Genomic DNA, 110,309 nt, shown 5'->3' with positions numbered 1-110,309 from the left:
AGCGTTCAATCTGAGCCATGATCAAACTCTTCAATTTAAGATTTTGTTCGGCTCAATGAATACTGAACATTACATAAAGTAATGTTTGAATTGACTGTGCTGAATCCGAAGATTCAATGGTCACTTCGTWTCATTGAAACCTAATTTGAAACCCCTCTTTATTCAGAGAAATTTCTAATTGGATTATCATCAACGAGTGCCCACACAGATTGATAGGTTTATATTGTTAAAGAGCTTTCGTCTTAAGTCTTACTCAAAACGGACGGCCATTTTAGCGAGATAAAGTTTAGTGTCAACCACTTTTTTCAAACTTATTTTCAAGCGTTTCCGCTTGGCTAATTGACCTTGCTAACTGGGCTAACATTTCTGTTGAAGCGTTGCCGTGTCAGCGAGGGGCATTATAGAGATAGAGATTATCTTGGCAACACTTTTTCTCGATTTTTCTGTGTTTTTTTACCTTTCGGTGAAACCTTAACCTCTAATGACCAAATATCACCTTTATATTCACAAATTACTAAACTTTTGAGCAAATAATGTGACTTTTTCCCAGTTGGTGTATTCAACTTCCTTGCTGGTATCCGTCTCTCCTCCAGTCATATTCATAATGAACTTAATCATCATTTTATCGAACCAGTTATAACGAGGGTAATAGAGAGCACCTGCAAACACACCAATTAACTCCGGCTTCCAAGGAGACTTGATCAAGAATTTGCGAATATATGCGCTACCTTCAGGAGTATCTTTCCCTTGGTCTTCTTTCCTCGCAGTCAAATTAACGCAAAAGAAAGCAACCTTACTCGACTCTAACTCTTGCCTATATTGCTCTATAAACTGATAAAGCCGCTTATTTAAATGACCATATCGGATTGATGCGCCAATCAAAACCTTGTCATACAATTCAAAATTAATGTTTTCAGCACTGTGTAAGTCCAGCGTTTCTACATCAAATTGTGAAAGCTCTTGCTCTATGTAACGAAGGATCTTTTTGGTTTGCCCTTCACGGGAAGAATAAAGAAATAGTGCTTTAGTCACAAAAGCTCCTTAACTGCGCCAAAATGTCGGAGTGAGTAGAATCAGTAAAGTGAATATCTCAAGACGCCCAAACAGCATAGAGACAATTAATACCCATTTGGCTTTATCGTTAACATCACCGAAATGCAATGCCACTTCTCCTAAACCTGGGCCAAGGTTATTGAGCGTAGCTGCCACTGCAGAAAAGGCACTTAACTCATCCATACCTGTCGCGATTAATCCCAGCATGCATACCACAAACACCAAAGCGTAAGCAGAAAAGAACCCCCATACAGCATCGACTACACGTTGAGAGAGTGCAGTTCCACCTACTTTGATCGTGTAAACCGCTCTTGGATGTACCAAACGTTTTAGCTCGCGCGCACCTTGCAAAGTGAGTAATAAAATACGAATAACTTTCATCCCTCCCCCCGTTGAACCGGCACAGCCTCCGATAAAGGAAGAAAATAGCAAAAGTACGGGTAAGAAAAGCGGCCATTCGGAGAACCCTGTGGTCGTAAAGCCAGCCGTAGTAGAAATTGAAACGGTCTGAAATAACGCCTGATCAAAAGCATCATAGACAGAGTTATAAGAGTGATGATTAAGCAAAATCAGAAAGCACACTACAAATAACAGTGCCTGAATGAAGATAAAAGCTCGGAACTCTGGATCTTTCCAATAGTATTTAGGATGAACACCACCGGATGCAAACGCAGCAAAGTGCAAAGAATAGTTACACGCAGAAATGAGTAAGAACACCACGGTAATCATGTTAATCGCGTAGCTATCAAAGTAGCCCATGCTGGCGTCATGCGTTGAAAAACCACCAATTGCGATAGTGGAAAAACTATGACCTATCGCGTCAAACGGCGTCATGCCCGCTAACCAGAATGCCAAGGCACACGCAATCGTTAAGCTCAAATAGATGTACCACAGCGCTTTTGCGGTTTCAGCAATCCTAGGCGTCATCTTACTGTCTTTGACTGGACCTGGAATCTCCGCGCGGTACAACTGCATGCCACCAATACCTAGTACAGGCAGAATTGCCACAGCAAGTACGATGATCCCCATTCCACCGAACCACTGTAGAAACTGACGATAAAACAATAGTGCCTTGGGAAGCTCATCAAGACCAACAATCACCGTTGCTCCTGTAGTCGTCAGCGCAGAAAAAGATTCAAAAAAAGCGTCTGTCACTGACACATTAGGATTATCAGAAAGCAAAAAAGGAATCGAACCCGCACTACCAATAACCGTCCAAAACAATACAACAATCAGAAAACCGTCTCTGGCTTTGAGTTCATGTTTATGACGGCGATTTGGCCACCAGCAGATAGCGCCACAGATGAGCAGAACAAAGAAAGTCGTAACAAAAGGCACACCAGCACCGTCACGATAAATCAACGCGACCAGCGCAGGCGCTAGCATTGAGACACTAAAAAGAGCGAGCAATAGCCCGACAATACGAATTATTGAACGAAACTGCATGAACTGATGATTACTGAAGCTGAGCTTCCGACTTCCTGATTATCTTTATTTTCCGTCTAAAGAGGTAACCAAAGCCTTGGCTCCACTTTTGTTGATTATGGTTTGGGTAAAGTCACTTACATAGCGAAGTTCAATTTCCACGACCATCTTTACTTGTTCACTATAGTCAGTCTCCACTTCTTGCGCGCTAAATTGCGGCAGTAAAGCCTGAACAATAGTAATAAAGCCATAGTCTAACTCCACTAATAGCTTTGTGGTTATTTTTTTCTCAATTGTTTGAAGCAACTTGAGTGCCTGCTGAACACCACCACCATACGCTTTGACTAAGCCACCAGTACCAAGTTTTATTCCACCAGAGTATCGAGTCACTACAGCCGAAATCTCACCCACTCCGGAACCTGATAGCTGAGCTAAGATGGGTTTGCCTGCCGTGCCAGAAGGTTCACCATCATCACTAAACCCCCATTTCATTGAATCTTCAGGTCGACCTGCGACAACCCCCCAGCAGTTGTGTCTGGCACCTGAATGTTGTGCTTTAACCTGCTCAACAAAAGCCTTGGCAGCTTCGACAGATGGAGTATGCGCTAGCTGGGTAATAAAGACACTTTTCTTAATTTCTTCTTCGAATAGAGCAAGTTGAGCGGGGATAAGATAGGGCAGTTCGTTCATGGCATTACGTCACTTTTCATTATCTTACCAGTCTACCATGAAACCCAATTAGCGCGCTTAAAAGATCAGCGGCAGCGCACAATGTTAAACACTTGTTTAAAAAATGTATTGAATTTAATTTTAGCTGAGTCCAAACTAAAACCACTGGTCTAACCAGAATAAAAATAAAGCGACATTTCTATATGCCGACCACAAGCCTGAGGTCGGTGTACGCGCAATCCCAAGATTGTATGTCATGGAGATAGATAATGATTTACCAAGCCGAAACCCTACAGGTAAAGGAATTACACGACGGTATCGCTGAGCTCAGTTTCTGCTCACCCAATTCTGTCAACAAGCTCGACCTCGCCACTCTTGAATCACTCGATAAAGCACTCGATGCTCTGAATGCCCATCAAGGCCTCAAGGGCCTGCTGCTAACATCAGATAAAGACGCTTTTATAGTTGGCGCAGATATCACTGAGTTCTTAAGCCTGTTTGCTAAAGAAGAAGCCGAACTCGATAAGTGGCTGCAGTTTGCTAACAGCATCTTCAATAAACTTGAAGACTTGCCTGTCCCTACACTTTCCGTGCTGAAAGGCCATACTCTTGGCGGTGGATGTGAGTGCGTACTTGCTACCGACATGCGCATTGGTGACAAAACCACCAGCATTGGCTTACCAGAAACTAAACTCGGAATCATGCCTGGCTTTGGCGGCTGTGTACGCCTGCCCCGCGTCATTGGTGCTGACAGTGCAATGGAAATCATCACGCAAGGTAAAGCTTGCCGCGCAGATGAAGCACTGAAAATTGGCTTACTTGATGCTGTGGTTGACAGTGAGTCATTGTATGAATCTGCGCTAGCAACGCTTACCCAAGCGATTAATGAGAAGCTTGATTGGCAGCAGCGCCGCAAACAAAAAACCTCTGCACTTACTCTCAGTAAGTTAGAAGCGATGATGAGCTTCACGATGGCGAAGGGCCTAGTGGCACAAAAAGCAGGTCCGCACTACCCTGCACCGATGAAAGCGGTCATCGCCATTGAAGAAGGTTCACGTTTTGCACGTAATGAAGCCCTAGATATTGAGCGTAAGTACTTCATCAAATTAGCTAAGTCCGAAGAAGCGAAAGCACTGGTTGGTCTTTTCCTTAATGACCAGTACATCAAAGGTATTGCCAAGAAAGCAGCGAAAAACGCTAACAAGCAAACTGAACGCGCAGCGGTGCTCGGTGCAGGCATTATGGGTGGAGGTATTGCTTACCAATCAGCCCTAAAAGGCGTGCCGGTTATGATGAAAGACATCGCTCAGGCATCTTTAGACCTCGGTATGACAGAGGCGTCTAAGCTGCTTAATAAGCGCTTGTCACGCGGCCGTATCGATGGATTTAAGATGGCTGGTATCCTAGCGTCGATTACACCTAGTCTACATTACGCCGGGATTGAAAATTCGGATGTGATTGTTGAAGCTGTGGTAGAAAACCCGAAAGTAAAAGCCGCAGTATTAAGTGAAGTAGAACAACAGGTCAGCGAAGATACTGTTATCACTTCCAATACCTCGACAATCCCAATTAACTTACTGGCGAAGTCTCTTAAGCGTCCTGAAAATTTCTGTGGTATGCACTTCTTTAATCCAGTCCACAGAATGCCGCTGGTTGAAATCATTCGCGGTGAAAAGACCTCGGATGAAACCATCAATCGTGTTGTTGCTTACGCCGCGAAGATGGGTAAATCACCAATCGTGGTCAATGACTGTCCAGGTTTCTTCGTTAACCGCGTGCTATTCCCATACTTCGGTGGTTTCAGCATGTTGCTTCGTGACGGTGCAGACTTCACCAAAGTCGACAAAATCATGGAGCGTCAGTTTGGTTGGCCAATGGGCCCAGCTTACCTGCTAGATGTAGTAGGTATTGATACTGCTCACCATGCCCAAGCGGTGATGGCACAAGGCTTCCCTGAACGCATGGGTAAGTCAGATCGCGATGCGATTGATGCTCTGTTCGACGCCAATAAATACGGACAGAAGAATGGCAGCGGTTTCTACAGCTACAGCGTAGATAAGCGCGGTAAACCGAAGAAAGCCTTCACCGACGAAATTCTACCTATCCTGTCGGAAGTCTGTAGCCAAACTCAAGAGTTCGATGACCAAACCATCATTCAACGTATGATGATTCCTATGATCAACGAAGTGGTACTTTGCCTACAAGAAAACATTATTGCCTCTCCACAAGAAGCCGATATGGCATTAGTGTACGGCTTAGGCTTCCCTCCATTCCGCGGCGGGGTGTTCCGTTACTTAGATAGTGTGGGCATCGCTGAATATATCGCGATGGCAGAACAGTACCAAACGCTCGGTGCTATGTATCAGGTTCCACAAATGCTGATTGATATGGCTGCTAAAGGTGAAACCTTCTACGGCACTCAGCAACAAGGTTCTATCTAAGGAGATTCCCACATGGCTTTACAAACAAGAAACGTCGTTATCGTAGATTGTCTACGTACACCTATGGGTCGCTCTAAAGGTGGTGCATTCCGACATACTCGTGCTGAGGACCTATCAGCACACTTAATGAAAGGCATCCTAGCGCGTAACCCTCAGGTTAATCCAAGTGAGATTGAAGATATTTACTGGGGCTGTGTTCAGCAAACCCTAGAGCAAGGCTTCAACGTAGCACGTAATGCTGCCCTACTGGCAGGCCTGCCGATTGAAATTGGCGCGGTGACGGTTAACCGTTTATGTGGTTCCTCGATGCAGGCGCTACATGACGGTACTCGCGCTATCATGACAGGTGACGCTGAGATCTGTCTAATTGGTGGTGTTGAGCACATGGGCCACGTACCAATGAACCATGGGGTAGATTTCCACCCAGGCATGTCTAAACATGTCGCCAAAGCAGCAGGCATGATGGGTCTGACAGCTGAAATGCTGGGTAAGCTGCACGGCATCAGCCGTGAGCAGCAAGACGAATTTGCCGCACGCTCTCATGCTCGCGCTCACGCTGCTACATTGGAAGGTCGCTTTAAGAATGAAATCTTACCGACTGAAGGTCATGCGGCGGACGGTACCTTATTCACTCTTGACCATGACGAAGTCATTCGTCCAGAGACTTCTGTAGAAGGCCTGTCTCAGTTACGTCCAGTATTTGACCCTGCAAATGGTACAGTCACAGCAGGTACGTCATCAGCGCTTTCAGACGGCGCGTCTGCGATGCTGATCATGAGTGAAGACAAAGCAAACGAACTCGGTTTAACCATTCGTGCCCGTATCAAAGGTATGGCGATTGCGGGCTGTGATCCTTCTATCATGGGCTATGGCCCAGTACCTGCGACGCAAAAAGCACTAAAACGTGCTGGCCTGTCAATTGAAGATATGGATGTGATTGAGCTTAATGAAGCTTTTGCTGCACAATCTCTACCGTGTGCAAAAGACTTAGGCTTGTTGGAAGTGATGGACGAGAAGGTTAACCTGAATGGCGGTGCAATTGCACTAGGCCATCCGCTAGGCTGTTCTGGCTCACGCATCTCAACCACACTGATCAATCTAATGGAATCGAAAGACGCAAAATACGGTCTCGCGACTATGTGTATTGGTTTAGGTCAAGGTATTGCAACGGTATTCGAACGTCCGTAAAGTGCCGTTCGTAAGAAAAGCAAAGCGCCAGTAAGAACTGGCGCTTTTTGAACCCCTCATCTTGCTTGCAACCAGTCTTGATATAACTGCTCACTGGATCCTAGGTAGTCGACCATCCATTGAATCATCTTATGATTTTCATCTTTGCGCCACACTAAGCAGCAATGGCTCAAAGGTTTCTCTTCAGGAAGAATTTTTTCCACCAGCAACCCTTCAGCAATCAAAGGGCGCGCAATATGCCGAGGCATATAACCCACCCCTACACCGTTTTTTAGGCACTCTATCGCACTGTACCAGTTGGGTAGCAGCAATCTGCGCTGCTTGGGATAATGCACTGTGTGTCTCTTGGGTAATAAATTGGAAGTATCATCTAAGCAGATTGCAGGATACTGACTGACGTACTCTTCACTTAATGCCTGCTGTTTCACACACGGATGGCTGGGAGACATGACAAACGCCCAATCTAAAATACCCATTTCACGAACTTCAAAATCTCCTCCAACGGGAATCGCTGCTGTCGCACCGATAACGATATCAGCGCGACCTTGTGAAATCGCTTCCCAAGAACCATTAAACACTTCCATATTGATTTGTAATTCAGCGTAAGGAAAAGTCCGATAGAAGTCTTCAATGAGAGGTTTGAGTCGCTCAAGCTTCACCACATTATCCAACGTGATCTTGAGCGTTTTCTGCCACCCATGGGCGGCGCGTCTCGTTTGCGCTTTCACTTCTTCCATCTGACGTAACATAGCTCTGGCTTGATCCAAAAACAGTTCTCCAGCCGCTGTCAGTTCTACTTTTCTTGGAAGACGACGAAATAACACCACATCCAGCTCTTGCTCTATCTGACGAATACTATAACTAATCGCAGACGGCACCTTATGCAGCTCTTCCGCTGCCGCAGTGAAACTGCCCAACCGAGCAACAGTGTCCACCAGCTCTAACGATGTTTGCGAAAACACACCCACAACAATACCTTTCAAAAATTTTGATTAATAACTGTAAATTTTAGCGTTTCAATTTCATTAATATGAAAAATAGAATAGCAAAGTTAATAAAAAGGTTGGCGCCAACTTATAACAATCCGTGAATTTTTTTGAATGGAAAGATGATGAAAATCTCTAAATTACAACTTTTTTATTTAGCCTCGTTATCAATGCTAGGTTTTATTGCCACAGATATGTACTTACCTGCTTTCAAGGTCATGGAAAATGACTTCGCCACAGGTCCAGAACAAATCGCATTATCGCTGACCGTCTTTTTAGTCGGTATGGCAATGGGTCAGCTACTCTGGGGGCTGGCCTCTGATAAATTTGGCCACCGTAATACTCTTGCCGTAGGTTTAGGTTTATTTACTTTGGCATCTTTTGGTCTCGCCTTCAGCGATCAAGTCTGGCAATTACTGACACTTCGCTTCGTTCAGGCCATCGGCGTCTGCGCTCCCGCTGTGATTTGGCAAGCCATGGTTATCAAGCGTTATTCCAGCAGCAGCCAACAAATCTTTGCCACCATCATGCCCTTAGTCGCACTCTCTCCCGCGTTAGCCCCCCAACTGGGTGTTGTACTGGCAGATAACTTTGGTTGGCACAGTATTTTCGTCACTCTGACCTTAATGGGGCTATTTTTGGCAGTGACAACAATGGCACAAAGCCAGGAGAAGGCACCAGCCAAACAAACAAGCATAGGTTCAGACATCAAAGCGCTAGTAGGCTCAAAGACTTATTTGGGCAACGTCATGATGTTTGCTACCGCATCAGCGGCCTTCTTTGCTTACTTAACTGGGATGCCAGAAATCATGGCTCAGCTTGGTTACGAAGCCAAAGATATCGGTCTAAGTTTTATTCCACAGACGATCGCCTTTATGGCTGGTGGTTACCTAGGGAAAAAAGGGGTAACCAAATTTGGTGACGAAAAAGTACTGCGCCAGTTGATTGGTTTATTCAGTGTCGCTTCACTACTGGTGTTTATCGCCTCACAATGGCAGCTAACGTCTATCTGGCCGATTCTTGCACCCTTCTGTTTAATTGCGGTTGCGAACGGTGCGCTTTACCCGATTGTCGTCAACCGCGCATTGGCCAGCGCTAAGCAGAGCCCAGCCACTGCAGCAGGACTGCAAAACAGTTTGCAGATCTGCATCAGCAGTCTCGCCAGTGCATTAGTCGCGGCGATGGCTAGCCAAGCTCAAGTCATTACAGGTGTCACTATTCTGATCTGTATGGGTGGGTTGTGGATAGGATTTGTTGTCTCTAATCGTCAATTGTCTGAGCACTTTACAACTCCAGATAATTCACGAGTGGTAAGTGACGAATAAACGATAAAAAGAGCCGCACAATGCGGCTCTTTCCTATTCAAAGCACTTACATGCTTGTAAGTCCCCATTTTTCAGCGGTTTTCTTAAAGAAGCCCTGAGTTTTTTTCAGCTCCACCCAATGGTTAATGTAATTAATCCATACCTGATCATCCTGAGGCAGCAACATCGCAATCGGTGTCGGTTTACGTGGCTGTTTTACAGGGACAATCGCAAGCTGTTTAAATTTCTCCACCAGTGTTGCAGCTTCAACATTGGAGGTGACTGAAACATCTGCACGACGAGCCAATAACTCTTGGAAATCGCGAGCGGGCGCTTCAATGACGATGTGCTTCGCGGAAGGGAAAAACTCTTTGACCATCTTTTCTTGGACCGTGCCTAACGTTGCGGCCACTTTCACATCCTCTTTATTGAAATCGCTCCAATCCGAGAATTTTTGTAGATCCTTTTTCTGTACGACGGGTACAAACGCCAAATAGAAATAAGGTTGACTATAACCTGCCACTTTCGCACGTGACATATTCAATGATGCACTTCCCGTTATGTCATACTTGTTTGCTGTAATACCATTGACCAAGGTTTTCCAGTCTGTCGCCACGTATTCAATTTTCACACCTAAGTCTTTAGCCAGTTCAGTGGTAACATCAATGTCAAAACCACGATAGCTGTTCGTTGCTGGGTCTTTCATCGTCATCGGATTCCAGTCCCCAGTCGTCCCTACTCGTAATACTCCGCTGTCGAGAATATCATCAAGTCGGCTAGTGTCAGCCGCCGATTGCCCAATCGATAAAATACACAGTCCGAGTGCGAGGATGAACTTGTTCATTTAATCTTCCTTAAAGTTATTACGCTCTGTGATTGTTCACTGCTAACATAGCAGCAACAAAGATAATTTTTTAGACAATACAGGATGTAATGTGACCTATCGTTATTTCTGGCTGGCAACACTTCTGCTCCTTACTGGTTGTAGTGACTACCAATGGGGCTGGTATGTGCTCGATCCTGCGACAGAGCAAGGCCAAACCAATCTGAAGTTTCTCAGTGCAGGGTTTTACGACACGATGACGATTTCTTTGTTGAGCATGGCTCTCGCCATGTTAATTGGCTTGATGGTTGCTCTGCCCTCATTATCGAGCTCAACATGGCTAAATGGCTTTAACCGGGTTTATGTTGAAGTGATTCGCTCAATTCCTGTGCTTGTTCTGCTGCTGTGGGTCTACTACGGCCTACCAACACTATTGGACATCTCCCTCGATCACTTCTGGGCAGGTGTCATCGCTCTTACCATTGCCGAAAGTGCTTTTATGGCGGAAGTGTTCCGTGGCGGTATTCAATCTATTGCCAAAGGACAGCATGAAGCAGCTGAGTCACTTGGCCTGAACTATTGGCAAAAGATGCGCTTAGTGATCCTTCCACAAGCATTTAGGCAAATCCTACCACCACTCGGCAACCAATTTGTCTATATCCTAAAAATGAGTTCACTGGTCAGTGTGATTGGCTTGAGTGACTTAACAAGGCGGGCCAATGAGTTGGTAGTTAATGAGTACTTACCACTCGAGATCTATACCTTCTTGGTGCTGGAATATCTGGTATTGATTCTACTGGTATCACAAGCTGTCCGGTGGTTGGAGCAACGAATAGCGATCCCAAGCAACTGAATACAAAAACGCCGCCCTAAGGCGGCGATCCTTTAATTACTTTGGACTACTTCTTCTTGACGGGACGCTGCCAGCCTGTGATTTTGCGCTCTTTCGCGCGGGTAATCACTAACTCTCCTTCAGCGACATCTTTGGTTAATGTGGTTCCCGCTCCAACTGTCGCACCGTCAGCGATGCTTACTGGCGCTACTAGTTGGCTGTCAGAACCAACAAATACATCATTACCGATAACCGTCTTAAATTTATTTGCGCCATCATAGTTACAGGTGATCGTGCCTGCGCCGATGTTTGTGCGTTGACCAATTTCCGCATCACCTAAATAGGTCAGGTGATTCGCTTTAGAGCCCTCGCCAATACGCGCATTCTTCACTTCAACGAAGTTGCCTACGTGAGAGTCATTACGCATCTCAGCCCCCGGGCGTAAGCGAGTGAACGGGCCAACCGTACAGTCTTCACCCACCGTTGCACCTTCAATCACGCTGTAAGGACGAATGACGGAATTATCATCAATTTCACAGTCTTTTAGCACGCTACCTGTGCCAATGATCACGTTATCACCTAAGGTGACTTTGCCTTCAATGATCACGTTGGTATCGATCTCACAATCCATTCCGCATTGCAGTTCACCACGTAGATCAAAACGAGCAGGATCACGTAGCATAACGCCTTGCTCTAACAGCTTTTGTGCTTGCATTGATTGGAAAGCACGCTCTAAGCGAGCGAGTTGAGCACGGTCGTTAACGCCTTCCACTTCAATCGGATTTACTGGATGCACAGCTTCTACAGCACGACCTTCGTCGTGAGCCGCAGCAATGACATCCGTCAGATAATACTCACCTTGGGCATTATTGTTATTTAGACCAGATAGCCAACGTTTCAGATCACCACCTGTCGCGACCATTACACCAGTATTGATCTCTTTAATCAGCTTCTGCTCTTCAGTCGCGTCTTTCTGTTCGACGATAGCTACTACAGGGCCATTCTTACGCACAATGCGTCCATACCCCATCGGGTTATCCAGTACCACGGTCAGTAACGCGATACCACCAGTAGGCTGCGCATCCAATAGGCTTTCGATTGTCTCTTCTGAGATCAGTGGTACATCACCATAGAGCACTAAGATCTTTTCATCATCCTCAAATTGACAAGAGGCTTGATCCACAGCATGACCTGTACCTAATTGATCAGCCTGCAGCACCCAGTTGACTGACTCTTCCGCCAACTCTTTCTGCATCTGGTCGCCACCATGGCCGTACACCAAATGAATATTTTGCGCACCTAAACTGGCACATGTATCAATCACATGCTTTGCCATAGGTTTGCCCGCCAAGGTATGCAGTACTTTGGGCTTGTTCGAGTACATGCGAGTCCCTTTACCCGCTGCGAGGATCACCGCGCTAAATTTCATTCAGTAACCTTTAAATGTGCTGTTTTTAAACTGAGGGGTATTCTAGACACTTATCCAAGATTAGTTAATTGCTCTGGAAAAATTTCTATTAAAAATTAAGCAAAAAGGCGGTCATAAGACCGCCTTTATCATTTTTAAAACACCGTAAATAGGATTAACGGCGTTTCTTTGTCAGCTCGATAACACGTAGCTGAGCAATGGCTTTCGCCAGCTCACTGGCCGCTTGAGCGAAGTCCATATCGCCGTGCTGATTCTGGATACTCTCCTCAGCGCGACGCTTGGCTTCTTCTGCCTTCGCTGCGTCTAGCTCTTCACCACGGATAGCAGTATCAGCCAGTACAGTCGCTGTACCTGGCTGAACTTCCACCATACCACCAGAAACATAAATGATTTCTTCGTGGCCGTGCTGTTTCACAATACGCACCATACCAGGCTTGATAGCGGTCAGTAACGGAGTGTGGCCGTGGAAAATACCCAGCTCACCTTCGCTACCGGTCACCTGAAACGTTTCAACGCGACCAGAGAAGATTTTCTTCTCAGCGCTTACTACGTCTAGGTGAAAGGTTATTGGTGCCATATCGCCTCCTAGTTAGCCTTATAGCTTCTTCGCATTCTCGATAGCATCGTCAATTGCACCACAGTACATGAACGCTTGCTCTGGAATGTCGTCGTAATCACCAGCTAGTAGACCTTTGAAGCCACGTAGAGTCTCTTTAAGAGGTACGTAGATGCCTGGGTCACCAGTGAATACTTCCGCTACGTGGTAAGGCTGAGTTAGGAAACGCTCAATCTTACGTGCACGAGATACAACTTGCTTATCTTCTTCAGATAGCTCGTCCATACCTAGGATCGCGATGATGTCTTTCAGCTCTTTGTAACGCTGTAGAGTAGACTGAACGCCACGCGCAATGTCGTAGTGCTCCTGACCTACCACTAGCGGGTCTAGCTGACGAGACGTTGAATCCAGTGGGTCGATCGCTGGGTATAGACCCATCGCTGCGATGTTACGGTTAAGTACAACCGTTGCATCTAAGTGCGCGAACGTGGTTGCTGGAGAAGGGTCAGTCAAGTCATCCGCTGGTACATATACCGCCTGTACAGACGTGATAGAACCTTGCTTAGTTGACGTGATACGCTCCTGTAGTACGCCCATCTCTTCTGCCAGTGTAGGCTGGTAACCTACTGCAGAAGGCATACGACCTAGAAGTGCTGATACTTCCGTACCTGCTAGCGTGTAACGGTAGATGTTATCAACGAACAGTAGAACGTCACGACCTTCATCACGGAAACGCTCAGCCATTGTTAGACCAGTTAGTGCAACACGTAGACGGTTACCTGGTGGCTCGTTCATCTGACCGTAAACCATTGCTACTTTTGATTCTTCAGGCTTCTCAACGTTTACAACGCCCGCTTCCTGCATCTCAAAGTAGAAGTCGTTACCTTCACGAGTACGCTCACCAACACCAGCGAATACTGACAGACCTGAGTGCTGTAGTGCGATGTTGTTGATAAGTTCCATCATGTTAACGGTCTTACCTACACCTGCACCACCGAATAGACCGATTTTACCACCCTTAGCGAATGGACAAACTAGGTCGATTACTTTAACACCAGTCTCTAGTAGAGCGGTTTCGTTTGATTGCTCTTCGTAGCTTGGTGCTTCACGGTGAATAGAGTAAGACTCTTCTGCACCGATTTCACCACGCTCGTCAATTGCGTCACCTAGAACGTTCATGATACGACCTAGGGTCTTAGTACCTACTGGTACTGAAATTGGAGCGCCAGTATTTACCACTTCCACTCCACGACGTAAACCATCAGAGCTACCCATTACGATACAACGAACTACGCCACCGCCTAGCTGTTGTTGAACTTCAAGAACTAGACGCTCTTTTGAGTCCGTTACGTTTAGAGCGTCATATACACTAGGTACTTCGCTCTGTGGGAACTCTACGTCGACTACCGCACCGATGATCTGTACGATCTTACCTGTAGCCATCGTTAATCCTCTAAACTATTTCGTTTTACCTAAGCTTAAACCGCTGCAGCACCACCAACGATTTCCGATAGTTCTTGTGTAATCGCAGCCTGACGGGCTTTGTTATACACAAGCTCTAGATCTTCAATCAAGTTGGTCGCATTATCAGTTGCAGCTTTCATCGCAATCATTCGAGCCGCTTGTTCACAAGCAAGGTTCTCAACCACACCTTGGTAGACCTGAGACTCTACGTAGCGCACTAACAGTGCATCAAGCAGAGGTTGTGGCTCAGGTTCATAGATGTAGTCCCATGAATGCTCACGCTGCATCTCTTCGCTGTCCGATTTAGGCAAAGGTAGCAATTGATCGATCGTTGGTTGCTGAACCATAGTGTTAACAAACTTGTTGAACACTACATACAGACGGTCCAGTTCACCTTCATCGTATTTCTTCAGCATTACGCTTACAGAACCGATTAGGTCTTCAAGGCTAGGGCTATCGCCCAGACCAGAAACCTGCGCAGCGACTTTAGCGCCACTGTTGTTGAAAAAGGCTGTTGCTTTCGAACCGACGACTGCCAGTTCAACCTCAGCACCTTTCTCTTTCCAAGCTTGCATGTCTGTTACAGCTTTCTTGAACACGTTAATGTTCAAGCCGCCACACAAGCCGCGGTCTGTAGAAACGATGATGTAACCAACTCGCTTCGCTTCACGCTCTTCTAGGTACGGATGACGGTACTCTAAATTCGCGTTTGCCACGTGACCGATCACTTTACGCATTGTTTCAGCGTATGGACGAGAAGCTTCCATTGCATCTTGAGAACGACGCATTTTTGAAGCTGCTACCATTTCCATCGCTTTCGTAATTTTCTGAGTGCTTTTCACACTACCGATTTTATTACGTATCTCTTTTGCGCCGGCCATCGTTACTCTCCATTAGTTGGTGGCATTACTGCCACCGACCTATTACCAAGTTTGGGTTGCCACGAAATCATCAACCAGCTTCTTAAGCTGAGCTTCGATTTCATCGTTGTACGCACCCGTCTTGTCGATCTCAGACGCTAGTTCAGCGTATTGACCGCGAGCATACGATAGTAGAGCCGCTTCGAAATCTAGCAGTTTGCTTAGTTCAACATCTGCTAAATAGCCGCGCTCTGCCGCGAAGATCACTAGTGCTTGGTCAAAAACAGACATTGGAGCGTACTGCTTCTGCTTCATTAGTTCTGTTACTTTCTGACCATGGTCTAGCTGTTTCTTCGTTGCTTCATCAAGATCAGACGAGAACTGAGCAAATGCTGCAAGTTCACGGTACTGAGCAAGAGCAGTACGAATACCGCCAGAGAGCTTCTTGATGATTTTCGTCTGAGCTGAACCACCTACACGTGATACCGAGATACCTGGGTCAACCGCTGGACGAACACCTGCGTTGAATAGCTCAGTTTGTAGGAAGATCTGACCATCGGTAATCGAGATTACGTTAGTCGGTACGAATGCTGAAACGTCACCAGCTTGAGTTTCGATGATAGGAAGAGCAGTCAAAGAGCCCGTCTTACCTTTCACTTCACCATTAGTGAACTTCTCTACGTATTCTGCATTTACACGAGCAGCACGCTCTAGTAGACGCGAGTGAAGGTAGAAAACATCACCAGGGAATGCCTCACGGCCAGGTGGACGTTTTAGTAGTAGAGAGATCTGACGGTAAGCTACTGCCTGTTTAGATAGATCATCATAAACAATCAGTGCGTCTTCGCCGCGATCACGGAAGTATTCACCCATCGCACAACCTGCGTATGGCGCTAAGTATTGTAGCGCTGCAGATTCAGAAGCTGACGCAACAACAACAATAGTGTTAGCTAGCGCGCCATGTTCTTCCAGTTTGCGTACTACGTTAGCAATAGTCGATGCTTTTTGACCGATAGCTACGTAGATAGAGAAAATACCAGAGTTTTTCTGGTTAATGATTGCATCGATCGCCATCGCTGTTTTACCAGTCTGGCGGTCACCGATCACAAGCTCACGCTGACCACGACCGATTGGGATCATTGAGTCAACAGATTTGTAACCAGTTTGCACAGGCTGATCAACCGACTGACGGTCGATTACACCCGGTGCAATCACTTCTACAGGTGAAGTCAGTTTGGCTTCAATAGGACCTTTACCATCAATAGGCTCACCTAGCGTGTTTACTACGCGACCTAGTAGTTCTGGACCAACTGGTACTTCAAGAATACGACCAGTACCTGTAACTTTCATGCCTTCCTTAAGGTCAGCATATGGGCCCATTACAACTGCACCAACCGAGTCACGCTCAAGGTTAAGTGCTAGTGCATAACGGCCACCCGGTAATTCAATCATTTCACCTTGCATCACGTCCGCTAGGCCGTGGATGCGGATGATACCATCGCTTACCGATACGATAGTACCCTCATTGCGAGCTTCACTAACAACTTCGAAAGATTCGATACGCTGTTTGATTAGCTCGCTGATTTCCGTGGAATTAAGTTGCATGCTCCAATCCCCATTAAGACTGCAATGCATCGCTCAGGCGGTTCAAACGTCCACGCGCTGAGTCATCGATGACTAAGTCTCCGGCTCGAATAATCACCCCACCAAGTAGGGCCTCATCTACACTGCAATTCAGCTTAACTTTGCGCTCAAGACGCTGCTCAAGTTTGCTGCTGATACCTGCAAGCTGTTCATCAGAAAGGTCAGTAGCGGAAATCACTTCCACATCCACTTCTTTCTCATGCTCTTTTTTCAGAGCAAAGAACTGTTCACAAACATCAGGAAGGGCCGCTAATCGACCATTCTCCGCCATTACCTTCAGAAGGTTTTGGCCATGAGCATCAACTTGTTCGCCGCAAACTGCTACAAATACTTCTGCGAGTTTGTCCGCAGAAACTGACCCCGTTAAGAGTTCGTGCATTTGTTCGTTTTTAGCGACTTCAGCAGCAAAAGAAAGCATTTGACCCCATTGGTCCAACGCGCCTTTTTCTACTGCAAAGTCGAAGGCTGCTTTAGCATAGGGGCGTGCGATAGTAGTCAAATCAGACATAGGCGCCCCCAGACTTAAAGTTTTGCAGTAATGTTGTCGAGAATATCTTTGTGCGCATCTTTATCGATGGAACGCTCAATGATCTTCTCAGCACCAGCTACAGCCAGAGTTGCAACTTGTTTGCGCAGCTCATCGCGTGCACGGTTGCGTTCAGCTTCAAGTTCTGCTTCTGCTTGCGATAGGATTTTCTGACGTTCAGTCTGAGCTTCCTCGCGAGCTTCATCTAGAATTTGAGCTTTGCGCTTATTCGCTTGCTCGATGATCTCAGTTGCTGTGCGCTTCGCTTCTTTCAACTGATCAGAAGCGTTGGCTTGTGCTAGATCCAAGTCTTTCGCAGCACGTTCAGCTGCCTGCAGACCGTCAGCAATTTTCTTCTGACGCTCTTCGATCGCTTGCATCAACGGTGGCCATACATACTTCATGCAGAACCACACAAACAGTGCAAACGAGATTGCTTGACCTAGCAGAGTTGCGTTTATATTCACAACAGCTACCCCTTCTATTCGGACTTAGTGTTAATCAATAACAAGCTAATGCTTGTCGAAAGTTAAAAGCGATTAACCTAGTTGACCAACGAATGGGTTTGCGAAAGTGAATAGAAGTGCGATAACGATACCGATCATTGGAACCGCATCAAGTAGACCCGCGATGATGAACATCTTAACTTGTAGCATAGGAGCCATTTCTGGTTGACGTGCTGCACCTTCAAGGAATTTACCACCTAGAAGTGCGAAACCAATCGCTGTACCAAGAGAAGCAAGACCGACGATAAGACCTACGGCGATTGCAGAAAAGCTCAGTAAAGTTTCCATTACTATCTCCAATTTATAGTTGTTGGCTAGTTGCCCAAATAAAAAGCTTTAAAAAAATTAATGATCACTGTCTTCGTGTGCCATTGACAGGTAAACAATTGTCAACATCATAAACACGAAGGCTTGAATCGTGATAACCAAGACATGGAAGATTGCCCACGGTAGTGAACCCATCCATTGCAAGTACCATGGTAGCATTGCCGCACAAAGAATGAATACAACCTCACCCGCGAACATGTTACCGAATAGACGCATACCAAGAGACAGAGGTTTCGCCAGTAGCGAGACCACTTCAATCAGTAGGTTAAACGGGATCATCAGTGGGTGATTGAATGGATGTAGTGCTAATTCTTTAGCGAATCCACCTAGACCTTTCACTTTGATGCTGTAGTAAATCATCAGAGCGAATACGCCTAGAGCCATAGCCATGGTGATATTCACATCAGCAGACGGTACAACCTTAAGATAAGGGATACCAAGCCAATGCTCTGCTGGGTAAGGTAAGAAGTCGATTGGCACTAAGTCCATCAAGTTCATTAAGAATACCCAACAAAAGATAGTCAGTGCTAAAGGTGCGATCAGTGGGTTGCGTCCATGGAACGTGTCTTTGACGTTTTCCGCGACAAATTCAACGATCATTTCTACAGCACACTGAAGCTTACCTGGTACACCCGCTGTTGTTCTCTTTGCTACCTTGTAAAAAATTCCGAGGAAAATTAAACCAGTAAACCAAGAAAAAAACAGGCTATCGATATGTACGTTCCAGAAACTTGCCTCCTCCGCTACAAGACCTAACTTATAAGTAGAAAGGTTTGTAAGGTGGTGGGAAATGTATCCGGACGCAGTTAGCGCTTCACCTGGCGCAGCCATAACTCATCCTATTTTTTGTTGTTAATGAATAGCACTGGCGCACAGATATTAATACCTAGAGCCAGCAAATAGGTTAGCTTAAGGGGAACAAGTTCCACCTGTATATACATGTAGGCAACGGAGAAAAGCGCCACCGTGATAAGGATTTTCAGTGCTTCACCGGCATAGAAAGAGTTCGCGATCCGCTTTGCGGCGCGAGCTCCACCATACATGAAAGCAAACAATGCGAACACCGCATTCGCAACAACAAAAATGCCGCCGCCAATCAGTGCTGAAAGCCCCCATTCAGCATTCACAGCCACTGCCATTCCTGCCGCCATTAATGTAACCGCGCCGAACTGGATCATTAACAATCGCTTTGCAAGCTCTCGTCCTGGTCTAGCTAACGCAGCTACCATGTATTCGTACCTCGAGTAAAATCCACAGCGTTACTACCTCGGTGCTGGGAAATTGGCGAAAATTATACGGTGAGTCCGATTGAATGCAATTAAAACACCGCAAAAAGTTACAATTTTGTTTACAAACCGACAACTTCCGCACAAAAATTCGTTTTTTTACATAATTGACGAAGATCAATTATCTCATTTAGCTTTCGAGCTTGGCAATCAGTTGCTCTAATTTGTGAGGCTCATCAAGACTAATCGTCACTTTAGAAGTGCCATTCTTAGCTCGTACGATTGCCACTTTAGCACTGAGCATTTCACTCAATTTTTGTGACATTTGTTGTGCCTCCGTGTCTTGGGACTCATTTTTCTCTTCTGATTGCGGCTGGAGACACTTTTTCACTAACTGCTCCGTCTGACGAACCGTCATACGCTTCTTCGCAACCAGCTCAGCTACTTCGACTTGTTGCTCACCTTCAAGCGCTAATAGTGCACGAGCATGCCCCATCTCAAGCATTTTTTCAGAAAGCAGATACTTTACATCCATTTCAAGCTGATTGAGTCGCAGTAAGTTACTCACGGTAGCGCGCGACTTACCAATCACCTCTGCCACCTGTTGGTGAGTCAGAGAAAATTCCTCTTGAAGACGATCCAAAGCAACCGCTTCTTCGATCACATTCAGGTCTTCACGCTGGATATTTTCGATCAAAGCCATGGCAATCGCAGCACGATCCTCAACATTCTTGATCACGCAAGGTACCTGCTTCAGGCCCGCTTTACGAGCCGCACGCCAGCGGCGCTCACCAGCGATGATCTCAAACTTATCGTTTTCAACCTGGCGAACCACGATCGGCTGAATGATGCCCTGAGACTCGATTGACGCCGCTAGCTCTTCAAGCGCTTCGGGCTCCATGTCTTTACGTGGCTGATAAACACCAGGTTTAAGACTGTTAATGCTTAAATCGGCCAGCTCCCCATCAGAAGAAAGCTCTTGGCTGTGTAATGCACTTTGCTGTTTTTCACGTGCAAGCGAGCTCGTCGAGAGCAGAGCATCAAGCCCTTTACCTAAACCGCGTTTAGACATGAGACAAAATTCCTTTGGTTGGGTTATGCAGGGACTTCATCGCGGCGAAGCATTTCTCCAGCTAAAGCCAGATAGGCTTTTGCGCCTGCGGAGTATTTGTCATAGTACATGGCAGGTTTACCATGACTTGGCGCTTCGGCCAGACGAACATTACGAGGAATAACAGTGCGGTACACCTTGTTACCAAAGTGCTTTTTCAACTGATCGGAAACTTCATTGGATAAGCGGTTGCGAGGATCGTACATGGTTCGTAGTAAACCTTCGATTTTAAGGTTTTCATTCACCACCGCTGCCAACTTACTGATGGTATCCATCAATGCTGTTAAACCTTCCAGCGCAAAATACTCACACTGCATAGGTACCAAGACCGAATCTGCTGCGGCCATGGCATTGATTGTAAGAAGGTTTAGAGATGGAGGGCAATCAATAAAGATGAAATCATAGTTATCGCGAACTGCAGCCAAGGCATGTTTGAGGCGAACCTCACGCGCAAACACTTCCATTAGTTTAATTTCTGCCGCTGTGACATCACCGTTAGCTGCGATCAGGTCATAATTTCCTGATGTTTTACGGCACACAACATCATCAAAAGCGACATCCTCAACCAGCAATTCGTACGCTGTTGCATCTACCTGATACTTGTCGACCCCACTGGCCATAGTGGCATTGCCTTGCGGATCGAGGTCAATCACCAATACCTTACGCTTAGTCGCAGCCATAGACGCGGCTAAGTTGATGCACGTTGTTGTTTTACCAACTCCACCTTTCTGGTTGGCGATTGCTACGATTTTTCCCACGATGAACCTCGCTTTTATTCCTTGCGGGATAAGATTACTAGATGACGCTCACCTTCCAATTCAGGAACTTGCAAAGCTTTGATGTCGGTCACAGAACACCACTCTGGAAGCTGCCCAATCTCATCCTGTGGTAATTGGCCCTTCAGGGCCATAAAACAGCCTGTATGCGCTTTAGGTAAGTGATGACACCACTCGACCATGTCCACCATAGAGGCAAACGCTCGGCTTAACACGCCATCAAATTTGTCTTGTGGCTGAAACGCTTCAACACGGCTTTGAATCGGCGTGACATTGTCGATCTTAAGCTCGTGCAACACCTGTTTGACAAAACGAATGCGCTTGCCAAGGCTATCAAGCAAAGTAAATGCCATATCAGGGTTCATAATCGCCAGAGGAATGCCAGGTAAACCCGGACCAGTTCCGACATCAATAAAGCGTTGCCCTTGCAGATGTGGGCTGACCACTATGCTATCGAGAATGTGTTTCACCAGCATGTCACTGGGATCGCGAACGGAGGTCAAGTTATAGGCCTTGTTCCACTTGTTTAGCATTTCTACATAGCCAACCAGCTGTTCTCGTTGATGTTCGGAGACGTCCAGCGAAGTTTGAGCGATCAAAGCGTCTAATTGTGTTCGTAACCCACTCATTTATGCTTCCTCGCCTTTTTTCAACATGCCATGTTTTTTGAGGTGAACCAGCAGAATCGAAATCGCGGCAGGCGTGATACCAGAAATACGTGACGCAATACCAATTGACTCAGGTTTCGACTCATTCAATTTCGCCACCACTTCATTGGACAGTCCTTTCACATTGGTGTAATCCAGATCCACGGGCAACTGTGTATGTTCATGACGAAGCGACTTTTCAATCTCGTCTTGCTGACGTTTAATGTAGCCTTCGTATTTGACTTGAATTTCCACTTGCTCAGCCGCCTGTTGATCGTCCAGAGCAGGTGCAAATGCGTCCAGTTCAGTTAGTTGGGAGTATGTCATTTCCGGACGGCGCAGCAGATCTTCACCATTTGCCTCACGGGCCATTGGCGTTTTGAGATGCTTATTCAGCTCATCAATACCCGCAGATTTAGGGTTCATCCACGTGTCTTGCAATCTTTGACGTTCTTTCGCCATGTTTTCGATCTTTTGATTAAAGCGAGCCCAGCGTAGATCATCAACTAATCCTAACTCGCGCGCTTTTTCTGTCAGACGAAGATCCGCATTATCCTCACGCAGCAGTAAGCGATACTCTGCACGAGACGTAAACATGCGGTATGGCTCTTTTGTCCCCATTGTCGATAGGTCATCAATCAATACTCCCATGTAAGCTTGATCTCGACGCGGACTCCATCCGTCTTTGTCCTGACTGTACAGGCTAGCATTCAAACCTGCCATCAGACCTTGCGCTGCGGCTTCTTCGTAGCCTGTAGTTCCATTAATCTGGCCAGCAAAGAATAAACCACTAATAAACTTCGTCTCGTAGGTCTGCTTTAAATCACGTGGATCAAAGAAATCATATTCAATAGCGTATCCTGGACGAACGATATGTGCGTTCTCAAAGCCTTTCATTGAACGAACGATTTGCACTTGAACATCGAACGGTAAGCTGGTGGAAATACCATTTGGGTACAACTCATGAGTATTGAGGCCTTCTGGTTCGATAAAGATCTGATGACTGTTTTTATCAGCAAAACGCATCACTTTGTCTTCAATCGATGGGCAGTAACGTGGGCCAATTCCCTCGATCACACCCGCATACATAGGGCTACGATCTAAGTTTTTTCGAATCACTTCATGTGTTTGATCATTGGTATGAGTGATAAAACATGGGATCTGTTGTGGATGTTGATCCCTGTTGCCCATAAAAGAGAAAACAGGTGTTGGGTCATCACCGTGTTGAGCTTCAAGCACTGAAAAATTAACAGTACGTGCGTCAATACGTGGTGGCGTGCCCGTTTTTAGGCGATCAACACGAAACGGCAATTCACGTAAACGATCCGCTAAAGCGATCGAAGGTGGATCACCTGCACGACCTCCAGAGGAACTTTCCATGCCTATATGGATTTTACCTCCAAGGAAGGTTCCTACGGTCAACACAACAGCTTTAGCATGAAAGCGCAGTCCCATTTGAGTGATCACACCAACCGCTTTGTTCTGCTCAACAATCAAGTCATCTACTGATTGTTGGAATAGTGTTAGGTTCGGGGTATTTTCCAACGCCTCACGTACATAAGCTTTGTAGAGTGCTCGATCAGCTTGAGCTCGTGTAGCACGAACAGCAGGCCCTTTAGATGCATTAAGTGTCCTAAACTGAATACCAGCGTGATCGATGGCTTGGGCCATTAAACCACCCATGGCATCCACTTCCTTGACTAAATGACCTTTACCGATTCCCCCAATTGCAGGGTTACATGACATCTGACCTAAAGTGTCGATGTTATGTGTCAGTAACAGTGTTTTTTGTCCTGTACGAGCTGATGCGAGTGCGGCTTCCGTTCCTGCATGTCCGCCACCAACAACAATGACGTCAAAGTTTTCGTGATAAAGCATGAACTGACCTCTGGTATTCAAATAGAGAGATGGACAGATAAAAAGAGCGCTATTCTACCTGCTTTCCCATGGATAGAAAATCGCTTTTCGCGTTTTTAATTTAAGCCTCTGACAAAGCTTATTTCTATAGGATCTCTATATATGATCTTTTATTGGATCTATTATTAGGATCGACGATCTCTGTGGATAAGTGAAAAATGATCAACAAGATCATCGTTCTTGAACGGATCATATGATGTGATCTTACCTTGATCAGTGTGAGGATTTCCTGAGATCAAAAAGGCTAGTTATGCACAGGTGAAAATAAAATTCAAAGTTATTATTGGGATAACTATAGGTTAATCACCGGATAGATCTTATTTTATCCACAGGAGGGAGAAAGGAATTTTATGAGTTGTGGAGAGAGGAAGTGGCTGATGGCACACTTCCTTAAAGAGTAAGACTACAGCTTGTTGATATGCTCGTTTAGCCACACCTCTGCGGCATCTTCAGGAACATCGTGGCTGAGAACATCGATGGTTAGACAATCCGCCACTGGTGTCGCTCCAATGTCGGCTAGTAGGGCATGGGCGTGCTGGCCTGCGGCACAGAATGTGTCGTAGCTAGAGTCGCCAATGGCAATGACCGCATATTTGACGTCAGACATACGCGGCGGTGTATCTTGCAAGGCTTGAATAAAAGGTTGAATGTTATCTGGATACTCACCCGCACCGTGAGTGGATGTGATGAGTAGCCAAGTACCCTGTGCTGGTACTTCTTCCAATACCGGTTGGTTGTGGATACAAGTCTTAAAGCCTTTTTCAATCAGCAGATCACTCAGATGATCACCCACGTATTCAGCGCCACCTAATGTACTGCCTGTGATTATTTGGATCATAGAATTTCCTTTTACCTAAAAACAGCGCGACGGGAAACGTCGCGCATGTATGATTATTTGCCGATACAGAATGAGGAGAAAATGCGCCCGAGTAAATCATCCGAGCTAAATTCTCCGGTAATTTCGCTCAGATGTTGCTGCGCAATTCTCAGTTCTTCAGCGAGGATTTCTCCTGCCATATAGCCTTCAAGCTGCTGTTGGCCAATATCAAGATGCTCTGCGGCTCGTTCCAGTGCTTCCAAGTGACGACGGCGAGCCATAAAGCCACCTTCGCTCCCTCCAGAGAAGCCCATGCACTCTTTAAGGTGCGTTCGTAGCGATTCCACACCATGCCCCGTTCGTGCTGATAGGCGAATCAATGTGGGATCGTTGACATGACAAATGCCTAATTCTTCATTGGTTTGATCGACTTTATTGCGGATCACTGTCATGCCGATATTGCTCGGCAATCGATCAACGAAGTCAGGCCAAATCTCTTTTGGATCGGTGGCATCTGTAGTGGTGCCATCGACCATAAATAAGACGCGATCGGCTTGCTCAATTTCTTCCCAAGCACGTTCGATGCCTATCTTTTCGACCTCATCCGACGCATCGCGCAGACCTGCGGTATCAATGATATGCAGTGGCATACCGTCAATATGAATGTGTTCACGCAGAACGTCACGAGTGGTGCCTGCAATATCAGTCACAATGGCTGATTCTTTACCAGATAAGGCGTTTAGCAAGCTCGATTTGCCCGCGTTTGGACGGCCGGCGATGACGACTTTCATCCCTTCGCGCATGATAGCGCCTTGTGTCGCTTCTTGGCGCACGGCAGTGAGGTTATCAATAATCGTCTGTAGGTCGGCTGAGACTTTACCATCGGCGAGAAAATCAATTTCTTCTTCGGGGAAGTCAATTGCGGCTTCGACGTAGATACGCAGGTGAATCAGGGATTCGACTAAGGTTTGGATTCGGTTTGAGAACGCGCCTTGAAGTGATTTTAGGGCCGACTTCGCCGCTTGTTCTGAGCTGGCATCAATTAAGTCCGCAATGGCTTCTGCTTGGGATAAATCGAGCTTGTCATTGAGGAAGGCGCGCTCTGAAAACTCACCCGGGCGAGCAGTGCGGATCCCGGGAATTTGCAGGATGCGCTTGATCAGCATATCCATTACGACTGGGCCACCATGGCCTTGCAGTTCTAGGACATCTTCGCCGGTAAAGGAGTTCGGATTAGGGAAGTAGAGCGCGATACCCTGATCGAGCTCTGTGCCATCCTCTGCAGTAAAGGGGAGATATTCCGCATATCGAGGACGTAAGGTTTTGCCTGTTACCTCAGAAGCGACTTTGGCCGCAAGAGGACCGGATACGCGAATAATACCGACACCGCCTCGTCCGGGCGCAGTGGCTTGAGCGATAATGGTCTCTGTAGTCATAGTGGTAGCCTGTGCGATGCATACCCTGTGAGGGTAAATAGTGAATGAGATGAATTGTAATCAGCCAAAAACAAAAAGGCGACCTTTTGGTCGCCTTTCTCGATTATTTACGCCGACTCGTTATTTTGAGTGCAAACCTTTCTTCTCCAGCGCCTTATAAATCAGCGTCTGTTGGATCAGAGTTACGATGTTCGATACTAACCAGTAAAGAACCAGACCTGATGGGAAGAACAGGAAGAAACCAGTGAACAGAACAGGCATGAACGTCATGATCTTCTGCTGCATTGGGTCTGTTACTGTGGTTGGGCTCATCTTCTGGATCAGGAACATGGATGCACCCATCAGTAGCGGCAAGATGTAATAAGGGTCTTGCGCTGACAGGTCAGTAATCCAACCAAAGAATGGTGAGTGACGTAGTTCCACCGATTCCATTAGTGCCCAGTAAAGTGCAATGAAAATAGGCATCTGTAGAAGCAGAGGCAGACAGCCACCCAATGGGTTTACTTTCTCTTTCTTGTACAGTTCCATCATTTCTTGGCTCATGCGCTGGCGGTCGTCGCCAATACGCTCACGCATTGCTTGCAGCTTAGGCTGTAGCATGCGCATTTTTGCCATTGAGGTGTATTGTGCTTTTGTTAGTGGGTACATAGCGCCACGAACAATGAACGTCAGCGCAATAATAGCCAGACCCCAGTTAGAGACAAAACTTTGAATGAATGACAGTAAGGTATGCAGTGGTTTAGCAATGAACCATAGCCAGCCGTAATCCACAACCAAGTCTAGATTTTGTGCAGTTTCAGCCATTGCATCTTGCAGTTTTGGACCGACCCAAAGTGTCGCATTGAATTGTGCGGAATCACCTGTTGCGATGGTTTTATTTGGGATACGAACACCAATATCACCTAGGTTGCCAATCACGCGAGTGTACAGGTTTGTGCCTGGCTCGTTGCGAGGGATCCATGCAGACGCAAAGTAGTGTTGGATCATTGCTGCCCAACCTTGACCGTCTGGTAGAGTGATAGACAGGTTACGATCCTGCATGTCGTCAAAACTGTATTTCTTATAACGCGTTTCTTCTGTTGAATACGCACCGCCACGGTAAGTTGGCATAGTGATGCTGCCGCCCGCGTCCATCAGGTTTTGGCGCAGGTGAGCGTACATACCAAATGTCGCGTTGTTACCTGAGTTGTTGACTACATCGTATTCAACGTCAACCGCATAGCTGCCACGCTTAACAATAAATGTTTTGGTGTACTCAAGGCCATTCGCTTGGTATGTCATTGGGATGCGAAGTTCATCCTGACCGTCTTCCAGAGTGAAGCTATCCGCATTCACTGAGTAAGCTGGACGATTTGAGCTGCTCAGATCGATACCTTGAGGGCCCACTAGACCACTTTGCGCAATGAATTGGTGACCTGGTTCGTTCTTCAATAGGACGAATGAGTCTGATGAATCCAGTTCTGCAGAGTATTGGTTCAGGTCTGCAGCGATAACATCACCACCAACCGTATCAATCGACAGAGTCAAGACGTCAGTTGTCACGGTAATCGTTTTAGCAGACGCTTGCTGCGCAGGTGCGGGATCTAAATCATCCGCAAGAGTAGGGGCAGGTAGGGTACTGCTTGATTGTGCCTGTTCAACCGGCTGTGGTGCTGGGTTCTTTGCGACTTGCCATTGTTGAAACAACAAGAAAGAAACCAGTGCTAGCGCGATTAACAGGATATTACGTTGAGAATCCATCGTTATTTATCTCTGTCTTGTTTCTGGACTGGTGGAACGGGATCAAAACCGCCCTCATTCAAAGGGTGGCATTTTAATAGACGTTTGCTTGATAACCAACACCCTTTTACAAAACCGTGAGCTTTTAGTGCTTCTATGGCGTAAGTAGAGCAGGTTGGAGTAAAACGACAGCGTGGTCCGATAAGCGGACTAATGAGGCCTTGATAAAGACGGACGAATCCGATTGCTACCCACGCGAAGGGCGAGACAGGCGCTGCCATAACTTATCAAACAGTTTGAACATTTCTTCATTGCTCAGATCTTGGGCGCTTTTCTTGGCAATCACAACAAAATCTTTGTGAGCAAGTTGATGCTGATTGTTACGAAAGCTTTCACGAGCAAGGCGTTTAAAACGATTACGACCAACGGCGGTTTTAATCTGTTTTTTGGGAACGGCTAAACCTAATCGAGGGTGAGATAGGTTGTTATTGCGAGCAATGATGGTGAAATGTGGTGAGCCAGCTCGATGAGCTTGCTGAAAGACATTTTGATAATGCTCGGGAGTTAACAAACGTAACTCCCGATCGAACGCGTACGTTTTCAAAATAATCGAAGATTACTTAGAAAGACGCTTACGGCCTTTTGCACGACGTGCATTGATTGTTGCACGACCGTTCTTAGTAGCCATACGTGCACGGAAACCGTGAGTACGCTTGCGCTTTAGAACTGAAGGTTGAAAAGTGCGTTTCATGATAATTACCTTTACTGATCAGTAGTTTTAGGTTCTTAGTTAACCCGGCGTGGGCCATTTGGTCTTCTTTATATAGAAAGAGGACAAACCGACGCCTCTCAACAAAGAGGCGGAATTGTAATCACAGTCACACAAAGTGTCAATCATTGAGCAACTGCTAAATTCCGGCCGGGCGATTATACGTAGTGTGAGCAAAATCTCAAGGATCAAGCGATCTTCTTTGGTGATCTTTACTCCGCGCCTACTTGGCGAAGGAACTTTTGTAAGCGAGGATCCTGTGGATTATTAAAGATATCCTGTGGAGAGCCTTGCTCAACGATATTGCCTTCTGCCATAAAGATCACCCGATCCGCTACTTCTCGGGCGAACTGCATTTCGTGTGTGACCACCAGCATGGTTTGGTGTTTGGTTGCTAACTCCTTCATTAATTGAAGAACTTCGCCAACCCACTCAGGATCCAGTGCTGAAGTTGGTTCGTCAAACAGCAATAATTCGGGCTGCAGTGCCATCGCACGTCCGATACCGACACGTTGCTGCTGGCCACCAGACAGCGCCGCTGGATAACTGTCTCCTTTATCGCCAAGGCCGATGTCGTCAAGGATTTGCTGAGCGCGTGCCAATGCTTGGTCTTTCTTCCAGCCGCGAACGGTGATGAGACCTTCAGCAATATTCTGACGGGCGGTCATATGGGCAAACAAGGCATAGTTCTGAAACACAAACCCAGTCTTACGGCGCAGAGCCAGTACTTCCGCTTTGGTGTGCTTTTCACTATCCACGCTGACATCATCAATGGTGATGACGCCTTTGTCGGCATTTTCGAGAAAATTCACCGTGCGTAGCAGGGTGGACTTACCCGTACCGCTAGAGCCGATAATGACAATGATCTCGCCCTGTTTGATATCGAGATCGATGCCTTTAAGGACTTCTGTGTCACCAAAACGTTTGTGAATGTTATCTAACTTGATCATCTTACGTATGCCTTATTCAACTTAGCTTCTGCCCAGATTTGTACGCGAGTCAGTATCACTACAACGCCCCAGTAAATCAGCGCAACGGCAAGGAAGGCTTCGAAAAAGCGGAAACTGGATGAGGCTTCCATTTGCGCTTTTGCCATGATCTCTGCAACACCTAGCGTAAATGCCAATGAGGTAGACTTGATCATATCAATGAAGTAGTTCATCAATGACGGCAGAGCCACACGCGTTGCCTGCGGCAAGATCACTCGGCGCATCGCTTGTGTCGTTGTCATACCCACCGACAGACTAGCTTCCATCTGGCTACGATCGATACCAATGATTGCGGCGCGGATACTTTCCGCCATGTAAGCGGCAAAGTGCAGGGTCAAACCAATCACCGCGGCGCTGAATGCATCCAGACCGACTAGGAACGGAAAAATTTGCGGTAAGCCGTAGTAAAGTAGGAACAGCTGAACCAGCAGTGGTGTCCCACGAAAGAAGCTGATGTACAGCTGGCTTAACTGATCAAGAACGGGAACGCGAAATACACGGATATTCGCTAAAATGACGGCCAAAATCAGTGAAAATACTAAACCCCATGTCGCCATTTCCATGGTGGTGCCCAGATACTTGAGCAGTATCGGCATCAGGTTCAGCATGTAGTTAAAATCGAATCCCATAACGTATCCCAGTTAAAAATAAGCTTCTATACAAAAAGCAAAACCCACTGCAAAGGAAGGAAAGCAGTGGGTTAAGAGCAAATCCGGTTGAGTGCCTCAACCGGACGAGCAATACTCAACAGTGGTTATTTAGTGATATCAGCACCAAACCATTTCTGAGAAATTTTCTCCAGTGTACCGTCAGCACGCATTTCAGCCAGCGCTTTATTTACTTCAGCCTGAAGCTTTTTGCCGTTGTCATTGTCAACGAAAGGCCAAGCGTTTTGAATCGTCTCAAACGGTTCGCCAGCAAGTTGCAGTGGTAGACCGGTTTTTTTGATCAGCTCAAGTGCCGATAAACGGTCCATAACAAACGCGTCTGCACGACCAAGTGCCACATCGTGTTCGATACCAGTATCGTAAGTCTTGATGTTGATCTTGCCGTCTTTGTCGTAGTTGCGTAGCAACTGCTCAAAGTTTGAACCTAGGTTAACCGCCACCGTTTTGCCTTCAAGATCCTTAATGCCTTGGATGCTGTCATTGCCTTTACGAACAGTGATCTGCGCACCATCAACAACGTATGGGTCAGCAAAAAGGTATTTGGCTTTACGTGCATCCGTCATGGTGATCTGGTTTGAAATCGTATCAATACGACCTGTCTCTAGCAGACCAAACAAACCAGAAAAGTTTGCCGTAACGTATTCCACTTTGTAATCGTTACGCTTACCAATTTCATCCCATAGGTCCACTTCGAAGCCTTGCAGCTTGTCTTGCTGAACGAAAGTGAATGGGAAGTAGCGGCCAGACATACCGACTTTAACTTCAGTCGCGGCTTGAACCGTCGCAGCAGAAAGCGCAATTGCTGCAACTGCAGCTTTAATCCAGTTTTTCATAGTACAACTCCATAATTTTATAGGCACAAATACTACTGTCACTTTAGTTAATTAGATAAATAACCAAGAGCAATATCCTAGACGTCTGTGGAATAAGCTCTCGTAGCAAAAGTGGGCAGTTTCATGTCAAGCACTGCAAACAATCCAAAGCAGAGATCGGAATAAAACCACATCTTGCGAAAGCTTGATTCACAGACTTATCACCAGATGATGGATCTGTGAGAAATGGCTCAAATGTGGATCATTATGTGAGTAAGAATAGGGCAGCTTGTGTTGATCCCGAGAATAATGACGAAAATATTGTGAATAACTTAGATCTTATTCACTGGATCGTCGATCATTTGCTGGCGATCTTGGTTATCAACAGGTAAAATTGCCAATCTTTTTCGATCATTAACTTTGAGTGGGGGCACCGTGTCATCTTCGCTTTGGTTGCAATGTATGCAGCAGCTTCAAGAAGAGCTACCAGCTACAGAATTCAGTATGTGGGTACGTCCGTTACAAGCGGAGCTCAATGACAATACTCTCACTTTGTTCGCACCTAACCGTTTTGTTATGGATTGGGTTCGCGACCGCTACCTCAACAGCATTAATCGTTTGTTGCAGGAATACTGTGGTAACGATATTCCGAGTTTACGTTTTGAAGTGGGGAGCCGTCCTGTTTCTGCCCCTAAGCCTGCGCCGAAGCGCACGCCCGCTGATGTTGCGGCAGAGTCTTCGGCACCTGCTCAGCTTCAAGCGCGTAAGCCTGTGCATAAAACTTGGGATGATGATGAGCAGCAGGTGGCGGAAATCAACCACCGCTCAAATGTCAACATCAAGCACAAGTTCAACAACTTCGTTGAAGGTAAATCCAACCAACTCGGTTTAGCGGCAGCTCGTCAGGTTGCTGACAATCCAGGCGCAGCATACAACCCCTTATTCTTATATGGCGGTACGGGTCTAGGTAAAACGCATTTGTTGCACGCGGTGGGCAATGCGATTGTGGATAACAAGCCGAATGCTAAAGTGGTCTACATGCACTCTGAACGATTCGTTCAGGATATGGTAAAAGCGCTGCAAAACAACGCGATTGAAGAGTTTAAACGTTACTACCGCAGTGTTGACGCTTTGCTGATCGATGACATCCAATTCTTTGCCAATAAAGAGCGCTCTCAGGAAGAGTTTTTCCATACCTTCAATGCGCTTTTAGAAGGCAATCAACAGATCATTTTAACCTCAGACCGCTATCCAAAAGAGATCAGTGGCGTAGAGGATCGCTTAAAATCCCGCTTTGGTTGGGGGTTAACTGTGGCGATCGAACCGCCTGAGTTGGAAACCCGTGTCGCGATCTTGATGAAAAAAGCCGAAGATCACCAAATCCACCTTGCCGATGAAGTGGCGTTTTTTATCGCCAAGCGACTGCGCTCGAATGTTCGTGAGCTGGAAGGCGCGTTGAACCGCGTGATTGCCAATGCCAACTTTACTGGTCGCCCAATTACTATCGACTTTGTCCGTGAAGCTCTGCGTGACTTGCTGGCTCTGCAAGAAAAGTTGGTGACGATCGATAATATTCAAAAGACGGTGGCGGAATACTATAAGATTAAAGTTGCCGATTTGCTGTCTAAGCGCCGCTCGCGCTCGGTTGCGCGTCCGCGTCAGCTAGCGATGGCGTTAGCTAAAGAGCTGACCAACCACAGCTTGCCTGAAATTGGTGATGCTTTTGGTGGTCGAGACCATACTACTGTTCTTCATGCTTGTCGTAAGATTGAACAATTGCGCGAAGAGAGCCATGACATCAAGGAAGATTATTCTAACCTGATTCGTACCCTTTCTTCATAAATCACAGTATTCTAAGCATTAAATAGAATAATACCGTATTAAGCTAAACGAATTCTGATAAGAGCGTACTATGAAATTTTCCATTGAACGTAACCACTTACTTAAACCGCTGCAGCAAGTGTCTGGCGCATTAGGTGGTCGTCCAACTCTTCCTATTCTGGGCAACCTGTTACTGAAAGTTGAAGACAATATGCTGTCAATGACGGCAACAGATCTGGAAGTCGAGCTTATCAGCCGTGTCGCTTTAGAAGGCGATTTTGAAGCGGGCAGTGTGACAGTTCCCTCACGTAAATTTTTAGATATCTGCCGTGGATTACCTGACGATTCGGTCATTACCTTTGTTCTTGAAGGCGATCGTGTTCAAGTTCGTTCTGGACGTAGTCGGTTCTCACTCTCGACCTTACCTGCCAATGATTTCCCGAACATTGAAGATTGGCAGAGTGAAGTTGAAGTTTCACTAACGCAAGGTGAGTTGCGCGGATTGATTGAGAAAACTCAATTCTCGATGGCCAATCAGGATGTACGTTACTATCTCAACGGTATGTTGTTTGAAATTGATGGTACGACACTACGCAGTGTTGCCACTGATGGACACCGTATGGCTGTCTCTCAGGCTCAACTTGGGTCGGAGTTTGCTCAGCAGCAAATCATTGTGCCACGTAAAGGGGTATTGGAGTTGGTTAAGTTGTTGGATGCGCCTGAGCAACCGGTGACATTGCAAATAGGCAGCTCAAACGTGCGTGCAGAAGTAAACAACTTTGTCTTCACCTCTAAACTGGTGGATGGCCGTTTCCCGGATTATCGCCGTGTGATGCCGCAATCAACGACCAAAACCCTGGAAGCGGAATGTGATGAGCTGCGTCAGGCGTTCTCGCGTGCTGCTATCTTGTCGAATGAAAAATTCCGTGGGGTACGCGTCAACTTAGCGGATACTGAAATGCGTATTACCGCCAATAACCCGGAGCAGGAAGAAGCAGAAGAGATGCTGGATGTGAGCTTTGAGGGTGAACCGATTGAGATTGGTTTTAACGTCAGCTATGTACTGGATGTGCTCAACACGCTTCGCTGTAACAAAGTTCGTATCTCTATGTCGGATGCCAATGCCAGCGCTATGATCGAAAATGTCGATGACGACAGCGCGATGTACGTGGTGATGCCAATTCGACTCTAGCATGCCGCTTTCTCGTCTTATCATTAAGCAATTTAGAAACATTGAAGCCTGTGACATTAACCTGTCTGCAGGCTTTAACTTTCTTATTGGGCCCAATGGTAGTGGTAAAACCAGTGTTCTGGAAGCCATCTATTTGCTGGGGCATGGTCGCTCGTTTAAAAGCTCTTTGACTGGTCGTGTTATCCAAAATGGCTGTGATGAGCTGTTTGTCCACGGTCGTTTTTTGAACTCGGATCAATTTGAGCTACCAATTGGCATTAATAAGCAGCGTGATGGCTCAACAGAGGTTAAAATAGGCGGTCAATCCGGACAAAAACTGGCTCAATTGGCGCAGGTTCTGCCACTGCAATTGATTCATCCGGAAGGGTTTGATTTACTGACGGACGGCCCAAAGCATCGTCGGGCATTTATCGACTGGGGCGTGTTTCACACCGAGTCGGCTTTCTATGATGCTTGGGGGCGGTTTAAGCGTCTGAACAAGCAGCGCAACGCGTTGTTAAAAACAGCCACCAGCTATCGTGAGCTGTCGTATTGGGATCAGGAGATGGCAAGTTTGGCTGACAACATCAGCCAGTGGCGAGCCACATATGTCGAGCAGATGACCGAGAAAGCCAAGGAAATCTGTCAGACATTTCTCCCCGAATTTGATATCCAGCTGAAGTACTACCGAGGCTGGGACAAAGAGACCCCTTATCAAGACATTCTTGAGAAGAATTTTGAACGGGATCAGGCTCTGGGGTACACCTTTAGTGGCCCAAATAAGGCAGATTTAAAAATCAAAGTAAATGGTACACCTGTTGAGGATGTGTTGTCTCGTGGCCAACTTAAATTGATGGTCTGTGCCTTGCGAGTTGCACAGGGACAGCACTTGACCAAAGTAACAGGTAAGCAGTGTATTTACTTAATTGATGACTTTGCATCGGAATTAGATAGCCAACGTCGTGAGCGTCTTGCAGATTGCTTAAAAGAGACGAGGGCACAAGTTTTTGTAAGTTCTATTACGCAAAGCCAAATTGCTGATATGGCAGATGAAAATGGTAAGATGTTCCATGTGGAACATGGCACAATAGAGCAAAATATATAGTGGAAGATAACTCATGTCTGAAAATTACGATTCATCGAGTATTAAAGTACTAAAAGGTCTGGACGCGGTACGTAAGCGTCCTGGTATGTACATCGGCGACACGGATGATGGTACCGGTCTGCACCACATGGTTTTCGAGGTGGTGGATAACTCAATTGATGAAGCGTTAGCGGGTCACTGTAAAGACATCGTTGTGACTATTCATGAGGACAGTTCAGTATCCGTTCGCGATGACGGTCGTGGTATCCCGACCGAAATGCACCCAGAAGAGAATGTATCAGCAGCCGAAGTGATCATGACGGTACTTCACGCTGGTGGTAAGTTTGATGATAACTCTTACAAGGTATCAGGCGGTCTGCATGGTGTTGGTGTATCGGTAGTCAACGCATTATCCAAACAAGTGACTCTGACCATTCACCGCGGTGGCCAAATCCATACGCAAACCTATCATCATGGTGAACCGCAAGCGCCACTTGCTGTTATTGGTGAAACGGACAAAACAGGAACAGAGATTCGTTTCTGGCCTAGTGAAGAAACCTTCTCAAACACAGAATTCCATTACGACATTCTGGCTAAGCGTCTACGTGAGCTTTCTTTCCTAAACTCGGGTGTGTCTATCAAGTTGCGCGATGAGCGTGAAGAAGACAAACAAGATCACTTCATGTACGAAGGTGGTATTCAGGCGTTTGTTGATCACTTAAACACTAACAAAACGCCGATTATTGAGAAAGTATTCCACTTCAACGCTGAACGTGAAGATGGTATTGCCGTCGAAGTGGCTATGCAGTGGAACGATGGCTACCAAGAAAACATCTACTGTTTCACTAACAACATCCCTCAGCGTGATGGTGGTACGCACCTAGCAGGTTTCCGTGCGGCGTTAACACGTACACTGAACTCGTTCATGGACAAAGAAGGCTTCTCGAAAAAAGCAAAAACCGCCACTTCAGGTGATGATGCGCGTGAAGGTCTAACTGCAGTTATTTCTGTCAAGGTGCCAGATCCTAAATTCTCAAGCCAAACCAAAGACAAACTGGTTTCTTCTGAAGTGAAATCTGCGGTTGAATCTGCAATGGGTGAAAAACTGTCTGAGTTTTTAATCGAACACCCAGCAGAAGCGAAAACGGTGTGTACTAAAATCATTGATGCTGCGCGCGCTCGTGATGCCGCACGTAAAGCGCGTGAGATGACTCGTCGTAAAGGCGCGCTAGATCTAGCAGGCCTGCCAGGTAAACTGGCTGACTGTCAGGAAAAAGATCCTGCGCTCTCTGAACTGTACATAGTGGAGGGTGACTCGGCAGGCGGCTCCGCAAAACAAGGCCGTAACCGTAAGAACCAAGCGATTCTTCCACTGAAAGGTAAAATCCTCAACGTAGAGAAAGCACGCTTCGATAAGATGTTGTCTTCGCAAGAAGTAGCGACGCTTATCACCGCACTTGGCTGTGGTATCGGCCGTGACGAGTACAATCCAGATAAATTACGCTACCACAACATCATCATCATGACCGATGCCGATGTCGATGGTTCACATATTCGTACGTTACTGTTGACCTTCTTCTACCGTCAAATGCCTGAGCTGATCGAGCGTGGCTACGTATACATCGCTCAGCCGCCACTTTACAAAGTGAAGAAAGGCAAACAAGAGCAGTACATCAAAGATGAAGATGCAATGAACCAATACCAAGTGTCCTTAGCACTTGATAACGCATCTTTGCACGTAAATGCAGAAGCGCCAGCGCTAGCAGGTGAAGCGTTAGAAAAGTTGGTTCAGCAGTATAATGCGGGTATTAAGCTGGTGGATCGCATGAGTCGTCGTTATCCGCGTGCGCTAGTGCATGAACTCATCTATACGCCTCGCCTAACAGCAGAGCAGTGCCACGATGCGGCAGCAGTAGAAGCGTGGACTAAGCAGCTTGTTGAGCAGTTAAACGCAAAAGAAGTGGGCGCAAGTCAGTACAACTTTGAAGTTGAACAACATGCAGAGCTTGGTTTAAACCTACCAAAGATTGTCGTACGCACTCATGGTGTGACGCATGAGTATGCACTAAGTATTGATCTGATTAATTCGAAAGAATATGGCAAACTGGCCGATCTATCTGAAGCGCTTAATGGTCTTCTCGAGGAAGGTGCTTATATCAAGCGTGGTGAACGTACTCAACCAGTAACAAGCTTTGTTGATGCGCTTGAGTGGCTTATCAAAGAGTCTCGTCGTGGTCTAAGCCTACAGCGCTACAAAGGTCTGGGAGAGATGAACCCTGAGCAGCTTTGGGAAACCACAATGGACCCAGAAACGCGCCGTATGATGCAGGTAACGATTGAAGATGCAGTAGGTGCAGACCAACTATTTACGACATTAATGGGTGACCAAGTGGAACCTCGTCGTAACTTTATCGAAGAGAATGCGCTGAAAGTAGCAAACCTAGACGTTTAATCACTACGATGCGTCGTTATTTCGCATAATTTCTGCGTTCGGCGTACTCACATACACTTGTATGCTGCGTGCGCCTCACTTGAACTAATGCGAACTAACTTAGCCTCGAAGCAATTAAATTGATAGCTTCATTGTATTTAAAGCACTGCCTATTGGTGGTGCTTTTTTATGCCTGTAAGGTATTGAAAAATATTGGTTTGGCGAAATAATTGAAAATAATTCCTTGAAACTACTTTGCTCAATCCACATATCTAGTTGTGAAGAGGAAAGCTGTCTTGCTCCCGAGAGAAGAAACAGAACTTCACTAACCGCTGATAAGGTATCGCTCAGGAGAGGATGATCTTAGAGGCACACCATTGAACTTGATTCGACACTAGCTCCCAGAGTTAATAAAACCCGAGGAGTAGTGGATGAATCCCTTAGTCGGCAAGGCTCGAATACAAAATCGAACCGAGCGAACTCACGGCTAAGACTATTGCTTACTAAAAGGATAGCATTATGAGAACTGTAGATTTCACTCCACTTTACCGCAACGCAATCGGCTTCGATCGTCTATTCAACATGATGGAAGCGAATACATCGAAAAATTCTTCTGGCGGTTACCCTCCTTACAACATCGAGCAAAAAGATGAGAATCACTACCGTATTACCATGGCGGTGGCAGGTTTCGCTGAAGAACAGCTCGATCTGACTCAAAAAGAGAACATGCTGATCGTTAAGGGTGAACGTAAAACAGAAGAAGAGAAGCAATACGTGTATCAAGGTATCGCAGAGCGCGATTTCGAGCGTAAATTCCAGCTAGCAGACTATGTAAAAGTTGTCGGTGCAAGCATGGAAAATGGTCTGCTACACATTGACCTAGAACGCGAAATCCCAGAAGCGATGCAACCACGCAAAATTTCCATTAATGGGAGTAAACTGTTAGAAGGCTAAAATATCTATCGCTCCGATGAGCGTATGTGTTGAAAGTTAGAGTGAAAGAGCACCATCTAGGTGCTCTTTTTTGATCTAACCGAAGCCGTTACTTAGGCTTCCTGATACGCTTTCTCGACTTCTTCAGCAATAATCTTGATGCCTTTCTGCATCATGTCGTCTTCTTGAACGTAGTTCATGCGCAGGCACTGGTGTGCGTGCTCCCAGTCGTCTTTCTGACCAATAAAGAAGTACTCACCTGGTACGATTAATACGCCGCGTGCTTTCAGCCTTTGGTAAAGCTCCATAGTGGTGATTGGCAGCTCATCAAACCAAAGCCATAGGAAGATCGCTCCTTCTGGTTTGTGAATGCGAAAACGTGAGTCTGTGATGGCAGTTTGTAGAAGTTCGACAGCTCGCTGAGATTTTTGCTTATAAAACGGCTTGATAACATTGGTGCTGAGATTTAGCAGGTCATCATTCTTAATCATATGGTGACCCAACGCAGGGCCCAGGCTTCCAGGAGCCAAACTGATGATGCCATTCATATTGGTCATGGCCTGAGTCACTTCTTCACTTGCAATCACTATCCCGCAACGTACACCCGGAAGGCCGAGTTTAGACAGGCTCATACAAAGGATGGTGTTTTCGTTCCAGAACGGCTGAACATCTTCAAAGATGATATTCGGGAATGGCAGACCATAGGCATTGTCGATGATGAGCGGAATGTTATTTTCACGCGCCAGTTTATCCAGCTTATGGATCTCTTCATCAGTGAGCACGTTGCCGGTTGGGTTGGTTGGCCGTGATGCACAAATGGCGGCAACCGAGTCATCGACTTTGAGCTGTTCGAAATCAACGTGGTATTTAAACAGGCCATTGTCGAGCATTTCAATTTCTGGGTGGTAGGAGACAAAAATATCTTCATCAACGCCTGCATCGCCGTAGCCAATGTATTCAGGCGCTAAAGGCAGCAAGATTTTCTTATGCGAGCCATCTGGCTGCTGACCCGCCAGCAGGTTGAACAGATAAAAGAAGCCGCTCTGACTGCCGTTGGTCAAGCTGATGTTTTTTTCTGATATGTTCCAACCATAAGTGTCTTTTAATAACTTAGCCAGAGCTTTTACAAACGCGTCTTTGCCTTGCGGGCCATCATAGTTGGCCATGGCGGCTACGAGGTCCCCGTTGGCGAGCATCTCCTCACTGGCTTGGCGAAAGTATTCAAGCATGGCTGGAATAGCGGCTGGGTTACCACCTCCGAGCATGATCGCACCTGGCGTGCGTAGGCCGTCGTTTAAGTCATCCATTAAACGCGTGATACCGGAATACTGATTGAATTTTTCACCAAACTTAGAGAATTGCATTTGTAGTTATACCTAATTCATTGTGATTGCTTTAAGTGTAATAGTTACTAGTCGAAGCTAGTAATTCCACGACTCACCTTGAGCGTTGTGGTCTATGGATAATAGGGTAATCCCTGAACATACCTTAATGTGATTACGAGGCAAAGCACAAAATTCCGTCACTGATAAAAACAAAGCCCAACTCCGAGGAGTTGGGCTTCGTAGAACCTATATTGTTCGAGATATTACTTCTGTAGAAGTGAAATATCCGCGATCTGTAGGAACAGGTTACGCAAGTTGTTTAGTAGCGTTAGACGGTTCTTCTTAAGCGCTTCGTCATCAGCCATGACCATGACGTTATCGAAAAACGCATCAACAGGCTCACGCAGGTCTGCAAGCTTGCTTAGCGCTTGTTGGTAGTTACCTGTTGCGAACGCTGGCTCTAGCGCTTCTGTCATTACTTCAACGCTTTCTGCCAGTGCTTTCTCTGCGTCTTCTTGTAGAAGTGATAGATCGATGTCTGCTGCTAGCTCACCATCGAACTTGGCTAGGATGTTGCCTACACGTTTGTTCGCCGCAGCAAGTGCTTCCGCCGCTTCCAGTTCACGGAAGTGAGAAACCGCTTTAACACGTTGGTCAAAGTCAGCTGGCTTAGTTGGACGATTCGCCAGTACCGCTTGGATGATATCCACGCTGAAACCTGCATCTTGGTACCATGCGCGGAAACGACCTAGCATAAAGTCGATAACATCAGCTTCTACGTTGTCGTTGGTCAAACGGTCACCAAACAGAGATTTTGCCTTAGCAATTAAATCTGTTAGGTCTAGGTTGTAGCCGTTTTCTACGATGATACGAAGCACACCTAGTGATGCACGGCGAAGTGCGAATGGGTCAGAACCCTTAGGCGCTTGGCCAATACCGAAGATACCAACGATCGTATCTAGCTTGTCAGCCATTGCTACCGCAGATGAGATACCAGTGCTTGGCAGTTCGTCACCGGCGAAACGAGGCATGTACTGCTCGTAAAGTGCCAGTGCAACTTGCTCGTCTTCACCATCGTGAGTCGCATAGTGCATGCCCATTACACCTTGAGTATCGGTAAATTCGAATACCATAGATGTCATTAGGTCACACTTAGCCAGTAGGCCTGCGCGCTTAGATTTCTCAACGTCAGCGTCGATTTGCTCAGCGATGTAGCCAGCAAGCTCTGTGATGCGGTCTGTCTTGTCTTTGATAGTACCAAGCTGCTTCTGGAAGATCGCTTGCTCTAGTTCAGGCAGGCGGTCGATAAGAGGACGCTTACGGTCAGTGTTAAAGAAGAACTCTGCATCCGCTAGACGTGGACGTACTACCTTCTCGTTACCTTCGATAACATAACGAGGTTCTTTCGATTCGATGTTAGAAACAAAGATGAAGTTTGGTAGTAGCTTCTTGTTTGCGTCACCGTTCTCGTGTGAATAGACGGGGAAGTACTTCTGGTCACCTTTCATTGTGTAAACCAGCGCTTCAGAAGGCACCTTTAGGAACTCTTCTTCGAACTTCGCCGTCAGTACCACTGGCCATTCAACCAAAGAAGTCACTTCTTCAACTAGGTCATCTTCGAGATCAGCAACACCGCCAACGGCAGCCGCTGCTTTTTGTGAATCTGCAAGGATGATGGCTTTACGCGCTTCGTAATCTGCCATCACTTTACCGCGCTCTTCTAGGATCGCTGGGTATTGCTCTGCAGATTCAATCGTGAATTCTTGCTCACCCATGAAGCGGTGACCACGGATAGTGCGATCTGATGCTACGCCTAGGATTTCACCTTCGATAAGGTCAGAGCCCATCAGCATAGTCAGTGTTTTAACTGGGCGGATAAACTGAGTAGTCTTGTTACCCCAACGCATTGGCTTAGCGATAGGCAGGTTGCCCAGTGCTTTAGCTGCTAGGTCGACAACGATTTCAGACGTTGCTTGGCCTTTCACTTCCTGTTTGAAAAGAAGCCATTCGCCTTTGTCTGTTACTAGACGGTCAGCTTGCTCAACTGTGATGCCGTTACCACGCGCCCAACCCTGAGCGGCTTTCGTCGCGTTACCGTCCGCATCGAATGCGACAGAAACTGCTGGTCCACGTTTCTCTACCACTTTGTCTGCTTGGCCTTCAGCCAATGCAGTAACTTTAAGTGCTAGACGACGAGGAGCGGCGTACCATTTCACGCCTTCGTGTGCTAGGTCTGCGCCTTTAAGCTCCGCTTCGAAGTTTGCTGCGAACGCTTCCGCTAGAGTGCGAAGTTGCGTTGGTGGTAGCTCTTCCGTACCCAGTTCAATTAGAAATTCTTTTGCCATGATTACTTCTCCTCGTTGCGGCACATTGGGAAGCCAAGAGCTTCACGTGATGCGTAGTACGCTTCTGCAACCGATTTAGTCAGGTTGCGGATACGAAGGATGTAACGCTGGCGTTCTGTTACCGAGATAGCTTTGCGTGCATCAAGAATGTTGAATGCATGACCCGCTTTAAGAATGCGCTCGTAAGCTGGAAGCGGCAGTGGCTTCTCAAGCTCAAGTAGCTCTTTGGTTTCTTTTTCACATTGGTCGAAGAAGGTGAATAGGAAATCGACGTCTGCGTGCTCGAAGTTGTAAGTTGACTGTTCCACTTCGTTCTGGTGGAAAATGTCACCGTAAGTGACTTTGCTGCCGTCTGGTGCGATGTTCCATACGAGATCGTAAACCGAGTCTACTTCTTGGATGTACATAGCGAGACGCTCGATACCGTAAGTGATTTCACCGGTTACTGGCTTACATTCAAGGCCGCCAACCTGCTGGAAGTACGTAAACTGAGTCACTTCCATGCCGTTTAGCCACACTTCCCAGCCTAGGCCCCATGCGCCTAATGTTGGGTTTTCCCAGTTATCCTCGACGAAACGAATGTCGTGAACCAGAGGATCGACACCAAGTACTTCTAGAGAACCTAGGTACAGCTCCTGAATATTGTCTGGCGATGGTTTTAGCGCTACTTGGAATTGGTAGTAGTGCTGAAGACGGTTAGGGTTTTCACCATAACGGCCATCGGTAGGACGACGTGAAGGTTGTACGTAAGCTGTAGACATTGGCTCTGGGCCAAGCGCTCGTAGACAAGTCATTGGGTGAGAGGTACCCGCACCCACTTCCATATCTAGCGGTTGAACAATGGTACAACCATTTTGAGCCCAATAATCCTGCAGCGCGAGGATCATTCCCTGGAAGGTTTTGATATCGTATTTTTGCATAAGTCAGGTTCGCGCGATTCTTCTGTTGCTGTTATTGATCAAATGTTCGCCGTAGTCATGACGATTTCTATCACTTTCAGCACATTAATATAATGAAAATAACAATCAAGTATACCCAGATATTGCGTAGGGGAGTAGGGCTAATCTTGATTAATTCCTAGTCAGAATTCTCCTTTAATGGATTTTTAATGGCTTATTCGTCCAAATTTTCCTAAAAGGAAGTTTTTGACCACTTTGTTACTTGAGAAATGACATAGAGCTGGATAGAATTGCGCCCATCTTTGGGGAGTAGCTTACCAACACAATCAGCCTGATTGTTTGGTTCGTTCGTCAACATAATTGGTGCACAATCACCATGGCGCTCGAGACTCATCGCCTGATGGGTTTAGCAAGACCTTAGATAAACATCGTGAACCGGGGTGGGGCACGAGGTTTGTCTTAGGTTTAAAATAATTATCCCTGCCTCAATGAGCATGTCGTGAGCGTTTTAGCTATTTCAATTACCACTGTCGCTTTAGCCGAAATTGGTGACAAAACCCAGCTATTGTCTTTACTGTTGGCCAGTCGTTATCGAAAACCGATACCGATTATCGCCGCTATTTTCTTCGCTACTATTGCCAATCATGCCCTTGCGGCTTGGTTAGGTGTGGTTGTGGCCGACTATTTATCACCAGAGGTGCTTAAGTGGGTCGTGGTGGCAAGTTTTCTCGCTATGGCGGGTTGGGTGCTGATTCCAGATAAGTTGGATGATGACGATGAAATTTCCAACCGAGGGCCGTTTGTCGCCAGCTTTATCGCGTTCTTTATCGCTGAAATTGGTGATAAAACTCAGATTGCCACCTCTATCTTAGGAGCTCAGTTTGCTGATGCGCTGACGTTTGTGATTATAGGTACTACGCTGGGTATGCTGGCAGCCAATGTTCCTGTGGTTTTAATTGGTAAATTGTCGGCCGATAAGATGCCGCTCAACCTGATTCGTAAGGTGACGGCTCTGCTATTTATCGCTTTGGCGGTTGGTACCGCGTTTTTGTAAAAAATGTCGCTAAAGTGTGGTAAAAATCGGATATTTGGTGGAGAAATGCGATAGATCAAACTCTGTGCTAAATTCGTGTAAGGGCGTGATCGCTGACATATTAGTGTCATACTTGTCATGCTAACTTAACGGTGTGAATGATGTTACTCAAGGTCTGAGGAATTCTGTTTGTTCTTCAAACACCTAGAGTATAGCGAGAGGGCAACATTATGCTTACACGTTATATGGGGATGACCCCAAAGAGTCAGAGTTATCTATTCACTTTCGGCTTGGTACTGTGTTTACTGGCAATGGTACTGACCGACATGTGGCTACCGATTGTTGCAGGTTCATTTGTGTTGACCGCGTTGACGGTTGAAGCCTGGATTCGAGTCGCGCACATTATCCCAATGCACGAAGAAATGCGGGCAATGCAAAAACAGCTGAGAAAATTGCAATCTGAAGTCCACACCATTGAATATGACGAATAAACAAACGGCTGCCCCAGGCAGCCGTTTTTCATTTCAATTAGTTTAGCGTTAACGCTAATCCATTCCTTTCTTGATCAGGTACTGATAAGGCAGCTCTTCAGTTTGAGCCGCAATCAGCTGGTGATCCATAAAGCGGCAGAAGCTCGGAATGTCACGTGTGGTGGATGGATCATCGGCTTTTACCAGCAGAATCTCACCCTCTTGCATGTTACGGATTGTCTTCCTGACCATCATCACGGGCTCCGGGCAGCGCAGTCCTTCTGCCTCTAAAGTTTGGGTCGCCTGTTCTGAATTGATTGTCATGGTCATATCTTTGTTACCTCAATAGGGGGTAGATAATACTGGTGAAGAAAAAATATTCAATAACCCCTTGGCAAAGCGATCAAATTGTTTTAACTTAGTTAACAAGTTGGTAACATTTAAAACAAGGAGCGCTTATGTTGACAGCTTTAGATCGTCTAACCATCTATTCCGTGCTGTGCTTTATTTCTTTTTGCGCACTTGTTTTACGTACACCAGCAGAATCGTCGTTTATGCCTTTGCTTGGCATGGTTGCGACGGTTGTAGGGATTTGGCTCGAGATGCATCGTTGGCCGAGCGCATCTGAAGAGCAAGAAAATTGATGGTTGAACTTCCAACAACCATTCTCAATTGTAACTACGCTCAATTACATTCCGACACTATCCCCATTTTTCTTGGGCTTCCCCGCTGAAAGGCGGGATTTTTTTTATCTAAAGAGTACAATTCAATAAATATACCCTTCATTTTAAGTGGCTATTTGTGGAATTAGAAGACATCTATCGCCGTGATCTGAATTTGCTGGTGGCGTTGCGGGTTTTAATCGAAGAGTGCAGCGTCAGTAAGGCAGCACATCGGCTTAATCTTAGCCAGTCTGCGATGAGTCGAGTGTTAGGTCGGCTGCGTGACATGCTGGGTGACCCCTTGTTTACGCGTCAGGGTCAGCATCTGATTCCAACCGAAAAAGCGCTCGAGGTCGACAAAGCACTGGGAGAGCCACTGGAGTCGCTGCGCCAAGTGTTGTCACCGATGCAAACTGAACCGCAAAGCTTTGAGAACACCTTCAATATCGCCACCACTGACTATGCGATGCAGACTATTCTGCCCTTTGCTTTGCCGCGTATTTATCAGGAAGCGCCCAATGTGTCGATTAATTTTCTACCTCTGCAACATGACCGATTAGCTGATCAGTTGACGTATGAGGGGGCGGATTTAGCCATATGCCGACCCATTGGTCCAGTGGAGCCACTGCGCAGTGAAATTCTTGGGCGTGTAGGGGTTTTATGTCTCTTATCTAAACAGCACCCGTTGGCCAACACGTCACTCAGTTTGAAGGACTACCTTACCTATCCACATGCGATGATTGCTATCAGTGATGGCGTCAAAGCGTTAATTGAGCAGGCTCTGGTCGATCAGCCAAAACGAAAAATGGTGCTGCGGGCTTATCATCTGGAAGCGGCATTGGCCATTGTGGATACCATGCCGCTGATCATTACGGTGCCAGCGGATTTAGCTTATCTGGTTGCAGAGCGTTACGACTTGGCGGTTAAACCTTTGCCGTTCCAGTTCACGCCGTTTGATTATTCTATGATCTGGCATGCACGTTGCGAGCACTCACCAGCACAGGAATGGCTGCGATCTGTGGTGAGAGAAGAGTGTAGTCGTTTGATTGCCAAACGTATCGCAGATATGGGATTGGATTAACACTATTTCTATCGATACAAAAAGAGCCAGCAATGCTGGCTCTTTTACTTTGAATCTTAGAATTACAGCTTAATCACAACGCGACCTGTTACTTGACCGTTAGTGATATCTTCTGCGTACTTTGGTGCATCGGCAAGAGCCACCTCAGTACAGGCTTGCTCAAAGTAGCTGTCAGGTAGTATCTCAACCAGCTTTTCCCAAGCGGCGATACGCTTCTCTGTTGGGCACATCACTGAGTCTACGCCTTGCAGGCGAACATTACGCAGAATAAAAGGCATCACGGTTGTTGGTAGGTCAAAGCCACCAGCCAGACCACAAGCAGCTACTGCGCTGTTGTAATCCATTTGCGCCAGTACTTTAGCCAGTACTTTGCTGCCCACGGTATCAACGGCGCCAGCCCAAACTTGTTTTTCCAGCGGGCGTGCGGGTTCTTCAAACTCGACACGATTAATGATGCGGCTTGCGCCCAGCTTTTCTAGGAGAGGACCATTTTGTTCAACGCGGCCAGTGACCGCCGCCACTTTGTAGCCGAGCGTTGCCAATAGCGTTACCGTTACTGAACCCACACCACCACTGGCACCTGTGACCAGAATTTCACCTGACTCAGGTTTGACACCAGCGTCGATCAGCGCTTGAACACACAGCATGGCAGTAAAGCCAGCTGTGCCAACCATCATGGCTTTTTTGCTGTCGATCCCTTTTGGCAGTGGTACCAACCAGTCTGCTTTTAGGCGCGCACGTTGAGCCATGCCACCCCAGTGATTCTCGCCCACACCCCAGCCAGTTAATACGACTTTATCGCCGACTTGGTAGCGATCATCATCTGAGTGAGCAACGGTGCCTGCCATATCGATGCCCGGTACCATAGGGAAGCTGCGGATGATCTTACCTTTGCCAGTGATCGCCAGACCATCTTTGTAGTTGAGTGATGAGTAATCGACATCGATTAGTACCTCGCCTTGTGGCAATTGTGCTTCGTCGATTTGTTCTACAGAGGCGATGGTGCGTTTTTCTTCTTGGTTTAGAATCAGTGCGTTAAACATAGATGGTCTCCACTACGCGGTAGCAAACATTTAAAAACTGATATTGAGTGTAGACTGAAAGTCACTATGACTAAAATGAAACTTTAGCATTATATACATGCATACAGTGCATTGCGGAAAGCCGTATTGGGCAGTAAAGAAAAAGCCAGTCATGTGACTGGCTTTTTGATGATTAAGAAAGGAAAAACTTATACGACGGGTTGTCGGTTTCGTCTTTGCATTGATAGCCCAGCTCTCGCAAATGGGCGGAAAAGCGCGATAAATCGGCTTCATCCAGTTCAAAGCCACACAATACTCGACCATAGTCGGCACCATGATTGCGATAGTTGAACAGACTGATGTTCCAATGTGTACCTAATGTGCTGAGGAATTTCAGCAATGCACCTGGGTACTCTGGGAATTCAAAGCTGTATAGGCGTTCCTTCAGCTGCTTCGATGGTTTACCACCTATCATGTAACGAATGTGCAGTTTTGCCATTTCGTCGTCTGACAAGTCGACCACAGGGTAACCACCTTCACGCAGATCGTGAATGATGTGTTCCAGCTCTTCCTGCCCACCTTGTAGACGAACACCGACAAAAATGTTGGCCAGATCGTCATCGTTGTAGCGGTAGTTGAACTCAGTGACCGCTCGGCCGCCAATCAGGTTACAGAACTCAAAGAAAGCGCCTTGGCGTTCTGGAATCGTGACTGCCAGCAGGCCTTCACGTTTTTCACCCAGTTCACAACGCTCAGAGACGTAGCGCAGACCGTGGAAGTTCGTGTTCGCACCCGACAGAACAGTACCTAGGTTGCTGTTCTTAAGCTCGTTTTGCTCAGCGTACTTCTTCAAACCAGCTAATGCTAGCGCGCCAGAAGGCTCTGCGATAGCACGCGTATCTTCAAAGATGTCTTTGACTGCGGCACAAATCTCATCGCTGGAAACGGTAATGTGCCCATCAAGGTATTTTTGACACAGGCGGAAGGTTTCTTCACCGATGCGTTTTACCGCGACGCCATCAGCAAACATGCTGACCTGATCGAGAACGACGGGCTCACCGGCATCTAAAGCTGCCTTAAGACACGCAGAATCTTCGGGTTCAACCGCAATGACTTTGATTTCAGGCATCAGTTGTTTAACCAGCACTGCCACACCCGCTGCTAAACCACCGCCACCAACTGGGACGAAGATATGATCGAGATGACCATTCTGTTGCAGCATCTCCATACCAATGGTGCCTTGGCCCGCGATCACTAATGGGTGATCAAAAGGAGGCACAAACGTATAGCCATGTTGTTCAGATAAACGCTCGGCTTCGGCTTTGGCTTCATCAAAGTTATTGCCGTGCAGTACCACGTGACCGCCAAAACCACGAACCGCTTCGACCTTAATGTCAGGTGTGGTTTTTGGCATCACAATCGTGGTTTTGATACCAAGCTTAGTGCCGGAAAGCGCCATACCTTGGGCATGGTTACCCGCTGAGGCGGCAATCACGCCAGCAGCCTTCTGCGCTTCAGACAAACTGGCAACCATATTGTAGGCGCCACGTAGTTTGAACGAATGAACTGGCTGGCGGTCTTCGCGCTTGATTTGCACCTTGTTGCCAATCCGTTCACTCAGGCGTGGCATTTCCTGCAGAGGCGTTACTGTTGCTGCTTCATAAACCGGAGCTCTTAAGATATGACGCAGATAGTCTGCGCCAGTCTGATGAGCTTTCCCTGAAAAGAGAGAATCAGACATAAGCTAGCCCTCTAGCTTAGATTTGTCTCGCACTGCCCCTTTGTCAGCACTGGTTGCCATACTTGCGTACGCTTTGAGTGCAAAAGAAACTTCACGTTGACGATCGACTGGTTTCCAGCCCAGTTCATCTTGTTTTGCACGGCGCTCAGCAAGTTCCTGCTCTGAGACTTCTAAAGAAATAGAACGGTTTGGAATATCAATTGCGATCATATCGCCTTGTTTCACCAGACCAATCGCGCCACCATTCGCCGCTTCAGGTGAAGCATGACCAATGGACAGGCCAGAGGTACCGCCAGAGAAGCGACCATCTGTCAGCAGTGCACACTCTTTACCAAGTCCCATTGATTTCAGGTAAGTGGTTGGATAAAGCATTTCCTGCATGCCTGGGCCCCCTTTAGGACCTTCATAGCGGATGACAACCACATCGCCTGCTTTTACTTTGCCGCCTAAGATGCCTTCAACGGCGTCTTCCTGGCTTTCAAACACTACAGCAGGGCCAGTGAATTTATGGATGCTCTCATCAACGCCAGCTGTTTTCACAATACAACCATCAAGAGCGATGTTGCCCGATAGAACGGCTAGGCCACCTTCTTGAGAGAACGCGTGATCGATTGAACGGATACAACCATCAGCGCGGTCATCATCAAGACGATCCCAACGACAATCTTGTGAGAAAGCTTTGGTAGTACGAATGCCTGCAGGGCCTGCGCGGAAGAACTTCAATACATCTGCATCTTCCGTTTGGATGATGTCGTATTGCGCTAGCTGCTCTTTCATTGAAAGGCCGAGTACGGTGCGCGCATCATTGTGAAGTAAACCTGCGCGGTCTAGCTCACCGAGGATAGCCATAACACCACCTGCGCGGTGTACGTCTTCCATGTGATATTTCTGAGTAGATGGTGCCACTTTACATAGGTGAGGTACTTTGCGAGATAAGCGATCGATATCTTCCATATCGAAGTCAATCTCACCTTCTTGCGCAGCAGCGAGCAGGTGAAGAATAGTATTAGTTGAGCCGCCCATCGCGATATCAAGCGCCATTGCGTTTTCGAATGCATCAAAAGTGGCGATATTGCGCGGCAGCGCCGATTCTTCATCTTGCTCGTAGTAACGGCGTGTCAGCTCAACGATACGTTTACCCGCGTTGATAAATAGTTCTTCGCGGTCTGCGTGTGTCGCTAGCATTGAACCGTTACCTGGCTGAGAAAGACCAAGCGCTTCAGTCAGGCAGTTCATAGAGTTGGCTGTGAACATGCCTGAACATGAACCACATGTCGGACACGCGCTGCGTTCGATCTGTTCACTTTGCTCGTCTGAAACTTTCGGGTCTGCACCTTGGATCATCGCATCAACCAAGTCTAGCTTGATTATTTGGTCAGAAAGCTTAGTTTTACCCGCTTCCATTGGACCACCAGATACAAAGATCACTGGAATGTTAAGGCGCATTGACGCCATCAGCATTCCCGGAGTGATTTTGTCACAGTTGGAGATACATACCATGGCATCGGCACAGTGAGCATTCACCATGTACTCTACCGAATCAGCGATAAGCTCACGCGATGGCAGTGAGTAAAGCATGCCGCCGTGGCCCATTGCGATACCATCGTCGACTGCGATGGTGTTGAATTCTTTGGCGATACCGCCTGCTTTTTCGATTTCACCGGCGACCAGTTGGCCCATATCTTTAAGGTGAACGTGGCCCGGTACAAACTGAGTGAATGAGTTCACGACTGCGATGATTGGCTTACCAAAATCTTCATCTTTTACGCCAGTTGCACGCCACAGTGCACGAGCACCCGCCATGTTACGACCGTGAGTGGTGGTTGCTGATCTGTATTTAGGCATCTTACTACTTCCTTTATTTTGCCGCGTCTGCTGGGTAAACGTAATCTAACCAGCCCCACTTATCTTCAGTGGTGCCGTTGAATAGTCCAAAGTAAGCTTCTTGCAGCTCTTTGGTGATAGGGCCGCGTTTACCGCTGCCTACGTCAATTTTATCTATGGTTGCAACAGGAACGACTTCTGCTGCAGTACCTGTCATAAACACTTCGTCTGCCAGGTAAAGTGCTTCACGAGCAATATTTGCTTCGCGAACTTGGTAACCTTTGTCACGAGCGATAGTCATGATCGAATCACGAGTGATGCCCGGAAGGATGGCGCTAGTTGCTGGTGGCGTGGTGATCACTCCATCTTTAATCACAAAGATGTTCTCACCTGCGCCTTCAGACAAATAACCATCAACACTTAATGCAATACCTTCATCGTAGCCATGTCGACGAGCCTCACCGCCAACCAGCAATGAAGATAGGTAGTTACCGCCAGCTTTCGCTGCGGTTGGAATGGTGTTTGGCGCTGCGCGGTTCCAGCTGGAAATCATCGCATCGACCCCTTTCTCCAAGGCTTCTTCACCTAGGTAAGAGCCCCATGGGAAAGCGGCGATGATTAGGTCCATTTCGGTGCCCTGCGGTGGACATACACCGAGGCCAACATTGCCGACAAAACCTAGCGGACGAATATAAGCGCTATCGAGTTTGTTCTCGCGCAGTGTTTCGCGCGTCGCTTCCATGATTTCATCCACAGAGTAAGGGATAGGGAAACGGTAGATTTTGGCGGAATCTTTGAGTCTTTTTGCATGCTCATGGTGGCGGAAGATAATTGGTCCTTTAGGCGTGTTGTAGCAGCGCACACCTTCAAACACTGAAGTACCGTAGTGCATCGCATGAGTCAGTACATGAACATTCGCTTCTTCCCACGGTACCAGCTTGCCATTAAACCAAATGTAATCTGCTGTTTTAGTAGCCATTATTGCCTTCCTTTATGCACAAATTTTTTGTTGTAGGTTGTTATTCGGTAGTTCGTCGCGGGCGATTTGTGTTACCTCAACCGTGCGCACATCCCAGAGCTTTTCAATCTGATTGGTCAGGAAGGAGATTGGACGATCGCTGTCGACAATGATCTCTACACTGGCAATTTTACTCTCATGGTTTTGCGTGCCTGCAACTTGCTTAACAATGAAACCACGGTGGCGAACCACACGAAGAACACGCTCTAGCAGTACAGGTTTGTCGTCTGCTTTAATATCGATTAGATATCTTTCCATCTTAAGTGTTCTCCAGCATGTCATTGTTAGAAGCACCAGGCGGTACCAGTGGCCACACGTTTTCTTCTTCGTCGATCAGTACGTGAAGTAAGTAAGAAGTCTTACTCTCCAGCATTTCTTGAATCGCCGGCTCGACTTCTTCTTTTCTTGTGATCGTTTTTCCAGGGATATCAAACGCCTTCGCTAGGGTGATGAAATCCGGGTTGTCATCCAAAATAGTTTCACTGTGGCGGCCATCGAAGAACAGTGACTGCCATTGACGTACCATACCTAAGCGCTGGTTATTCAATAGAACGATTTTTACCGGAATTTGGCGACGCTTTAGTGTGCCCAGTTCCTGAATGTTCATCATGAAAGAACCGTCACCTGTAATAAGGATAGACTGATCATCTGGGCGTGCGACTGCAGCCCCCATCGCGGCAGGAAGACCAAAGCCCATAGTGCCGAGGCCAGCCGAGGTTATGAAGTTTTGTGGATCACGTGGTTGGATATGCTGTGCGGCCCACATCTGGTGCTGTCCGACATCGGTTGAAACCATTGAGCTGTCAGGCATCATATCAGACAGTTGCTTCAGTAAGCCTGGGGCGAAAATCAGATCACCCGGGTGATCATAACGCCACTTAAAACCGCTGCGTAGGCTTTCACTGTGTTTGACCCAAGGTGTGATGTCTTGTGTTAGTTCTAACTGAGGAAGAAGGGTATTGATATCACCGCGCAGTGGCGCATGGGCGTGACGCAACTTGTTGATCTCAGCGGCATCGATATCGATATGGATAACGCGCGCATGTGGAGCGAACGTTTCCAGTTTGCCTGTTACTCGGTCATCAAATCGTGCGCCGACCGCAATCAGTAGGTCACATTCCTGAACGACTAGGTTTGCGGCTTTAGTGCCGTGCATGCCCAGCATGCCAAGATAATGTGGATCATGACGCTCAATAGTGCCTAAGCCTTTCAAGGTGCTGACCGAAGGCATTGGGTTTAAACGTAAGAATTCGCGAACGGCTTTTGTGGCTTTACCCAGTTGTACACCGCCACCAACATAAAATACTGGGCGGGTACTTTGTGAAAGAAGCTCCTGAGCGGCAGAAACGGCTTCTGCTTGAGGAACGGGAAGCGCTGGCGGCGTGAATGGAGGCAAAACGTCAACCGGTGCCTGAGCCAGCTGAACATCTTTAGCGATGTCGACAATCACAGGTCCTGGTCGGCCTGTTTTAGCGACTTCAAACGCTTCGGCTAATGTTGGGGCAAGGTCTTCAATTTCTGTTACTAGGTAGCTGTGCTTGGTACAGGATAGTGACATTCCTATCACGTCCATTTCCTGAAAAGCGTCTGTTCCGATGTGGGAACTGGCGACCTGGCCTGTGATTGCCACCATTGGGATCGAATCCATAAACGCATCGGCCAAACCGGTTACTAGGTTAGTGGCACCGGGACCGGATGTCGCCATACAGACTGCGACATCTTGAGTCGCGCGTGCCATACCGATAGCGGCCATCGCTGCACCTTGTTCGTGACGGCAGAGGATGTGCTCGACGCCACCGTCATACAGCGCGTCATAAATTGGCATGATGGCACCGCCTGGATAGCCGAATACGGTTTTGATGCCCTGTTGTTTTAATGCGGCTACGACTAATTCAGCACCTGTCATCGTAAGCCTCCTTGACTACCTAAGTAGTAATGTTGTGTTGTGCACGTCATGTGCGCTCCCATTCTTCCTGCCCGCTCGCGGCTGAGCTTTTTATTTTGTGTCTACCTGACTTTGTCAGTGTTTATTTTTTCGCTGATTCTCAGCGTTTAAGTTGAAAAAAACCCCCGGACTTCTCAGTGCGGGGGTTTTTTTGAATTTGGTGTTTATTTTTCGCCCACCAGCCCCCGCGCGGAATCAATAATGACCACGATAATCAGGACAATCAGTGCGTTAATGCGGGCGCTAAAATTCATATTCTTTTTATGTTGTGCTTACGTAATATGGTACGAAATTGTTTGCGTCACTAGTGGTAACATAGAATTCCGTTACATGACAAGCAAAAAGTCATTCTTTTTTCACATTCTCTCATCATCTCCCCAAGCTATATAACAAGATTGTTCAAAAGTTGACGTGTTATCAAACAGATAAATATTAAGTGGCCATGTGGGAGAATTTATGGGCTTAGCCATTATTTACAGTCGGGCATCAGTTGGGGTTGAAGCGCCCCCGGTGACGGTGGAGGTGCATATCAGTAATGGCATGCCGGGTTTCACTCTGGTGGGATTACCGGAAACCACCGTCAAAGAATCACGCGACCGAGTGCGCAGCGCGATCATTAACTCTCGGTTTGAATTTCCGGCTAAGCGCATCACCGATAATTTGATGGTTAACGGGAAAAGATATAGAGTTGTATCAACTCATAAAGGGAAGCTATCAAATGACAAAAATTATAATTCCTTATGTTCGCTTTTCTTCTGCAGAACAGAGAAAGGGACACAGTTTAAAGCGTCAGATCGAACGCATAGAAGAGTATGCAAACAAGAACGGATACACAGTAGATAATAGTTTAAATCTTAGAGATTTAGGCTTGTCTGCATACACCGCAAAACACATTGAAAAGGGGTCTCTCGGCGTTTTTTTAGAAGCAATAGAAGCGAACCTCATACCGAGGGATGGTTCTATTTATTTGTGTATCGAGCAGTTTGATAGATTGAGTCGTCAAAACGTCGATGATGCTTATGGTTTGTTTAGTAAGATATTGAAATCAAACGTTAATATCATCACTTTAATGGATGAGAAAGTCTACACGAAAGACTCTTTAACTGAAATGGTGTCAATCATTTCGTCATTATTACTAATGCAACAAGCGAATATCGAGAGTGAAAAAAAATCTGAACGAGTTTCAGCCGTATTCAAAAACAGGTTAAAAGACTTACAGGACGGGAACAAAGTTCTATTTGCTTCAATGCTTCCTGGCTGGATAGACAACGTTGGAACAAAAGAAAAGCCAAATTTTGTGGCTAACAAAAAAAAAGTAACCGTCAGGTTAGCATTTTACTATTACATTTCAGGAAAAACGATGGGAGAGATAGCTAGAATCTTCAATAAAAAAAGATTTCCACAAATCGCAAGAAAACGAACCAAAAACCAAACTAATTCTTGGAACAGCGCAAAAATTTCTCATTTACTTTCAAATCAATGTGTGATTGGACAACTAAAAATCAAAAAAACGGGAGAGATTTTTGAAAATTACTACCCAAGCGTGATTACATTGGACGACTGGGATTTGGTTCAATCGATGAAACGAACTACCGCAACTGTCAAAGCTGGGGGTAGAAAATCAATCAATATTTTCCAAGGTCGGTTATTTTGTGCTGATTGTGGGAATAAATACTATTTCGAAACAGATACTCAAACAACAAAAACAAAAGAATACAGATATCACTTATTGAAATGCTCAGGGCGTAGATTTCACTCGTGTGATTCTAAAACTATTCGATATGACAACCTCTTAGAAATAGATCATTTATTTATCAAAAAACGTAGTGAGAGCAATGCCGATCAAAGTTTGGTTAAAGAGTTAAAAGAAAAAAATAAGAATATAAACAAGGAATTAAGAGAGCTTGAAAAAGAAAATCAAGAGCTTAATGTTATGTTTGAAAGTGACGAAATTTCAACAATAGCTTTTGCCAAGGCAAGCACTGTAACGAATAACAAAATAGACGTTTTAAAGCGTGATTTAGCTCAAAATAAGCAAAGCATTATGCTTTTTTCAAACAATACAAAAGTAGATAAGATAGACAAAGAAAACCCCGTATTTATCACCAAAGCGAAGCGGCATATCAAAGAAAACTTTGCCGCTTTTATCATATCTTCAAAGTATAACTCTATCGTGTCGATAACGCATTCTGGGCATATTTCAATAACTGAAACACCCAACAATCACGCAGATGTAATTGAAACTTATAGTCTTTTTAAGGACATTAAGAAACAGATTCAAGATAATGACAGAAAAGATGTTTTGGACGGAAAGTTTAAAGAGATTCTTCAAGCTTTGAAGTTCTACGATATGGAACAGGCGTAGGGTTGTTTAAGTCGAAAACAAGTTTTCTCCTGTTCTGAAAAAAGCTCGATAGATATAGCATTTTTAAAAAAGTGTTGTATGTGTCGGGTTGTGTCACAAAGGGACAAATCCAACAGTTTTGATTATCGATCAAACGGACAAATCCAACATTTTCTTGATTAAAAGTGATATTGCTATTTTTAAGCGTTTGATTTGAAAATAATGGTTTAAGAGTTGTTTTTGTAAGTTTATGATTTTGATGATGTTCTTAGTTGATAATTGCAATTAAGAGATTTAAACAAAGACAGGTTTTGATTGATTTTTAATTTTCAAAAAACGATAGGAACAACAAAGAAACGAGACAAGCAGCAACAACGCACAAGGCGGATAAATCCCTACATATCAAGGTTTTTAGTGTTTTAAATCTGAAAAATTGAGTTGTTGAAGTGTTGCGGTAAAAATTAGGGTGTCCCCCTAAATCGTCAAAATTGAAAAAATCAAACGGTTGGTTTTTCTATCCAAAAGATTGCATATAATCACTAAAAAAGAAAAGTTTAAAAAGTGAAATTAAAAAACCCTTATTTCTAGGGCTTTTTTGGGTGTTGAGTTGTTAAAATATACATTTGAATAACTTTAGCGTGTTAGGTTGTTATATTTACACATTATCTATATTTCTAATTATATAGTAATTTACATAACGACATTTTCAAAACTATCGAAATATTAAAACTGTTGGATTTGTCGGTTGTGTCTATGAAAGAAAAATTGTTGGATTTGTCGCAATCCATTCAGAACATAAAAAAGTTGGATTTGTCCAACTTTTTGATTAAAAATTCCTTTATTTAAATGAAAAATAACGCCCTATTGAGCGTTAAAAATTAATTAAAATCAGTGGATTACATAGACGTATACAAGTCAAACATATCATTAATTTCTTCAAAATCTGCTTCGTCGTAACCGTAGAAATCAAGCGTTACTATCTTTGAATAAGTATTGTTGTTGATGTTGTAACTTACTGTAAAATCACGCTTTCCTAGACGCTTTGGCGGTTTTACAAACGTTTCTGTCAGAGTAATTTGAGCTGGATTTTTTAGAGCAGTAAAGCGAGAATTAAAGTAACTGTATCGCTTTCCGTCAGCAATCAAGTATTTTTCTGTATCTATTCGAAACTCGTTTTTAGTAAAAATTTTGTTTCCACTTGTCGATAAAACTTCTGTGACAATCTCCGAAAGCTCACGATTATTGATAGTCAAACCGTCAAAAGATTCTTTGAAAGATTTTTTAAAAGCTTTATCATTCGTTAGTTTTTTCACACGTTGACGACTATTTAAAGAAAGCTTTTTAGTGTCTAAAAATAAAGGTTTTTCTGGCATTGAGAAATCCCTTAATTTCTTAATTCCAAGCTTTCCGAACCTCCAACCAAATGAATAGTAAGGAATGGCTCTTTCTTCTACTTCTTCAATTAAATATTTATATCTGAAATAATATTCAAGATTTTCTTGATTATCTTCAAAAATCGAAAACTCAGAAATACAACAGTTGTTTGTTTTAATGTTAGAATACTTGATTTTATTCTCAGAAACCGTCTTTTTTACGTCTTTTAAATCTTGTAAATATGAGTTACAACAAACTCTATCAATAAGTTCATTTGTAATTTCTTTCATTTCAAAAACTTCGACGTTATACCAACGTCTGATTTCTGTTTTTGTTTGATTAAAATATATTTTGTTATCTTTTATTGCATATACCAATTTAAACCTCTCTTATTTATTCTTAATATTTAATTATCACTTTATTTTTAACTTGTMAAATAAAAATATTGGATTTGTCTTATTGTTTTTCATTTTAAAATAAAGGAAATAAAAAATAAGTGTTGGATTTGTCCGTTGGTACTTCATACGGCAAGGTTTATTAATATCAAAGTTGTGATATATAAAAATAGAGAGAGAAAAGGAATTAAAAACAATGAAGACTAAAATAATAACTTTGATTTTGTGTTGTTTCACTGCATTTTTTGCAAATGCGAAGACACATACACAGATTAAGAAAACCAAAGGAAGTAAGTATAATATTTACTATTATTCAACAACTTACAACGATGGGAAGATTTTCACAAGTTGCTTTTACGGCTACCCAAACAACCCACACACTAACAAAGGAAATAATTGGTTATCGTTTAATACTCGTTATTTTTACGGTCTCACAAGTGGAGATATTAGACGCTGCGAAGAAATGCTTGATTCAACGCATAGATATAGATAAAAATAAGTTTGAAAAATTAAATTATATATTGACTTCTAGATATAAATAATATATAAATAGTTCAAGGTTACTTAATAAATCTTCAAGGATTGACGTTTTAGAAATAAAATGACTTTGTATTGTAACAAGTAAACATAAAATAAGTAATCAAAAAAACACAACTTTTTTAAGTTGTGTTTTTTGGTTTAGGTTCTTCATTTTTTTGTTTTGATTGAATACTTTCAATTTCTCTTTTAAGTTCTTCAAGAACTCGTTTTTCTTCAGCTTTCCAGTCAAAAAATTTTGTTTCTACCATAGTTTTAAATTCCTTTTCTTCTTGTTCTTTTTGTTTGTTGGTTCTGGCTCGTTCGGATTTAAAACTGGATCGTTTGAAGCTTCGAAGCTACAAGACTTTTCTAACGACATACCAAAATTTTCTTTGAGTTCTTGATCTGAAACTTGATCAGAAAGAAAATAGTTTTTAACGTGTTGAATTTCAAAATCGTTAAGCTTGCGATCTCCAAGTGCTTCTTTAAGCTCGTTAAGCGTTAAACCTTCAAAACTACTGTTTTCAGAAAGTGAAATATCGGTAATAGAAGCTGTTTTTTTATGCTTATACCAGTATTTAATTTTATTCTTAATATACTCTTTGTTGTTTGAAGTTACTTGAACAGATTGCCAACCATTTTTAATCTGCTGTTTCGTCATTAAATCAAGGCTTTTACTATCTGACCTGCAGACCATTTGACCATTTTTAAATTGTTTAAAAACAAAGTTATTTTTATCATTATCAAGATAAAAATATGTGTTTCCGTTTTCGTCTTTCCACTTTAACAAGCTAGATCTTCTGATTTTCGCTTGTTTCGGATTTCTTTCGCTGTTTGCGTGTTGTAATTCGAGACATTCAAAAAAGTCCTTAAATCGCTCTAAAAAGCTTTCTTTTGTTAAATCTGGACTGTTGAAGTCGTCGATTTTAAAAGACTTGATAAGTTTGTTCTTGTCGTTATTCACGTTGAACACTAGATTTTTATTCTTGTCTAAAACTGTTTGAATGTTCGATTTTTGAAGAGTCTTGAAAAACTCGTTTGAGTTTTTAGACTTGTTCAGATTGTAGATAATGAATTGAGTTAGTAATTTCAATAATTCTAATTCGTTCATTTTTGAGTTGTATATAAATGATTTCATTTGTTCACCTCCATTTGTGTTGAAGTAAAAAGTTTTAACTCATATAACTACATAGAAGCACATTTATTAAAATATCAAAGTTTTTAGAACTGTAATGCTTGTTTTTACTATTAAATAAATGGTTTAAAAATTGCAATTTCAGAAATCGAGCTTGCGAGTTATACAAGCGTCAAATCGCTAGAAGCGATTTTCTACGCACAAACATTTTCGACGACAGGAGAACAGACACATCTCAAAGTGAATTAGTTCACGAACTTCACTATTATTTAAAATAATCTTATTTAAATAATATTATTTAATAGTAGGGGCGTTCATATATTGGGGGTAGGGCTGTTCATATATTTGGGGTAGGGGTGTTCATATACTTTAGTTTTTAAGAATCTGTAAAATGACAATAAAAAAGATTGTATAAAATATTTCATACAATCTATTGCAATTAATTTGTTTTGTGTTATTTATTTTAATTAGAGAGTTATTAAAAAGAAAAAAGCACTCTCCAAAGTGCTTTTATAATCTTTAAGTAATTACAGAACAATCTTAAAAATTACCGTAGGAAGTTTTTATTAAGATATAGACAAAATAACTTGAGTTTTAATTGTTGTCAATATGTCCTCTGTAATTATTTAAAAACAATTACAGAGGTTTTTTATTATGACAAAACAAACAAAAAAATTATTTACAGAATTCGAACTAATCAAAACAAACACAAAAGACAATACATTCTTTGATTACTTCATAAAAAATGAGTATATGGCTAGTAAAATCAAAGCTTATGTCTTATCTACTGCACAACTACAACACAATGTAAGCGAGAAGAAAAAAAAGAATATTAGTGTTGAAATTACATATCAAGAAATCAGAAAGTTTTTCAATTTCACTTATGCGAACAATGACAGAATCATTGAAGAAACTTCAAAATTACGAAATACAACATTCATTAAATCAGTAGACTTTGAAAAGAAAAGTTTTAGTGTAGTTGTTGACTATGAACTTATAGAAAGAAACTATAAATCAAAAGTAAAAACAGGATTTTCTAACGTCTGCATTACTCTAAATGATCTAATCAAATACAGAACAGACAAAGAATTATTTTTCAACATTTACATTAGTTACTTCAAAAAAAAGAAAGATAAGTTTATTAACAGAAAATTTCTTTTTAACTTGTTCGATATGAAAGCAGATACAAAAGAACAAAGAAAGAACAGCAAAAAAACGCTTGTAACAATGCTTAAAAAGCACGATTTTTTAATCAAATATGAAGATTTCTGTTTCTATCTAACACAGCCAGAAACACAAGAAAAACCGAAACTTAAAGCGAAAAAAGAAGCGAAAGCAGAAGCACAGCCAGCAGTAGCGGAAGCGACAAAACAAGCGACAGAAAACGCACCAGAGAGCAGCGAAAAAGGTTTCAATGGTCTGGACACTTGGCAAGACGTTTTAAAACGTCCAGAAATTGATTTTGAATTTGAAGCTGAAACGATTTTTGAAAATGAAAAAACAGAAGAAGAATTATTAAACGAGTTAGATTTCTAGAAATTATTTGTATTATTCAATTTTAATGAGAAAATAATTATAGTTATATAAAAAGGAGAAATAATGAAAAAAACAATATTAGCTTTAACATTATCAGTAGTTTCAATTTCTACATATGCAAGTCAGTTTGTTAGTCTTGTAAGCATAGAAAGTGCAGAAATAAAAAAACAAGTAATTGTTGAAAAAATCGGTGAAGTTGAAAAGAATTTCACAGAATGGAAAAATGCAGGAGAAGAATATGATTGTTTTGTTGTTAGAGATATTTTTTTAACTGAGATTGAAAAATATTGCTGGCAAGATCAAGAAAGAACAAAAGATATATACTCAGTTTACTCTGACAATTCTGAAAGTTTTGACGAAAGAATTACAGAAACTCAAAAAATTGTAGCTCATACAATATTTTAAAAATGAGTTATTTTTATGCAGTATTTTTAAGTTTGTTTCTGTCTTTCTTATTCTTCTTGTCTTTCTTCTTTTTCAATACAGACGTTGAAACTTGTTTGTTTTGATCGTGAACTGGTCTTTTATTTGCAGATTTAAATTGACTAGCAAGCTCATTGCTTGAAGTTTTAAACTTGTCTAAAAGTCTTTGACGCTCTTGTTTTTGCTTCTCGTCGCTCGGTTCAAAGTCTCGATAAGCTCTTGAAAGAATTTCGTCAGAAGCTTGATTTTGCTTTAACGTTTTGAACAAATGTTCTTTTTCTTTTTGACTAAGCAAGTCTTTATTGTCACTTAAAAAATTAGTGATTTTATAAGTGTTTTCCTTACCATTCCAAGCTTTTGGAAGCTTGGCTGTGGTCAAATCAAAACCCTTTTCAAGCATTTCTTGATACTTTTCTTCTGTGGGTTTTGTGAACTTTGAAAACCAACCAACAGATTTTTTATTGTCTAAATCAATAGCATTTTTCGTTGATTTTATTGGCTTTGCTGCTTCTTCACTTACGAAACTAGACTCTTCAATTAATGTTTTTTCAAGCTCTTTTTCAGCTCGTGCTTGTCTCGAATTTTCTTTGTCTTTCAATTCTTTGTAGTCGTCAGCGAAAAGCTTAAAAATTCCGTCTTTATTTTCGTTTTGCTCTGCTCGTTTTTTCGCTTCAACTTGATCATAATGGTCCATCATTTGTTTTTGATATTGTTGAATTTTTTTGGTTTCTGCGTCTGCGAATTTATCAATTTCATTTGATTTTTTCGGTAGATTTGAAACAGGAGAACTTGACGGCTTTTTGATTGACTTGTTTGACGCTGAAGCCGTTTGTTTTGTCGTAGGGGCGTTGTTTCTAGCGGTTTTAGGCGTTGTTTGCTTGTTCTCTTGTCTCTGTATGATTTGGCTAGTTATGCCCTTAAAACGGCTTTCCAGTGCGTTTTTAGTCAATAGCTTTCTACTAAGCTTTGAACCGCTTGCCGCTGCGATTACTGAACCGCTTTTATCTTTCATTTCAAAGGAAAAACCACGGATTTCTTGCTGTCCGTCAGTGCCTTTTTTGAAACTCGGTTTTACTTGAATGTTGTGCTTGTCTAGCAGCTTGAAAAAGTGCGTGTTGTTCTTTGCGTTATTAGCTGCGTAAACCGTTTGTTTTTTCATAAACTCAAACGGATTCTTTTTAAGTTCTTTTGCTCTTTGCGCTGCCAGTTCTTCTAGTTTTTCAGCCGCTTCTAAATCATTAGCATTAAAAGCTTTTTTAGCTATGGCTTCGAGTTTATTCGCTGGATCTTGTGGTGAAGAATCTTGTCGATTAGTTCTAGTTAAATCATATTTATCTTCAAGTTGTTCAGCGATTTTTCTAGATCGATTTTTTGACTGCCAGCCGTGATCATAGCTTAACGAATTCGAGACACGAGGAACAATAAAATGAAAGTGTTTGTTGTCTGTGTCATTGTGTAACGTGTAAAGAAAATCTTTATCTTCAAAGTCTTTTATAAATCCGCTTAAACCTTCTTTTGCAATGTCCAACATTTCTTGATTTGTGCGGTTTTTCCAGTCGTCAGCGTGAAAAGAAATTTCGATATGGTCATACAACAACTTGTTTTCAGATTTTTTCTTTTCTAAAAGCAAGTGAAGATTATGATTAGTTTCAAGGTCTAACATAAAGCTTTGAAGAACTTCATTTTTAAAGCTCTTGTTTATGTCAGTTTTGGACGTTGCAAGCATTTCGCAACGATCAGAATCGTGCTCGTTTTTAGGGTTTGAAATGTAGTTGCAAACCGCTTTTAAATCGTTGGTATTGCTGCCGTTGTGTTGAATCTTAATAATCATAATCAACCCTTCGCTTGTTCTAACTCGACTAGTTGAATAGATAGATCAGAAGTTTGATTTTTTTGTTTTAAAAGACTTTCACAATAATTAATAAAATCAGTTTTGAACTCTTCAAAATTAAACGCTTCAAAGTCAGATTTTACTTTATTAGATAACTGAATTGCTCTTTTTAATTCAGTATCAAAATCTGTTTTATTTTTTGCAATCTTTATTACTATTTTACTTCTATACTTTTCAGCCATTTTGCTATAACGATTAGAAAGCTGTTCAACTTTTTTAAAAGAATCTGATTTTTTAAAGTTTACTGTCGTTGTGTTTTTTGTAATAAATAAATGAAGAAAATCAAGGTTAGACAAACGACCTTTATAGCTTTCTAGTTCTTTTTTTTCAAAGTCGTAAACTCGTTTTTCAAGAACTGAAAACTCAATAAATTTTTTGTTGTTTGATTTTGAAAATTCGGACAATGAACAGTTTTTATATTCAGACAAATCACAATAGTGAAAAACTATTTTATTAAATATTGATTTTAAGTCATTGACGTTGTGATTGTAATAAGTATTTATAAAGTTCAAAGTTTTCTGAACTTGTCTGATTGTGTCAAACGTCATATTGATAAAAAGACGTTTTTCAGTGTTCAAAACACATTCAGAAAGTTTTAAGTTTCGTTCAACGTGAAACTTAGTAATTTCTTCAAGCTTTTGATTGTCTTGTTGACCTCTCAAAATTATTTGTCTTTTCTTTTTCCTCATTTTAATCTTTCCAAAAATACAACTTCCAAGTTGTGTTTTTATTAAATTATTTCAATCGTCAGATTGATAATTTAAATCTAGCTTCGCAGAACAAGTGTATGGACCGAAGGGTCATACTCCAACTTGTTATATCGTAGATTTCACAACTATATTTACTAGTATATCTTGATTTTTGAGAACTCAAAATTATTGAAATCTTGAATAGAAAGAAAGCTTTTACTTTGTAGATTTTTAAAATTATTTTATGCGAAATAATATTTAAAAATTTGTGTGGTGAGGTTTAAAAATGAAAAAAGCCAAACGTTTTAATGCTTGGCTTTTATAGATAAGTAACTAATCCAGTTTGAAAGTTTTGTAGAACCTCAAAGCGTCTTCTTCATAGTTTTCTATGTCGTGACATTTTAAGACCTCTTTGAGAGCTTTGATATAACGAAACATATTCTTTCGATCTTCAAACAAAATTTCTAGTTTTTCTTCTTTGCTCAAATTTTCGAAAAATCCTGCTTTTCTTTCAAATGTGACTTTACTCATTATTCAAATCTTGCTGCATTTTCCAACAACTTATCAGTTAAGCCGTAGATATCGTCTAGTGATTCTATAGGGTGACGTGTTTCTTTTCTGTCTTCGCCAACTATACCAATGTATTTTTGTTTGGCATTAAAATGCAATCTACACAACGGTTTACGGTTGTTGTCGTCCAACAACACACCAAAATAGCTTTGTGTGTCTCTAGCAATTATACGTGACACGTCAAATTTAGTGCGAAGAATAGCTTTAACGATATTGAAACCGTCTGTTTCTTCTTCAGTTGTAATTATCTTCGGCTTATCTTCACTGCCTAGATCGCTTTCGACTTCTTGTTCGATAACTTCAGATTGTGCCTTAACAGCCACTTCCTCATTAGAGCCAATGGCTGATTTCAATCTGTCATTGATACTATCATTTAGGAATTGTTTTAGTGCCTTTGTCGTAATTTCAAGGAACTGAGCTTTGACCTTTGCGGTTTGAACACCGTCATATACCTTTGACGTGAAGAATTTTACAAAGTCTTCTTCTGGATTTTTGAACTGCTCTTGAAGAACCTTTTTAATTTGATTTAGGTATTTTAATTCACCAGCAGCGTCAACAACGGATTCTACGTCAAAAGAGGTTTTAGTTAGCTTCTTAACCTCTGGGACAATATGTTCGTCAAGTTCAGACATATTCAGCGTCAAGAATGGCTTTTCGTCCATTTTGTTCGGAGCGTCCAAATCTGTATAGAACTCGTAGACTTCTCCATTGGTTAGTATCGCTATACGGGCATTAGTTACAGAGAAATAGCGAAATAACTGGCTTGCGTGCTTTGTCGATAGTTTTTCACGGAACTTTTTACATTCTATAAGGATTTGAACCTCGCCGTCTTTAAGCAAGGCGTAATCTACTTTTTCGCCCTTTTTAGTTCCAGTGTCTGCAGTGAATTCTGGAACGACTTCAGTAGGGTCGAAAACGTCATAACCGAGAACTGAATGCAAAAATGGCATTATCAGTGCGTTTTTTGTTGCTTCTTCTGTTTCTAAAGAAGAGCCGATTTGAGCAATCTTCTTTGATAACCCCTGTAATCGTTCAATGAAATCCATAGCCTTTCTATCCTTTTTTTTATGATAACTCGCTTGCATATCATAACAGAGGGGGAATTTTCTTCTTTGAACTACTTCAAAATGCTATTTATCGGAAGCCTGATAAGGCTCTGATTTTTATATGCAAGAAAGTTGGTGCGTGAGGTTCATTTTTTGTACAAATCATAAAATGTCTTTGCTCAATTTTTCGAAAAATCCTGCTGATCTTTGAAATCAAGAAAGTTTTCGTTGTAACAATAAGATTAATGACGGTCAATCTTGCTCCTGCTGATCTGCCCAAGGAAGGAGGCCGATTTGATCTGCCGATAGCACTTGGCATTCTTGCCGCTTCAGAGCAGATCCCAATAGATAAATTGGCGGAAAAAGAATTTGTTGGTGAGCTAGCGCTGTCGGGTGAGCTGCGCGGAGTTAAGGGAGTATTGCCTGCGGCGCTCGCAGCCAACAAAGCACAGCGAAGCTTGGTAGTGCCGCATTACAATGGAGATCAAGCTGCCTTAGTGGGCGAAGAACAGCATAAATCTGCTCATAGCTTGCTGGAAGTGTGTGCTGATCTTTGTGGCCAACAAAAACTCAGCCTGCACCAAACGCAAAACCTGCATCGAGCGGTGGAGAATGGCCGTGATTTACAGGACATCATTGGTCAGCAGCAAGGCAAGCGAGCGTTGGAAATTGCTGCGGCAGGGAACCATAACTTGTTGCTGCTTTGCAATATTTACCTATTACGCAATTACGCATCATTATATAGAGCGTAATGGTGTGCTTTATCCCTTTATTTTCAATTTGGGTTTTTGGTATGTGTGGCATATGAGCACAAACAAAAAGTTCAAAAGGGGGAAGTGTTGCCCTGATTCACCGTCAGAATTCCGCTAGATACGGTAAACCCTCCTTATTATAGGTATCTCAATATTGGTTCATAAAACACTCCTTTTATGACCTAGTTCATTATATTGGTTTAAGTAGCCCATAAAGTGTGGATTTAGTTAAATGGTCTAGTTATTATGTGGACTATCCTTTTATGACCCATAGAGTTAGACCAATGAGAACCTTTGCTTACTGCCGTGTTAGTACCACTGAACAAACAACAGAGAATCAGGTTATTGCTATTGCCAATGCTGGTTATGACGTTGAGGAACACCGAGTTATCAGCGAGACGATTAGCGGTAGCGTTAAAGCAATGGATAGACCTGAGTTTGCTCGCCTTGTTGATAGGTTGGAATCTGGTGATTCGCTGGTGGTGTTGAAGCTAGACCGATTAGGGCGTGATGCGATTGACGTTCAACAGACGGTTCAAGCTCTTGGTGATATGGGCGTGAAACTGGTGTGTCTTGATTTGCCTGTTGCTGATTTGAGCAGTGCAGAAGGTCGGCTGATGCTTCAAATGTTCGGAGCTTTTGCGGAGTTCGAGCGTAATCGTATCAGAGAAAGAACAGCACAAGGCTTAGAGCGAGCTAAGGCAGAAGGCAAACAATTAGGTCGCCCACCAGCTTTGGAAACCAACAAGCGAGTGCAAGAGGCGAAAGCACAAGGCATGGGACAAAGTGAAGCGGCAAGATTCTTGGGGCTTGGTCTGAGCACCGTCAAACGTCATTGGAAGGAAGCACTTTAAATCGAAACCATTTGACTTTTGTCGCTGAGTTTCTAAAAGGGGTGTCTTGAGGGGGAAGTGGAAAGTAACGTTTCTGCGAACCTTTAAGGCACCTTTTTTATGTGTCACGAAATTGGGGTGTCTGCAAATTTAATAGTATGGCTATCCCTTTTTTGTCACAAAAGGGGATGAAATTACGTTTATATAAGTATGCAGTGAGCACTTGGAGGAGTGTGGCTGTCGTTATGCAATTACGCATTAATTCTTAGTGCGTATCGAGTTACCTAACGCTGTGAAGCAGGAGGATTAATGAGAAATAGAAATACCGAAGCGCGAATATTCGTGCGCGGTGATGAGCTGTTAATGCTCAAAAAGTTAAGCACCAAGGAAGGTGTGGGACTGACTGAAATGGTCAGAATTTTAATTACCAACGCTGAGAGAGCAGGGGTGAAGAATGGAAAAATTAACCAAGATTTTTAAGCCAAAGAAAATGGCACAAATTGTTGAAGCAATGACGGAGCGAGAGCCTCTTGTTGCTGGTTTATGGGACAAAGGCGAGACAATGATGGTCTTTGCTGGTTCTGGTGTCGGCAAGAGTTTGTTTAGCTACAACTTGGTGGAAACGTTGGCGACCGAACAAGGCGAGTTCTTGGGGCAAGACTGCGCCACTAATCAGAAGGTTTTGTACTTAGATGGTGAGATGAGCACCAACTCAATCGGCTCTAGGGTTGACCCTGATATGTTGGATGACATTGGAAGTATTGATTACATTGCCTCTGAAGTTAATGAAGAAGTAATCGACTTAACAAATGACGAACAACGAGCATTCTTGATTGAAATGGCTAGAGGCTACGATGTTGTTGTCCTTGATTCGGTGCGAGTTTTGTTCGGTTTGACGGATGAGAACAACGCTGAGAGCTGGAGAAGTGTTAATAGTCTTGTTGTTGCCTTGCGTTCGCTTGGTTGCTCTGTGTTGGTTATCCACCATGCGAATAAGAGTGATAGCGAAGTGCCTGTCTATTCAGGGTCAACAAATGCTATCACCGTCTTTGATAGAACGCTGGCAGTTAGCGGCACTGAATACAAGCAACTTCATGGTCAAAAGTCTAGGAATGCAGCTTGGGGTGAGTGGCTAGATGAATGCGTCTTCTTTGCTGGTGAGTTTGGCAAGTTGTCATTAATGACACAAGCGCAGCGAGACCAAAGCAAGATGGAAGAAATCGTAGATATGTTAAGCCTTGACCGTCGCTGTTGTCCTACAGGCAAGCGAGAAAAGCGGATGAAGGTAAACAAGATTCTTGATGCTGGCTTGGGTAATTCTCTGACGAATCAAAAGCTATGGAATGCTGCTGAGTATCTGTTTGATGGCTTTTGGACTAAGGATGATTTTGACTCTGCGATTGCTGGTGATTGGGGCGAGTTAGAAAGCCCAATTAAGGAGGCAGCATGAGTCTAGGTGAAAACAGTTTTGCAGATGAACTTGGTCTTGTGCAGAACAAGCAACGTGTACCTAGCCATTGGAAGGATTTAGACCCTGACGGGCATGGTGGTCATTGGGTTATCCCTGATTTCGTTATGATTGACCATGATGGTAATCGTTGTTTGATTGAGTACAAGCACGGAAACAAGCTGAACACTGATGGTGCTCGTGGTGGTAAGAAAGCTGCTGAGAAGAAAAAAGCTGATTACCTGAATAATCCTTGGGGTAATGCAGCTAGTCGTCGGCGCAATGCGGAAGCTCATTATGGGTGGAATCATTCGCTCTATAAGATGATTGGAATGAAGCAGCACTATGACAGAGTGATTGTTGTTGACCCTCGTTTGAACCAGCACGCTACGTGTGCCAAGTACCAGAAGAACGTTATCAACAAAGGCAGAACCAACGGGGTTGAGTTTATGACCAAGCTCGAATTCGAGTCTGCGTTTGATGGGTGTTTGGATGTTGGTGTTGACCGAATCTTGGATGAAACCGTAAGCGAAACTAGCGTTACGCAATTACGCACTAATAGTTAGAGCGTAACGGTTTGCTTACTATCAGGGGCGGTAGGGATACTGCCCCCTTAACTACAGTTGTGAAACTGAAGGAGATTATATGAATCAAAAATTTAAGGATGCTCTAAGTGAGCTAGGCGCGGAGTACAACTTGAGTCACCGTGATGTTGTTCGGATGCTACAAGCTGCTGAATCGGATTGGTTGCCTATTGAAGATTGCCCGAAGTACGAAAGGCACAAGGAAACAGGAGTTATTCGTAATCGAAATACGCATCGAGTTCTAAAGCCTAACAACAGCGGCTATGTCAAAGTACGTAATACTAAAGGCGAGATTGTTGCGATGAAGCAGAGTGAATCGTAGCCGTAAATCTACCGTAATTACCGTTCAAAATCGGTGTGATATGGACAAGAAGTGTAGGATTTCGCCATTAGCTGCCATTAATTAATGGGTATGTTTGCTTTGTGTTGCCCTGTAAATTACCTGTAGAAGCAGGAGATTGTTATTTGTTTGTAGAAGCAAACCTTATGGCTTCACACTCATGCGGAATACGTCTGTAACTGTACCAAAAGTGTCGAATTGAGTTGAGATGTGCCCCTCATTTAAGCTTTGTAACTTACTAATTTCCTTCACAGTTCAAATGCATTTTGTAGCATGTGATTGAGAGAACGTGATACCATTTCCCTAGTTGACTGAACTTTAACCAACCTCAAGTAACGACATGGCTAAAACATACGAACAAGAACAACACGCTTTAACTCCATACTGTTTTCGGGTTTACAATAAATCCCTTGAGGGTGATAGAGATAAGCGATACAGCAGACTAGACCAAATATCTGGAAAGTTTGACTTGTTGGATATGCTTGAAAAATTCATGAAAGCAAAATCTGATAAGTATCGATTATCAGAAGAATCTCAGCAGGTTTACTGCTTTGGTGATATCAAAATTGACAAGGGTAAGCGTGAGGTTTGGGGGTGGTTTAATGTTGGTGTTTACGGTATCAAAACCGAGATTATCAACATAAAAACTCAAGAAGTTGATTTCGAGAAAGCAAAAGAAAATGCTGAAATCATCAAGCACTATGTGCACTTCCGTATCCCTAAGACAGCAAATGAAGCAATGGCGTTTCTGCATACTTATCGTGGAAACGGCGTGAAGACTTTGTTCTATAAGCTTTTTGGTGAACATTTTAGAGAACAAACTAAACTTGTTTTACAAATGAATCCGTTAGCCTACGATAAAGCTATGGATGCTTGGTTAGATGCGCCAGCGAAAGAGATTAAGTTGACTAAGTTTGTTGGTGTGGATGATGTTGCAGATAAGCTAAACAAGCTAGGGCACCATGAACAAGAGCTAGTTATCAAGCCACCAAGAAAAGGGCAATTGGGTCGTCTTCGTGACTATCTGAAAAAAGGCAACAAGCATCACGCTGCCGTTGTTGAGCTTTCAGGGTTTGGTAATCAGGTTAAAACGGTTGTCGAAATGAATGGTAAAAAGCGCACCTTCAATGTAGGTCATAGCTCTGCAAATGCGCTGTGCGAAATAGAGCTTGATGAAAAGGTAATAATGGACGAAGGTGTCCCAACGTTGAAATCTATGAATCGTTGGGTAAAAGAAATAGCCAATGAATACGCTAAGACGATGTACTAACGGGTCTTTATTATGAGTTCAAAGATAAATGTTTTCGGGATTATCTCGGGGCACTGGAAAACGCTAGAGCACAACGGAACCAAGAAGGTGAGCATAAGCGATATCTTCACGTTTCTGTTGTTTCCATTGGCTTTGGCGATATTGACGGTTGTATTTGAGTTCAAGTTTACAACTGACTTAACATCCCTACTTGTTAACTTTGGTGCTATCTTCACTGCGTTGCTACTGAGTGTTCTAGTGTTGGTATATGACCAAAGTACCAAGCTGGAAGAAAAGAAAGATGAAGCTGAGGCGGATGTTAGCTATGAGACAAAGCGAACGCTATTAGACCAGTTGTACTTCAACATCTGTTACTCAATTATCGTTTCGGTAACGTTGGTTGTGGCTTGTTTCATCGAGTCGATTTGCAGAGGCAAAGTAAAGACCATCACACTACCATTAGAAGACCCTATGTCATTCTGCGTTGATGTGAACACCTACTTTGCAACTCCGCTTGTGACGTTTGTTACAGTAAACCTAATCCTTACTATCTTGATGATTGTTAAGAGAATGCACGCTTTACTTACAAACTAAACAGCCCACCAAGTAGTATCTTGAAAGCCAGTTGTCATTGCTGATTTATGAGCTTCAAACACGAAGTCATTAGCTGTGATGCTGGCTTTTTTAGTCTCTGGACAATGGGAAACCGTTACCTCTGAGAAGGTTTGCTTGAGTGAGCGATTCAGTTTTACTCGTACCTTGAATAGTTCTTCTCTTGATAGCTTGGCTGGTTTCTTATCAAAGACTTGCACTTGCAAAGCATCTGCAACTAGCTGGCAAGCTTCTCGATAATTCATGTGGATAGAAGTGACCGATTCAACGGATAACGCCTTAGCTTCCTCAAGTTGTTTCTCAAGGCTCTGTATGGACTCTGAACGGGTTTTGATTCCATCTTGGATAACTGAGTTCGAGAAGTTAGACGTTAGCTCTATAAGCTGTTTGAGGGCTTCCTTTTCCGATTCTATCTTGCTTTCTATGACACTGATTTGGTCAGTGCTGGTTGAGCCTTTCTTCACGAGGTCTAGGTGCTTTTCAAAGTGCTGTGGGTGCAGATACTGCTCGATGATGAAGCGGTTGATTAACTCGATTCTTAGTGGCTTGTTGGTACAAGCATTCTTCTTGAACTCACGGCATGTCAGGTAAATCCATTGCGGTGATTTAGGGTCGTAGAGCATGTGTGAGCCACAAGAACCACAAACAGCCACTTGTGATAGGACATTGGGGAAGGTGCTCTTTCTTCCTGCTGAGTCGGGCTTGTGTCGTTCCTTCTTCTTGGCTTGGGAAAGGTAGTAGGTTTCTTCGCTGATTATCGGTGGATAGAAATCTGGAACGGTCGAAGATTGGACTTTGTTGTTGATGATGTGGGTGTGATGACCAATAGCTGCCTTAGAGCCTAAGATTTTCTTAATGCTGGTAGTTGCCCAAGTACCGCCCTTCGGTGCTTTAAGACCTTCTTCGTTGAGAATGCGACAGGTGCTTACAGCTCCATGACCATCTATCGACATTTGGAAGATGCGCCTAACAATGTCAGCCTTTGATTCGATGATTGAGTAGGTGCGCTTGTCCTCGTTCAGAGACAACCAGAAGGGGGTATTGCTGTGTCTAGTGGTTGTGTTTGGGTTAGCTCGTTTGTTAGCCCACACAGCCTTTAGACGTTCTGATTTGGTCTTTGATTCGTTGTGAGCACGTTCCATCACTGTCAGAGAAATGATGAGGTCTGTAGTTTCTGATTCGCTGTTGTAAGTGCGATTGTCGATTAGGGTTACTACTGTGATTCCGTATTCGATGATGTTGAATAGCTGACGCATTGCAGTCATAACGCTGGCGCGACTCAGGCGGTCTAGTGATTCCACCAGCAAGAAAGAACCACGAGGGATAACACCTTGTTGCAAGGCTTTAAGGAATTGTCCTAAACCGTTGTCCTCGTTTGTGTTTGCTGAACGGAAGGCAGATACACCAAGGTCAGTAAAGGATTGGTCTGAGAGCGTTAGAGAGTGCTTTAGACAGTAGTCTTGAGCTAGTTGTGTTTGTCTGCGTAGGCTATCGCCCTTTGCTTGAACTGCGCTAGAAAAGCGGATGTAAGAGTAAGCAGTTGTCATAAATCTGTACCATTAAAAAGAGTATCAACTGCTGCCTGCATAATAGAAAGTGAGATTGAAAAATCAACTACTTTTGCAACAGTTTGTTTAGTCTAGGGAAATGGTACATAGAACGCTGTTTTTGGGGCTGCCCGGGACGGGGAAAACCATGCTTGCCTCGCGCTTGTGCGATTTATTACCAGAAATGAGTGACGATGAAGCAATGGAAACGGCGTCCGTGGCGTCATTGACTCAACAAGAGATTAATGCACTCAATTGGAAGCAGCGCCCCTTTCGTGCCCCACATCATTCAAGCTCTATGGCTGCTTTAGTGGGCGGAGGATCGATTCCAAGACCGGGTGAAATTTCTTTGGCACACAATGGCTTACTCTTTCTTGATGAAATGCCAGAGTTCGAACGTAAAGTACTCGATTCGCTGCGTGAGCCATTGGAGTCCGGAGAGATCATCATTTCTCGCGCTCAGGGTAAAACTCGTTTTCCTGCTCGTTTCCAGCTGGTAGGGGCTCTCAACCCTAGCCCAACGGGCTACTACGAAGGTAATCAGTCGAGAGTCAATCCACAAACCATTTTACGTTATCTGAGTCGACTATCTGGTCCTTTATTGGACCGCTTTGACATGTCTTTAGAAATTCCCGCTCTACCTAAAGGAACGTTAGCCGAAGGCGGTGATAGGGGAGAGCCAACGGCTGTCGTCAAGCAGAGAGTGCTTAAGGCTCGGGCTTGTATGCTTAAACGTTCGAATAAGGTTAATGCGTTGCTAGGTAGCCGTGAGATTGAAAACTATTGTCCACTTCAAAAGGAAGACGCACAGTTTCTAGAAACTGCTTTGCATCGGCTTGGGCTATCGATACGGGCCTACCATAGAATTATAAAAGTCGCGCGCACTATTGCGGATTTAGATGGTCAGTCTCAGATTGCTCGGCATCATATTGCTGAAGCCTTAGGCTATCGGGCGATGGATCGCCTGCTTAAACAACTGGCTGCGCAAGCGGTGTAAAAAAGCCCGCATAAGCGGGCTATCTCTGTATTTAGAACTGGTAGCTCATCCCCACAGAGACTAGATACTGATCTTCATCGTAGAAGTCGATGTTGGCGTCCGTTTTGGAATAGCCAGCTAGTGATATCAAAGACCAGTTTTTCCAGCCCATAAAGTCTTGATACTCATAGGCCGCGAAGAGGCTAAGTTCATCTTCATCACGTGTTTGACTATAAATCGGGTTTTCCGCATCGTAAGAGCGATTGGTGTATCCAGCTGTTAAGGCTAACTGATGGCGATTCAGAATATGGAAGTAACTTAGCTCACCTCCTATTGAATCTAGAGAGTTAGCATCACCATCGGCATCCGTTGTGATGTAAGTAATCGATGGTTGTAAGAAAGAAGTCCGGGTAAGTGGTAGACGGTAGTCACCTTTTAAGTAAATCGATGTCGCATCGCGCTGAAGTGCATTTCGCTCAGCGGTGGTTAATGAAGTATCACTAACGCCAGACTGCTCATCTTCAATATCGCGAGTTGCGTACGCAGTATCGAGACTGAAGTTAGAGCCCATAATGTTTTTGAACTTAAGACGAAATGCGTTCCCTGTCTCGTCTGTTGTTTGACGTTCCTGACCAGTTAAAAATGGGTCAGACCAAGTTTCACCCGACATAATGGTTGGCAGGAAAGAGGCATCAATCACCATGCCAGAGGCGAGCTGCTGCTTATAACCCAGTTCTAACGCTAGGGTACCGACTGCAATATCTTCACGGGCCATACCAACGTAAAATTGTTTATCTAAATTTGTCCCAAAGGTATAGGCGAGATTACCCAATGGCAACACCAAAGAGCCACTGTCCGAAGATGCGGTTTGATTCACATCATTGATGGTTTTGTCGCCATCAGTATTAAAGTTTGAAGTAGTAGAGGCAAATCCAGCGCTGAGTGACACTCCACCACTCAATCCTGCGTGTTCTGATAGCTGGGCCATCGTTGGAAGAGCAACGAGGGACAGAGCTATTAGAGAGAGTTTGGATTTCATTGAGGGTCTCCTTGTTATGAACCTTTTGACATTTAATAAGTGGCTGTCGAACTAATCTGACCATCATTAGAGTGATTCCAATGTGGTTATGGCCTTGTATAATTACACGCTGTTTTATTATTCATAAATGAAACGTTATAAATTCTATCTGGGATCTCATTAAAAGCGTTATGTTTGCATACCTACTCCTTGTTTTGAATGTGGCTTTGGTCATCCTTAACTCAGCTTTCTGTTCACTCGTTATTTGTACCATTGCTTTGATTAAAGTCGTATTACCAACCGGTAAATGGCAAGCAAAAGGCACCGTAATGGCGAATCGAGTAATGTGGTTATGGGCGACCATCAACTCAGGCATTCTTTCTTTATCCAATCATGTTGAGTGGGATGTGGAAGGTGGTGAAAGCCTGAGAAAAGATGGTTGGTATTTACTGATCAGTAATCACTTAAGCTGGACTGATATCGTTGTATTGTGTTGCGTGTTTAAAGACCGCATTCCTATGCCGAAGTTTTTTCTTAAGCAACAATTACTGTACGTCCCATTTATAGGAATGGCTTGTTGGGCGCTGGATATGCCATTTATGCGCCGCTATTCCCGTGAGTACTTGATTCGCCATCCAGAAAAAAGGGGGCATGATTTAGCCACCACGCGTCGCTCTTGTGCCAAGTTCCAACATACACCGACGACGGTGGTGAACTATGTTGAAGGCACACGCTTTACCGAGCAGAAGCAAAAAAAAAGTAAGGCGGGTTATCAACATCTTCTGCAGCCTAAGAGTGGTGGTATTGCCTACACACTAGCGGCAATGGGTGAGCAGTTTGATAATATTATTGATGTCACTTTGGCATACCCAGAAAACACCGACAAACCTTTTCGCGATATGCTGATGGGGCGAATGACCAAGATTGTTGTGCGCACTAAGGTGTTATCTGTTGATGACAGTATACGTGGAGATTACTTTAATGATAAGCCGTATAAGCGCCAGTTTCAGCAGTGGTTGGGAAAGGTATGGCAGGAAAAAGATGAACTGTTAAAAGAGATTTATCAGGATAAGTAGCGCCTAACTATATAAAAGCAGGGAGCCTTGGCCCCCTGTGATAATCAAAGTATTACTTCTGAGTCAGTAAGTAGTTGACCAGTTCAAAGTATTCATCAATCGTTTCGATACTCTGTGCTTGCACTAGGTACTTGTTATTGACGACTACCGCTGGAACGCCGGAAAGACCACTGTCCTTAAACTGCTTATCGAAGCGACGCACCATAGAGTCGACCGCAAAGCCTTTGAATGCGCCGTCAAATTTCTTCGCTTCAATGCCTTCATCTAAGAAAATCTGGCGTAGCTCTTCGTCATTTTTAGGTGCTTTACGCATGTTGTGGATGCGGTTAAACATCACAGGTACCATTTTGTCTTCCACTTTCAGTGCCACCATGGTCGCGTAGGCTTTGCTCATCGACTCGCCCATGCTGCCACCCATGAAAGATACGTGGTTTTTCTGGAACTTAGCGCCTTCTGGTAGCTGAGCTTTCAGTTGCTGGATGATTGGTTCAAAGGTATTACAGTGCGGACAAAAGAAAGAGAAGAACTCGGTTACCGTTGGCTTTTTTGAAGCCTCAAGATCAAGAACTTGATAATGCTCACCTTCTTTGAATTGAGCGGCATGAGCAGAAAGGCTCAGCATAACAGTTGCGACAAGTGCAAACAGCTTTTTCATTATTGACTCCATGTTTGTCATTTTGGCTTCTTACCACTGTGGCATCAGTGAGAGTGGTGGCTCACTCAATGCCGAAATTTGTTCTTTGAAAGCTAATACTTGGCTTTCCCAGTATTTTGGGTCATCGAACCACGGGAAGGCGATAGGAAAAGCAGGATCCTGCCATCTTTTTGCCAACCATGCCATATAATGCACCATACGTAGACCGCGTAAAGGTTCAATTAGTTTCAATTCGTTAGTGTTAAAGTCATTAAATTCCTGATAGGCCTCTAAGATGATGTCCAACTGCATCAGTTTGTCTGCGCGTTCCCCGCTGAGTAGCATCCACAGATCTTGTATTGCTGGGCCATTGCGTGAGTCATCAAGGTCGACAAACATCGGGCCGTCACGCCAGAGAATGTTACCGGGATGGCAATCACCATGAAGACGGATAATACTGGCTGAGTCATCCCAGTGCCGTTGTAGTGAGTCAATCAATAAGTCCAGATCATTGAAAAAGGCGTTCTCAAGATGAAATGGAATGAACGATGACTGCTGCAGAATCTTACGTGGTTGATGCAGGTATTCTTCGAGGCTGATAGTAGGTCGGTGCTGAAAGGGAGTTCGAGCGCCGACCTTATGAATTCGACCAAGAAAGCGCCCTACACCTTCGAGCTGTTCTAGGTTGTCTACTTCAAACTGGCGCCCGCCGACACTGGCGAATAAAGCAAATAGGTAGCCCTGATAGCGATGCAGTGTGTGGTTATTAATCTTAATTGGCGGGGCAACAGGAATATCGGATTCAATCAGTTCCAGTGTAAAGTCGTGCTCTTCTTGGATTTGCTCTGAGCTCCAGCGCTCTGGACGGTAGAACTTCACCACATAGCGTTGGCGCTTTTCATCGGTAAACTGATAAACACGGTTTTCGTAACTGTTGAGTGGCAGGAAACCGGATTCAGCGCGAATGCCGATGCTTTCCAAGGCATACCACATAAAGTCAGGGGTGAGAGCATCAAAGTTAAAGGCTTGCTGGGTCATAAATAAAAAGGGCTCATTGCTGAGCTTTCCTTAGGTTGTTTAGTGTGGGTGATTGTAGTTCATTACTTTAAATACAATCACTTAGCATATGGCATTATATGGCTATTGGTCGCTCAGGGTCATAAGTGTGGTCATTTTGTGGATCTCTCAACTTGTTTAATGGGTTGAGTTTAACCGCATCAATTAAGTGGTCAGGAGCCAAATGCGCGTATGTCATTGTTTGATTAATACTAGCATGTCCGAGTATTTCCTTAAGCGTTAAAATATCTCCGCCATTCATTACAAAGTGACTTGCAAATGTGTGACGCAGTACATGCACCTTTTGCCCTTTAGGTAAATCAAAACCTAGCTTGGTAAATATCTTACCTAACCTTACCTGAGGGTCTTCACTAAACAGATTACCGCCGCTCTCAGGATAAATATCATCATATAGCTGCTTGCTAATTGGGACGGTTCTTGGTTTACCTGTTTTGGTGTTAGTAAATCGGATGCGATAAGGACTAAGGTTACTTGATTTTAGTGTGATCGTTTCTCTCCATCGTGAGCCAGTAGCTAAGCTAATTTCTACGATTTTTAACAGTTCCCAATCATTTTTAAGGTAGTCCAAAAGATCTTGGGTTTGCTTGAGGGTTAAGTAAGTCATTTCTGACTTTTCGGGCGCGGGTTGCTTTAGGTCTTTGAGTGGATGTGCACCAGTAAAGTCACCAGTCTCAATCAGCACTGAAAAGACATTGCTTAAACAAGAGGTTAGGCGTCTAACGGTGTTTGCCTTATGCCCTCTGGTCATGCGCTCCAATTGCCAGTTACTAATCAAGGCAGCATCAATATTGTTTACAGTGGGATCGCCTAACTCACGGCAGATTAGCTCTACCTTTTTGCGGTAGTTGGTAGCGGTTCGTTTAAGTTGACCGGACTTAATCCACCAAATATCTATAAGTTCAGAAAGGCGGCGTTTGTCTACAGGTAGCCCTAACCACTCTTTATTGTGGTGCGTCGAAAGTATGTGCTTTTCATAGGCCAAAGCCTCTGCTTTTTTGTCAAACTTACGTCTGAAGCGCTTGCCGTTTCTTCCTGATGGTCTTAAATCAACAAGCCACTTTTCACCGTCTTTCTTGATACTCATATGATTTTCTTCATAACAGGAGCTACAGCTTTACCAATGATTTTGAAGTTGCGCCCGTTCTTGTGATTAATGTTGAAAGCTGGGTATTTGAGGTTGTCAGAAATTACTTTATAAACGCCGTTCTCGATGTCCCAATGTAAGCGTTTAACGTATACCGCGTCGTCAATGCGAATTACATACACTCCATTTACAACAGGGTGCTGCTGCTCTCTTATGTCTACAAGTAGTCTGTCCCTATGGCTCAGCGTTGGCTCCATCGAGTCCCCATCAACAAAGATTACAGAGCTATAATCCGGCTTTAGACCATATTCATGTAATAACTCTATCGGTAGGCTAAATACGCCGATTTGATATTCTGATTGAATCAAGGTTCCTGCTCCAGCAGCTGCGTGTACATCATAAACAGGCAACTTGGCCCAACTTTCAAACTCTTCAAGCGGCTTTAAGCCATAAGCATTGCTAGGTGGTAGCGTCCAGTCTTGCGCTAACAATCGGGCTTTGTCATCTTCATTTGTGACGTATATCTCAATTAGCTTCTTTTGTATATCTGGGTGAAAGTTTGAAATATGGTATTCCATAGCTCGCCCTTTTCCCTCTGCTTTCCTCATTATCCAATTGTTTAATCTAGCTTTTTTGTTAATGGCATTTGTGTTCTTAGGTGTCCCATCTAGTTCTACGACTTCTCTACTTGAGTACCATTCTTTCATAATGAGTCCTTAAAGTTCCTTGACGGTCCGTTTAAATATTTGTTTAATGACTGTATTAACGGTCCTTAATGGTCCTTTTTATGGTTTAAAGGTTTAGGAGATAAGAACATGGTAGGTCATAACGGTGCTGAAATAAACAAAGACGGTGGTCATTACGGGTCTTTTGTCACAGTTGAGAAGTACGCAGAGCTAACAGGCTTTTCCATTGCGGCTGTGCGAATGCAAGTTAAACGCGGTCAATTACCCCTTTTGAAGCGTGAAACCTCAAGTGATGCGCGCCGAGTACTAATCAATATGCGAGCCATTGAGCAGTTAGCGGAAGAGCAAGCCGCTAAGTATCAAGACTGGAAAGCGGCGATGTAGGGGGGGCGATGATGAAGACATCAGAAGAGTTTCGCAATTTCACTGCGAGCATAAAAAGCGCGATGACAGCATTCTCTATCGTGGGTGTGCAGGTTGACATCTCAATCCTTGAATCAGAGTTAGGTCGTAAGCGTGCTGGCGATGTCATTCGGTTGATTGGCAGCAACCTACGGTCAGCAAAGTACGGCGCTTTTGTTAATAACTCGATGGAACTTACATACAAGATGCAGTCAGGAAAATTGAGACTTGCAATACGACAACAGCGTCAACGCAATCTTGATAAAAAGACTGGCGTGGTACGCATTTATCACCCTGAGTGTGCCTTTGATTAGGGGGAATTATGCCAACCGAACAAGGACTTAAAACCCTAAATGACATCAAGGCAAAGTGGTTTCCTAATGGATACCGCTCACACTCAAAGGGCGGAAAAGATTACCGCTTTAGCCGCAAAGGTCAGGCTGAGTTTAAGAAAGCCGCACGACTTCAAGCCATTAAACACAAGGAGTTTTTAGCGTGAACCATCTTTACGAACCGCAAGCTGAGCGAGAGATTACTAATATCCTTAGCCCACAGGATGTGGGCTATGTGACCGCCTTGGCGCAAGACGTCACCACAACTGAGAAAAATATAGCCGCTATCGAGAGCGGTTTTTTTAGTACTCAAAAAACGGATTGGTTAGAAAGTGAGTTAAATAAAGTTCGTGCGGCGGAGCAAGTTCACTTTCACAACACTAAAGAATCTGCGGAAATTTGGCAGTTGGTTCAGGATGGGAAGCTGACTTTAATTACTCCTGAATATTTCACCAACCCTAGGCGCGGAGCGCACGGCGGAGCCGTGGAGACACTAGGCTTGTCAAAGGGCGGCAAAGTCCGACATGGAAACCGCAAGCACATAGAGCGCTTTATTACCCGCTCACGCCGCCTCAAACCACGCACCAAGACAAAAAGCTTTTACGTTGATCCGCAAGGCTATGAAGTTGAACAAAGCACCATACCGACCGGATGGGTGCGTGATGCTGAGCGCAAGCGCTTGGATTACCTGCCAAGTAAGGGCATGAGCCGTGCTTACCTGCTCAAACGCGAGTGGTCAAAGCAAGTCAAATTGCAAGTGACTTACCACCCAAGCCCAAGTGATGCGCCCGAGGCTAAGACGGGCGAGCGTTACACTCATCAACTCAATCAGAATGCTGTTAAGAAGATATTTGAATCAGGCGCTTACGTGGCAGCATGTCGAGGTGGTTTCACCACTTTTTTGACCCTCACGTTTGATGACTTTCAGCGCGCTAAGCTGTTTGCTACTGATTCCAATGTCCACTTAACCTCGGAGGGCTGCGAGTTCTCACCACTGTCTGTCGATATGGCCGCGTATTCCCCGCTGCAAATCACGATTGGCAACGAGGTGTCGCGTTTTCTGGATGCGGCAAAGCGTATGTATCACCGTGGCTTTAGCTACAAGCAAAGCCTCCTGTCTGGTCAGACAAATCTTGCCTTTGATGGTGATGAGATCAAGGTTGCGGGGCACTACAAAGCTGCGCCGCTTATGGGGCGTAAAAGCAACGTTGAGCTAGTGGGCCCTGCTCGTGCTAAAGCAGATTTTCATTACATCTGGGTCGCTGAATGTCCGACCAATGGGCACGGACAACCCAATCCTCATGTGCATATTCTGTTGAACTGGCAAGTAGAGCCTGAACATTTTCAAGCGTGGGCGAAACGCATAGAGCGCCTATGGGGTCACGGCTTAGCGCATCTTGAACGCATCAAATACAAAGAGGCGGCAGCGGGTTATCTGATTAAGGCGGTGGGCTACGCGGCGAAAGGCGGCAATGCCGACCAAGGCATGATTAAAGGCAATCGCTACAACATAGCTCGATGTAGCCGCGCACCTCAATGGGAAGCGCTCGCCAGTTTCGATGTGCACAACATGACTGGAATCATCAAAGAGTGCGGTTATCGCTTGGAGCAGTGGAAAGCCCCAATCAAGCGCGCTATTGCTCGCAAGCAAGCCAAAAAAGCCGAGGCAAAGAAAGCTGTCGATATCAACAAAAAGACCCGACAAGTCAGCGCGGTGGTCAAGTTAAACAAACTCATTAATCAGCTTGATAGCGAAATCCAAGCGGAAAAAGAGCGATTAAACAGTCGTGGTGTTTTCGCCAGTTCAGATAATCAATTCTCTATCAGTTTTGAGGGTGACGACTTCGAGCAAAAAGCCAATGACTTTTTAGAGTGGGCAGCGGGTGCGCGCGGTTGGAGCATGAATACTGATGATCTATATCTGGATGATATTCGCCTTGAAGCCAAAGAACGCTATCAACGTGCCTTCAATGCTTGGCAACTCAAGCAAGCCAACTGGAAGAGCCAGCTAGAGCAAGAGCTACCCCCTGTGATGCCAGAAGATGTATACCACGAATTACGCAACAAGAGCCTAAGTGACCTAGAGCACTATCAAATTCATTAAAACGAGAAAGAACTATGGAAGAAAAAACACTACAAGCCGAAACCACAAGACTGTTAAACGAAATGGATTCGGAATCGCAAGCCTATAAACCGCCGATGGGGTTTGGCTTTATCAAGCCATGGCTGACCAAAACCATTTGGCTATTTAAAGCCTTTAATACAAGGCTCAGCGCCTTAGAGCAGGAGGGACACTAATGGAAAACGAAATCTTAGGCTATGTGGTTTGCCATACCTGCAAAACACCCAAAGCCATTAAGCAGGGAAAAGGCAAGCGCAAAGCCTTTGTCCATGGCCGCTGTCAATGTGGGCCGGATACCCGAACGGGTGCAGCCATGCAAGCGGAAATGAACGCTTATAAATCACTGGAAGAAGTGGAAGCAGAAATCGAGGCGTTAGCCGCGCCAAAACCGGAGGTGGCTCCGGTAGTGAATCAAAGGGAATCGAATCCCAATCAGGAAAGTCAATCCGAAACCCAATCAAAGCCAATCAGCACTGCTCAATGTGTCGGTACGGGGGCAATGATTGGGCTCGTGTTTGGTGGTGTGTTTAAAGTCTTAAAAGCGGTGGCATAAATGGAAAATCAAATGGAAATCGAACAACTGGAAAGCATCGAAGAGGTGCATAGCGAAGTGGAAGAAAATGCGTTGTTGGCAGAGCTGGACGGGGAAGATTTTGACCCGAGCACCGTCACGGCCAAAGTGGACGCCGAGGCCGCTAAACTGGCAGCGGGTGAAGCGTCCGCCATGATGGCTTTAGGCGTGACCGAGCAGTTATTAAAACAGTTCGCGCACCAAGATTTTGCTTTTGATGAAGAGCAAGCAAAAGGGGTAGCAAGTGCTGCGGCTCCCTTGTTTGTGAAATATGGCGGAGAGCTTCCGCCATGGCTGGCCGCTTACAAGGAAGAGTTTGCGTTTGTGGTCGCGGCGGGTGCATTGAGTTTTACTTCGTTTAGCCAAATCAAAGCCCTTAAAGCCATGGATGAAGAGAAGGAAATTAACCCAGAAGAAGAGCAAGCGGAGGAAGCCCAATAAATGCAGCCGATTAATGCCAATAATGCCCTTAAGAACGGGCATGTGTTTGCGGTTGGAATGAGTGGCAGTGGTAAAACCTCTGCCGCCAAAAAGCTTTTTATCAAGGCGACTGACCAAGTCGCCATTTTTGACCCTGTTGGCGATTACACGGGCAAGCTGGCAGGGCGAGTGGTGCGAAGCTATTCCAACCTAAAAGAGTTCGCATCGGCCTTGATGGCCGGACGCAAGACTAAGCAGGGTTTTAAGATTGCCTACCAACCGACACATGAAACCACACCCAAAGACTTCGATCTCTTTTGCAAAGTCGTATGGAGTCAGGGCAATGGCAAACACGCTAAGGCTTTGAAAATCATTTGTGAAGAAGTGGCCGAGCACAGCGAGAACGCAGGCAAGGCAACGGGTTATCATGGAAAAATATTGCGTTTAGGGCGTAAGTTTAACTTGCACACCATCAATCTATTCCAGCGCGGTCAGGAAGTCTCAAAGACCATCATCGATAACTGCCAGCGAGCGTGTGTGATGATGCAAAAGACCAAAGCCAGCGCTACCTATCTGGAGAAGATGACCGGAATCGATGCCGGTCACATCAATGAGTTAGAAGCATTAGATTATCTACTTCAAGATGGAAAATCGTATACGAAAGGACGCTTGAAATGGTAGGTTTATTCACCAATTTTCTTAATGCTGAAATGTAATAGGTGTTGTGAATGAAAGAAATGCTTTCTAAGTTATTGGTTCCCATTTTAACTGGAGTCATGGGGCTGTCTGGTGTGTTGATAGGGGCGCATATCTCTGCCGACAAAGCTGAAGAACTTTGGCAGCAGCAAGAAAGAGAAGCCAAGCTCAAATTGATTTTTATGAAAAGAGTGGAGCTAATAGAGCGAGTTTCCGAAGTGGTAAATCATGCTCCTAAATATACTCATTACCAAAGTTATGTTGAGGTACAGAAAGACCTATTCTTTGAGTACGAAAAGTGCAAAAAAGAGAAGCAGGGTGACTGTGTTAAGCCAGACTCAGCGAAAGACATAACCGAAATGGCATTAAAGCGTGCAGACTTGAATGCAGAATTTGCATCAACCGTTCAATTGGTCGCACTTTACTTTCAGTGTGATGCCAAAACTATCGCCCAAGAGTTTCAGTATATGACTGAGTGGTGGTCACCTAACAAGGAGCCCAAGTTTAGAGCTCTTATCGCTGCTATGTTGGAAGAAGTATCATCTGAGAGCTTCTCTAGTTGTTCAAGCACCACACCTTGATGCTCAAAGTTCACATTTTTTGTGACCCAAAGCCCATTTATTCCCAACACATTCACAATCGGCGTTAGGTATCGATTGGGAATCCAGTGCTTTAGTAATGACCGCCTAATGTTGGGCGGTTTTTTATTAAAGGTTATACATGGCAGGTTTTACACCAAAGAAACTACTGGTTATTGCTGGCGTTGCGGCTCTGGTTGCAGCGGGTGTGGTTTGGGCATCAAACAACGTTGATGCTGTTGAAGACCAAATCGGTTAAGGGAGGCGATTCAATGACAGCGCCAACCAAACTGAACTCATTCAATGGTACGGGTTACGGTGAGAAAGCCTCACTGACGATTCCAGTCGGCCCGACTTACGAAGAAATCTTTATTGAAACGAACCTGAACGCTTCGCAGCTTCAGCGCGTTTCTATTTCCCTCAATGCGGATGAAATCATTGTCCTTGATGGCGACATGATGAAAAAGCTTGAAGCCTACAAAGGTCTGACTCAGACCGAAGGCTTTTTCACGATTCCGCTTTCTGACATCACAGCCAAAACCAAAAACGGGGTGCGTTACACGGGCCTTGTGACCGAGCTTGGCGACAACATCACCCTAGAAGTGGAAATCGCAGATAACTCAAACGCGAACCCGCCAGCCATCAAGCTGCAAGCATGGGCAACCGTGTCCGCGCGTCAGGATGTGCGTGTGGTGGTGCCGAAAATCAAAAAGCAAACCATGCAAGCGACCTCCACGGAAAACGAGTTCTTAGAGCTGGTGTCTGGTCCGCTTCAATTGGTTCGCCGCATGCATTTTATGAGCGACCAAGTTCACTCACTTCAGATTTACCGCGACTTCGTGAAAGTCTTTGATGCATCCAAGGGCTTGGAAGAGATGCGCGCCAAGCGTAACCGCCGTTTCTGGCAAACGGGCTGCTTCCACTTCGACCCCATCATGCGCGGTTTCTACATTGATGAGTTGTTCCCGACTATGCACAGCTCAGAGCTGAAATTCACGGTTAAGACCAACAAGCCTGTGGGCTCGATTCCTATCATCGTCGAATCGGTGGAAGTGGTGCGCCCTGACTTGGTTTCTAATTAGGGGGTGACGATTGTCGTTTTTAGATGATTTATCCGATTTTGGCTCTGGCCTGCTGGATGACGTTGGGGAGGGGTTTGGCAACTTAGTCACAACCGCGACTACAAGCGACACATCCAAGAATGCGGGGACTGTGCAGCAGCCGCAAGCGCCTGTAAAGGACAACCATGGTAATGCCGTTACTCGCCCACAAGGCGGGGGAATGGATAACAAGACCATGTTTATGGTGGGTGGTGGCGTGTTGTGTGTGCTCGCGCTACTGGGTATCGGCATTGCGGCTAGCCGCCGTTAAGGAGACATCATGCCAGTCATGTTAGTGCCCATCATCGCGGGTGGTCTGGGCTTCGGAGCGGGATTTTGGTCCGGCTCTAGCGCAGGCAAGTTCGTCAAACTGGCAGTGATTGGGGGCGGCTGCTACGCCGCTTACCACTTCACTAAGGGGGTAAAATGATCCCATCCATCGGCGGCCTGCGTAATTCGGGCTCAATGCCAATCAACGCCAGTGGTGGCATGGCGGGACCGTCTAACGCTATAGCGCGCAACTCCATTGGCGGTATTCGTAATGGTTCCATCAACTTTGGCGGCGGTCCGTCGTCATGGTTGCCTTGGGTAGTCTTGGGAACGGGGGCTGTGCTATGGCTCATCAAGCAGTAACCATCACGTACTTAGGTACGACTCGTAAAGACTTGGCGTATCACTTAAGCGAGCTTAAACCCGCTTTCAATGGTTCAGACAGTGCCAAAGCGGAATGGCTCGGCATGGTGGCAGGGGTGAAGTCTGGTCAGGCGTCGATGTACCTCATCAAGTCAAAGGGGGTATTACTTCGCTTTGTAGGGCGTGTCACTGGTGACGCTTACCACATCAACGCCATGGTGGGGAAAGGTCTGAGCCAAGCCGCGCCTTTGATTATCGAGCGCTGTGTGGCGATGGGGTATCAGTCGATTACCTATCACACCTACCGCAAAGGTATGGGGCGCATTTTATCGGGCTTTGGCTTTGAGCTGGACAAGCAAATCAGTCAGACCGAGCAGCGCTACCAGTTAGACCTTGGAGGTGCGCATGGGTAAGGGCGGCAGCAGTAATAGCACCAATACGACCACCACCACCAACGTCAGCGGCACCAATGCGGTGAGCGGTGACAACCTTGGTGTGTTGTTAAGTGGTGTGAATGGCTCCACGGTCAATATCAAAGCCACCGACCACGGTGCAGTCAAAGCGGCCGCAACAGTCGCAACCAAAGCACTCGATAGCAATGTCGCCGCCATCAAAGAGGCGAACGACCTTAGCCGAGAGGCGGTGAAGACGAATGAAAGCGTCACCAAAGCCGCCATGGCATCGAATGAGAACGCGATAGAAAAAGCGCTCATCTTTGGCCGTGACTCGATGGCCGCAAACAGCGAAGTCAATCTTCGCTCACTGGACACCATGCGAAAGAGCAGTGAAGAGGCTATTTCGGCGGTGAAATCCATGGCGGAGCAATCCGGCACCAGCGCCCGAGCAGCCATTGCGATGGCTGAAGAAACCGCATCACGCAGTCAGACAGGCAGCGCGAGCGATATGCGAAAAGTCACCATTGCGGTGGCGATTGTTTTGGGGCTGGCGGTCACCGTCATCGCACTAAAGGAGAGCTGATGAGCAACCTAACGTTACAACCTAAAGAAATACGCCAACACTCGGTAGGCAATGACCGTTTCCTGATTGTGCGCTCGGCTACCCGCTATATCTGGGTGGTGAGTGACAGTGGTGAGCGTATTCGTGTGGAAGGGGGTGATAGGCTCGACATTAGCCCGTTTAAGCAAATCAGTGTGGAGAACCCTCATCACCTTGCTGTCACGGTGGAATATCAATTTACCCGCCGCGACCTCAAACCTTCGGGTTCTGGGACTGTCGCAACCGAAACCAAAGCGCCGCAAGAATTTGCCACCGCGCCGCACATCACGATAGCGCGGGGTGAAAAGGCGCTGCTGGTTCCGGCGAATGGTCTGCGGGTGGAAGTGCTCATCCAGAACATTAGCCAGGTCGAAGGCGAGGCCATGATAGGCGATGTAAATGTCGCCCCTGATGTGGGTTTGCCTGTGATGGGGAATCGCCGCAATCCGGCGGGGCTGACCATCAACGGCAGCGGGGATTTGTGGGCCTACAACAACAGCGAAACCCCTGTGACGCTCGCGGTGATGGAGGTACGTCAATGAGTGGTTTCTTTCCTCGCCGCGCTGAAAGCTCAAAGGATGCGCTGGCTGAAATACTGGAAAACTTAGCACCCGCACAAGCGGAGTCGATGAGTTTGATTCAACACCTGATGAACAATCAGGTTCAAATGGGTTCGATGGTCGTTGCTCTGGCGCGCCATCAAGCCACAGAATTGGTGAATAACAATGACGAATGATTTTTCACAAGTCGGGGAGCTGGTCACTGAGACCCGAAAGCTTCTCGACAGTTTAACGGGCGACCTTGCCAATCGTTTTGTGCGTGCCGAAACCAAAACCATTTTGGTGGGCGGTGTTTGGGAGAAGTTCTATCCGGTGTTCATCCCTGCACCCAGTGCGGCGCGCCTGAACCACTTACAGATTTTTCGCCCTGAGCCAGACAAGGACAAAAACGGCATTAAGCATGAAAACGGTTCAACGGGCAGGGACACGGTAGGGAGCGCCACGCTGGCGCTGAAATACGTCACGTGTCATGTGAAGGTTCATCCTTATACCGAAGTGGTGTGCAACATGTTCACGCCCCTCTATAACCCGTTTGTGGCTCGGATTCAGAACTGCGATTTGATGTGCGGCATGGTGGTTTGGCTTCGCGGGGGCAATGTCACTTACGAATACACGCAAGACTCGATGATGGTGGACATCCCACCTGTCAATGAAATCAAAGTCTTTCACCGCCTTCCTGACCAAGGGGTGAGTGTCGATGCAGGGGTGTATCTGGAAGGGTTTCGAGCGGGTGGGGAGGATTTCTATCCGACCAAGGAGACACACGAAACGGCTATGCCAAAACCTGATGGGAACGACACTGAATGGGAGAAATTCCGTTAATAGGGAAGGCTTGCCATGGTGTCGAAAACCGTTATTGCATCAATCATCGTTTTAGGGGGAATAGGCTATATGACCTACCGAGCATCACTACCGCGCGGCGTTCGTAACAACAACCCGCTGAACATCCGTGAATCGGATGGTGACCGCACCGAATGGAAAGGGGAAAGCGCCCTTGATATCGACAAGTCATTTGAAGAGTTTACGCACCCTGTTTATGGCTTCCGCGCTGCGGCGCGCATCCTTCGAAGCTATGAGCGCCAAGGGTATAAGACACTCACACAAATGATTCACCGCTTTGCCCCGCCAAGCGAGAACGATACGGACCTGTACGTCAAACACGTCACCCAGTGGTCAGGCATTGGGGCCAATCAACTTGTGGATGTGAACAACCAAGAACAAATGGCCAAGCTGCTGCATGCGATGAGCCGCAAGGAAGTCGGTAACTACTACGGCATCAACATGGCGCGGGAAGGGGTTGCCATGGCATGAGCAAAGCAGACGTTAAGAAAATTGCCATCACAGTCATAGGCGGCGTAATGGCCGCCTATGCCATTCAAACTTTGAAAAGGAATAACTTGCTATGAAAGCACTACTGAAAAACACATTGAATATCGACCTAGACCAACCGTCCACGAAAAAGGGGATCGCCTTGCTGGGTGCGGGTGTCGCTCTGGCTGCTGGTCACCCTGAACTGATCACCGCAAGCGTTACCGCTGAAGGGGTGCAATACGGCGGTATCATTGGTACGGCCATTCCGGTGGCTATGGGGGTGTGGGAAACTTTCCGTAATGAGTTCATCTAGATATGGTAGAGCTGCTGCAATACCTCAACTCGATGGGACTTTCACCGTCGATGTTACTTATTGTCGCTATATTCTGGCGCCACAATGAGCGCATCATACGACTGGAAACGAAAGTTTTTTAAAGAAGAAGCCCGCTTTGATTGCGGGCTTTTAAATCTAAACCTTTAAATTTTTTCAGCCAATATATATACGTCGCTATCAAAGCCAAAGGAGCGGTGGTTCTCTTTTGTATGGCTGTACTCATAACCCGCTGATTCTAAGAGTCCGATCTCGAAATTTTTGAAAAAAAAGCCAACTAATGCCATCAAGCAAAGTGCAACAACACTTATGATAACTATCGTTCTTTGACAGTATATTTCCCATAGCTCAAGCGGGGCTCTCATTCGTTTCCGATTAAGTAATAAAAAGGGGATCGTATACGCAAACAAGAATAGTGTTACTACGATAACCATTCCATCGCTATAACTGACTGTCACTTTGGGCACTTGGCCACGTATGCTTAACGCGAGGTCCATAATTACGAAGTCATATACAGCGTATGCAAAAAAGCAAGTAACAAAAAAACCAAGTGTCATAGATATGTATCTATACTTCTGTGGCAACTTTCAACTCCTCAGTAATCTTGTCTTGAACTTCGAATTGAGCAAATAAAAAATCAACAGTTACCGCTATGCCTATAGCAATTGCTACACCTATGATGATTGGTACACTGGAAGGAACAAACAAAAGGGTTAGTACACTAGTGATTCCAATTTTGAGCAAGTCTGTCCCCATTGAACCATACCAATCGACCATATGATATTCATCATTGTTAATAAGTTGCTCTGTAGCCAATGCTGCGCTGATTATAATTGTTAACACCCCAGCTTTAATAGCACCGCGAATTTTCGTGTTTTTAGCGAACCCCAATTGTTGGATTTTCGGATTATCCATTGGATAAGGATGATTTTTCTTGATATTGATGCCATTGACAGTTGCATAGTGCATTTTACTATCATTCCATACACTTGATATAACGATGGCAGCTTTACCATTTTTGGTTGTGGTTTCTTTGGCGACTATTCCTAGACCTCCCAATGCTTTAGCAAGGAAAACGGCATTGATTATGGCTGTTCCTTTATCTAGATAGCCTTTTATCTTATTGATGTTCTGTAACACATCAGCACCAAAAGTTTTTCCATCTTCTGTCATGGCTGTCCAGTTATTCACTGTATAAACCATTGCATCCCAAAGAGTCATAACCTGAACTTGAATATGATTACGTTCAAGTGTTTCTTTTAGTTTGTCAGTGAGATCTTTTTCTCCTTCAGGAGCCAAAGGGTTATATGGGGGCCAAGCCATACTCGATTGCGTTTCTGCAAAAGCCGTTTGTTGGGTTGACGGTGGCATAGGTACAGTCGGCACAGTATTAGGTAGCTCAGAAGCACGGTTTATTCTATTTGCTTCCAGAGCTTGAGTCGCCGGTGACTTTACTGGGTTACGCTGCATTTTTTTGTCAACACCTTGTTGGGCTTCATATTGAGAGGCGGCCTCATCATAGCTCATTGAGGTACTGTGACTTTTCCAATAGGCTGACGTTGGGGGTGGGAATGGATATTCGGGCTTATGCATTTTTTATCTCTTTGTATCAGGTGCTAAAGCTATTAGCTTCAACAGCACAGGCGTCAAGTTAGACCAAAATATTTAGAGAATATATCGATATTGTGTCCATTAAATATAAGGACCTTTTCTACAAATGGACTTACGGCCACTAGTATTAAAAACAAAAAACCCAACAAATACATTGGATATCTAGTAACTGCTTTGAGCCAGCTAAGTTGCTCGGTCATTACACCGGACAATATGACTTTAGATTTATAGTCTTTCTTTGCCATTTTTCTTAGGCGAGTAACTTCTTTGGGGAAGAGAGACTGGCCTTGCCACCATATGAAAATAACAACAAATAGAGACAAAGTAGCGCTAATGCAAGGGATAGGTGTGCCTAAGGAAGCGAGTCCAAGAGTGAAGGCTAGCACTCCTATAGCATTGTTTAAAAAACTTTCCCAAAGCTTAAATTGACTTCGTATCTTCTTTAAATAGTCATCTTTCAAGCCGCTTTCGTCCATCCTCTCTAATGAATCTTCATTGAGGTCATTTTGTGGTCGCTCTTCGTTTTTAATCATTTTAAATCAATTACTTAGCTTTGATAAAAAGGCTCATTGCTGAGCCCTTTTCCATATTTTAGGTAGAGTGCCGTTAGAGCTTTTTAATAAAGCGGCTTTCTACTTCAATTGTAAAGTCTTCGCTATCGGACAGTATAAACTGAATTGTCGCAACAGGAGAGCTGAGATTGTCTGGATTGACGCCTAAGCTCATTGGTAGGTTGTATACTTCACCTGGTGATACATGAACGGTTTGCTTACCGTACCAAGAGACATCGGTAAGCCCTTTGACACCTAAGTTATATTCTTGGGTCTGCTGAGTTTTATTGATGATTTTCAGTGTGTAGGTGTTTTCGATTTCACCTGAACCATTTACACGAAACAGCTGGTTGCGATCACGCAGTACGCTTAGGCCTGCTGGGTCGACGGCAGCAATTTGCGCAAAGAAAAGACCTATCATGACTAGCAGCACGGCGCCATAACCAAGGAGCTTTGGTCGCATGACTTTGGTGTGTTTTCCTGATAAACGATGTTCAGTAGTGTAACTGATCAGGCCTTTTTCATAACCCATGCGCTCCATAGTATTGTCACAGGCATCAATACAGGCACCACAGTTGATGCACTCATATTGCAGACCATCACGAATATCGATACCGGTCGGACACACCTGAACACACAAGTTGCAGTCGATACAGTCGCCTAAACCAAGGGCTTTTGGATCGGCTTTGCGTGGACGAGGTCCACGTGATTCTCCTCGTTTTGTGTCGTAGCCGACGATAAAGGTATCTTTGTCAAACATGGCAGACTGGAAACGCGCATACGGGCACATGTGCACACACATAATCGAGCGCATCCAACCGGCATTGGCATAGGTACAACCAGCGAAGAAGAGTACCCAGAACACGGGCCAGAAATCTGCGTTCCAAGTGAAGAATCCGAGGACGAGATCTTTGATCGGTACAAAGTAGCCAGTAAAAGTAAAGCCCGTAGCTAGCGCAATGGCCCACCATGCTAGGTGCTTTAACCCTTTGCGCATAGCGAGGTTTGAGGTGAGTTTACCTGAGTCCTGTTTGCGGCGTTTATTGGCGCTACCTTCCAGCTTCTCTTCAAACCAGATATACATGAAGGTCCAGACGGTTTGCGGACAGAGATAACCACACCAAACGCGGCCTAAAAATGTGGTGAGAAAGAACAGTCCGAACGCGGAGATCATAAATAGCAGTGCTAGCAAGGTCAGATCTTGCGGGTAAAGGGTGGTACCAAAGAAATTAAACTGCTGATTCGCTAGGTCGAGCAGGATCGCTTGGCGTTCCCCGTAAGGAATCCATGGCACCATCGCAAAGAGGACTAGTAGGAACCAACCTCCATAACGACGTAATTGCTGAAATGTTCCCTTACTCTCGCGTACGTAGATGCGGTTGCTTGGGTTAAACCTATCCCCTGTGTTTTTGTGTGTCTTAGGGTTAAAGGTTTTAGGAGTCACGTCTTTTATTTCAATTTTGTCCTGACTCATTACGCTTCCTTCTTGGGCTAAAGGCGAGATTTCTGAGTGATCTCGCTCTGTCGACTGTGCTCTTTAATATTTTAGTCTTTTCTTATGGACGGCGATTATATACGCAATCTCTTTTTTATTTCTTTAAGGCTATCAACCTTTAAGCACAAAGAGCAGTACAGTTTTATAAATAAATTGCCTAACAGTTTTATCCCTCTTAATGATTTGGATATAAAAAAGCGACCTTGCGGCCGCTGTTTTTAATGGGGTTATTCTATGATCCCGCGTGCTCTTAAGATTGCGGTTTTGAAGTCATCTTCTTGGTCTTTTTTCAGCCCTGGGATCATTTCATCTTTAGCGCTATTACGCATCTTAAGGTGGTAGATCAGAACATCATCAGTAAGGTCTTCCAGTTTGCCTTGGTAGCCAGCTTCTTGAGTTAACTTGACGATAAATTGCAGCAAATTCATTTGCTGATCTTTTTGCCACTCGGGTTCAAGTAACTCTAGTAGCTCTTCAATGCGATGACACTTCATCGGCTTTCTCCACATTTTTTATATTGGTATAGCATTAAAGGTATCAAATCAGGCAGACCAATACCACGGGGTAGGGCTGAAGAGAGGGAAAGGAGAAAAGAAAAAGCGCAGTGGAAACTGCGCTTTGTACCTATGCCGCCTTAGTGACTTTGGCTGGGGTCGATGACATTAACGTCGTCTTTTCCACTAAAGTCATTCCGGGCGCGAGTTTTTTTGTCGCTGGAGTAGTGACAAAGCCACTACGACGACGCATCGCACGATTTGTGTGCGACGTACACCTGACTGCTGTTGGGCGCATTAATTAACCTAACTGCCAGGCACATCCATTGCCGAACTTATGGCCTGATTAGCTATGAGTTATGCTTCATTGCTGAAGGGTGGCTCTTCTGGCTCACGCCAATCCAAGTAGCTAATCAGGAATAATGATATGAATTATACATATCAGTGATTAGATTAGCACCATCCTATCCATTGATCGATATCTATTCGATCCTGTCTGGCTTCTATCACTACAATTATGTGAGAAGCGTAGTAGCAGTGAGACAGACGTGCAGATTAATATGATACCGTGTGATTATATTGATGGCTGCGTTTTGCCACGGAGGTGTGTATGTCGTTCTTTAAGAAAACCCTCGCAAGTTTTGGTATCGGCTCTGCAAAGGTCGATTCTGTACTACAGCAAGAAGTGTTATATCCAGGTGAAAAGGTCAACGTGACTGTCCATGTCTATGGTGGCGCGACAGCGCAGGAAATCGACAATATAGAGATGAAACTCTATTGTCGTTACATCAAAGAAGTACCAGCGAATCAGGGTAGGGATGACCATCATCGTGGTCATATGCGCCGCATGCCAACCAGTTACACTCTGGCTCACTGGACATTACCCTATGCGTTTACCATTGAGCCCGGAGAGAAGCGTGATTTCGAAGTCGAGTTGGATGTGCCATGGAATGCACCGGTCACCATTGGCGACTCTAAAGTATGGCTGGAAACAGGGCTCAATATTGCCCTAGCAAAGGATCCCAGTGACACTGATATTCTTACGGTGCGCCCTGATCCCTTATTAGACGGTATTTTTACGGCTTTGGAAGAGCAGGGGTTGCGTATTCGACAGGTAGAGTGTGAAGCGGTAGAGGGATTTGAGCTGCCTTTTGTTCAGGAGTTTGAGTTTGTTCCGACCACTGGGCCCTTTCATGGTCGTTGGCGCGAATTGGAAATGGTAGCGTATCGCAATAATGATGAGCTTCAGATGTGGTTTGAAATCGATCGTCATCGAGAAGGTGCCAAGGGAATGCTCGCCAGCTTATTAGGTGGTGGCCAGCTAAAACGCCAACTGACGATCTCCGTTCATACACCTGCTGATGAGGCTGGTCAGCAAGTTCTCAAATATCTCGATAGCCACTCTTAACGCAAAGTTAACAATTTGGGCTTACAAGTGTAAGCTGAGTGTGCCATACTTTGGAGTAAATATTCCACCAGAGTATGGTTTGTTATGTCGACTAATCACACTGAGCCTTACTGCATCAAAGAAGAAATTGCTAACACGCTAACTCATGGTATCGGGATGGTCCTTGGTATCATGGGTTTGGTATTGCTGCTGGTCAAAGCAGTCGATCATAATGCGGATGCTCTGACTATTACCAGTATGAGCATCTACGGCGGCAGCATGATCGTGTTGTTTCTTGCTTCCACTCTGTATCACGCGATCCCTTATCAAAAAGCCAAGCGGGCGCTGAAGACGTTTGATCACTGTGCGATTTATTTGTTGATTGCAGGCAGCTATACCCCATTTTTGCTTGTTAGCCTCAGAACCCCTTTAGCGATTGGTCTGATGATCGTCATCTGGACCATCGCTCTGGTAGGTATCATTATGAAATTGGCGTTTGTCTATCGCTTTAAAAAGCTTTCTCTTGTGACCTACTTATTGATGGGTTGGCTATCGCTGGTGGTCATCTATCAATTGGCAATGAATCTGGATGTTGGCGGGTTAACGTTACTGGCTGCGGGAGGGGTGATCTACTCATTGGGCGTGATTTTCTATGTTGCCAAGCGCATCCCGTATAATCATGCTATTTGGCATGGGTTTGTTTTAGCAGGATGCGCTTGTCACTTTCTGGCGATTTATCTCTACGTTGAGCCGATCTAACGTGTTTCGAGATTAATGACTTTGGCGGTCACTAAGTACTGCTCGGCTTGATCAATCGCCAGTTCAATCGTTTTACCCTGTTCTACTTGTTGAGGACGTAGATAGGTATCGGCCATGCGCTTGATGGATTGCCATACCTTGACTGACTCTTTGCTCAGCACGTTTCCTGAGGTTGTCGAGACCTGAATTTCGATTTCAACTAAAATCACTGACTGGCTGCTTTGGTTTGTTATTGAGGTTGGAATCATCAACTGACCATCTTCATAGCTCACCGCACCTAATAACACTTCAACACCTGAGTCAGACAACTGCATGGTGGCACGATCGCTACCGACAGTGACAATGGTTCCCACCGCTTTTTCGATCAGCGGAATGGCTGCCACTTTGGCTTTCTTGACCGGAATGGTGGCGACGGGCTGAGTGGTCTCTTCAACTGCTGCCATCTCATCGGTTTTGGTTGCTTCCACTGGCACTACATATTGCCAAGTAAAGTCGTTATTAAGCTGGACTTGGCGACCATCTTCAAGAGTGACAGTTTGGCTGGCAAACACCAGTGGGCTGGTTAGCAAGGTAAAAAGTCCGAGAAGTTTTTTCATTGTTTTGTCCTTAACGTCGCCAGAATGCCGGGAAAAACAGCACCAATAAGGTGAGAATTTCCAGTCGTCCCATCAGCATTCCAAAGCTGAGGAGCCACTTAGCGGCATCGGGTAATGGGGCAAAATTACCTGTTGGACCGATCACCGCACCCATGCCGGGGCCAACGTTGGCCACGGCGGTGATAGATCCGGAAATACTGGTAATAGGGTCTAACCCTAATGCACTTAGGCACCCAGCAATAAAAATAATTGTGATAAAGAACATCAAGGCAAAGGCGACTACAGAGCGCACAATGTCATCATTGACTGGTCTGTGGTTATAGCGCTGAACAAACACTCCCGAAGGGTGGATTAGCTTCATCATCTGTTTGTTGAGCAGCGTCTTCGCAATTTGAAAACGGAAGACTTTGATACCACCTGAGGTCGAGCCGGAACAGGCCCCCGCCATCATCAAGAAGGCAAATAAGGTGGTTGGCAGTGCGCCCCATGCGGTGAAGTCTTCCAAGCCAAAGCCGGTAGTGGTGACAACCGAGACTATGTTGAACATTGAGACTCGCATCGCATCCATAATGCTGTAGCCATCCCTTATGACTAGCCAAGCTGAAATGATCAGGCTGGTAATAAGAAACAGGTAAGTGAAGCCTCGCACCTGAGCATCATTGATCAACTCATCCAGTCGGCGTTTGCGCATTGCGGCTACAAACAGCAAAAATGGCAAACCACCAAGGAACATGAATAAGGTCGCTACCCAGTGTGAGCCATTGGAGAAGTGGTTCATTGAACCGTCAGAAGTTGAGTAGCCTCCGGTAGAAAGCGTGGTGAAGGCATGATTGATGGCTTCGAATACATTCATACCAGTCAGAAGGTAACCCACCATGCACAATCCAGTTAGGATCAGATAGACCAGCATGATGTTTTTGGCCACGGTCTTGGCGCGAGGGCTGCTTTTATCTGACCAATCAGAAGATTCGGTATGGAAAAGCTTCATACCACCGACGTTGAGCATCGGCAACACCGCGACCGCCATGACAATGAAGCCAATCCCGCCCAGCCATTGTAAGATGGAGCGCCACAGCAAGATACTCGGAGCCATGCTATCCAGCCCACTGAGCACGGTAGAACCAGTAGTCGTAATGCCAGACATGGTTTCAAAGTACGCATCGGTAAAGCTGATGTGGTTGATAAACACAAACGGCAGAGCAGCAAAAGCACTGGCCACCATCCACACCAGACTGGTGATTAGGAACATATCGCGTGCGCTGAGTTTGAAGCGCTTGGTACGGCCAATCGTCAGACAGGTGAAAGCAGCTAGGTGAGTAATAATGACTGACTGACCAAACTCAAGAAACCCTGCCGTACCGGTAAAGAAAGCCACCAGAGTGGGGACGTACATGAATAGGGCCAGTTTCGACAAAACCAGCCCGATAACAAACAGTACAGGACGGAAGTTGACCATAGTGTCAATCCTAGAGGAAGAAAGGACTCGGTTGGAATAGCGCTTCGACGTCTGGGACGTACTTCTTATCCACCAGGAACATCACTACGTGGTCGTCTTGCTCAATCACAGTTCGGTCATGAGCTATCAGGACTTCTTCACCACGAACAATCGCACCGATCGTTGTGCCTGGTGGTAGTTTGATGTCGCCAATCGCACGGCCAACGACTTTAGAAGTGGTTTCATCACCGTGAGCGATGGCTTCAATGGCTTCCGCTGCGCCGCGACGCAGTGAAGAGACATTAACAATATCGGCACGACGGACGTGCGTTAGCAAGGCGGAAATGGTTGCTTGCTGAGGTGAGATAGCGACGTCAATCACTCCACCCTGAACCAGATCCACATAGGCGCCGCGCTGGATAAGCACCATCACTTTTTTTGCACCCATGCGTTTCGCCAGCATAGCGGACATGATATTGGTTTCATCTTCATTGGTTAGGGCGATGAACACGTCGACCTGATCGATGTTTTCTTCGGTGAGTAGTTCCTGATCCGCAGCGTCACCACAGAAGACAATGGTGTTTTCCAGCTCTTCAGATAATTTTTCCGCACGCTTATAACTACGCTCGATCAGCTTGACGCTGTATGATTGCTCAAGGCGCTTAGCCAAGCTGGCACCGATATTACCGCCCCCGACAATCATGATGCGGCGATAGGGTTTTTCCAAACGCTGTAGTTCGCTCATTATCGAGCGGATGTGATTACTGGCAGCAACGAAGAATACTTCATCATCGGCTTCGATAATGGTGGTGCCTTGAGGGCGTATTGGACGACCTTGGCGGAAGATAGCAGCAACGCGTGTATCAATGTGCGGCATGTGCTCTCGCAGCGCTGATAGGGCGTTACCCACCAGTGGACCCCCGTAATACGCTTTCACCGCGACTAAGCTCACCTTCTGCTCGGCAAAGCTCACTACTTGCAGTGCCCCCGGATATTGGATCAGCCGCTCAATGTAGCTGGTCACGAGTTCTTCAGGTGCGATGAGGTGGTCAACCGGAACGGCACCGGATTGAAATAGCGCTTCTTTCTCGGCCAAGTATTGTGGCGAGCGGATACGAGCGATACGGTTGGGGGTGTTAAACAGAGAAAAAGCAACCTGACAGGCGGCCATATTGGTTTCATCCATATTGGTCACGGCGACCAACATGTCGGCATCTTGTGCGCCTGCTTCACGCAGCACATCTGGGTGACTGGCGTAACCGTTCACTACCCGTAAATCATATTTATCTTGCAGCTCACGCAGTCGATCGCTGTTTCTGTCTACTATGGTGATGTCATTGTTTTCACCGACCAGATTCTCTGCCAGTGTACCGCCTACCTGACCAGCGCCAAGAATGATGATTTTCATACCGTTTCTCGTCTAACCAAAATTTAGGGGATCGATGATCCCCGAATTACTACGCGATTTTTGTCAGGATAGCGTAATAAAAGCCATCCATGTCCTCTTCGCCTGGAAGCACTTGGCGTCCTGGATTGTCTGCCTGCGAACCTTCTAACTGAGCATCCGCGGTGCGCGCCAGAAACGCTTTCACCTGTTCACTGTTTTCTTGTGGTGTCACAGAGCAGGTTGCATAAACCAGCGTACCTCCCGGTTTCAACTGCTGCCACATCGCATCCAGAATCTCGCTTTGTAGATCTGCCAATGCTGCGATGTCATCACCACGACGCAGCCATTTGATGTCTGGGTGGCGACGAATGACGCCAGTGGCCGAACAAGGTGCATCGAGCAGGATGCGATCAAATTGCTCGCCTTGCCACCAATCTTTTGGCTTACGTGCGTCACCGCAAATAACTTGCGCTTTCAGCTGAAGGCGTTGCAGGTTGTCGTGTACGCGTTTGAGGCGGCTGTCATCACAGTCAATGGCCACAACCTGTGCATCTTGAGTATGTTCAAGAATATGGGCAGTTTTGCCTCCCGGTGCGGCACAACAATCTAGAATTAACTCGCCATCTTTTGGCGTTAGGTATTTAATCGACAACTGAGCAGCGGCATCCTGAACGGAAACCCAACCTTTCTCAAAGCCTGGCAGTTTTGTCACATCGCACGGAGCGGCCAATTTTAGGGCGTCGCTCGCTTCACTGTGAATACTGCTATCTATGTTTTCATTTTTGAGCAGTTGCTGGTATTCGTCACGGCTGTGATGTTGGTGATTCACGCGCAGCCACATTGGCGCTTTGCTGTTGTTGGATTCCACAATGTCTTGCCATTGCTGTGGGTAGGCGTCCTGAAGCAGTTTAAGTAACCAGCTCGGGTGACCATATTTACCAGCATCGTGGCTCATGGCATGAGCGTCTAGTTCTTCTTGGCTACGTTGATAGTTACGCAACACTGCATTGATTAATCCGCGTAGGCGTGGGCCTTTGAGTGTTTTGGTGCCTTCGACGGTTTCACCGACGGCTGCGTGCGCTGGAATACGCATAAAGCTCAGTTGGTAAATACCGACCAGAATCAGGTGATGGAAAACGCGTTGTTTGCCTTTAAGCGGCTTATCCATCAGCTCATTCGCGATCGATTCAAGGCGAGGTAAATAGCGTAACGAGCCGTAACAGATTTCCTGTAACAACGCTTGATCGCGAGGTTTGACTTGTTGTTGAGCCGCGGGAAGTGCGTTAGACAGAGACTGGCCTTTATCGACCACTTGGAAAAGGACATTAGCCGCAGCAGCGCGAACATTCATGTTGAATACCTTAACAGTAAGGGAGGGTGTCTCCACCCTCAAAAAGTACGTATAAATTAGGTCAGCTGAGTGCCGACTTCAAACCAGCTGGCACGCGAGTTGAGGATATCCTGAACCGGCATGGCTTTTTTACCGGGTACCTGAAGCTGTTCGAGAACCAGAACATGCTTGCCAGTGGCAATGTAGATCCCCGTTTTATCTGCTTGCAGTATGGTGCCTGGTGCCTCAGTTGTCGTTTGAACGTCAACGCGGCTTTGCCAGACTTTGATGCTGTTGTCGGCGGCTTCAAAATGGCTCATCGGCCAAGGATTGAAGGCGCGCACACAACGTTCAATATGCTCGGCGTCATCACCCCAGTTAATGCGTGCTTCTTCTTTGCTGAGCTTTTTGGCGTAATTCGCCAGCTCGTCATCTTGCTTTTCAGGAGACGCTTTGCCGTCAGCAATGTCAGCCAGACACTCAACCAGAGCTTGCGGGCCAAGCTCTGCCAGCTTTTCATACATAGAAGCGCTGGTATCTGTCGCTTCGATCGGCAAAGTGGCAATTTTCAGCATATCGCCAGTATCTAAGCCGATATCCATCTGCATAATAGTGACGCCTGTTTCCTGATCGCCTGCCCAAATAGAGCGCTGGATAGGGGCGGCACCGCGCCAACGTGGCAGAATCGAACCATGGACGTTGATACAACCCAGCTTCGGTGTATCAAGTACGGCTTGAGGCAGCAATAAACCGTAAGCGACCACGACCATCAGATCCATATTCAAATCAACCAGTTCTTGCTTAGCTTCATCTGACTTAAAGTTTTCTGGCTGGTAAACCGGGATATCATGCTCAAGCGCGATGTTCTTTACTGGGCTGGCCGTCAGCTTTTTGCCTCGACCCGCAGGACGGTCTGGCTGGGTGTAGACCGCAATAACCTCGTGCTCCGAAGACAACAACGCCGCCAAGTGACGGGCGGCGAAGTCCGGAGTACCGGCAAAAACAATTTTCAAAGGTTTGCTCAAAGTACGTTCCTTTAGTTAGCCATTAGGCTTGGCTGGCTTGCTTTTCGTTAAAGCGTTTGATTTTTGCCAGTTTGTCCTGAATGCGCTTGCGTTTTAGAGGCGAAAGATAATCGACAAAAAGTTTGCCTTCTAAATGGTCAAGCTCATGCTGAACACAGATAGCAAGCAGGTCATCTGCTTCAAATGTGTATTCTTTGCCATCACGGTCAAGTGCTTTAACTGTGACTTCTGCAGCACGTGAAACCAGTGCTCGTGCACCAGGAACAGACAAACAGCCTTCCTCAATGCCATCTTCGCCACGCTTATCAAGAATTTCAGGGTTGATCAAAACCATTGGCTGATCGCGAGTTTCTGAAATATCGATAACGACGATGCGTTGGTGGAAATCGACCTGCGTTGCCGCAAGACCAATACCTTCTTCGTCATACATGGTTTCAATCATGTCGTCGACGAACTTTTGAATCTCAGGTGTCACCTTCTCCACTGGTTTTGCAACAGTGCGAAGGCGCTCATCTGGGAATGTTAATACTTGTAATACAGACATATACACTCGAAATGTTGAACTGAGCCGAATCAGGATAAACCTTGTTGGCTCAATTCTAGACATTTTGCTGCCCAAATGACAGCCTCATTACACTTTTGCGTATTTTCCCCGAGTTAAATTGCACTGTGAATCATGTCAAATTTGGCGAACACTAAGCGGTCAGACTTTGCTTGAAATAAGAGGTTTAGGCTGACTTGCTCTAGCTCGTCAGTGTCGTGTAACAAGGGGCTAGGCCGGATTAAATTTTCCTATGACGAAAGAAGAACTGACGGCTTGGCTGAGCTTGTACTTTACGCCGCGGATTGGGCCCAAAACGTTTCAGCGTTTGGTGGCGGTAGATTCTCCAATTAACATCATTGACTCTTCACCCGAGACATTACGCCGCTTAGGCTTTTCCGACTCGCAACTGAACTATCTCCAACACCGAGCTGCGGAGGATATTGAAGCGTGTTTTGAGTGGCAAGCAGCGTCCAGTGTCAGAACCATTCTACCTTTGAGTGATCAGCGTTATCCGGCACTACTGAAACAGGCTGACGCTGCGCCAGCAATACTGTTTGTTGAAGGTCAGCTAGAGAGTCTGTCTCAGCCACAAATGGCGATTGTGGGCAGTCGCAATGCCAGTATTGATGGGCTTAACACCGCACGCAGCTTTGCAACCCAGTTGGTGAATCAAGACATGGTCGTGACCAGCGGCTTGGCGCTAGGCGTTGATGGTTATGCTCATGATGGGGCACTCAATGGTAATGGCCAAACCATCGCCGTGCTCGGTTGTGGTTTAAATTCTGTGTATCCGGCACGGCATAAGAAGTTAGCTCAACGCATCGTTGAACAAGGGGCGTTGGTGTCTGAGTTCCATCCTAATGTGAAGCCAAAAGCCGATAATTTTCCACGCCGAAATCGAATCATTAGTGGTTTGTCATTGGGCGTTTTAGTCATAGAGGCGGCAGAGAAAAGTGGTTCTTTAATCACTGCTCGCTACGCGATGGAGCAAGGTCGAGAAGTGTTTGCCATACCGGGCTCGATTCATCATCCCCATGCGAGAGGTTGTAACCTGTTGATAAAGCAAGGTGCGTGCTTGGTTCAACACGTTTCCGATATTGTTGATGAAATAGATAGCCTGATCCTCTGGTCTGATATTAATAAGCCGCCAGTGCAAAACGATCTATTTGAACAAATTGATTGCAAAGAAGAATTGCCATTTCCTCAGCTGTTAGCTAACGTAGGAAGTAAGGCTACACCAGTTGATATTCTTGCAAGCAGGACCAATATACCTGTGCATGAAGTCATGATGCAGCTCTTGGAGCTTGAGCTCTCAGGGCATGTTGTTGCGGTTTCCGGTGGCTATATTCGAAAGGGGAGGGGCTAGCTATGATGATGGATATCCTTATGTATCTGTTTGAAACTTACATCCATAGCGATGCGGAGTTACAGGTCAATCAAGATGAGCTAGAAGAAGAATTACTTCGTGCTGGCTTTCATCAAAAAGACATCTATAAAGCCCTTGTCTGGCTGGAAGAGTTGGCTGCATTGCAGCAAAGCGAAACGCATTCCGCGATTTCCATTTGCAGCACATCCACCTCAACGCGTATCTATACCGCGAAAGAGTGTGAGCGCCTAAACCTTGAATCTCGAGGTTTTTTGACTTTTCTTGAGCAGGTCAATGTGCTGACGACTGAGACGCGTGAGATGGTGATTGACCGCATCATGGGGCTTGAAACAGACGAGTTCGAACTGGATGATCTGAAATGGATTGTGCTGATGGTGCTGTTCAATGTTCCAGGTAATGAAAACGCCTACACGCTTATGGAAGAGCTGTTGTATACCAAAGAGCAAGGTATTCTTCACTAAACTCCATGAGTGACTATGAGCGGTAAAATAGATCATCAGTTGTTTTCGGCCCATGAGCACGCTTTAGAACATAAAGCGTGCCCTAAGTGCCAGTCTGAACAGCGTGAGGGCGAGCTACAACTTCGCCACGGTAAGCACGGCCCGTTTTTGGGCTGTAATCAGTATCCAACCTGCGACTTTATCCAGCCTTTACATCAGAATGATGGCCATATCATTAAAGAGCTGGGCGTACCCTGTCCTGAGTGCTCGAATGAATTGGTGCTCCGCCAAGGGCGTTACGGAATGTTTATTGGTTGCAGTCATTATCCGCATTGTGACCATATCGAGTCGCTTGAGCAACCAACTGAACAAGAGGTTCAAGCAGAACATGCGTGCCCGGAGTGTGGCAAAGGTCATTTGGTCGAGAGGAAGAACCGTTTTGGCAAAGCCTTCTTTGCCTGCGATAACTACCCAAAATGCAAGTTTGCGGTCAATCAGCCGCCAGTTAAGGGTAAGTGCGAAAAGTGTGGTTTTCCTTTATTGATCGAGAAGAAGTTCGCTAGTGGGATGAAACATCAGTGCGCTGACCGAAAATGTCATCACACCCAGAGTGAACAATAAAAACGGCGCTGTTTCAGCGCCATTTTTTTATCAAGTTTGCGATGACTAGTGCTTAATGTGACGCGCGATCTCATGAACCGCCGTGAAAGCATCCGCGTCTAAGACTTCTGCCAGAGAAGATAATTGACGTTGCAGTTCACCGCTGTAATCACCACACACGTTAATGTGGCCCATCTTACGTCCTGCGCGCTTTTCTTTTCCATACCAGTGAACGTGACATCCCGGCATAGCGAGCACGCTTTCTGGCAGGGTATCTTCACCGAGGATATTGATCATCGAAGTTTCGCGGATCAGCTTGGTGCTACCCAGTGGGATGCCACACACTGCTCGTAAGTGATTCTCAAACTGGCAGGTTTCTGCACCTTGTTGTGTCCAGTGGCCAGAGTTATGGACTCGAGGTGCGATTTCGTTGACCAGTAAGGTGCCATTCAAATCAAAGAACTCAAGGGCCAGAACGCCCACATAGTTGAGCTCGTTAGCTACCGCAGTGAACATCTCTTGTGCCTGTTGTTGCAACTCAGTATCGGCAATGGCTGTTGAGACGCTCAGTACCCCGTTGGTGTGGACGTTTTCTGCAAGTGGGTAGACCGCGACTTCACCACCTTGACTGCGTGCACCGACAAGCGACACTTCACGTTGAAAAGGAACAAACTCCTCCGCAACAATTGCTTGTGTTTCGGTGGCGCCAATACACGTTTCCATCTCAGCCCATATTGCGTCTATCTGAGCAGGGTCTTTGAGTCGCCACTGGCCTTTGCCGTCATAACCACCTAACGCACTCTTTAGTACCATTGGGATACCGACATGCTCAATAGCGTGAGCAAAGTCTTCGCGTGTCTGGATCACATGGTATTTGGCGTTGTGGACCTTAGCCCTGTCCAGCAATGCTTTTTCGATTCGTCGGTCACCGCCAGCTTTGATGGCGTCGGCAGAGGGGAAGAGCTTTCCGCTTGCTTGGCAAACATCCAGAATATCATGTGGGATATGCTCGAACTCGGCGGTAATCACATCTGCTTGCTCAATCGCATTGTCCAACCCTTTGCCCAGTAGCGACTGAGTCAGCGGATGGACGATATTTTCGTTCGCAACATCATACGCAATAATATCGATGTTCAGAGGAGCGCCAGCTAGTGACATCATGCGTGCGAGCTGTCCCGCTCCAAGCACTAACACTTGCATGGGATTAGTCCTCTGCCGGGTTTGGGTTCGCTAACACGGTTTCAGTTTGCTGGTTGCGAAATGCTTCGACTTTCTCCATCACGGCATCATCATGTGTGCCGATGATCTGAGCCGCGAGAATGCCCGCATTCGCCGCACCTGCTTCGCCAATGGCCAATGTGCCTACCGCGATACCTTTTGGCATTTGAACAATTGATAGTAGCGAGTCCATCCCTTTTAATGCACGCGATTGAACAGGAACACCGAGAACAGGTAGGCTAGTGAAAGCGGCCGCCATGCCTGGTAAATGAGCGGCGCCACCAGCACCGGCAATGATGACTTTCAGGCCGCGCTCTTTAGCGCTGTTGGCATAATCAGCAAGAAGCTGCGGAGTACGGTGAGCTGACACCACTTTTGTTTCATATTCGACGCCAAACTGATCCAGCATTTCAGCTGCTAGTTTCATGGTTGGCCAGTCAGATTTAGAACCCATGATGATACCGACTTTCATCTTAAACTCCTTTAATGCAACTCTATTGATGAGCAGATAAATTTGAGCGCATTATACGGGGATTTTAATCTCAAGCAAACGTTTGCGTGAAGTTTGAATCCAGATTGACACAATTTATAAATAAATAGCTTTAGTCACTACCAATGATTGTTTGTAAACTTAGTGGTTAGACAGTACATCAGACAGGAAAGAATCAGTGGATAATTTTGAGCAGGCTCTGTTGGCTCTGAAAAACGGTGAAGTGATTGCGTACCCGACGGAGGGTGTGTTCGGTGTTGGTTGCGATCCTGATAACCCTGAAGCGATTCAGAAACTATTAGAACTGAAACAAAGGCCGGTGGAAAAAGGTTTGATCCTGATCGCTGCTAGCTATGAACAATTGCTGCCATACATTGACGAGTCTCAGCTGACAGATGAGCAGCTACAGAAAGTCCATCAGACTTGGCCTGGCCCTGTTACTTGGGTCATGCCGTGCAGCGATAAAGTGTCGGATTGGGTTTCAGGCCAGTTTGACTCGATTGCGGTGCGTGTGACCGATCATCCTTTGGTACAAAAGATGTGTAATGCGCTTGGAAAGCCGTTAACCTCTACCAGCGCAAATTTGACCGGTGAACCCCCTTGTATGACCACTGCAGAAGTTGAGCAGCAACTCGGTGATCGCTTAGTTGCAATACTGGCGGGAGAGACAGGTGGGCGAGACAAGCCAAGTGAAATTCGCGACGCAAAAACATCCAAGGTATTAAGACAGGGTTAACCCTGCAAAGGAAGTAGAAACATGTCAGCCATCGACAAGCAAGCAGTGAAACAGTTCCTGATGGAGCTACAGGATTCCATTTGTCAGCAACTTGAACAGGCCGACGGCCATGCTGAGTTTATAGAAGATGCGTGGAGTCGTGAGCCTGGTGAACGTTTAGGTGGTGGTGGTCGCACTCGAGTGATGAAAGAGGGGGCTGTATTTGAGCAAGGTGGTGTGAACTTTTCGCACGTACAGGGAAAAGAGATGCCAGCGTCGGCTACGGCACATCGCCCTGAACTTGCAGGCCGTCGATTTGAAGCGATGGGCGTGTCTTTGGTCATGCATCCGAAAAACCCTTATATCCCAACATCCCACGCTAATGTGCGTTTCTTTATTGCAGAGAAAGACGGTGAAGCGCCTATCTGGTGGTTTGGTGGTGGCTTTGACCTGACACCTTTCTATCCGTTTGAAGAAGATGCCCAATATTGGCATAACACTGCCAAAGAGGTGTGTGCACCATTCGGCAGTGAAGTGTATCCAGAACATAAAGCATGGTGTGACAAATATTTCTACCTACCTCATCGTGATGAAACACGTGGTGTTGGCGGTTTGTTCTTTGACGATTTGAATCATTGGGAGTTCGATAAGTGTTTTGATTACATCAAAGCCGTTGGTGAAGGGTATTGCCAAGCCTACCTACCAATTGTCGAGCGCCGAAAAGCAACCGAATACGGTGAGCGAGAACGTCAATTCCAGCTCTATCGTCGTGGCCGCTATGTTGAATTTAACTTGGTTTATGACCGTGGAACGCTATTTGGCCTGCAAAGTGGTGGCCGTACGGAGTCGATTCTGATGTCGATGCCACCACTGGCACGATGGGAATACAGTTACCAAGTGGAGCCGGGAACCCATGAAGCAGAGCTGTATCAGGACTACTTGAAGCCTCGCGATTGGTAACACTTTCTTCCTTATAGGGTTAATGATAGGGTCATTGGTTTGCAATGGCCCTTTTTGTTTTGAGTAGGTAAGGATATGACCCAGCAGATAGATCGTTATGCCGTTTTTGGAAACCCGATAAGCCAAAGTAAGTCTCCCTTTATTCATACGCTGTTTGCTCGTCAAACCAATCAGTCACTGACGTATACCGCTGAACTGGCTCCTGTGGATGGATTTGTTGCGGCGGCTGAAGCCTTTTTTGCTCAAGACGGAAAAGGATGCAATGTCACAGTGCCATTCAAGGAAGATGCCTACCGACTGGCGACACGTTTAACAGAGCGGGCTCAGTTGGCGGGTGCCGTCAATACACTGAAAAAGCTCGATGATGGTGAGATCTTGGGTGATAACACCGATGGTGAAGGGCTGGTACAGGACTTATTGCAGAATCAGGTCGTGATTGAAGGTGCAAGAATTCTCTTAATCGGTGCAGGAGGAGCGGCTCGTGGTGTAATCAAGCCTTTGCTTGACCAAAAGCCTGCTGAAATTGTGATTACCAACCGGACCTTGTCCAAAGCGCAGACTTTACAAGAGATGTTCACGAGCTTTGGTTCGATCAAAGCGGTTGAGATGGCATACATCGAACAGAGCTACGATATTATCATCAACTCGACGTCCTCCAGTCTCAGTGGCGAGCTGCCTGCGATTTCATCGGCAATCTTCTCATCTAACTCTACCGTTTATGACATGATGTATGGCTCTGGTCACACGACATTTAACCAGTGGGCAATTGAGCATAACGCGGCGGTGGTATACGACGGCTTGGGCATGCTGGTGGGGCAGGCTGCGGAAAGCTTTATGTTATGGCGAGGCATCCGCCCAGGGACAAAACAAATTCTACGCGAATTAAGAAAGAATCTAGAGGGTATGTAATGAATCAGTCGATTCTGTTTCCCGATATGCAGCATTGGGATGACCACCTGCAAGCAATCGTGTTTCCCGCTCAGCAGTCAGGTGCGTTGATAGAGTGCGTGGTTACCTTGAATCAGCTGGAAGTCTTGGCTGGGCAAAAACTTCAAGGTGCTGAGCAAGCTCTCGTTTGCTTTAGTCAGCACCGATTTGATCTGGAAGAGTTAGCCGAAGAACTGATTGAAGACGAAACCTTCAATCAGTCAGGGCAGGTCGAAGTTATTTGCTAATCACATCGACATGATGCAGGTAATCTTCTTTGTTCTGCACGTAATTGTCTGCTGACTTTTGTAGAAAGGCGCGCTCTTTATCATTAAGAGGACGTGCCTGTTTGACTGGGCTGCCTACATACAAGTAGCCGCTTTCGAGAGTTTTTCCCGGTGGGACCAAACTGCCGGCACCAATCATGACGTCTTCTTCTATTACTGCCCCATCCAATACAATCGCGCCCATACCTACTAGCACCCTGTCTTTGATAATGCACCCATGTAGCATCACTTTATGGCCGACAGTGACGTCGTCGCCAATGATAAGCGGGTAACCATCAGGGTTTTCCTGATTTTTGTGCGTAACATGCAATACGCTGCCATCTTGGACATTGGTTCTCTTGCCAATGTGAATATGGTTGACATCACCGCGAGCTGCAACTAGAGGCCAGATGCTCGAGTCATCGCCAATTCTAATATCGCCCACCAACACTGAGCTTTGATCAATATAGACACGTTCACCAATGACGGGACGTGTATCTTTATAACTACGCAAGGCGCTCATTTTTTCTCCTTATATAGAGGAATTCTGGATAAACAGAGGTAGAAGAGTAAGGAAAATGGCTATCTTTGAATAGAAAATACTCAAACGGCAAAAAAATCAAAAAAAACTGCAAAAAGGGGTTGCCAACGTGACGCTGATCTCTATAATGCCCCCTCGCTGACACGGGAACGCTTCGAAGCTTATGTTTCGAAACCATAAAGCCCAGTTAGTAAGGTCGATTAGCCAAGTGGAAACGCTTGAAAATAAGTTTGAAAAAGTGGTTGACACTAAACTTTATCTCGCTAAAATGACCGCCTCTTCCGAAGTGATGTTAATCACAAAAGAAGAGCGCTCTTTAACAATGTAAACCTATCAATCTGTGTGGGCACTCGTTGATGATAATCCAAATAGTTTCTTCGGAAACAATTTAGGTTTCAATGATACGAAGTGACCATTGAATCTTCGGATTCAGCACAGTCAATTCAAACATTACTTTATGTAATGTTCAGTATTCATTGAGCCGAACAAAATCTTAAATTGAAGAGTTTGATCATGGCTCAGATTGAACGCTGGCGG

118 protein-coding genes and 3 pseudogenes are annotated in these 110,309 nt (G+C 45.2%); 57 read left to right on the top strand and 64 right to left on the bottom strand.

Translation table 11 applies throughout. The annotated features are described in order from the left end of the window. Positions 1-504: 504 nt before the first annotated feature. Genes hemG through L1D23_RS19900 form a run of 3 tightly spaced genes read right to left on the bottom strand, consistent with a single transcriptional unit; the run spans position 505 to position 3,168 of the window. Positions 505-1,032 carry a menaquinone-dependent protoporphyrinogen IX dehydrogenase gene (gene hemG, locus L1D23_RS19910; RefSeq protein WP_239838778.1) on the bottom strand — a complete coding sequence of 176 codons (528 nt, stop codon included), beginning with the start codon at positions 1,030-1,032 and terminating at the stop codon, positions 505-507. A 9-nt stretch (positions 1,033-1,041) separates the two neighbouring features. Beyond that, a complete protein-coding gene (locus L1D23_RS19905) occupies positions 1,042-2,499 on the bottom strand; it encodes a TrkH family potassium uptake protein (RefSeq protein WP_239838779.1) in 1,458 nt (485 codons plus the stop codon). 45 nt (positions 2,500-2,544) lie between these two features. Then, a complete protein-coding gene (locus L1D23_RS19900) occupies positions 2,545-3,168 on the bottom strand; it encodes a YigZ family protein (protein WP_239870945.1) in 624 nt (207 codons plus the stop codon). 248 nt (positions 3,169-3,416) lie between these two features. Between L1D23_RS19900 and fadB the strand changes: the two genes are divergently transcribed. Next, on the top strand, positions 3,417-5,588 hold the full coding sequence (gene fadB / locus L1D23_RS19895; RefSeq protein ID WP_239870942.1) for a fatty acid oxidation complex subunit alpha FadB: 2,172 nt from the start codon (positions 3,417-3,419) through the stop codon (positions 5,586-5,588). Positions 5,589-5,600: 12 nt separating this feature from the next. Then, positions 5,601-6,776 (top strand): acetyl-CoA C-acyltransferase FadA, encoded by a 1,176-nt coding sequence (gene fadA, locus L1D23_RS19890; RefSeq protein ID WP_239870939.1) that lies wholly within the window; start codon positions 5,601-5,603, stop codon positions 6,774-6,776. Between the two features lie 56 nt (positions 6,777-6,832). On the opposite strand, the gene punR is transcribed toward fadA, so the two are convergent. Beyond that, the gene (punR, locus tag L1D23_RS19885; RefSeq protein WP_239870948.1) at positions 6,833-7,738 is read right to left on the bottom strand and encodes a DNA-binding transcriptional activator PunR; all 906 of its coding nucleotides are present in this window, start codon (positions 7,736-7,738) and stop codon (positions 6,833-6,835) included. A 149-nt stretch (positions 7,739-7,887) separates the two neighbouring features. Here punR and punC point away from each other — a divergent pair, with 149 nt between their 5' ends. Beyond that, positions 7,888-9,087, top strand: coding sequence for a purine nucleoside transporter PunC (punC, locus tag L1D23_RS19880; protein ID WP_239870936.1), 1,200 nt, complete (start codon positions 7,888-7,890; stop codon positions 9,085-9,087). 46 nt (positions 9,088-9,133) lie between these two features. Here the strand turns inward: punC and L1D23_RS19875 are convergent, their stop codons facing one another. Then, positions 9,134-9,910, bottom strand: a complete 777-nt coding sequence (locus L1D23_RS19875; protein ID WP_239870933.1) for a transporter substrate-binding domain-containing protein — start codon at positions 9,908-9,910, stop codon at positions 9,134-9,136. A 91-nt stretch (positions 9,911-10,001) separates the two neighbouring features. On the opposite strand from L1D23_RS19875, the gene L1D23_RS19870 reads away from it, so the two are divergent. Continuing rightward, on the top strand, positions 10,002-10,742 hold the full coding sequence (locus L1D23_RS19870; protein WP_239870930.1) for an amino acid ABC transporter permease: 741 nt from the start codon (positions 10,002-10,004) through the stop codon (positions 10,740-10,742). A gap of 46 nt (positions 10,743-10,788) precedes the next feature. Here L1D23_RS19870 and glmU read toward each other — a convergent pair whose 3' ends face one another. The 23 genes from glmU to L1D23_RS19755 all read right to left on the bottom strand — a co-directional run bounded on the left by glmU (position 10,789) and on the right by L1D23_RS19755 (position 30,941). Next, entirely contained in the window at positions 10,789-12,150 is a 1,362-nt protein-coding gene (gene glmU / locus L1D23_RS19865; RefSeq protein WP_239870928.1) for a bifunctional UDP-N-acetylglucosamine diphosphorylase/glucosamine-1-phosphate N-acetyltransferase GlmU, read from the bottom strand. Positions 12,151-12,304: 154 nt separating this feature from the next. Next, the gene (locus tag L1D23_RS19860; protein WP_006957442.1) at positions 12,305-12,727 is read right to left on the bottom strand and encodes a F0F1 ATP synthase subunit epsilon; all 423 of its coding nucleotides are present in this window, start codon (positions 12,725-12,727) and stop codon (positions 12,305-12,307) included. An 18-nt stretch (positions 12,728-12,745) separates the two neighbouring features. Next, on the bottom strand, positions 12,746-14,149 hold the full coding sequence (gene atpD, locus L1D23_RS19855) for a F0F1 ATP synthase subunit beta (protein ID WP_239870925.1): 1,404 nt from the start codon (positions 14,147-14,149) through the stop codon (positions 12,746-12,748). A gap of 35 nt (positions 14,150-14,184) precedes the next feature. Further along, complete coding sequence (gene atpG / locus L1D23_RS19850) at positions 14,185-15,051, bottom strand: F0F1 ATP synthase subunit gamma (protein ID WP_239870922.1); 867 nt, start codon at positions 15,049-15,051, stop codon at positions 14,185-14,187. A 42-nt stretch (positions 15,052-15,093) separates the two neighbouring features. Beyond that, positions 15,094-16,635: a F0F1 ATP synthase subunit alpha gene (atpA, locus tag L1D23_RS19845; RefSeq protein ID WP_239870919.1), complete on the bottom strand. Its 1,542-nt coding sequence runs from the start codon at positions 16,633-16,635 to the stop codon at positions 15,094-15,096. Between the two features lie 13 nt (positions 16,636-16,648). Beyond that, complete coding sequence (atpH, locus tag L1D23_RS19840) at positions 16,649-17,182, bottom strand: F0F1 ATP synthase subunit delta (protein WP_239838789.1); 534 nt, start codon at positions 17,180-17,182, stop codon at positions 16,649-16,651. Between the two features lie 14 nt (positions 17,183-17,196). After that, entirely contained in the window at positions 17,197-17,667 is a 471-nt protein-coding gene (gene atpF, locus L1D23_RS19835) for a F0F1 ATP synthase subunit B (RefSeq protein ID WP_239838790.1), read from the bottom strand. Between the two features lie 72 nt (positions 17,668-17,739). Continuing rightward, positions 17,740-17,994 (bottom strand): F0F1 ATP synthase subunit C, encoded by a 255-nt coding sequence (gene atpE, locus L1D23_RS19830; protein ID WP_006957448.1) that lies wholly within the window; start codon positions 17,992-17,994, stop codon positions 17,740-17,742. Positions 17,995-18,051: 57 nt separating this feature from the next. Beyond that, on the bottom strand, positions 18,052-18,864 hold the full coding sequence (gene atpB / locus L1D23_RS19825; protein ID WP_006957449.1) for a F0F1 ATP synthase subunit A: 813 nt from the start codon (positions 18,862-18,864) through the stop codon (positions 18,052-18,054). Between the two features lie 8 nt (positions 18,865-18,872). Continuing rightward, on the bottom strand, positions 18,873-19,262 hold the full coding sequence (locus L1D23_RS19820) for a F0F1 ATP synthase subunit I (protein WP_006957450.1): 390 nt from the start codon (positions 19,260-19,262) through the stop codon (positions 18,873-18,875). Positions 19,263-19,449: 187 nt separating this feature from the next. Further along, a complete protein-coding gene (locus L1D23_RS19815; protein ID WP_239870916.1) occupies positions 19,450-20,331 on the bottom strand; it encodes a ParB/RepB/Spo0J family partition protein in 882 nt (293 codons plus the stop codon). Positions 20,332-20,354: 23 nt separating this feature from the next. After that, on the bottom strand, positions 20,355-21,128 hold the full coding sequence (locus L1D23_RS19810; RefSeq protein ID WP_239838792.1) for a ParA family protein: 774 nt from the start codon (positions 21,126-21,128) through the stop codon (positions 20,355-20,357). A gap of 14 nt (positions 21,129-21,142) precedes the next feature. After that, the gene (rsmG, locus tag L1D23_RS19805; RefSeq protein ID WP_239870914.1) at positions 21,143-21,775 is read right to left on the bottom strand and encodes a 16S rRNA (guanine(527)-N(7))-methyltransferase RsmG; all 633 of its coding nucleotides are present in this window, start codon (positions 21,773-21,775) and stop codon (positions 21,143-21,145) included. After that, the gene (gene mnmG, locus L1D23_RS19800; protein WP_239870912.1) at positions 21,776-23,671 is read right to left on the bottom strand and encodes a tRNA uridine-5-carboxymethylaminomethyl(34) synthesis enzyme MnmG; all 1,896 of its coding nucleotides are present in this window, start codon (positions 23,669-23,671) and stop codon (positions 21,776-21,778) included. A gap of 442 nt (positions 23,672-24,113) precedes the next feature. Beyond that, positions 24,114-24,548, bottom strand: a complete 435-nt coding sequence (gene mioC, locus L1D23_RS19795) for an FMN-binding protein MioC (protein WP_239838795.1) — start codon at positions 24,546-24,548, stop codon at positions 24,114-24,116. Positions 24,549-24,601: 53 nt separating this feature from the next. After that, the gene (gene mnmE / locus L1D23_RS19790) at positions 24,602-25,963 is read right to left on the bottom strand and encodes a tRNA uridine-5-carboxymethylaminomethyl(34) synthesis GTPase MnmE (RefSeq protein ID WP_239870909.1); all 1,362 of its coding nucleotides are present in this window, start codon (positions 25,961-25,963) and stop codon (positions 24,602-24,604) included. Between the two features lie 120 nt (positions 25,964-26,083). Continuing rightward, positions 26,084-27,703, bottom strand: coding sequence for a membrane protein insertase YidC (yidC, locus tag L1D23_RS19785; protein WP_239870906.1), 1,620 nt, complete (start codon positions 27,701-27,703; stop codon positions 26,084-26,086). A 2-nt stretch (positions 27,704-27,705) separates the two neighbouring features. Continuing rightward, positions 27,706-27,963: a membrane protein insertion efficiency factor YidD gene (gene yidD / locus L1D23_RS19780; protein ID WP_080555897.1), complete on the bottom strand. Its 258-nt coding sequence runs from the start codon at positions 27,961-27,963 to the stop codon at positions 27,706-27,708. Then, positions 27,930-28,253 carry a ribonuclease P protein component gene (rnpA, locus tag L1D23_RS19775; protein WP_006957457.1) on the bottom strand — a complete coding sequence of 108 codons (324 nt, stop codon included), beginning with the start codon at positions 28,251-28,253 and terminating at the stop codon, positions 27,930-27,932. Before rnpA ends, yidD begins: the two co-directional genes overlap by 34 nt. 45 nt (positions 28,254-28,298) lie before the next feature. Further along, on the bottom strand, positions 28,299-28,433 hold the full coding sequence (gene rpmH / locus L1D23_RS19770) for a 50S ribosomal protein L34 (RefSeq protein ID WP_004411068.1): 135 nt from the start codon (positions 28,431-28,433) through the stop codon (positions 28,299-28,301). Between the two features lie 230 nt (positions 28,434-28,663). Beyond that, entirely contained in the window at positions 28,664-29,401 is a 738-nt protein-coding gene (locus L1D23_RS19765) for an amino acid ABC transporter ATP-binding protein (protein ID WP_239870903.1), read from the bottom strand. Next, positions 29,398-30,069 (bottom strand): amino acid ABC transporter permease, encoded by a 672-nt coding sequence (locus L1D23_RS19760; protein WP_006957462.1) that lies wholly within the window; start codon positions 30,067-30,069, stop codon positions 29,398-29,400. Before L1D23_RS19760 ends, L1D23_RS19765 begins: the two co-directional genes overlap by 4 nt. Before the next feature lie 125 nt (positions 30,070-30,194). Further along, positions 30,195-30,941 carry an amino acid ABC transporter substrate-binding protein gene (locus tag L1D23_RS19755; RefSeq protein WP_006957464.1) on the bottom strand — a complete coding sequence of 249 codons (747 nt, stop codon included), beginning with the start codon at positions 30,939-30,941 and terminating at the stop codon, positions 30,195-30,197. Between the two features lie 414 nt (positions 30,942-31,355). Between L1D23_RS19755 and dnaA the strand changes: the two genes are divergently transcribed. The 5 genes from dnaA to L1D23_RS19730 all read left to right on the top strand — a co-directional run bounded on the left by dnaA (position 31,356) and on the right by L1D23_RS19730 (position 38,381). Next, positions 31,356-32,762 carry a chromosomal replication initiator protein DnaA gene (dnaA, locus tag L1D23_RS19750; protein ID WP_029235934.1) on the top strand — a complete coding sequence of 469 codons (1,407 nt, stop codon included), beginning with the start codon at positions 31,356-31,358 and terminating at the stop codon, positions 32,760-32,762. 70 nt (positions 32,763-32,832) lie between these two features. After that, on the top strand, positions 32,833-33,933 hold the full coding sequence (gene dnaN, locus L1D23_RS19745; protein WP_239838816.1) for a DNA polymerase III subunit beta: 1,101 nt from the start codon (positions 32,833-32,835) through the stop codon (positions 33,931-33,933). Between the two features lies 1 nt (position 33,934). After that, positions 33,935-35,017 carry a DNA replication/repair protein RecF gene (gene recF / locus L1D23_RS19740; protein ID WP_239870900.1) on the top strand — a complete coding sequence of 361 codons (1,083 nt, stop codon included), beginning with the start codon at positions 33,935-33,937 and terminating at the stop codon, positions 35,015-35,017. A gap of 13 nt (positions 35,018-35,030) precedes the next feature. After that, complete coding sequence (gene gyrB, locus L1D23_RS19735) at positions 35,031-37,448, top strand: DNA topoisomerase (ATP-hydrolyzing) subunit B (protein ID WP_239870897.1); 2,418 nt, start codon at positions 35,031-35,033, stop codon at positions 37,446-37,448. Between the two features lie 498 nt (positions 37,449-37,946). Further along, positions 37,947-38,381, top strand: a complete 435-nt coding sequence (locus L1D23_RS19730; protein WP_239838819.1) for an Hsp20 family protein — start codon at positions 37,947-37,949, stop codon at positions 38,379-38,381. Positions 38,382-38,473: 92 nt separating this feature from the next. Here L1D23_RS19730 and L1D23_RS19725 read toward each other — a convergent pair whose 3' ends face one another. The 3 genes from L1D23_RS19725 to glyQ form a co-directional block, all read right to left on the bottom strand. Continuing rightward, positions 38,474-39,724, bottom strand: a complete 1,251-nt coding sequence (locus L1D23_RS19725) for a valine--pyruvate transaminase (protein ID WP_239870894.1) — start codon at positions 39,722-39,724, stop codon at positions 38,474-38,476. 224 nt (positions 39,725-39,948) lie between these two features. Next, positions 39,949-42,030: a glycine--tRNA ligase subunit beta gene (gene glyS / locus L1D23_RS19720; RefSeq protein WP_239870891.1), complete on the bottom strand. Its 2,082-nt coding sequence runs from the start codon at positions 42,028-42,030 to the stop codon at positions 39,949-39,951. Positions 42,031-42,032: 2 nt separating this feature from the next. Beyond that, complete coding sequence (gene glyQ, locus L1D23_RS19715) at positions 42,033-42,950, bottom strand: glycine--tRNA ligase subunit alpha (protein WP_043009582.1); 918 nt, start codon at positions 42,948-42,950, stop codon at positions 42,033-42,035. Between the two features lie 478 nt (positions 42,951-43,428). Here glyQ and L1D23_RS19710 point away from each other — a divergent pair, with 478 nt between their 5' ends. After that, a complete protein-coding gene (locus tag L1D23_RS19710; RefSeq protein WP_239870888.1) occupies positions 43,429-43,983 on the top strand; it encodes a TMEM165/GDT1 family protein in 555 nt (184 codons plus the stop codon). A 209-nt stretch (positions 43,984-44,192) separates the two neighbouring features. Beyond that, entirely contained in the window at positions 44,193-44,453 is a 261-nt protein-coding gene (locus L1D23_RS19705; RefSeq protein ID WP_006957484.1) for a hypothetical protein, read from the top strand. 54 nt (positions 44,454-44,507) lie between these two features. Here the strand turns inward: L1D23_RS19705 and tusA are convergent, their stop codons facing one another. After that, positions 44,508-44,756: a sulfurtransferase TusA gene (gene tusA / locus L1D23_RS19700; protein ID WP_038514221.1), complete on the bottom strand. Its 249-nt coding sequence runs from the start codon at positions 44,754-44,756 to the stop codon at positions 44,508-44,510. A 134-nt stretch (positions 44,757-44,890) separates the two neighbouring features. On the opposite strand from tusA, the gene L1D23_RS19695 reads away from it, so the two are divergent. Both L1D23_RS19695 and L1D23_RS19690 read left to right on the top strand, forming a co-directional pair. Then, positions 44,891-45,076, top strand: a complete 186-nt coding sequence (locus tag L1D23_RS19695; protein WP_006957487.1) for a hypothetical protein — start codon at positions 44,891-44,893, stop codon at positions 45,074-45,076. Positions 45,077-45,233: 157 nt separating this feature from the next. Beyond that, positions 45,234-46,175 (top strand): LysR family transcriptional regulator, encoded by a 942-nt coding sequence (locus L1D23_RS19690; RefSeq protein WP_064488914.1) that lies wholly within the window; start codon positions 45,234-45,236, stop codon positions 46,173-46,175. Positions 46,176-46,237: 62 nt separating this feature from the next. Here L1D23_RS19690 and L1D23_RS19685 read toward each other — a convergent pair whose 3' ends face one another. The 6 genes from L1D23_RS19685 to ilvG all read right to left on the bottom strand — a co-directional run bounded on the left by L1D23_RS19685 (position 46,238) and on the right by ilvG (position 53,686). Beyond that, the gene (locus tag L1D23_RS19685; RefSeq protein WP_239870885.1) at positions 46,238-47,218 is read right to left on the bottom strand and encodes an MDR family oxidoreductase; all 981 of its coding nucleotides are present in this window, start codon (positions 47,216-47,218) and stop codon (positions 46,238-46,240) included. 172 nt (positions 47,219-47,390) lie between these two features. After that, positions 47,391-48,938: a threonine ammonia-lyase, biosynthetic gene (gene ilvA / locus L1D23_RS19680; protein ID WP_021456905.1), complete on the bottom strand. Its 1,548-nt coding sequence runs from the start codon at positions 48,936-48,938 to the stop codon at positions 47,391-47,393. A gap of 3 nt (positions 48,939-48,941) precedes the next feature. After that, positions 48,942-50,783 carry a dihydroxy-acid dehydratase gene (gene ilvD / locus L1D23_RS19675; protein ID WP_239870883.1) on the bottom strand — a complete coding sequence of 614 codons (1,842 nt, stop codon included), beginning with the start codon at positions 50,781-50,783 and terminating at the stop codon, positions 48,942-48,944. A gap of 13 nt (positions 50,784-50,796) precedes the next feature. Continuing rightward, on the bottom strand, positions 50,797-51,741 hold the full coding sequence (gene ilvE / locus L1D23_RS19670; protein ID WP_239870879.1) for a branched-chain-amino-acid transaminase: 945 nt from the start codon (positions 51,739-51,741) through the stop codon (positions 50,797-50,799). A 12-nt stretch (positions 51,742-51,753) separates the two neighbouring features. Then, on the bottom strand, positions 51,754-52,038 hold the full coding sequence (ilvM, locus tag L1D23_RS19665; protein WP_008075516.1) for an acetolactate synthase 2 small subunit: 285 nt from the start codon (positions 52,036-52,038) through the stop codon (positions 51,754-51,756). Between the two features lies 1 nt (position 52,039). Continuing rightward, complete coding sequence (ilvG, locus tag L1D23_RS19660; RefSeq protein ID WP_239870876.1) at positions 52,040-53,686, bottom strand: acetolactate synthase 2 catalytic subunit; 1,647 nt, start codon at positions 53,684-53,686, stop codon at positions 52,040-52,042. A gap of 495 nt (positions 53,687-54,181) precedes the next feature. On the opposite strand from ilvG, the pseudogene L1D23_RS19655 reads away from it, so the two are divergent. Both L1D23_RS19655 and L1D23_RS19650 read left to right on the top strand, forming a co-directional pair. Further along, positions 54,182-54,388: pseudogene (locus L1D23_RS19655) on the top strand (magnesium chelatase domain-containing protein); the annotation flags it as partial. A 55-nt stretch (positions 54,389-54,443) separates the two neighbouring features. Beyond that, on the top strand, positions 54,444-56,090 hold the full coding sequence (locus tag L1D23_RS19650) for a recombinase family protein (RefSeq protein ID WP_239870873.1): 1,647 nt from the start codon (positions 54,444-54,446) through the stop codon (positions 56,088-56,090). A gap of 875 nt (positions 56,091-56,965) precedes the next feature. On the opposite strand, the gene L1D23_RS19645 is transcribed toward L1D23_RS19650, so the two are convergent. The 3 genes from L1D23_RS19645 to L1D23_RS19640 all read right to left on the bottom strand — a co-directional run bounded on the left by L1D23_RS19645 (position 56,966) and on the right by L1D23_RS19640 (position 59,321). Further along, the gene (locus L1D23_RS19645) at positions 56,966-57,733 is read right to left on the bottom strand and encodes a hypothetical protein (RefSeq protein ID WP_239870870.1); all 768 of its coding nucleotides are present in this window, start codon (positions 57,731-57,733) and stop codon (positions 56,966-56,968) included. Between the two features lie 764 nt (positions 57,734-58,497). Next, positions 58,498-58,626: a hypothetical protein gene (locus L1D23_RS22275; RefSeq protein WP_275667382.1), complete on the bottom strand. Its 129-nt coding sequence runs from the start codon at positions 58,624-58,626 to the stop codon at positions 58,498-58,500. Then, positions 58,620-59,321 (bottom strand): hypothetical protein, encoded by a 702-nt coding sequence (locus L1D23_RS19640; protein ID WP_239870867.1) that lies wholly within the window; start codon positions 59,319-59,321, stop codon positions 58,620-58,622. Before L1D23_RS19640 ends, L1D23_RS22275 begins: the two co-directional genes overlap by 7 nt. Before the next feature lie 825 nt (positions 59,322-60,146). Here L1D23_RS19640 and L1D23_RS19635 point away from each other — a divergent pair. Together L1D23_RS19635 and L1D23_RS19630 are read left to right on the top strand one after the other, a co-directional pair. Further along, the gene (locus L1D23_RS19635) at positions 60,147-61,028 is read left to right on the top strand and encodes a hypothetical protein (protein ID WP_239870865.1); all 882 of its coding nucleotides are present in this window, start codon (positions 60,147-60,149) and stop codon (positions 61,026-61,028) included. Positions 61,029-61,091: 63 nt separating this feature from the next. After that, positions 61,092-61,433: a hypothetical protein gene (locus L1D23_RS19630; RefSeq protein WP_239870863.1), complete on the top strand. Its 342-nt coding sequence runs from the start codon at positions 61,092-61,094 to the stop codon at positions 61,431-61,433. Between the two features lie 13 nt (positions 61,434-61,446). On the opposite strand, the gene L1D23_RS19625 is transcribed toward L1D23_RS19630, so the two are convergent. The 4 genes from L1D23_RS19625 to L1D23_RS19610 form a co-directional block, all read right to left on the bottom strand. Beyond that, positions 61,447-63,282, bottom strand: coding sequence for a relaxase/mobilization nuclease domain-containing protein (locus L1D23_RS19625; RefSeq protein WP_239870860.1), 1,836 nt, complete (start codon positions 63,280-63,282; stop codon positions 61,447-61,449). A gap of 2 nt (positions 63,283-63,284) precedes the next feature. Further along, complete coding sequence (locus tag L1D23_RS19620; RefSeq protein ID WP_239870858.1) at positions 63,285-64,031, bottom strand: hypothetical protein; 747 nt, start codon at positions 64,029-64,031, stop codon at positions 63,285-63,287. Positions 64,032-64,364: 333 nt separating this feature from the next. Then, positions 64,365-64,562 carry a hypothetical protein gene (locus L1D23_RS19615; RefSeq protein WP_239870855.1) on the bottom strand — a complete coding sequence of 66 codons (198 nt, stop codon included), beginning with the start codon at positions 64,560-64,562 and terminating at the stop codon, positions 64,365-64,367. Beyond that, positions 64,562-65,647 (bottom strand): type I restriction endonuclease, encoded by a 1,086-nt coding sequence (locus L1D23_RS19610; protein WP_239870851.1) that lies wholly within the window; start codon positions 65,645-65,647, stop codon positions 64,562-64,564. The genes L1D23_RS19615 and L1D23_RS19610 overlap by 1 nt, the downstream gene beginning before the upstream one ends. A gap of 239 nt (positions 65,648-65,886) precedes the next feature. On the opposite strand from L1D23_RS19610, the pseudogene L1D23_RS19605 reads away from it, so the two are divergent. The 8 genes and pseudogenes from L1D23_RS19605 to L1D23_RS19570 form a co-directional block, all read left to right on the top strand. Further along, a pseudogene (locus L1D23_RS19605) lies at positions 65,887-66,351 on the top strand (magnesium chelatase domain-containing protein); the annotation flags it as partial. Between the two features lie 332 nt (positions 66,352-66,683). Beyond that, the gene (locus L1D23_RS19600) at positions 66,684-67,253 is read left to right on the top strand and encodes a recombinase family protein (RefSeq protein ID WP_239870848.1); all 570 of its coding nucleotides are present in this window, start codon (positions 66,684-66,686) and stop codon (positions 67,251-67,253) included. Positions 67,254-67,541: 288 nt separating this feature from the next. Continuing rightward, the gene (locus L1D23_RS19595) at positions 67,542-67,712 is read left to right on the top strand and encodes a hypothetical protein (protein WP_239870846.1); all 171 of its coding nucleotides are present in this window, start codon (positions 67,542-67,544) and stop codon (positions 67,710-67,712) included. Beyond that, positions 67,687-68,682 carry an AAA family ATPase gene (locus L1D23_RS19590; protein ID WP_239870843.1) on the top strand — a complete coding sequence of 332 codons (996 nt, stop codon included), beginning with the start codon at positions 67,687-67,689 and terminating at the stop codon, positions 68,680-68,682. Before L1D23_RS19595 ends, L1D23_RS19590 begins: the two co-directional genes overlap by 26 nt. Then, entirely contained in the window at positions 68,679-69,245 is a 567-nt protein-coding gene (locus L1D23_RS19585) for a hypothetical protein (protein ID WP_239870840.1), read from the top strand. The genes L1D23_RS19590 and L1D23_RS19585 overlap by 4 nt, the downstream gene beginning before the upstream one ends. A gap of 79 nt (positions 69,246-69,324) precedes the next feature. Next, complete coding sequence (locus L1D23_RS19580) at positions 69,325-69,585, top strand: hypothetical protein (RefSeq protein ID WP_239870837.1); 261 nt, start codon at positions 69,325-69,327, stop codon at positions 69,583-69,585. 358 nt (positions 69,586-69,943) lie between these two features. Beyond that, positions 69,944-70,873: a hypothetical protein gene (locus L1D23_RS19575; protein WP_239870834.1), complete on the top strand. Its 930-nt coding sequence runs from the start codon at positions 69,944-69,946 to the stop codon at positions 70,871-70,873. A 12-nt stretch (positions 70,874-70,885) separates the two neighbouring features. Then, entirely contained in the window at positions 70,886-71,446 is a 561-nt protein-coding gene (locus L1D23_RS19570) for a hypothetical protein (protein WP_239870831.1), read from the top strand. Here L1D23_RS19570 and L1D23_RS19565 read toward each other — a convergent pair. After that, positions 71,443-73,011, bottom strand: coding sequence for a recombinase family protein (locus tag L1D23_RS19565; protein WP_239870829.1), 1,569 nt, complete (start codon positions 73,009-73,011; stop codon positions 71,443-71,445). The genes L1D23_RS19570 and L1D23_RS19565 overlap by 4 nt on opposite strands. A 115-nt stretch (positions 73,012-73,126) precedes the next feature. Between L1D23_RS19565 and L1D23_RS19560 the strand changes: the two are divergent. Beyond that, positions 73,127-74,008: pseudogene (locus L1D23_RS19560) on the top strand (YifB family Mg chelatase-like AAA ATPase); the annotation flags it as partial. A 31-nt stretch (positions 74,009-74,039) separates the two neighbouring features. Here L1D23_RS19560 and L1D23_RS19555 read toward each other — a convergent pair. Continuing rightward, complete coding sequence (locus L1D23_RS19555; protein ID WP_239870826.1) at positions 74,040-75,026, bottom strand: DUF2860 domain-containing protein; 987 nt, start codon at positions 75,024-75,026, stop codon at positions 74,040-74,042. A 170-nt stretch (positions 75,027-75,196) separates the two neighbouring features. Here L1D23_RS19555 and L1D23_RS19550 point away from each other — a divergent pair, with 170 nt between their 5' ends. Next, positions 75,197-76,081, top strand: a complete 885-nt coding sequence (locus L1D23_RS19550; protein WP_239870823.1) for an acyltransferase — start codon at positions 75,197-75,199, stop codon at positions 76,079-76,081. 52 nt (positions 76,082-76,133) lie between these two features. Here L1D23_RS19550 and L1D23_RS19545 read toward each other — a convergent pair whose 3' ends face one another. From L1D23_RS19545 to L1D23_RS19530, 4 genes are all read right to left on the bottom strand, one after another. Beyond that, positions 76,134-76,736, bottom strand: a complete 603-nt coding sequence (locus L1D23_RS19545; protein ID WP_239838830.1) for a thiol:disulfide interchange protein DsbA/DsbL — start codon at positions 76,734-76,736, stop codon at positions 76,134-76,136. A 30-nt stretch (positions 76,737-76,766) separates the two neighbouring features. Beyond that, positions 76,767-77,753: a serine/threonine protein kinase gene (locus L1D23_RS19540; protein WP_239870820.1), complete on the bottom strand. Its 987-nt coding sequence runs from the start codon at positions 77,751-77,753 to the stop codon at positions 76,767-76,769. A 94-nt stretch (positions 77,754-77,847) separates the two neighbouring features. Then, positions 77,848-78,876 (bottom strand): tyrosine-type recombinase/integrase, encoded by a 1,029-nt coding sequence (locus tag L1D23_RS19535; protein ID WP_045973949.1) that lies wholly within the window; start codon positions 78,874-78,876, stop codon positions 77,848-77,850. Beyond that, positions 78,873-79,583, bottom strand: a complete 711-nt coding sequence (locus tag L1D23_RS19530) for a S24 family peptidase (protein ID WP_239870817.1) — start codon at positions 79,581-79,583, stop codon at positions 78,873-78,875. Before L1D23_RS19530 ends, L1D23_RS19535 begins: the two co-directional genes overlap by 4 nt. Before the next feature lie 108 nt (positions 79,584-79,691). Between L1D23_RS19530 and L1D23_RS19525 the strand changes: the two genes are divergently transcribed. The 20 genes from L1D23_RS19525 (at position 79,692) to L1D23_RS19430 (ending at position 89,596) form a co-directional block, all read left to right on the top strand. Beyond that, a complete protein-coding gene (locus tag L1D23_RS19525; protein WP_239870815.1) occupies positions 79,692-79,946 on the top strand; it encodes a hypothetical protein in 255 nt (84 codons plus the stop codon). Between the two features lie 8 nt (positions 79,947-79,954). Next, positions 79,955-80,278 (top strand): hypothetical protein, encoded by a 324-nt coding sequence (locus L1D23_RS19520; RefSeq protein ID WP_239870812.1) that lies wholly within the window; start codon positions 79,955-79,957, stop codon positions 80,276-80,278. 8 nt (positions 80,279-80,286) lie between these two features. Continuing rightward, on the top strand, positions 80,287-80,463 hold the full coding sequence (locus tag L1D23_RS19515; protein ID WP_167336323.1) for a hypothetical protein: 177 nt from the start codon (positions 80,287-80,289) through the stop codon (positions 80,461-80,463). Next, positions 80,460-82,400, top strand: a complete 1,941-nt coding sequence (locus L1D23_RS19510; protein ID WP_239870809.1) for a hypothetical protein — start codon at positions 80,460-80,462, stop codon at positions 82,398-82,400. Before L1D23_RS19515 ends, L1D23_RS19510 begins: the two co-directional genes overlap by 4 nt. 14 nt (positions 82,401-82,414) lie before the next feature. Next, a complete protein-coding gene (locus tag L1D23_RS19505; protein ID WP_045973944.1) occupies positions 82,415-82,594 on the top strand; it encodes a hypothetical protein in 180 nt (59 codons plus the stop codon). Then, a complete protein-coding gene (locus L1D23_RS19500) occupies positions 82,594-82,971 on the top strand; it encodes a hypothetical protein (protein WP_045973943.1) in 378 nt (125 codons plus the stop codon). Before L1D23_RS19505 ends, L1D23_RS19500 begins: the two co-directional genes overlap by 1 nt. A 12-nt stretch (positions 82,972-82,983) precedes the next feature. Then, positions 82,984-83,430 (top strand): hypothetical protein, encoded by a 447-nt coding sequence (locus L1D23_RS19495; protein WP_239870806.1) that lies wholly within the window; start codon positions 82,984-82,986, stop codon positions 83,428-83,430. Continuing rightward, positions 83,431-84,090 (top strand): ATP-binding protein, encoded by a 660-nt coding sequence (locus L1D23_RS19490; RefSeq protein WP_239870804.1) that lies wholly within the window; start codon positions 83,431-83,433, stop codon positions 84,088-84,090. A 47-nt stretch (positions 84,091-84,137) separates the two neighbouring features. After that, a complete protein-coding gene (locus tag L1D23_RS19485; protein WP_239870801.1) occupies positions 84,138-84,686 on the top strand; it encodes a hypothetical protein in 549 nt (182 codons plus the stop codon). Between the two features lie 269 nt (positions 84,687-84,955). After that, positions 84,956-85,765 carry a major capsid protein P2 gene (locus L1D23_RS19480; RefSeq protein WP_239870798.1) on the top strand — a complete coding sequence of 270 codons (810 nt, stop codon included), beginning with the start codon at positions 84,956-84,958 and terminating at the stop codon, positions 85,763-85,765. Positions 85,766-85,775: 10 nt separating this feature from the next. Then, the gene (locus L1D23_RS19475; protein ID WP_239870794.1) at positions 85,776-86,054 is read left to right on the top strand and encodes a hypothetical protein; all 279 of its coding nucleotides are present in this window, start codon (positions 85,776-85,778) and stop codon (positions 86,052-86,054) included. A 9-nt stretch (positions 86,055-86,063) separates the two neighbouring features. After that, entirely contained in the window at positions 86,064-86,213 is a 150-nt protein-coding gene (locus L1D23_RS19470) for a hypothetical protein (protein WP_239870791.1), read from the top strand. After that, a complete protein-coding gene (locus tag L1D23_RS19465; protein WP_239870788.1) occupies positions 86,210-86,416 on the top strand; it encodes a hypothetical protein in 207 nt (68 codons plus the stop codon). The genes L1D23_RS19470 and L1D23_RS19465 overlap by 4 nt, the downstream gene beginning before the upstream one ends. After that, a complete protein-coding gene (locus tag L1D23_RS19460; protein ID WP_239870785.1) occupies positions 86,398-86,829 on the top strand; it encodes a hypothetical protein in 432 nt (143 codons plus the stop codon). The genes L1D23_RS19465 and L1D23_RS19460 overlap by 19 nt, the downstream gene beginning before the upstream one ends. After that, the gene (locus tag L1D23_RS19455; RefSeq protein WP_239870782.1) at positions 86,822-87,394 is read left to right on the top strand and encodes a hypothetical protein; all 573 of its coding nucleotides are present in this window, start codon (positions 86,822-86,824) and stop codon (positions 87,392-87,394) included. The genes L1D23_RS19460 and L1D23_RS19455 overlap by 8 nt, the downstream gene beginning before the upstream one ends. Then, entirely contained in the window at positions 87,394-87,954 is a 561-nt protein-coding gene (locus L1D23_RS19450) for a hypothetical protein (protein ID WP_239870779.1), read from the top strand. Before L1D23_RS19455 ends, L1D23_RS19450 begins: the two co-directional genes overlap by 1 nt. Beyond that, positions 87,951-88,148, top strand: a complete 198-nt coding sequence (locus L1D23_RS19445; RefSeq protein WP_019274013.1) for a hypothetical protein — start codon at positions 87,951-87,953, stop codon at positions 88,146-88,148. The genes L1D23_RS19450 and L1D23_RS19445 overlap by 4 nt, the downstream gene beginning before the upstream one ends. Beyond that, the gene (locus tag L1D23_RS19440; protein ID WP_239870777.1) at positions 88,138-88,794 is read left to right on the top strand and encodes a hypothetical protein; all 657 of its coding nucleotides are present in this window, start codon (positions 88,138-88,140) and stop codon (positions 88,792-88,794) included. The genes L1D23_RS19445 and L1D23_RS19440 overlap by 11 nt, the downstream gene beginning before the upstream one ends. A gap of 69 nt (positions 88,795-88,863) precedes the next feature. After that, the gene (locus tag L1D23_RS19435) at positions 88,864-89,283 is read left to right on the top strand and encodes a virion protein (protein ID WP_345779111.1); all 420 of its coding nucleotides are present in this window, start codon (positions 88,864-88,866) and stop codon (positions 89,281-89,283) included. Positions 89,284-89,374: 91 nt separating this feature from the next. Beyond that, the gene (locus tag L1D23_RS19430; protein ID WP_239870772.1) at positions 89,375-89,596 is read left to right on the top strand and encodes a hypothetical protein; all 222 of its coding nucleotides are present in this window, start codon (positions 89,375-89,377) and stop codon (positions 89,594-89,596) included. A 585-nt stretch (positions 89,597-90,181) separates the two neighbouring features. Here the strand turns inward: L1D23_RS19430 and L1D23_RS19425 are convergent. From L1D23_RS19425 to L1D23_RS19410, 4 genes are all read right to left on the bottom strand, one after another. Continuing rightward, positions 90,182-91,207: a hypothetical protein gene (locus L1D23_RS19425; RefSeq protein WP_239870769.1), complete on the bottom strand. Its 1,026-nt coding sequence runs from the start codon at positions 91,205-91,207 to the stop codon at positions 90,182-90,184. A gap of 53 nt (positions 91,208-91,260) precedes the next feature. Beyond that, a complete protein-coding gene (locus L1D23_RS19420; protein ID WP_239870766.1) occupies positions 91,261-91,758 on the bottom strand; it encodes a hypothetical protein in 498 nt (165 codons plus the stop codon). A 73-nt stretch (positions 91,759-91,831) separates the two neighbouring features. After that, positions 91,832-93,250 carry a cytochrome c oxidase accessory protein CcoG gene (gene ccoG / locus L1D23_RS19415; protein WP_239870763.1) on the bottom strand — a complete coding sequence of 473 codons (1,419 nt, stop codon included), beginning with the start codon at positions 93,248-93,250 and terminating at the stop codon, positions 91,832-91,834. Between the two features lie 248 nt (positions 93,251-93,498). Next, positions 93,499-93,765 (bottom strand): YihD family protein, encoded by a 267-nt coding sequence (locus L1D23_RS19410; protein WP_239870760.1) that lies wholly within the window; start codon positions 93,763-93,765, stop codon positions 93,499-93,501. Between the two features lie 110 nt (positions 93,766-93,875). On the opposite strand from L1D23_RS19410, the gene L1D23_RS19405 reads away from it, so the two are divergent. The 3 genes from L1D23_RS19405 (at position 93,876) to L1D23_RS19395 (ending at position 95,911) form a co-directional block, all read left to right on the top strand. Beyond that, a complete protein-coding gene (locus L1D23_RS19405; RefSeq protein WP_239838847.1) occupies positions 93,876-94,070 on the top strand; it encodes a hypothetical protein in 195 nt (64 codons plus the stop codon). A gap of 305 nt (positions 94,071-94,375) precedes the next feature. Beyond that, positions 94,376-95,173 (top strand): sporulation protein, encoded by a 798-nt coding sequence (locus L1D23_RS19400; protein WP_239870757.1) that lies wholly within the window; start codon positions 94,376-94,378, stop codon positions 95,171-95,173. A gap of 84 nt (positions 95,174-95,257) precedes the next feature. Beyond that, complete coding sequence (locus L1D23_RS19395) at positions 95,258-95,911, top strand: hemolysin III family protein (protein WP_239870754.1); 654 nt, start codon at positions 95,258-95,260, stop codon at positions 95,909-95,911. Here L1D23_RS19395 and L1D23_RS19390 read toward each other — a convergent pair. From L1D23_RS19390 to def, 6 genes are read right to left on the bottom strand one after another with little or no spacing between them, the layout of a single operon-like run. Then, a complete protein-coding gene (locus L1D23_RS19390; protein WP_239870752.1) occupies positions 95,908-96,507 on the bottom strand; it encodes a DUF3157 family protein in 600 nt (199 codons plus the stop codon). The genes L1D23_RS19395 and L1D23_RS19390 overlap by 4 nt on opposite strands. Positions 96,508-96,517: 10 nt before the next feature. Continuing rightward, positions 96,518-97,963: a TrkH family potassium uptake protein gene (locus L1D23_RS19385; protein WP_239870749.1), complete on the bottom strand. Its 1,446-nt coding sequence runs from the start codon at positions 97,961-97,963 to the stop codon at positions 96,518-96,520. A 10-nt stretch (positions 97,964-97,973) separates the two neighbouring features. Next, positions 97,974-99,350: a Trk system potassium transporter TrkA gene (gene trkA, locus L1D23_RS19380; RefSeq protein ID WP_239838838.1), complete on the bottom strand. Its 1,377-nt coding sequence runs from the start codon at positions 99,348-99,350 to the stop codon at positions 97,974-97,976. A 49-nt stretch (positions 99,351-99,399) separates the two neighbouring features. Continuing rightward, positions 99,400-100,680 carry a 16S rRNA (cytosine(967)-C(5))-methyltransferase RsmB gene (gene rsmB / locus L1D23_RS19375; RefSeq protein WP_239870747.1) on the bottom strand — a complete coding sequence of 427 codons (1,281 nt, stop codon included), beginning with the start codon at positions 100,678-100,680 and terminating at the stop codon, positions 99,400-99,402. Positions 100,681-100,736: 56 nt separating this feature from the next. Continuing rightward, complete coding sequence (gene fmt / locus L1D23_RS19370) at positions 100,737-101,684, bottom strand: methionyl-tRNA formyltransferase (protein WP_239870745.1); 948 nt, start codon at positions 101,682-101,684, stop codon at positions 100,737-100,739. Positions 101,685-101,706: 22 nt separating this feature from the next. Beyond that, positions 101,707-102,228 (bottom strand): peptide deformylase, encoded by a 522-nt coding sequence (gene def, locus L1D23_RS19365; RefSeq protein WP_006957514.1) that lies wholly within the window; start codon positions 102,226-102,228, stop codon positions 101,707-101,709. 250 nt (positions 102,229-102,478) lie between these two features. Here def and dprA point away from each other — a divergent pair, with 250 nt between their 5' ends. The 3 genes from dprA to L1D23_RS19350 are packed head-to-tail and all read left to right on the top strand — an operon-like array spanning position 102,479 to position 104,676. Next, positions 102,479-103,594 (top strand): DNA-processing protein DprA, encoded by a 1,116-nt coding sequence (gene dprA, locus L1D23_RS19360; protein WP_239870743.1) that lies wholly within the window; start codon positions 102,479-102,481, stop codon positions 103,592-103,594. 2 nt (positions 103,595-103,596) lie between these two features. Continuing rightward, on the top strand, positions 103,597-104,076 hold the full coding sequence (locus L1D23_RS19355; protein WP_006957516.1) for a DUF494 family protein: 480 nt from the start codon (positions 103,597-103,599) through the stop codon (positions 104,074-104,076). 15 nt (positions 104,077-104,091) lie between these two features. Continuing rightward, on the top strand, positions 104,092-104,676 hold the full coding sequence (locus L1D23_RS19350) for a type I DNA topoisomerase (protein WP_239870741.1): 585 nt from the start codon (positions 104,092-104,094) through the stop codon (positions 104,674-104,676). A 45-nt stretch (positions 104,677-104,721) separates the two neighbouring features. Here the strand turns inward: L1D23_RS19350 and L1D23_RS19345 are convergent, their stop codons facing one another. Next, entirely contained in the window at positions 104,722-105,855 is a 1,134-nt protein-coding gene (locus L1D23_RS19345; protein WP_239870739.1) for a 5-(carboxyamino)imidazole ribonucleotide synthase, read from the bottom strand. Positions 105,856-105,859: 4 nt separating this feature from the next. Next, positions 105,860-106,345, bottom strand: coding sequence for a 5-(carboxyamino)imidazole ribonucleotide mutase (gene purE / locus L1D23_RS19340; RefSeq protein ID WP_006957519.1), 486 nt, complete (start codon positions 106,343-106,345; stop codon positions 105,860-105,862). Positions 106,346-106,541: 196 nt separating this feature from the next. On the opposite strand from purE, the gene L1D23_RS19335 reads away from it, so the two are divergent. The 4 genes from L1D23_RS19335 to L1D23_RS19320 all read left to right on the top strand — a co-directional run bounded on the left by L1D23_RS19335 (position 106,542) and on the right by L1D23_RS19320 (position 109,213). Continuing rightward, entirely contained in the window at positions 106,542-107,099 is a 558-nt protein-coding gene (locus L1D23_RS19335) for an L-threonylcarbamoyladenylate synthase (protein WP_239870736.1), read from the top strand. A gap of 21 nt (positions 107,100-107,120) precedes the next feature. Continuing rightward, on the top strand, positions 107,121-108,038 hold the full coding sequence (hemF, locus tag L1D23_RS19330) for an oxygen-dependent coproporphyrinogen oxidase (RefSeq protein ID WP_021458651.1): 918 nt from the start codon (positions 107,121-107,123) through the stop codon (positions 108,036-108,038). Positions 108,039-108,113: 75 nt separating this feature from the next. Next, positions 108,114-108,947 (top strand): shikimate dehydrogenase, encoded by an 834-nt coding sequence (gene aroE, locus L1D23_RS19325; RefSeq protein WP_172851570.1) that lies wholly within the window; start codon positions 108,114-108,116, stop codon positions 108,945-108,947. Beyond that, positions 108,947-109,213: a DUF1488 domain-containing protein gene (locus L1D23_RS19320; protein WP_045987380.1), complete on the top strand. Its 267-nt coding sequence runs from the start codon at positions 108,947-108,949 to the stop codon at positions 109,211-109,213. The genes aroE and L1D23_RS19320 overlap by 1 nt, the downstream gene beginning before the upstream one ends. On the opposite strand, the gene L1D23_RS19315 is transcribed toward L1D23_RS19320, so the two are convergent. Beyond that, the gene (locus L1D23_RS19315) at positions 109,203-109,754 is read right to left on the bottom strand and encodes a gamma carbonic anhydrase family protein (RefSeq protein WP_043009562.1); all 552 of its coding nucleotides are present in this window, start codon (positions 109,752-109,754) and stop codon (positions 109,203-109,205) included. The genes L1D23_RS19320 and L1D23_RS19315 overlap by 11 nt on opposite strands. Between the last annotated feature and the right edge of the window lie 555 nt (positions 109,755-110,309).

Source organism: Vibrio sp. Isolate24 (assembly GCF_022398215.1).
GTDB classification, from domain to species: domain Bacteria; phylum Pseudomonadota; class Gammaproteobacteria; order Enterobacterales; family Vibrionaceae; genus Vibrio; species Vibrio coralliilyticus_A.
This window is presented reverse-complemented; position numbering and strand designations above follow the sequence as displayed.

Coding starts and splice junctions, on each gene's coding strand:
- L1D23_RS19905 (WP_239838779.1), bottom strand. CDS start 2,499: ATGCAGTTTCGTTCAATAATTCGTATTGTCGGGCTATTGCTCGCTCTT.
- L1D23_RS19900 (WP_239870945.1), bottom strand. CDS start 3,168: ATGAACGAACTGCCCTATCTTATCCCCGCTCAACTTGCTCTATTCGAA.
- fadB (WP_239870942.1), top strand. CDS start 3,417: ATGATTTACCAAGCCGAAACCCTACAGGTAAAGGAATTACACGACGGT.
- fadA (WP_239870939.1), top strand. CDS start 5,601: ATGGCTTTACAAACAAGAAACGTCGTTATCGTAGATTGTCTACGTACA.
- punC (WP_239870936.1), top strand. CDS start 7,888: ATGAAAATCTCTAAATTACAACTTTTTTATTTAGCCTCGTTATCAATG.
- L1D23_RS19875 (WP_239870933.1), bottom strand. CDS start 9,910: ATGAACAAGTTCATCCTCGCACTCGGACTGTGTATTTTATCGATTGGG.
- glmU (WP_239870928.1), bottom strand. CDS start 12,150: ATGAAATTTAGCGCGGTGATCCTCGCAGCGGGTAAAGGGACTCGCATG.
- L1D23_RS19860 (WP_006957442.1), bottom strand. CDS start 12,727: ATGGCACCAATAACCTTTCACCTAGACGTAGTAAGCGCTGAGAAGAAA.
- atpD (WP_239870925.1), bottom strand. CDS start 14,149: ATGGCTACAGGTAAGATCGTACAGATCATCGGTGCGGTAGTCGACGTA.
- atpG (WP_239870922.1), bottom strand. CDS start 15,051: ATGGCCGGCGCAAAAGAGATACGTAATAAAATCGGTAGTGTGAAAAGC.
- atpA (WP_239870919.1), bottom strand. CDS start 16,635: ATGCAACTTAATTCCACGGAAATCAGCGAGCTAATCAAACAGCGTATC.
- atpH (WP_239838789.1), bottom strand. CDS start 17,182: ATGTCTGATTTGACTACTATCGCACGCCCCTATGCTAAAGCAGCCTTC.
- atpE (WP_006957448.1), bottom strand. CDS start 17,994: ATGGAAACTTTACTGAGCTTTTCTGCAATCGCCGTAGGTCTTATCGTC.
- atpB (WP_006957449.1), bottom strand. CDS start 18,864: ATGGCTGCGCCAGGTGAAGCGCTAACTGCGTCCGGATACATTTCCCAC.
- L1D23_RS19820 (WP_006957450.1), bottom strand. CDS start 19,262: ATGGTAGCTGCGTTAGCTAGACCAGGACGAGAGCTTGCAAAGCGATTG.
- L1D23_RS19815 (WP_239870916.1), bottom strand. CDS start 20,331: ATGTCTAAACGCGGTTTAGGTAAAGGGCTTGATGCTCTGCTCTCGACG.
- rsmG (WP_239870914.1), bottom strand. CDS start 21,775: ATGAGTGGGTTACGAACACAATTAGACGCTTTGATCGCTCAAACTTCG.
- mnmG (WP_239870912.1), bottom strand. CDS start 23,671: ATGCTTTATCACGAAAACTTTGACGTCATTGTTGTTGGTGGCGGACAT.
- mioC (WP_239838795.1), bottom strand. CDS start 24,548: ATGATCCAAATAATCACAGGCAGTACATTAGGTGGCGCTGAATACGTG.
- mnmE (WP_239870909.1), bottom strand. CDS start 25,963: ATGACTACAGAGACCATTATCGCTCAAGCCACTGCGCCCGGACGAGGC.
- yidC (WP_239870906.1), bottom strand. CDS start 27,703: ATGGATTCTCAACGTAATATCCTGTTAATCGCGCTAGCACTGGTTTCT.
- yidD (WP_080555897.1), bottom strand. CDS start 27,963: ATGGCAGCGCCTGTCTCGCCCTTCGCGTGGGTAGCAATCGGATTCGTC.
- rpmH (WP_004411068.1), bottom strand. CDS start 28,433: ATGAAACGCACTTTTCAACCTTCAGTTCTAAAGCGCAAGCGTACTCAC.
- L1D23_RS19765 (WP_239870903.1), bottom strand. CDS start 29,401: ATGATCAAGTTAGATAACATTCACAAACGTTTTGGTGACACAGAAGTC.
- L1D23_RS19760 (WP_006957462.1), bottom strand. CDS start 30,069: ATGGGATTCGATTTTAACTACATGCTGAACCTGATGCCGATACTGCTC.
- L1D23_RS19755 (WP_006957464.1), bottom strand. CDS start 30,941: ATGAAAAACTGGATTAAAGCTGCAGTTGCAGCAATTGCGCTTTCTGCT.
- dnaN (WP_239838816.1), top strand. CDS start 32,833: ATGAAATTTTCCATTGAACGTAACCACTTACTTAAACCGCTGCAGCAA.
- recF (WP_239870900.1), top strand. CDS start 33,935: ATGCCGCTTTCTCGTCTTATCATTAAGCAATTTAGAAACATTGAAGCC.
- gyrB (WP_239870897.1), top strand. CDS start 35,031: ATGTCTGAAAATTACGATTCATCGAGTATTAAAGTACTAAAAGGTCTG.
- L1D23_RS19730 (WP_239838819.1), top strand. CDS start 37,947: ATGAGAACTGTAGATTTCACTCCACTTTACCGCAACGCAATCGGCTTC.
- L1D23_RS19725 (WP_239870894.1), bottom strand. CDS start 39,724: ATGCAATTCTCTAAGTTTGGTGAAAAATTCAATCAGTATTCCGGTATC.
- glyS (WP_239870891.1), bottom strand. CDS start 42,030: ATGGCAAAAGAATTTCTAATTGAACTGGGTACGGAAGAGCTACCACCA.
- glyQ (WP_043009582.1), bottom strand. CDS start 42,950: ATGCAAAAATACGATATCAAAACCTTCCAGGGAATGATCCTCGCGCTG.
- L1D23_RS19705 (WP_006957484.1), top strand. CDS start 44,193: ATGCTTACACGTTATATGGGGATGACCCCAAAGAGTCAGAGTTATCTA.
- tusA (WP_038514221.1), bottom strand. CDS start 44,756: ATGACAATCAATTCAGAACAGGCGACCCAAACTTTAGAGGCAGAAGGA.
- L1D23_RS19695 (WP_006957487.1), top strand. CDS start 44,891: ATGTTGACAGCTTTAGATCGTCTAACCATCTATTCCGTGCTGTGCTTT.
- L1D23_RS19685 (WP_239870885.1), bottom strand. CDS start 47,218: ATGTTTAACGCACTGATTCTAAACCAAGAAGAAAAACGCACCATCGCC.
- ilvA (WP_021456905.1), bottom strand. CDS start 48,938: ATGTCTGATTCTCTCTTTTCAGGGAAAGCTCATCAGACTGGCGCAGAC.
- ilvD (WP_239870883.1), bottom strand. CDS start 50,783: ATGCCTAAATACAGATCAGCAACCACCACTCACGGTCGTAACATGGCG.
- ilvE (WP_239870879.1), bottom strand. CDS start 51,741: ATGGCTACTAAAACAGCAGATTACATTTGGTTTAATGGCAAGCTGGTA.
- ilvM (WP_008075516.1), bottom strand. CDS start 52,038: ATGGAAAGATATCTAATCGATATTAAAGCAGACGACAAACCTGTACTG.
- ilvG (WP_239870876.1), bottom strand. CDS start 53,686: ATGACAGGTGCTGAATTAGTCGTAGCCGCATTAAAACAACAGGGCATC.
- L1D23_RS19650 (WP_239870873.1), top strand. CDS start 54,444: ATGACAAAAATTATAATTCCTTATGTTCGCTTTTCTTCTGCAGAACAG.
- L1D23_RS19645 (WP_239870870.1), bottom strand. CDS start 57,733: ATGAAAGAAATTACAAATGAACTTATTGATAGAGTTTGTTGTAACTCA.
- L1D23_RS22275 (WP_275667382.1), bottom strand. CDS start 58,626: ATGGTAGAAACAAAATTTTTTGACTGGAAAGCTGAAGAAAAACGAGTT.
- L1D23_RS19635 (WP_239870865.1), top strand. CDS start 60,147: ATGACAAAACAAACAAAAAAATTATTTACAGAATTCGAACTAATCAAA.
- L1D23_RS19630 (WP_239870863.1), top strand. CDS start 61,092: ATGAAAAAAACAATATTAGCTTTAACATTATCAGTAGTTTCAATTTCT.
- L1D23_RS19625 (WP_239870860.1), bottom strand. CDS start 63,282: ATGATTATTAAGATTCAACACAACGGCAGCAATACCAACGATTTAAAA.
- L1D23_RS19620 (WP_239870858.1), bottom strand. CDS start 64,031: ATGAGGAAAAAGAAAAGACAAATAATTTTGAGAGGTCAACAAGACAAT.
- L1D23_RS19615 (WP_239870855.1), bottom strand. CDS start 64,562: ATGAGTAAAGTCACATTTGAAAGAAAAGCAGGATTTTTCGAAAATTTG.
- L1D23_RS19610 (WP_239870851.1), bottom strand. CDS start 65,647: ATGGATTTCATTGAACGATTACAGGGGTTATCAAAGAAGATTGCTCAA.
- L1D23_RS19600 (WP_239870848.1), top strand. CDS start 66,684: ATGAGAACCTTTGCTTACTGCCGTGTTAGTACCACTGAACAAACAACA.
- L1D23_RS19595 (WP_239870846.1), top strand. CDS start 67,542: ATGAGAAATAGAAATACCGAAGCGCGAATATTCGTGCGCGGTGATGAG.
- L1D23_RS19590 (WP_239870843.1), top strand. CDS start 67,687: ATGGAAAAATTAACCAAGATTTTTAAGCCAAAGAAAATGGCACAAATT.
- L1D23_RS19585 (WP_239870840.1), top strand. CDS start 68,679: ATGAGTCTAGGTGAAAACAGTTTTGCAGATGAACTTGGTCTTGTGCAG.
- L1D23_RS19580 (WP_239870837.1), top strand. CDS start 69,325: ATGAATCAAAAATTTAAGGATGCTCTAAGTGAGCTAGGCGCGGAGTAC.
- L1D23_RS19575 (WP_239870834.1), top strand. CDS start 69,944: ATGGCTAAAACATACGAACAAGAACAACACGCTTTAACTCCATACTGT.
- L1D23_RS19570 (WP_239870831.1), top strand. CDS start 70,886: ATGAGTTCAAAGATAAATGTTTTCGGGATTATCTCGGGGCACTGGAAA.
- L1D23_RS19565 (WP_239870829.1), bottom strand. CDS start 73,011: ATGACAACTGCTTACTCTTACATCCGCTTTTCTAGCGCAGTTCAAGCA.
- L1D23_RS19555 (WP_239870826.1), bottom strand. CDS start 75,026: ATGAAATCCAAACTCTCTCTAATAGCTCTGTCCCTCGTTGCTCTTCCA.
- L1D23_RS19550 (WP_239870823.1), top strand. CDS start 75,197: ATGTTTGCATACCTACTCCTTGTTTTGAATGTGGCTTTGGTCATCCTT.
- L1D23_RS19545 (WP_239838830.1), bottom strand. CDS start 76,736: ATGAAAAAGCTGTTTGCACTTGTCGCAACTGTTATGCTGAGCCTTTCT.
- L1D23_RS19540 (WP_239870820.1), bottom strand. CDS start 77,753: ATGACCCAGCAAGCCTTTAACTTTGATGCTCTCACCCCTGACTTTATG.
- L1D23_RS19535 (WP_045973949.1), bottom strand. CDS start 78,876: ATGAGTATCAAGAAAGACGGTGAAAAGTGGCTTGTTGATTTAAGACCA.
- L1D23_RS19530 (WP_239870817.1), bottom strand. CDS start 79,583: ATGAAAGAATGGTACTCAAGTAGAGAAGTCGTAGAACTAGATGGGACA.
- L1D23_RS19525 (WP_239870815.1), top strand. CDS start 79,692: ATGGTAGGTCATAACGGTGCTGAAATAAACAAAGACGGTGGTCATTAC.
- L1D23_RS19520 (WP_239870812.1), top strand. CDS start 79,955: ATGATGAAGACATCAGAAGAGTTTCGCAATTTCACTGCGAGCATAAAA.
- L1D23_RS19515 (WP_167336323.1), top strand. CDS start 80,287: ATGCCAACCGAACAAGGACTTAAAACCCTAAATGACATCAAGGCAAAG.
- L1D23_RS19505 (WP_045973944.1), top strand. CDS start 82,415: ATGGAAGAAAAAACACTACAAGCCGAAACCACAAGACTGTTAAACGAA.
- L1D23_RS19500 (WP_045973943.1), top strand. CDS start 82,594: ATGGAAAACGAAATCTTAGGCTATGTGGTTTGCCATACCTGCAAAACA.
- L1D23_RS19495 (WP_239870806.1), top strand. CDS start 82,984: ATGGAAATCGAACAACTGGAAAGCATCGAAGAGGTGCATAGCGAAGTG.
- L1D23_RS19490 (WP_239870804.1), top strand. CDS start 83,431: ATGCAGCCGATTAATGCCAATAATGCCCTTAAGAACGGGCATGTGTTT.
- L1D23_RS19485 (WP_239870801.1), top strand. CDS start 84,138: ATGAAAGAAATGCTTTCTAAGTTATTGGTTCCCATTTTAACTGGAGTC.
- L1D23_RS19480 (WP_239870798.1), top strand. CDS start 84,956: ATGACAGCGCCAACCAAACTGAACTCATTCAATGGTACGGGTTACGGT.
- L1D23_RS19470 (WP_239870791.1), top strand. CDS start 86,064: ATGCCAGTCATGTTAGTGCCCATCATCGCGGGTGGTCTGGGCTTCGGA.
- L1D23_RS19465 (WP_239870788.1), top strand. CDS start 86,210: ATGATCCCATCCATCGGCGGCCTGCGTAATTCGGGCTCAATGCCAATC.
- L1D23_RS19460 (WP_239870785.1), top strand. CDS start 86,398: ATGGCTCATCAAGCAGTAACCATCACGTACTTAGGTACGACTCGTAAA.
- L1D23_RS19455 (WP_239870782.1), top strand. CDS start 86,822: ATGGGTAAGGGCGGCAGCAGTAATAGCACCAATACGACCACCACCACC.
- L1D23_RS19450 (WP_239870779.1), top strand. CDS start 87,394: ATGAGCAACCTAACGTTACAACCTAAAGAAATACGCCAACACTCGGTA.
- L1D23_RS19445 (WP_019274013.1), top strand. CDS start 87,951: ATGAGTGGTTTCTTTCCTCGCCGCGCTGAAAGCTCAAAGGATGCGCTG.
- L1D23_RS19440 (WP_239870777.1), top strand. CDS start 88,138: ATGACGAATGATTTTTCACAAGTCGGGGAGCTGGTCACTGAGACCCGA.
- L1D23_RS19435 (WP_345779111.1), top strand. CDS start 88,864: ATGACCTACCGAGCATCACTACCGCGCGGCGTTCGTAACAACAACCCG.
- L1D23_RS19430 (WP_239870772.1), top strand. CDS start 89,375: ATGAAAGCACTACTGAAAAACACATTGAATATCGACCTAGACCAACCG.
- L1D23_RS19425 (WP_239870769.1), bottom strand. CDS start 91,207: ATGCATAAGCCCGAATATCCATTCCCACCCCCAACGTCAGCCTATTGG.
- L1D23_RS19420 (WP_239870766.1), bottom strand. CDS start 91,758: ATGATTAAAAACGAAGAGCGACCACAAAATGACCTCAATGAAGATTCA.
- ccoG (WP_239870763.1), bottom strand. CDS start 93,250: ATGAGTCAGGACAAAATTGAAATAAAAGACGTGACTCCTAAAACCTTT.
- L1D23_RS19410 (WP_239870760.1), bottom strand. CDS start 93,765: ATGAAGTGTCATCGCATTGAAGAGCTACTAGAGTTACTTGAACCCGAG.
- L1D23_RS19400 (WP_239870757.1), top strand. CDS start 94,376: ATGTCGTTCTTTAAGAAAACCCTCGCAAGTTTTGGTATCGGCTCTGCA.
- L1D23_RS19395 (WP_239870754.1), top strand. CDS start 95,258: ATGTCGACTAATCACACTGAGCCTTACTGCATCAAAGAAGAAATTGCT.
- L1D23_RS19390 (WP_239870752.1), bottom strand. CDS start 96,507: ATGAAAAAACTTCTCGGACTTTTTACCTTGCTAACCAGCCCACTGGTG.
- L1D23_RS19385 (WP_239870749.1), bottom strand. CDS start 97,963: ATGGTCAACTTCCGTCCTGTACTGTTTGTTATCGGGCTGGTTTTGTCG.
- trkA (WP_239838838.1), bottom strand. CDS start 99,350: ATGAAAATCATCATTCTTGGCGCTGGTCAGGTAGGCGGTACACTGGCA.
- rsmB (WP_239870747.1), bottom strand. CDS start 100,680: ATGAATGTTCGCGCTGCTGCGGCTAATGTCCTTTTCCAAGTGGTCGAT.
- def (WP_006957514.1), bottom strand. CDS start 102,228: ATGTCTGTATTACAAGTATTAACATTCCCAGATGAGCGCCTTCGCACT.
- dprA (WP_239870743.1), top strand. CDS start 102,479: ATGACGAAAGAAGAACTGACGGCTTGGCTGAGCTTGTACTTTACGCCG.
- L1D23_RS19355 (WP_006957516.1), top strand. CDS start 103,597: ATGATGATGGATATCCTTATGTATCTGTTTGAAACTTACATCCATAGC.
- L1D23_RS19350 (WP_239870741.1), top strand. CDS start 104,092: ATGAGCGGTAAAATAGATCATCAGTTGTTTTCGGCCCATGAGCACGCT.
- L1D23_RS19345 (WP_239870739.1), bottom strand. CDS start 105,855: ATGCAAGTGTTAGTGCTTGGAGCGGGACAGCTCGCACGCATGATGTCA.
- purE (WP_006957519.1), bottom strand. CDS start 106,345: ATGAAAGTCGGTATCATCATGGGTTCTAAATCTGACTGGCCAACCATG.
- hemF (WP_021458651.1), top strand. CDS start 107,121: ATGTCAGCCATCGACAAGCAAGCAGTGAAACAGTTCCTGATGGAGCTA.
- aroE (WP_172851570.1), top strand. CDS start 108,114: ATGACCCAGCAGATAGATCGTTATGCCGTTTTTGGAAACCCGATAAGC.
- L1D23_RS19320 (WP_045987380.1), top strand. CDS start 108,947: ATGAATCAGTCGATTCTGTTTCCCGATATGCAGCATTGGGATGACCAC.
- L1D23_RS19315 (WP_043009562.1), bottom strand. CDS start 109,754: ATGAGCGCCTTGCGTAGTTATAAAGATACACGTCCCGTCATTGGTGAA.